The 115,343-nt window shown below is 39.4% G+C and carries 113 protein-coding genes, 11 tRNA genes, 1 rRNA gene, 5 pseudogenes and 1 riboswitch (2 of these 131 only partly in view); of the genes and pseudogenes, 103 read left to right on the plus strand and 27 right to left on the minus strand.

The features are described 5' to 3' along the window. Window positions 1–182, minus strand: partial view of a sporulation protein gene (locus V1500_RS01310; protein ID WP_409303866.1) — the 5' portion only. It extends 76 nt beyond the left edge of the window; the window shows 182 of its 258 coding nt (coding positions 1–182); its start codon is at window positions 180–182; the stop codon falls past the left edge of the window. Between the two features lie 415 nt (window positions 183–597). On the opposite strand from V1500_RS01310, the gene V1500_RS01315 reads away from it, so the two are divergent. The 4 genes from V1500_RS01315 to V1500_RS01330 all read left to right on the plus strand — a co-directional run bounded on the left by V1500_RS01315 (window position 598) and on the right by V1500_RS01330 (window position 5,562). Next, complete coding sequence (locus V1500_RS01315) at window positions 598–1,497, plus strand: diacylglycerol/lipid kinase family protein (RefSeq protein WP_409303867.1); 900 nt, start codon at window positions 598–600, stop codon at window positions 1,495–1,497. A gap of 132 nt (window positions 1,498–1,629) precedes the next feature. After that, a complete protein-coding gene (locus V1500_RS01320) occupies window positions 1,630–2,292 on the plus strand; it encodes a hypothetical protein (RefSeq protein WP_409303868.1) in 663 nt (220 codons plus the stop codon). A gap of 11 nt (window positions 2,293–2,303) precedes the next feature. Then, window positions 2,304–3,536: an efflux RND transporter periplasmic adaptor subunit gene (locus V1500_RS01325; RefSeq protein ID WP_409303869.1), complete on the plus strand. Its 1,233-nt coding sequence runs from the start codon at window positions 2,304–2,306 to the stop codon at window positions 3,534–3,536. 490 nt (window positions 3,537–4,026) lie between these two features. Next, window positions 4,027–4,182: riboswitch (cyclic di-AMP (ydaO/yuaA leader) on the plus strand. Between the two features lie 126 nt (window positions 4,183–4,308). Next, window positions 4,309–5,562 carry a cation:dicarboxylate symporter family transporter gene (locus tag V1500_RS01330; protein ID WP_409303870.1) on the plus strand — a complete coding sequence of 418 codons (1,254 nt, stop codon included), beginning with the start codon at window positions 4,309–4,311 and terminating at the stop codon, window positions 5,560–5,562. A 38-nt stretch (window positions 5,563–5,600) separates the two neighbouring features. Here V1500_RS01330 and V1500_RS01335 read toward each other — a convergent pair whose 3' ends face one another. Then, window positions 5,601–6,482, minus strand: a complete 882-nt coding sequence (locus V1500_RS01335; RefSeq protein WP_409303871.1) for a LysR family transcriptional regulator — start codon at window positions 6,480–6,482, stop codon at window positions 5,601–5,603. Between the two features lie 99 nt (window positions 6,483–6,581). On the opposite strand from V1500_RS01335, the gene V1500_RS01340 reads away from it, so the two are divergent. The 8 genes and pseudogenes from V1500_RS01340 to V1500_RS01375 all read left to right on the plus strand — a co-directional run bounded on the left by V1500_RS01340 (window position 6,582) and on the right by V1500_RS01375 (window position 15,084). Then, window positions 6,582–7,679: a citrate synthase/methylcitrate synthase gene (locus V1500_RS01340; protein ID WP_409303872.1), complete on the plus strand. Its 1,098-nt coding sequence runs from the start codon at window positions 6,582–6,584 to the stop codon at window positions 7,677–7,679. Between the two features lie 186 nt (window positions 7,680–7,865). Continuing rightward, window positions 7,866–8,333, plus strand: coding sequence for a GNAT family N-acetyltransferase (locus tag V1500_RS01345; RefSeq protein WP_409303873.1), 468 nt, complete (start codon window positions 7,866–7,868; stop codon window positions 8,331–8,333). Between the two features lie 187 nt (window positions 8,334–8,520). Beyond that, a complete protein-coding gene (locus tag V1500_RS01350; RefSeq protein ID WP_409303874.1) occupies window positions 8,521–9,291 on the plus strand; it encodes a hypothetical protein in 771 nt (256 codons plus the stop codon). A 206-nt stretch (window positions 9,292–9,497) separates the two neighbouring features. Beyond that, complete coding sequence (locus tag V1500_RS01355; protein ID WP_409303875.1) at window positions 9,498–10,571, plus strand: D-alanine--D-alanine ligase; 1,074 nt, start codon at window positions 9,498–9,500, stop codon at window positions 10,569–10,571. Window positions 10,572–10,837: 266 nt separating this feature from the next. Continuing rightward, window positions 10,838–12,235 carry a UDP-N-acetylmuramoyl-tripeptide--D-alanyl-D-alanine ligase gene (locus V1500_RS01360; protein ID WP_409303876.1) on the plus strand — a complete coding sequence of 466 codons (1,398 nt, stop codon included), beginning with the start codon at window positions 10,838–10,840 and terminating at the stop codon, window positions 12,233–12,235. A 235-nt stretch (window positions 12,236–12,470) separates the two neighbouring features. Further along, complete coding sequence (locus V1500_RS01365) at window positions 12,471–13,454, plus strand: protoglobin domain-containing protein (protein WP_409303877.1); 984 nt, start codon at window positions 12,471–12,473, stop codon at window positions 13,452–13,454. 564 nt (window positions 13,455–14,018) lie between these two features. Continuing rightward, a pseudogene (locus V1500_RS01370) lies at window positions 14,019–14,780 on the plus strand (DEAD/DEAH box helicase family protein); the annotation flags it as partial. A 28-nt stretch (window positions 14,781–14,808) separates the two neighbouring features. Further along, complete coding sequence (locus V1500_RS01375; protein ID WP_409305882.1) at window positions 14,809–15,084, plus strand: N-6 DNA methylase; 276 nt, start codon at window positions 14,809–14,811, stop codon at window positions 15,082–15,084. A 242-nt stretch (window positions 15,085–15,326) separates the two neighbouring features. Here V1500_RS01375 and V1500_RS01380 read toward each other — a convergent pair whose 3' ends face one another. The 3 genes from V1500_RS01380 to V1500_RS01390 form a co-directional block, all read right to left on the minus strand. Further along, on the minus strand, window positions 15,327–16,130 hold the full coding sequence (locus V1500_RS01380) for a hypothetical protein (protein ID WP_409303878.1): 804 nt from the start codon (window positions 16,128–16,130) through the stop codon (window positions 15,327–15,329). A gap of 213 nt (window positions 16,131–16,343) precedes the next feature. Beyond that, complete coding sequence (locus tag V1500_RS01385) at window positions 16,344–16,499, minus strand: hypothetical protein (protein WP_409303879.1); 156 nt, start codon at window positions 16,497–16,499, stop codon at window positions 16,344–16,346. A gap of 943 nt (window positions 16,500–17,442) precedes the next feature. Beyond that, complete coding sequence (locus V1500_RS01390; RefSeq protein WP_409303880.1) at window positions 17,443–18,507, minus strand: YheC/YheD family protein; 1,065 nt, start codon at window positions 18,505–18,507, stop codon at window positions 17,443–17,445. Window positions 18,508–18,671: 164 nt separating this feature from the next. On the opposite strand from V1500_RS01390, the gene V1500_RS01395 reads away from it, so the two are divergent. Together V1500_RS01395 and V1500_RS01400 are read left to right on the plus strand one after the other, a co-directional pair. Next, entirely contained in the window at window positions 18,672–19,931 is a 1,260-nt protein-coding gene (locus V1500_RS01395; protein WP_409303881.1) for an ATP-grasp domain-containing protein, read from the plus strand. A gap of 279 nt (window positions 19,932–20,210) precedes the next feature. Next, window positions 20,211–21,581, plus strand: coding sequence for a Mur ligase family protein (locus V1500_RS01400; RefSeq protein ID WP_409303882.1), 1,371 nt, complete (start codon window positions 20,211–20,213; stop codon window positions 21,579–21,581). A gap of 274 nt (window positions 21,582–21,855) precedes the next feature. Here V1500_RS01400 and V1500_RS01405 read toward each other — a convergent pair whose 3' ends face one another. Next, complete coding sequence (locus tag V1500_RS01405; protein WP_409303883.1) at window positions 21,856–21,987, minus strand: hypothetical protein; 132 nt, start codon at window positions 21,985–21,987, stop codon at window positions 21,856–21,858. 656 nt (window positions 21,988–22,643) lie between these two features. Here V1500_RS01405 and V1500_RS01410 point away from each other — a divergent pair. Together V1500_RS01410 and V1500_RS01415 are read left to right on the plus strand one after the other, a co-directional pair. Next, window positions 22,644–23,021 carry a YmaF family protein gene (locus V1500_RS01410; protein WP_409303884.1) on the plus strand — a complete coding sequence of 126 codons (378 nt, stop codon included), beginning with the start codon at window positions 22,644–22,646 and terminating at the stop codon, window positions 23,019–23,021. Between the two features lie 188 nt (window positions 23,022–23,209). Next, complete coding sequence (locus V1500_RS01415) at window positions 23,210–23,545, plus strand: putative quinol monooxygenase (protein ID WP_409303885.1); 336 nt, start codon at window positions 23,210–23,212, stop codon at window positions 23,543–23,545. Between the two features lie 194 nt (window positions 23,546–23,739). Here V1500_RS01415 and V1500_RS01420 read toward each other — a convergent pair whose 3' ends face one another. Further along, window positions 23,740–24,342, minus strand: coding sequence for a hypothetical protein (locus V1500_RS01420; protein WP_409303886.1), 603 nt, complete (start codon window positions 24,340–24,342; stop codon window positions 23,740–23,742). Between the two features lie 183 nt (window positions 24,343–24,525). On the opposite strand from V1500_RS01420, the gene V1500_RS01425 reads away from it, so the two are divergent. Continuing rightward, window positions 24,526–24,750 carry a hypothetical protein gene (locus tag V1500_RS01425; RefSeq protein WP_409303887.1) on the plus strand — a complete coding sequence of 75 codons (225 nt, stop codon included), beginning with the start codon at window positions 24,526–24,528 and terminating at the stop codon, window positions 24,748–24,750. A 344-nt stretch (window positions 24,751–25,094) separates the two neighbouring features. Then, window positions 25,095–25,277 carry a hypothetical protein gene (locus V1500_RS01430; protein WP_409303888.1) on the plus strand — a complete coding sequence of 61 codons (183 nt, stop codon included), beginning with the start codon at window positions 25,095–25,097 and terminating at the stop codon, window positions 25,275–25,277. A gap of 85 nt (window positions 25,278–25,362) precedes the next feature. Here V1500_RS01430 and V1500_RS01435 read toward each other — a convergent pair whose 3' ends face one another. After that, the gene (locus V1500_RS01435) at window positions 25,363–26,742 is read right to left on the minus strand and encodes an Ig-like domain-containing protein (protein ID WP_409303889.1); all 1,380 of its coding nucleotides are present in this window, start codon (window positions 26,740–26,742) and stop codon (window positions 25,363–25,365) included. 760 nt (window positions 26,743–27,502) lie between these two features. Here V1500_RS01435 and rpsR point away from each other — a divergent pair. The 9 genes and pseudogenes from rpsR (at window position 27,503) to V1500_RS01480 (ending at window position 34,871) form a co-directional block, all read left to right on the plus strand. After that, window positions 27,503–27,677: pseudogene (gene rpsR / locus V1500_RS01440) on the plus strand (30S ribosomal protein S18). A gap of 248 nt (window positions 27,678–27,925) precedes the next feature. Beyond that, complete coding sequence (gene dinD, locus V1500_RS01445; protein ID WP_409303890.1) at window positions 27,926–28,792, plus strand: DNA damage-inducible protein D; 867 nt, start codon at window positions 27,926–27,928, stop codon at window positions 28,790–28,792. Between the two features lie 190 nt (window positions 28,793–28,982). Next, window positions 28,983–29,948: a hypothetical protein gene (locus V1500_RS01450; RefSeq protein ID WP_409303891.1), complete on the plus strand. Its 966-nt coding sequence runs from the start codon at window positions 28,983–28,985 to the stop codon at window positions 29,946–29,948. A gap of 448 nt (window positions 29,949–30,396) precedes the next feature. After that, complete coding sequence (locus V1500_RS01455) at window positions 30,397–30,528, plus strand: hypothetical protein (RefSeq protein WP_409303892.1); 132 nt, start codon at window positions 30,397–30,399, stop codon at window positions 30,526–30,528. Beyond that, entirely contained in the window at window positions 30,509–31,513 is a 1,005-nt protein-coding gene (locus V1500_RS01460) for an MFS transporter (RefSeq protein ID WP_409303893.1), read from the plus strand. Before V1500_RS01455 ends, V1500_RS01460 begins: the two co-directional genes overlap by 20 nt. Before the next feature lie 42 nt (window positions 31,514–31,555). Further along, a complete protein-coding gene (locus tag V1500_RS01465) occupies window positions 31,556–32,275 on the plus strand; it encodes an NAD(P)H-dependent oxidoreductase (protein ID WP_409303894.1) in 720 nt (239 codons plus the stop codon). A 477-nt stretch (window positions 32,276–32,752) separates the two neighbouring features. Further along, window positions 32,753–33,403 (plus strand): HAD family hydrolase, encoded by a 651-nt coding sequence (locus tag V1500_RS01470; protein ID WP_409305883.1) that lies wholly within the window; start codon window positions 32,753–32,755, stop codon window positions 33,401–33,403. A 342-nt stretch (window positions 33,404–33,745) separates the two neighbouring features. Beyond that, the gene (locus tag V1500_RS01475) at window positions 33,746–34,564 is read left to right on the plus strand and encodes a methyl-accepting chemotaxis protein (RefSeq protein ID WP_409303895.1); all 819 of its coding nucleotides are present in this window, start codon (window positions 33,746–33,748) and stop codon (window positions 34,562–34,564) included. 172 nt (window positions 34,565–34,736) lie between these two features. Beyond that, the gene (locus V1500_RS01480; protein ID WP_409306121.1) at window positions 34,737–34,871 is read left to right on the plus strand and encodes a hypothetical protein; all 135 of its coding nucleotides are present in this window, start codon (window positions 34,737–34,739) and stop codon (window positions 34,869–34,871) included. Here the strand turns inward: V1500_RS01480 and V1500_RS01485 are convergent. Further along, complete coding sequence (locus V1500_RS01485) at window positions 34,814–34,999, minus strand: Spo0E family sporulation regulatory protein-aspartic acid phosphatase (RefSeq protein WP_409305884.1); 186 nt, start codon at window positions 34,997–34,999, stop codon at window positions 34,814–34,816. The two genes, V1500_RS01480 and V1500_RS01485, sit on opposite strands and share 58 nt — an antisense overlap. Window positions 35,000–35,476: 477 nt before the next feature. Here V1500_RS01485 and hmpA point away from each other — a divergent pair, with 477 nt between their 5' ends. Continuing rightward, window positions 35,477–36,697 (plus strand): NO-inducible flavohemoprotein, encoded by a 1,221-nt coding sequence (gene hmpA / locus V1500_RS01490; RefSeq protein WP_409303896.1) that lies wholly within the window; start codon window positions 35,477–35,479, stop codon window positions 36,695–36,697. Between the two features lie 529 nt (window positions 36,698–37,226). On the opposite strand, the gene V1500_RS01495 is transcribed toward hmpA, so the two are convergent. Continuing rightward, window positions 37,227–37,322, minus strand: a complete 96-nt coding sequence (locus tag V1500_RS01495; protein WP_409303897.1) for a tyrosine-type recombinase/integrase — start codon at window positions 37,320–37,322, stop codon at window positions 37,227–37,229. A 122-nt stretch (window positions 37,323–37,444) separates the two neighbouring features. Then, complete coding sequence (locus V1500_RS01500; protein WP_409303898.1) at window positions 37,445–37,675, minus strand: hypothetical protein; 231 nt, start codon at window positions 37,673–37,675, stop codon at window positions 37,445–37,447. Between the two features lie 153 nt (window positions 37,676–37,828). Here V1500_RS01500 and V1500_RS01505 point away from each other — a divergent pair, with 153 nt between their 5' ends. The 4 genes from V1500_RS01505 to V1500_RS01520 all read left to right on the plus strand — a co-directional run bounded on the left by V1500_RS01505 (window position 37,829) and on the right by V1500_RS01520 (window position 41,895). Further along, complete coding sequence (locus tag V1500_RS01505) at window positions 37,829–38,458, plus strand: DUF421 domain-containing protein (RefSeq protein ID WP_409303899.1); 630 nt, start codon at window positions 37,829–37,831, stop codon at window positions 38,456–38,458. An 860-nt stretch (window positions 38,459–39,318) separates the two neighbouring features. Next, on the plus strand, window positions 39,319–40,155 hold the full coding sequence (locus V1500_RS01510; protein ID WP_409303900.1) for an STAS domain-containing protein: 837 nt from the start codon (window positions 39,319–39,321) through the stop codon (window positions 40,153–40,155). Window positions 40,156–40,462: 307 nt separating this feature from the next. Next, window positions 40,463–41,464, plus strand: a complete 1,002-nt coding sequence (locus V1500_RS01515) for a DUF3231 family protein (RefSeq protein WP_409303901.1) — start codon at window positions 40,463–40,465, stop codon at window positions 41,462–41,464. A gap of 143 nt (window positions 41,465–41,607) precedes the next feature. Continuing rightward, the gene (locus tag V1500_RS01520; RefSeq protein ID WP_409305885.1) at window positions 41,608–41,895 is read left to right on the plus strand and encodes a DUF3784 domain-containing protein; all 288 of its coding nucleotides are present in this window, start codon (window positions 41,608–41,610) and stop codon (window positions 41,893–41,895) included. Window positions 41,896–42,180: 285 nt separating this feature from the next. Here V1500_RS01520 and V1500_RS01525 read toward each other — a convergent pair. The 3 genes and pseudogenes from V1500_RS01525 to V1500_RS01535 all read right to left on the minus strand — a co-directional run bounded on the left by V1500_RS01525 (window position 42,181) and on the right by V1500_RS01535 (window position 45,222). Then, window positions 42,181–42,678, minus strand: a pseudogene (locus tag V1500_RS01525) (hypothetical protein). Window positions 42,679–43,589: 911 nt separating this feature from the next. Further along, window positions 43,590–44,657 (minus strand): DUF4030 domain-containing protein, encoded by a 1,068-nt coding sequence (locus V1500_RS01530; RefSeq protein WP_409303902.1) that lies wholly within the window; start codon window positions 44,655–44,657, stop codon window positions 43,590–43,592. After that, complete coding sequence (locus V1500_RS01535) at window positions 44,650–45,222, minus strand: RNA polymerase sigma factor (RefSeq protein ID WP_409303903.1); 573 nt, start codon at window positions 45,220–45,222, stop codon at window positions 44,650–44,652. Before V1500_RS01535 ends, V1500_RS01530 begins: the two co-directional genes overlap by 8 nt. A 416-nt stretch (window positions 45,223–45,638) precedes the next feature. Between V1500_RS01535 and V1500_RS01540 the strand changes: the two genes are divergently transcribed. The 4 genes from V1500_RS01540 to V1500_RS01555 all read left to right on the plus strand — a co-directional run bounded on the left by V1500_RS01540 (window position 45,639) and on the right by V1500_RS01555 (window position 47,291). Beyond that, entirely contained in the window at window positions 45,639–45,836 is a 198-nt protein-coding gene (locus V1500_RS01540; RefSeq protein WP_409303904.1) for a hypothetical protein, read from the plus strand. Window positions 45,837–46,291: 455 nt separating this feature from the next. Further along, window positions 46,292–46,435, plus strand: a complete 144-nt coding sequence (locus V1500_RS01545; RefSeq protein ID WP_409303905.1) for a VOC family protein — start codon at window positions 46,292–46,294, stop codon at window positions 46,433–46,435. 92 nt (window positions 46,436–46,527) lie between these two features. Next, complete coding sequence (locus V1500_RS01550) at window positions 46,528–46,722, plus strand: DUF1272 domain-containing protein (RefSeq protein ID WP_409303906.1); 195 nt, start codon at window positions 46,528–46,530, stop codon at window positions 46,720–46,722. 14 nt (window positions 46,723–46,736) lie between these two features. Continuing rightward, the gene (locus V1500_RS01555; RefSeq protein ID WP_409305886.1) at window positions 46,737–47,291 is read left to right on the plus strand and encodes a cysteine hydrolase family protein; all 555 of its coding nucleotides are present in this window, start codon (window positions 46,737–46,739) and stop codon (window positions 47,289–47,291) included. Window positions 47,292–47,467: 176 nt separating this feature from the next. Here V1500_RS01555 and V1500_RS01560 read toward each other — a convergent pair whose 3' ends face one another. After that, a complete protein-coding gene (locus tag V1500_RS01560; RefSeq protein ID WP_409305887.1) occupies window positions 47,468–48,343 on the minus strand; it encodes an AraC family transcriptional regulator in 876 nt (291 codons plus the stop codon). 263 nt (window positions 48,344–48,606) lie between these two features. Between V1500_RS01560 and V1500_RS01565 the strand changes: the two genes are divergently transcribed. Beyond that, entirely contained in the window at window positions 48,607–49,263 is a 657-nt protein-coding gene (locus V1500_RS01565; RefSeq protein ID WP_409303907.1) for a hypothetical protein, read from the plus strand. Window positions 49,264–49,515: 252 nt separating this feature from the next. On the opposite strand, the gene V1500_RS01570 is transcribed toward V1500_RS01565, so the two are convergent. After that, window positions 49,516–49,809, minus strand: a complete 294-nt coding sequence (locus V1500_RS01570; protein WP_409303908.1) for an STAS domain-containing protein — start codon at window positions 49,807–49,809, stop codon at window positions 49,516–49,518. 271 nt (window positions 49,810–50,080) lie between these two features. After that, window positions 50,081–50,344 carry a hypothetical protein gene (locus V1500_RS01575; RefSeq protein WP_409303909.1) on the minus strand — a complete coding sequence of 88 codons (264 nt, stop codon included), beginning with the start codon at window positions 50,342–50,344 and terminating at the stop codon, window positions 50,081–50,083. A gap of 393 nt (window positions 50,345–50,737) precedes the next feature. Between V1500_RS01575 and V1500_RS01580 the strand changes: the two genes are divergently transcribed. From V1500_RS01580 to V1500_RS01615, 8 genes are all read left to right on the plus strand, one after another. Next, window positions 50,738–51,214: a YjdJ family protein gene (locus tag V1500_RS01580; RefSeq protein ID WP_409303910.1), complete on the plus strand. Its 477-nt coding sequence runs from the start codon at window positions 50,738–50,740 to the stop codon at window positions 51,212–51,214. A gap of 380 nt (window positions 51,215–51,594) precedes the next feature. Continuing rightward, window positions 51,595–52,869, plus strand: coding sequence for an IS110 family transposase (locus V1500_RS01585; protein WP_409303911.1), 1,275 nt, complete (start codon window positions 51,595–51,597; stop codon window positions 52,867–52,869). 477 nt (window positions 52,870–53,346) lie between these two features. Beyond that, window positions 53,347–53,754, plus strand: a complete 408-nt coding sequence (locus tag V1500_RS01590; RefSeq protein ID WP_409303912.1) for a hypothetical protein — start codon at window positions 53,347–53,349, stop codon at window positions 53,752–53,754. A gap of 300 nt (window positions 53,755–54,054) precedes the next feature. Beyond that, window positions 54,055–55,110 carry a GGDEF domain-containing protein gene (locus tag V1500_RS01595; RefSeq protein ID WP_409303913.1) on the plus strand — a complete coding sequence of 352 codons (1,056 nt, stop codon included), beginning with the start codon at window positions 54,055–54,057 and terminating at the stop codon, window positions 55,108–55,110. An 816-nt stretch (window positions 55,111–55,926) separates the two neighbouring features. Further along, window positions 55,927–56,247, plus strand: a complete 321-nt coding sequence (locus V1500_RS01600) for a hypothetical protein (RefSeq protein WP_409303914.1) — start codon at window positions 55,927–55,929, stop codon at window positions 56,245–56,247. Window positions 56,248–56,404: 157 nt separating this feature from the next. Continuing rightward, the gene (locus tag V1500_RS01605) at window positions 56,405–57,280 is read left to right on the plus strand and encodes an aminoglycoside phosphotransferase family protein (RefSeq protein WP_409303915.1); all 876 of its coding nucleotides are present in this window, start codon (window positions 56,405–56,407) and stop codon (window positions 57,278–57,280) included. A gap of 603 nt (window positions 57,281–57,883) precedes the next feature. Further along, entirely contained in the window at window positions 57,884–58,420 is a 537-nt protein-coding gene (locus tag V1500_RS01610) for a sigma-70 family RNA polymerase sigma factor (protein WP_409303916.1), read from the plus strand. 4 nt (window positions 58,421–58,424) lie between these two features. Further along, entirely contained in the window at window positions 58,425–59,396 is a 972-nt protein-coding gene (locus tag V1500_RS01615; RefSeq protein ID WP_409303917.1) for a DUF4179 domain-containing protein, read from the plus strand. Window positions 59,397–59,655: 259 nt separating this feature from the next. On the opposite strand, the gene V1500_RS01620 is transcribed toward V1500_RS01615, so the two are convergent. After that, entirely contained in the window at window positions 59,656–60,132 is a 477-nt protein-coding gene (locus V1500_RS01620) for a hypothetical protein (protein ID WP_409303918.1), read from the minus strand. A 948-nt stretch (window positions 60,133–61,080) separates the two neighbouring features. Here V1500_RS01620 and V1500_RS01625 point away from each other — a divergent pair. The 5 genes from V1500_RS01625 (at window position 61,081) to V1500_RS01645 (ending at window position 65,876) form a co-directional block, all read left to right on the plus strand. Further along, entirely contained in the window at window positions 61,081–61,344 is a 264-nt protein-coding gene (locus V1500_RS01625) for a hypothetical protein (RefSeq protein ID WP_409303919.1), read from the plus strand. A 159-nt stretch (window positions 61,345–61,503) separates the two neighbouring features. Continuing rightward, the gene (locus tag V1500_RS01630; RefSeq protein ID WP_409303920.1) at window positions 61,504–61,728 is read left to right on the plus strand and encodes a prolyl oligopeptidase family serine peptidase; all 225 of its coding nucleotides are present in this window, start codon (window positions 61,504–61,506) and stop codon (window positions 61,726–61,728) included. 1,120 nt (window positions 61,729–62,848) lie between these two features. Further along, window positions 62,849–63,451: a hypothetical protein gene (locus tag V1500_RS01635; protein WP_409303921.1), complete on the plus strand. Its 603-nt coding sequence runs from the start codon at window positions 62,849–62,851 to the stop codon at window positions 63,449–63,451. Between the two features lie 181 nt (window positions 63,452–63,632). Beyond that, window positions 63,633–64,928, plus strand: coding sequence for an IS110 family transposase (locus V1500_RS01640; RefSeq protein WP_409303922.1), 1,296 nt, complete (start codon window positions 63,633–63,635; stop codon window positions 64,926–64,928). Between the two features lie 492 nt (window positions 64,929–65,420). Continuing rightward, a complete protein-coding gene (locus tag V1500_RS01645; RefSeq protein ID WP_409303923.1) occupies window positions 65,421–65,876 on the plus strand; it encodes an NUDIX hydrolase in 456 nt (151 codons plus the stop codon). Between the two features lie 49 nt (window positions 65,877–65,925). Here V1500_RS01645 and V1500_RS01650 read toward each other — a convergent pair whose 3' ends face one another. Then, a complete protein-coding gene (locus tag V1500_RS01650; RefSeq protein WP_409303924.1) occupies window positions 65,926–66,750 on the minus strand; it encodes an SMI1/KNR4 family protein in 825 nt (274 codons plus the stop codon). 347 nt (window positions 66,751–67,097) lie between these two features. On the opposite strand from V1500_RS01650, the gene V1500_RS01655 reads away from it, so the two are divergent. From V1500_RS01655 to rplP, 4 genes and pseudogenes are all read left to right on the plus strand, one after another. Then, window positions 67,098–67,643 carry a helicase gene (locus V1500_RS01655; RefSeq protein WP_409303925.1) on the plus strand — a complete coding sequence of 182 codons (546 nt, stop codon included), beginning with the start codon at window positions 67,098–67,100 and terminating at the stop codon, window positions 67,641–67,643. Window positions 67,644–67,768: 125 nt separating this feature from the next. After that, window positions 67,769–68,134: a hypothetical protein gene (locus V1500_RS01660; protein ID WP_409303926.1), complete on the plus strand. Its 366-nt coding sequence runs from the start codon at window positions 67,769–67,771 to the stop codon at window positions 68,132–68,134. A gap of 251 nt (window positions 68,135–68,385) precedes the next feature. Further along, window positions 68,386–68,586: a hypothetical protein gene (locus V1500_RS01665; RefSeq protein ID WP_409303927.1), complete on the plus strand. Its 201-nt coding sequence runs from the start codon at window positions 68,386–68,388 to the stop codon at window positions 68,584–68,586. 381 nt (window positions 68,587–68,967) lie between these two features. Next, a pseudogene (gene rplP, locus V1500_RS01670) lies at window positions 68,968–69,210 on the plus strand (50S ribosomal protein L16); the annotation flags it as partial. Between the two features lie 49 nt (window positions 69,211–69,259). Here rplP and V1500_RS01675 read toward each other — a convergent pair. Then, window positions 69,260–69,673 carry a hypothetical protein gene (locus V1500_RS01675; RefSeq protein ID WP_409303928.1) on the minus strand — a complete coding sequence of 138 codons (414 nt, stop codon included), beginning with the start codon at window positions 69,671–69,673 and terminating at the stop codon, window positions 69,260–69,262. A 189-nt stretch (window positions 69,674–69,862) separates the two neighbouring features. On the opposite strand from V1500_RS01675, the gene V1500_RS01680 reads away from it, so the two are divergent. Then, a complete protein-coding gene (locus tag V1500_RS01680) occupies window positions 69,863–70,717 on the plus strand; it encodes an SMI1/KNR4 family protein (protein WP_409303929.1) in 855 nt (284 codons plus the stop codon). 266 nt (window positions 70,718–70,983) lie between these two features. Here V1500_RS01680 and V1500_RS01685 read toward each other — a convergent pair whose 3' ends face one another. Together V1500_RS01685 and V1500_RS01690 are read right to left on the minus strand one after the other, a co-directional pair. Beyond that, on the minus strand, window positions 70,984–71,964 hold the full coding sequence (locus tag V1500_RS01685; RefSeq protein ID WP_409303930.1) for a DUF4179 domain-containing protein: 981 nt from the start codon (window positions 71,962–71,964) through the stop codon (window positions 70,984–70,986). Continuing rightward, window positions 71,942–72,472 (minus strand): sigma-70 family RNA polymerase sigma factor, encoded by a 531-nt coding sequence (locus tag V1500_RS01690; RefSeq protein WP_409303931.1) that lies wholly within the window; start codon window positions 72,470–72,472, stop codon window positions 71,942–71,944. The genes V1500_RS01685 and V1500_RS01690 overlap by 23 nt, the downstream gene beginning before the upstream one ends. A gap of 270 nt (window positions 72,473–72,742) precedes the next feature. Between V1500_RS01690 and V1500_RS01695 the strand changes: the two genes are divergently transcribed. The 3 genes from V1500_RS01695 (at window position 72,743) to V1500_RS01705 (ending at window position 74,248) form a co-directional block, all read left to right on the plus strand. Continuing rightward, on the plus strand, window positions 72,743–72,946 hold the full coding sequence (locus tag V1500_RS01695; RefSeq protein ID WP_409303932.1) for a hypothetical protein: 204 nt from the start codon (window positions 72,743–72,745) through the stop codon (window positions 72,944–72,946). 199 nt (window positions 72,947–73,145) lie between these two features. Next, entirely contained in the window at window positions 73,146–73,556 is a 411-nt protein-coding gene (locus V1500_RS01700; RefSeq protein ID WP_409303933.1) for a UPF0715 family protein, read from the plus strand. A gap of 149 nt (window positions 73,557–73,705) precedes the next feature. Further along, window positions 73,706–74,248: a histidine phosphatase family protein gene (locus V1500_RS01705; protein ID WP_409303934.1), complete on the plus strand. Its 543-nt coding sequence runs from the start codon at window positions 73,706–73,708 to the stop codon at window positions 74,246–74,248. A gap of 135 nt (window positions 74,249–74,383) precedes the next feature. Here V1500_RS01705 and V1500_RS01710 read toward each other — a convergent pair whose 3' ends face one another. Next, on the minus strand, window positions 74,384–75,835 hold the full coding sequence (locus V1500_RS01710) for a PLP-dependent aminotransferase family protein (protein WP_409303935.1): 1,452 nt from the start codon (window positions 75,833–75,835) through the stop codon (window positions 74,384–74,386). Window positions 75,836–75,964: 129 nt separating this feature from the next. Between V1500_RS01710 and V1500_RS01715 the strand changes: the two genes are divergently transcribed. The 3 genes from V1500_RS01715 (at window position 75,965) to V1500_RS01725 (ending at window position 78,375) form a co-directional block, all read left to right on the plus strand. Beyond that, entirely contained in the window at window positions 75,965–76,582 is a 618-nt protein-coding gene (locus V1500_RS01715; RefSeq protein WP_409303936.1) for a LysE/ArgO family amino acid transporter, read from the plus strand. A 251-nt stretch (window positions 76,583–76,833) separates the two neighbouring features. After that, window positions 76,834–77,310, plus strand: coding sequence for a YjdJ family protein (locus tag V1500_RS01720; RefSeq protein ID WP_409303937.1), 477 nt, complete (start codon window positions 76,834–76,836; stop codon window positions 77,308–77,310). 348 nt (window positions 77,311–77,658) lie between these two features. Then, entirely contained in the window at window positions 77,659–78,375 is a 717-nt protein-coding gene (locus V1500_RS01725) for a hypothetical protein (protein WP_409303938.1), read from the plus strand. A 381-nt stretch (window positions 78,376–78,756) separates the two neighbouring features. Here V1500_RS01725 and V1500_RS01730 read toward each other — a convergent pair whose 3' ends face one another. After that, window positions 78,757–79,383: a TetR/AcrR family transcriptional regulator gene (locus V1500_RS01730; RefSeq protein WP_409303939.1), complete on the minus strand. Its 627-nt coding sequence runs from the start codon at window positions 79,381–79,383 to the stop codon at window positions 78,757–78,759. Window positions 79,384–79,627: 244 nt separating this feature from the next. Here V1500_RS01730 and V1500_RS01735 point away from each other — a divergent pair, with 244 nt between their 5' ends. The 3 genes from V1500_RS01735 to V1500_RS01745 all read left to right on the plus strand — a co-directional run bounded on the left by V1500_RS01735 (window position 79,628) and on the right by V1500_RS01745 (window position 81,126). Beyond that, entirely contained in the window at window positions 79,628–80,074 is a 447-nt protein-coding gene (locus V1500_RS01735; RefSeq protein WP_409303940.1) for a VOC family protein, read from the plus strand. Between the two features lie 415 nt (window positions 80,075–80,489). Beyond that, window positions 80,490–80,870: a hypothetical protein gene (locus V1500_RS01740; protein ID WP_409303941.1), complete on the plus strand. Its 381-nt coding sequence runs from the start codon at window positions 80,490–80,492 to the stop codon at window positions 80,868–80,870. A gap of 73 nt (window positions 80,871–80,943) precedes the next feature. Then, window positions 80,944–81,126, plus strand: coding sequence for a hypothetical protein (locus V1500_RS01745; protein WP_409303942.1), 183 nt, complete (start codon window positions 80,944–80,946; stop codon window positions 81,124–81,126). A gap of 487 nt (window positions 81,127–81,613) precedes the next feature. Here the strand turns inward: V1500_RS01745 and V1500_RS01750 are convergent, their stop codons facing one another. Next, window positions 81,614–83,155 carry a DUF4041 domain-containing protein gene (locus V1500_RS01750; protein WP_409303943.1) on the minus strand — a complete coding sequence of 514 codons (1,542 nt, stop codon included), beginning with the start codon at window positions 83,153–83,155 and terminating at the stop codon, window positions 81,614–81,616. Between the two features lie 494 nt (window positions 83,156–83,649). On the opposite strand from V1500_RS01750, the gene V1500_RS01755 reads away from it, so the two are divergent. The 12 genes and pseudogenes from V1500_RS01755 (at window position 83,650) to V1500_RS01810 (ending at window position 100,068) form a co-directional block, all read left to right on the plus strand. Next, window positions 83,650–84,105, plus strand: a complete 456-nt coding sequence (locus tag V1500_RS01755) for a hypothetical protein (protein ID WP_409303944.1) — start codon at window positions 83,650–83,652, stop codon at window positions 84,103–84,105. Window positions 84,106–85,582: 1,477 nt separating this feature from the next. Next, the gene (locus tag V1500_RS01760) at window positions 85,583–86,473 is read left to right on the plus strand and encodes a Mu transposase C-terminal domain-containing protein (protein ID WP_409303945.1); all 891 of its coding nucleotides are present in this window, start codon (window positions 85,583–85,585) and stop codon (window positions 86,471–86,473) included. Window positions 86,474–86,568: 95 nt separating this feature from the next. Further along, on the plus strand, window positions 86,569–87,309 hold the full coding sequence (locus V1500_RS01765) for a TnsA endonuclease N-terminal domain-containing protein (RefSeq protein WP_409303946.1): 741 nt from the start codon (window positions 86,569–86,571) through the stop codon (window positions 87,307–87,309). Continuing rightward, window positions 87,306–89,360 (plus strand): Mu transposase C-terminal domain-containing protein, encoded by a 2,055-nt coding sequence (locus V1500_RS01770; protein WP_409303947.1) that lies wholly within the window; start codon window positions 87,306–87,308, stop codon window positions 89,358–89,360. Before V1500_RS01765 ends, V1500_RS01770 begins: the two co-directional genes overlap by 4 nt. 1 nt (window position 89,361) lies before the next feature. Further along, complete coding sequence (locus tag V1500_RS01775; protein WP_409303948.1) at window positions 89,362–90,234, plus strand: TniB family NTP-binding protein; 873 nt, start codon at window positions 89,362–89,364, stop codon at window positions 90,232–90,234. Window positions 90,235–90,314: 80 nt separating this feature from the next. After that, window positions 90,315–92,108 carry a TniQ family protein gene (locus V1500_RS01780; RefSeq protein WP_409303949.1) on the plus strand — a complete coding sequence of 598 codons (1,794 nt, stop codon included), beginning with the start codon at window positions 90,315–90,317 and terminating at the stop codon, window positions 92,106–92,108. A gap of 19 nt (window positions 92,109–92,127) precedes the next feature. After that, a complete protein-coding gene (locus tag V1500_RS01785) occupies window positions 92,128–94,077 on the plus strand; it encodes a TniQ family protein (RefSeq protein ID WP_409305888.1) in 1,950 nt (649 codons plus the stop codon). Window positions 94,078–94,227: 150 nt separating this feature from the next. Continuing rightward, window positions 94,228–94,644, plus strand: a pseudogene (locus V1500_RS01790) (methyl-accepting chemotaxis protein); the annotation flags it as partial. Between the two features lie 271 nt (window positions 94,645–94,915). Beyond that, a complete protein-coding gene (locus tag V1500_RS01795) occupies window positions 94,916–95,554 on the plus strand; it encodes an alpha/beta hydrolase (RefSeq protein WP_409303950.1) in 639 nt (212 codons plus the stop codon). A gap of 944 nt (window positions 95,555–96,498) precedes the next feature. Beyond that, on the plus strand, window positions 96,499–97,983 hold the full coding sequence (locus V1500_RS01800) for a DEAD/DEAH box helicase (RefSeq protein ID WP_409303951.1): 1,485 nt from the start codon (window positions 96,499–96,501) through the stop codon (window positions 97,981–97,983). 140 nt (window positions 97,984–98,123) lie between these two features. Further along, a complete protein-coding gene (locus V1500_RS01805) occupies window positions 98,124–98,600 on the plus strand; it encodes a PH domain-containing protein (protein WP_409303952.1) in 477 nt (158 codons plus the stop codon). Further along, window positions 98,593–100,068, plus strand: a complete 1,476-nt coding sequence (locus V1500_RS01810) for a PH domain-containing protein (protein ID WP_409303953.1) — start codon at window positions 98,593–98,595, stop codon at window positions 100,066–100,068. Before V1500_RS01805 ends, V1500_RS01810 begins: the two co-directional genes overlap by 8 nt. A 14-nt stretch (window positions 100,069–100,082) precedes the next feature. Here V1500_RS01810 and V1500_RS01815 read toward each other — a convergent pair whose 3' ends face one another. Further along, complete coding sequence (locus V1500_RS01815) at window positions 100,083–100,673, minus strand: rhomboid family intramembrane serine protease (protein WP_409303954.1); 591 nt, start codon at window positions 100,671–100,673, stop codon at window positions 100,083–100,085. A gap of 226 nt (window positions 100,674–100,899) precedes the next feature. Between V1500_RS01815 and acpS the strand changes: the two genes are divergently transcribed. The 14 genes from acpS (at window position 100,900) to V1500_RS01885 (ending at window position 112,466) form a co-directional block, all read left to right on the plus strand. After that, window positions 100,900–101,253: a holo-ACP synthase gene (gene acpS / locus V1500_RS01820; RefSeq protein ID WP_409303955.1), complete on the plus strand. Its 354-nt coding sequence runs from the start codon at window positions 100,900–100,902 to the stop codon at window positions 101,251–101,253. Between the two features lie 373 nt (window positions 101,254–101,626). Beyond that, window positions 101,627–102,634 (plus strand): LolA family protein, encoded by a 1,008-nt coding sequence (locus V1500_RS01825; RefSeq protein WP_409303956.1) that lies wholly within the window; start codon window positions 101,627–101,629, stop codon window positions 102,632–102,634. Window positions 102,635–102,881: 247 nt separating this feature from the next. Continuing rightward, window positions 102,882–104,051 carry an alanine racemase gene (gene alr, locus V1500_RS01830; protein WP_409305889.1) on the plus strand — a complete coding sequence of 390 codons (1,170 nt, stop codon included), beginning with the start codon at window positions 102,882–102,884 and terminating at the stop codon, window positions 104,049–104,051. A gap of 143 nt (window positions 104,052–104,194) precedes the next feature. Next, window positions 104,195–104,476 carry a CopG family ribbon-helix-helix protein gene (locus V1500_RS01835; protein WP_409303957.1) on the plus strand — a complete coding sequence of 94 codons (282 nt, stop codon included), beginning with the start codon at window positions 104,195–104,197 and terminating at the stop codon, window positions 104,474–104,476. A gap of 7 nt (window positions 104,477–104,483) precedes the next feature. Continuing rightward, entirely contained in the window at window positions 104,484–104,834 is a 351-nt protein-coding gene (locus V1500_RS01840; protein WP_126866561.1) for a type II toxin-antitoxin system PemK/MazF family toxin, read from the plus strand. Window positions 104,835–105,319: 485 nt separating this feature from the next. Further along, on the plus strand, window positions 105,320–106,147 hold the full coding sequence (locus tag V1500_RS01845; RefSeq protein ID WP_409303958.1) for an RsbT co-antagonist protein RsbRA: 828 nt from the start codon (window positions 105,320–105,322) through the stop codon (window positions 106,145–106,147). A gap of 1 nt (window position 106,148) precedes the next feature. Next, window positions 106,149–106,505 (plus strand): STAS domain-containing protein, encoded by a 357-nt coding sequence (locus V1500_RS01850; RefSeq protein ID WP_409303959.1) that lies wholly within the window; start codon window positions 106,149–106,151, stop codon window positions 106,503–106,505. 3 nt (window positions 106,506–106,508) lie between these two features. After that, entirely contained in the window at window positions 106,509–106,907 is a 399-nt protein-coding gene (locus V1500_RS01855; RefSeq protein WP_409303960.1) for an anti-sigma regulatory factor, read from the plus strand. Window positions 106,908–106,918: 11 nt separating this feature from the next. Next, on the plus strand, window positions 106,919–107,929 hold the full coding sequence (locus V1500_RS01860; RefSeq protein ID WP_409303961.1) for a PP2C family protein-serine/threonine phosphatase: 1,011 nt from the start codon (window positions 106,919–106,921) through the stop codon (window positions 107,927–107,929). Between the two features lie 59 nt (window positions 107,930–107,988). Further along, window positions 107,989–108,321, plus strand: a complete 333-nt coding sequence (locus V1500_RS01865; RefSeq protein WP_409303962.1) for an anti-sigma factor antagonist — start codon at window positions 107,989–107,991, stop codon at window positions 108,319–108,321. Continuing rightward, entirely contained in the window at window positions 108,318–108,791 is a 474-nt protein-coding gene (rsbW, locus tag V1500_RS01870; RefSeq protein ID WP_409303963.1) for an anti-sigma B factor RsbW, read from the plus strand. Before V1500_RS01865 ends, rsbW begins: the two co-directional genes overlap by 4 nt. Then, window positions 108,769–109,560, plus strand: coding sequence for an RNA polymerase sigma factor SigB (gene sigB / locus V1500_RS01875; RefSeq protein ID WP_409303964.1), 792 nt, complete (start codon window positions 108,769–108,771; stop codon window positions 109,558–109,560). The genes rsbW and sigB overlap by 23 nt, the downstream gene beginning before the upstream one ends. Then, a complete protein-coding gene (locus V1500_RS01880; protein WP_409303965.1) occupies window positions 109,557–110,165 on the plus strand; it encodes a SpoIIE family protein phosphatase in 609 nt (202 codons plus the stop codon). Before sigB ends, V1500_RS01880 begins: the two co-directional genes overlap by 4 nt. A gap of 132 nt (window positions 110,166–110,297) precedes the next feature. Beyond that, window positions 110,298–112,466 carry a Tex family protein gene (locus V1500_RS01885; protein ID WP_409303966.1) on the plus strand — a complete coding sequence of 723 codons (2,169 nt, stop codon included), beginning with the start codon at window positions 110,298–110,300 and terminating at the stop codon, window positions 112,464–112,466. Window positions 112,467–112,523: 57 nt separating this feature from the next. On the opposite strand, the gene cmpA is transcribed toward V1500_RS01885, so the two are convergent. Beyond that, window positions 112,524–112,637 carry a cortex morphogenetic protein CmpA gene (gene cmpA / locus V1500_RS01890; protein ID WP_409303967.1) on the minus strand — a complete coding sequence of 38 codons (114 nt, stop codon included), beginning with the start codon at window positions 112,635–112,637 and terminating at the stop codon, window positions 112,524–112,526. 184 nt (window positions 112,638–112,821) lie between these two features. Here cmpA and V1500_RS01895 point away from each other — a divergent pair, with 184 nt between their 5' ends. The 13 genes from V1500_RS01895 to V1500_RS01955 all read left to right on the plus strand — a co-directional run. Next, window positions 112,822–113,286 carry a SprT family protein gene (locus V1500_RS01895; protein ID WP_409303968.1) on the plus strand — a complete coding sequence of 155 codons (465 nt, stop codon included), beginning with the start codon at window positions 112,822–112,824 and terminating at the stop codon, window positions 113,284–113,286. A gap of 143 nt (window positions 113,287–113,429) precedes the next feature. Continuing rightward, window positions 113,430–113,504: transfer RNA gene (locus V1500_RS01900), tRNA-Asn, on the plus strand. A gap of 6 nt (window positions 113,505–113,510) precedes the next feature. After that, a tRNA-Ser gene (locus V1500_RS01905) sits at window positions 113,511–113,601 on the plus strand. 30 nt (window positions 113,602–113,631) lie between these two features. Next, window positions 113,632–113,703: transfer RNA gene (locus V1500_RS01910), tRNA-Glu, on the plus strand. Window positions 113,704–113,763: 60 nt separating this feature from the next. Beyond that, a tRNA-Asp gene (locus V1500_RS01915) sits at window positions 113,764–113,839 on the plus strand. Between the two features lie 74 nt (window positions 113,840–113,913). Then, a tRNA-Gln gene (locus V1500_RS01920) sits at window positions 113,914–113,988 on the plus strand. Window positions 113,989–113,991: 3 nt separating this feature from the next. Next, window positions 113,992–114,067 (plus strand) — tRNA-Lys (locus tag V1500_RS01925). A 10-nt stretch (window positions 114,068–114,077) separates the two neighbouring features. Continuing rightward, a tRNA-Leu gene (locus V1500_RS01930) sits at window positions 114,078–114,162 on the plus strand. A 57-nt stretch (window positions 114,163–114,219) separates the two neighbouring features. Next, window positions 114,220–114,305 (plus strand) — tRNA-Leu (locus V1500_RS01935). 17 nt (window positions 114,306–114,322) lie between these two features. Next, window positions 114,323–114,399 (plus strand) — tRNA-Arg (locus tag V1500_RS01940). A gap of 4 nt (window positions 114,400–114,403) precedes the next feature. Further along, window positions 114,404–114,480 (plus strand) — tRNA-Pro (locus V1500_RS01945). A 33-nt stretch (window positions 114,481–114,513) separates the two neighbouring features. Then, a tRNA-Gly gene (locus V1500_RS01950) sits at window positions 114,514–114,587 on the plus strand. A 180-nt stretch (window positions 114,588–114,767) separates the two neighbouring features. Further along, window positions 114,768–115,343 (plus strand): 16S ribosomal RNA (locus tag V1500_RS01955); it runs 974 nt beyond the window's last position.

The raw sequence follows: 115,343 nt of genomic DNA on the forward strand, positions 1-115,343 counted from the left end.
ATTGCCTGTATTAAGATGCTATTGAGATACTTCGCTTCTTCCTGGGTTAAATCTCGTACAAAGGCAGCCTCGGTGGTGTATTGCTTGTTGGTTAGCAATTTATAGATTTCCCTGCCTGCCATGTTTGTATCGTCTGCACGCCCTGCCATAATTTCACGTAAATATGCTAGCGATTGTTCCATGACTAACATCACTCCTTTTAGTGCGAGGATTGAAAGGAAGGGCCTCTTACTATCATGCTTACTTTTTATTTGTTTCATTCAATCACGGATTGGTCAATTAACCCAGCCTTGTTCAGATAATGCATTGTTGTTATCAATGGTCGTATATGGACTTGTTCTGCCACAGTGCTTGCATTTAGATGGACATTTTTAGGGGTAATATGGGGAAAATACAATACAACATATGTTTATGTTATCGCTCAAAGGCGGATGGAACCAATAAGGTTATACAATAATCCAAGGTCTGATGAATCGCATCTTTTTGCCAATCATCAATTGGTCTAAATGTATAACTTATTTAAATTTTTTTCAGATTATAACCGCCTCCTAAGTGGAATATGTAATAAAAGTACTCAAATTTATGAAGGGTGATTTTATGGTGGGGAAAAAAGGAATGCTCATATACCATTCCAATGCAGGAAAGGGGAAAATACAAAATAACTTAGAAGCTTGTGTACCAATCCTTTCACCTGGTCATTCATCTCTTTTGGTTCAGCAAACATTTGAACCAGGAGAAGCTCTGGACATCTGCAGAAGATATGGTGAGGATCTAGATGTCATTTATATCATGGGCGGGGATGGTACAGTGCATGAGTGTGTAAATGGCTTGTCCGGTCTTTCGAAACGTCCCGTTGTTGGGATCCTTCCCGCAGGCACATGTAATGATTTCTCACGGTCTCTTGGCATTCCGCAAAATTTACGAAGGGCAGCTGAAACCATGTTATCGGGGCAGGTAAAATATATTGATGTCGGTAAGGCAAATCATAATTACTTTCTCAATTTTTGGGGGATAGGCCTTATAACGGAGACATCAAAAAATATTGATACCGAAGAAAAGAGTATTCTGGGAAAGTTAAGTTACCTATTAAGTGCAGTTCGGACCATAGGCGATAATGAGCAAATACGCTATAAAATCACTTATGACGGCAAAATAATCGAAGATCAAGCGATCTTGGTGCTCGTGACCAACGGAAACTATATCGGAACGAACAAGCTGCCGTTTCCATTAATAGAATATACAGACGGTTTATTAGACGTTATTATAGTGAAAAACTCGGATTTTGGTACAGTTAAGCAAATTCTTTCAGTGAAAAGAACTGAAAGGCAGCTCACCGATGCTGATGCAGGTGTTATGTATTTTCAAAGCAAGGAAATCACAATTGAAACTTTAAAAAAAGTAAATGTGGATATGGATGGAGAGGTATATACACAAACACCGTGCAATATTAGCCTTTTACCAAGACATTTGCCTATGATTTATGGTGATGAATTTTAAAAATAAGCCGTAAGTCCTAAAAGAAGCTGGAATCCGCAGACAAATAGAAAGTTTTTATTGTTCATGCATTCACTTTCTGCCATTTTAAGTTAAAATAAGAGAGCAGAGATTACCATAACCGGGGGAAAATGAATGACTTATCGAGTTCAATTGCTGAATGGTCTCTTTCGTCCCTATAATAATCGATATAGATTAAAAAAGGCTGAAGAGATTACGAATTTTGGTTTAAAGGTGCTAAGCTTATATATTTTAAGTTTACTGGTGTATACAATTAGCGGTTCCTTTGGCATCGGTCTGGAATCCGTTTCCAGAGATCTGTCAGAAATGGATGCAGGGAGCTTTGAAATGAGTAAAGCATTCGCTGTTCTAGGCAGGTTTTCAGCAGGAATTGTGTTTGCAAGTATTTTTATTTTTTTATCGTCTTTGTTTTTCTGGATTTTTACAGATATCGAATATATGAAAATAGCGACCGTACAGCTTATTGTTTTCTGTTTAAGTCTGTTGGAAAAGGCCGTATCCATTCCTTTGTTTGTACTAATGGATATAAATCAGGATAGTAATCCATTGTCGCTTGGGGTAATTGGCCAATATGTAACAGGTAACGAGTATTTGATTCACTTTCTGGGGGAAATCACACTTTTTCAGATAGTGATCATAGCATTGCAAACCTATTACCTAAGTTATCTTACAGAAGGAAATAAGCGGTTAGCGATATTCGGCATAGGCATGTTTTACCTGATTGTCTGGCTGCTTTCGGCCCTGTTAGCATACATAAAAGTGGACGTTTTTATTTAGGAGGAACAGAGGTGAAGAAACCGGCCCTGGCAGCTGCAGCTGTACTGGCTTCAGCTTTAATAATAATCAATGTATATTTGATATATAAACAAGATAGCAAAGTGGAACGTACTGTGTATGTAAGTGATTGGCAGAAAGTGAAAAAAGGCAGCATAACGGAAACCATGGAAACGAACGGCAGAATTATGCCGATAGAGGAGTATCCTGTCTATTTCGAAAGGAAGGACCATACTTTTGTTAAATTCCTTGTTAAGGAAGGGGATAGGGTTTCCGCCGGTTCTCCAATATTTGAATACCTGACTCCGGATTTGGATTTTTTGAGAGAAGAGCTGACAGCTGAAAAAAGCCAATTAGAGGGACAAATCTCAGGCATTGATGAATATCTCAGCAAGCTGGAGACTCACCAGGCGTCGATTCCAGACTCGGTCCAGGATACTGGAGAAACAATCGGTCCTGAGGAAGATAACGACAGCTCCGTAAATGAATTGATACGCAGTGATCTCGAGCAGGAAATTTATCGTCAGGAACTGGAAAAGAGTAATTTAGAAGAACAGATTAGCCGTATTGATACCCAGCTTGGCAGCATGACACAGAATGGGCCCATACAAGGCGTGAGTGAGGCTTCGGGCGTTATTAAAAATATTAACGAAAACCTGGAAGCCCCTATTATAACTATTGCCTCAGATAAATATGCCGTAGAAGGCACGTTTTCAGAAAAACAGATGAAAAAGGCGAGGGAGGGTTTAAAAGTGACCATTTCCTCATCAGATCTAAAGAAGGATATAGACGGAACTATCGAAAAAGTAAATCCATATCCTGCAGATAAAACAGGAACAAAAAAAGTGAACCGCTATGCATTTCAAGCAGTGACGAAGGATCCAGTAGACAAGCTTCTAATTGGTACAAATGTAAAATTGACCGTCACTGCGAACAACGTAAACGGAAACCCAGTAGTTTCTTCAAAGGCATTGCATAAGAACAAAGGTTCATATGTAAACAGACTAACTAACGGCAAGATCGAAAGAGCGCTAGTTAATAAAGGATTGGGCTTTCAGGGGAAACAAGAAATTACTTCGGGGATCAAGCAAGGTCAAATGATCGTGTTATCACCTAGAGTGATTTCGCAAAATCATTCGCAATTTATTACACCCGTTCAGTTACAGGAACTTAACAAAAATGCAATTAAAAAAATTCGCAACCGCGACAAACTTAAATACTTTTTGACAGGACTTATCGAGTCCTAACCATTCTCAGGCTAAAATAGCCTGAGTTTTTTTAATTAGATAAAAAAACTTTTTTTCTTAGACTGATGTCTAGCTTCGATGTACACGATTTACAAGTGCCGATTTCGCCAGGAAGTGGCAATCTTAGTCGTCCAGCGTCCAGCCCCGACGAACAGGAGGGTGTAGTGGCGAAGTTTTGCCCCACATAACGTGGGTCAGTCAGCGTGTCACTGGAAGTAACTATATTAGCTAACCTTCCATATGCGGCGTTCTTAGTTGACCTCGAGGTCATAAGCTGCCCTTTTCCGAAAGGCAGGGCTGAGATGGGTCTTATGCTTATCGGACTTGCACAGGTTGTACTGACCTCGGCGTTTGCCATAGGATGTGGTTGTAATTAGCCCAGAATCATACAATCAGGGGGCTAGCTCTTATTTGTGGGAGAATAACAGGATTTACATGTGAGTAAAGTAGTTTACAGAATTAAGATTTTGGGATAATATTTTAGTATATTAATATTTTTCCGCTTAATCTTTTAACAAGAACGGGGGAACCAAATTTGTGGAAGGATTCAATCTTCCGCTAGGGGTGAATTCATTTGAAGGGGCTGGCTATAGTTTCCAAGTCCTAACCCGACAGCTAACCTCGTCAGCGTCTTTAGGGAACAGAAAGTGAAGGTTCGCATCAAAAAGACACCAGATGTGTTTTTTTTATTGCCAAAAATAACAATCTTGATTCCCTTGCCGAGACATAATGCTTTTGCAGCATAAAAATTTATTGGAAGGTGAGGATGTACATGAAAAAAATAGGTTTAGCGTGGCAGATTTTTATCGGGCTAATCCTTGGGATCATTGTCGGAGCAATCTTTTTCGGCAATCCAAAGGTAGCAAGTTATTTGCAGCCAATCGGGGATATTTTTCTCCACTTAATTAAAATGATCGTTGTACCGATTGTTATTTCCAGCATTATAGTAGCAGTTGCTGGTGTCGGTGACAAGAAACAGCTAGGTAAAATAGGCGGAAAAACAATATTATACTTCGAAATTATTACGACGATAGCAATTATTGTCGGTTTGCTTGCGGCAAACTTATTCCAGCCTGGTGCTGGGGTAGACATGGGCAACTTGCAGCAGACAGATATTAAAAGTTATGTAGACACAGCGGAAACTAAGGAAAGTCATTCATTCGCCGAAACATTTGTGAATATCGTCCCAACGAATCCAATCTCAGCTATTGCCAATGGTGATATGCTGGCCATTATTTTCTTTGCTGTTATTTTCGGATTGGGAATATCAGCAATCGGGGAAAAGGGAAAACCTGTACTGGCATTTTTCCAGGGCACTGCAGATGCGATGTTCTATGTGACTAACCAAATTATGAAATTCGCTCCATTCGGTGTTTTTGCATTAATTGGAGTAACAGTATCCAAGTTTGGTATTGAATCACTTATACCTCTTGGCAAGCTGGTATTGACTGTTTATGGAACCATGATATTTTTCATTGTTGTCGTGTTGGGAACCGTTGCCAAAATGGCTGGCTTCAGCATTTTCACATTGATGAAGAATTTAAAAGAAGAATTGATTCTTGCTTATTCTACAGCAAGCTCTGAAACAGTGCTTCCGAAAATCATGGAAAAAGTTGAAAAGATGGGTACACCAAAGCATATTGCATCCTTTGTAATTCCTACTGGTTACTCTTTCAACCTCGATGGTTCGACGCTTTATCAAGCACTTGCTGCGATCTTCATTGCACAAATGTATGGAATTGACATGAGTATTGCTGACCAGATTTCTCTTATGCTTGTACTAATGGTTACATCCAAAGGGATTGCTGGGGTTCCTGGAGTTTCGTTCGTAGTCCTATTGGCTACATTGGGTACGGTAGGCATTCCAATCGAAGGATTGGCGTTCATTGCTGGTATCGACCGTATCCTTGATATGGCACGTACAGCTGTTAATGTGGTAGGTAATTCCCTGGCTGCGATTGTCATTGCAAAATGGGAAGGTGTGTTTAAACCAGCAGGCAATAATGCAATAAAAAAATCTGCATAAATGATTGTAAAACCAGAGTGGAGTCCGCTCTGGTTTTTTTATTTGTAATTAAATTCATTCAGGAATTCCAGAAACTTCTCTCCCTCGGAATGGTGATATTTAGTAAGGTAATAGGTGTGCGATACGGGAAGGGACAACTGGTCAGTCCGCGCTTCCATCAGTCTGCCCTCCATCAATTCACGGCGAATAGTTGACCTTGGAAGAAAGGATACGCCTAGTCCTTCTTCTATAAATCGTTTTGTGACATGCACCTGCGAGACTACCATAGTCCTAATTGCAGGGTAATTTTTTCTTAGATCGGAGAGCAATTTGTCCCAATATTCAGGGTGGTTGTAAGTCAATATTCTGTTTTCTGTAAGCAAGGTTTCTATGTCAACAGGAGGGCTGGTTTCACTGTCCCATCCATCATGCGCGCAGACTAAAACGACCGGGTCTTCATACAAAGAGATTGCAGTGAGTTCAGGGTGGGTTACCTTAAGCCGGGTCAATCCGCAATCGGCATTCCCGGTTAGGAGGGCCTGTGCAATTTCCCTGGATTCAAGCACTAGAATATCTATTGTTAGTTCTGGATTAATTGACATATACTTTTTTACGATATATGGCATGATCGAAGAAGCGATTAATGGTGAGATAGCGATGGTTAACTTTCTGGAGACGCCTTGTTTTAGATTTTCCCAATCCTGCATCCCTTTTTTGTGGGTTTCCAGAATGTCATGGGCCAATGGCAGGAACCACCTTCCTTCTTCCGTCAAAAGAACCTTTCTGCCGACTCTTTCAAACAATTTTGCTCCTGCGTAATTCTCAAGTAGTTTGATATGCATGGTTACGGAAGGTTGTGAAATGAATAACTCCTCCGATGCCTTTCGGAAATTTTCGTGTTTTGCAGCAATGATGAAGGTCTGTATCCATTTTAAATCCATATTTCCTCCTTGATTAAAAACATTAATCAAAATTATCCAAATAATTTAATTTTTATTATTAATTCTACCAATTATACTAAAAGTAGAAAAGGAGGGGTTATGGTGGTTCAAAAAGGTTTGAAGGGTGTAGTGGCGGCGGAAACAGAACTTAGTTATATTGATGGTGAAAAAGGGATTTTAATTTATAGGGGCTATGAAGCTAACAAATTGGCAACAAGCAGAAGCTTTGAAGAAGTTGCTTATCTAATTTGGTATGGGAAGCTGCCATCTGATGTGGAATTAGCATCTCTAAAAACAAAAATGGCTTCAGCCAGGATACTTCCAGGTTATATTAAGACGATTATTGATGTACTTCCTCCACAAATGGGAATGATGGAGGCTGTCAGGACTGCAGTATCCGCTCTCGGTACTCACAAGTTTGGATGGAAGCCGGAAGTGGAACAGGGAATCGAGCTCACTTCCCAAATTGCTTCAATCATAGCCTACTGGCATCGAAAGACAAATCATCTTAAGCCTGTTGAACCTGACAGTACACTTAGTCATGTTGAAAATTACCTATATATGCTTAAAGGAGAAAGGCCAACACCGGCCAGTTTAAAAGCCCTGGAGGCTTATATGATTTTGACTTTGGAACATGGAATGAACGCTTCAACCTTTTCGGCAAGAGTGATTGCCTCCACTGAATCAGATATGGTATCCGCAATAACGGGAGCAATTGGGGCGATGAAGGGACCTCTTCATGGCGGAGCCCCGACTGGCATTATATCCATGCTGGATGAGATTAAAACAGAAGATAGGGCACAAGAGTGGCTGCGAAACAAGCTCGATCGAAATGAAAGAATTATGGGATTTGGCCATAGGGTATACAAGGCACGGGATCCGAGGGCCCAGGCTCTAAGTGAAATTGCGAATACTGTCAACACCGATGACCATTGGCTTCGTCTTGCCAGCTTTGTGGAAAAGCAGGCGATCAAGCTTTTGGAAGAATATAAGCCAGGCAGAAGGTTGTATACAAATGTGGAGTTCTACGCAGCTGCAGTGATGAAGGCGATTGACATGGAGCCCGAATTATTCACGCCAACCTTTACTGCCAGCCGGGTCGTTGGCTGGAGTGCGCATGTAGTGGAGCAATCAGAGGATAATACCATCTATCGTCCAGAGTCTTCCTACTCCGGTCTATTGCCAGCCAATGTTTAAATTAGGGCCCTTTTAAGGGGCTCCATTTTTTTGTATAGCTTATACTAGTCTATCGATAAAATAAGAACTAGATCTTCAACAAGTAAATTTACCCGCTGGTCCTTACTTCTTTAGAGTAAAATGGACAATAAATGTAACGATGCTATAAAACATAGACAGCCTGCATAAATCAGGAGTGATATATATATGTATAGTTTTGAAAAGATGACCGAGCAGCATGCCTGCACTATAATAAATTGGAAATATCCTCCTCCATATGATTTTTACAATGGCCAAGGTACGGAAGATGAGCTAGAGGAACTCTTACATAGAGGGTATATGACGGTAACGAATCAACAAGGGGAACTAGTGGGATATTTTTGCACAGGAAAAGCGGGAACGGTGCCAGCGGGACACACAATAGGAGGATATCCAGATGGCTGGTTTGATATTGGTATAGGCATGGCACCAATGCTTACGGGAAAAGGCTGGGGAACAATATTTTTTAAAGAGGTGCTTGATTTTATTGAACAACAGAACAGTGTGAGGCCAAAAAGGCTGACTGTTGCTTCCTTTAATAAAAGAGCCATCAGACTCTATCAAAAGTTTGGATTTGTTGAGCAAAAGCGATTTCTGGCTGGAGCAAATGAGTTTGTGATTATGACAGGAGCCTAACAAAAATAACGGTCTTGGTTTCCTGTTTTCGAAATATGCTGCCACAACTAAGCCAATGGCATTATTTTTATTCAAAATGCTGGAAAAATGCACATATTCCCTGTTTTTTTGGTAAAATAAGCGTTAATGAAAAATCTGGTTATTATATATACATGACTACATGCTCGGTCGGAGGCTTGATTGTAACATGAAATTGGGAATTAAAAACATACTTTATGTCCATCTTCAGGATTCCGAACGGTTTGTGGTCTCGTACGGAATGAATTTTAGGGAGTTCGGGTATTCCTTGTCTGCTCCGCTTCGTAATTTATTGCTTTTAAAGCACGGATACGATGATGGGAACTTCAATATGAATACGCTGTTTGATTATGTGTCAGACGATGGAGTGTCCAAGCTGTTCAAGGAAGAAGTCAATCAATATGGTGATTTCTGCTGGGTTGACTTTGAAGAGGAATCCGGTCTGGATGAACTGGACGGACAGGAGATTGCTGAGCTTCTGTACCTGGCACATGGCAAAACGCATTTGCGGCCGCCTTTCTATCGGAAGCTTAATAACCAGTTTGTTTATTTGGCACATGATGACGGCTGGTTCAATAAAATATACTACCGCACACTAGATACATACTATCTATTGCTTGGAAGGCTTCTTCCGTTAAAAATGGAAGCGTTGAGAGTGGAGAGGACTTGGCTGGGCATACGGAAAAAAAGCGAGTATCCTGAAGTGCCGCTGGACGTACTAATGAAACTCTCACATTTAATGGAAGAAGGATTGGTTTTTTCTTTCGACCAGGTTCAGCAGTCTCGAAGCAGGCTTGAAATCCCTGCATGGGTCATAGGGGATTACTCAGACATGGACGATATGGTAGAGGGATATAATGAAACCAGGCATAAAAACCCAAGTGCTCTCCTTGTTTATCAGCGTAAAACAAGGGAATGGTCCTTAACATTAAGAAAATGACGATACGCCGCCCCGGATAACACCGGGGTTTTTCATTTTATTTGTGAAATCAGCTAGCATCATAGCGAAAATTTCATATGATATAAGGGCTAGAAGAAGTTGGGAAGCCATAAAAACAGGAAATGCAGGCAAAAGAATTTTTTTTTCGTTTTTCCGCGGAAATGTTACAATATAAAACGGGAAAAGATTAATGGAGGGTTACACACATGAAAACGAAGCTTGGTTTACTATATGGCGGTAAATCTGCAGAGCATAATGTTTCAATGCAGACCGCTTTAGCAGTTATAAAGGCGCTTGATCTTGAAAAGTTTGATATACATCCGATTTACATAACTGAAGAGGGAAAGTGGGTAAAAGGCCAGCAGCTTTCAGCCCCTGTTGAAAATGTGCGTGAACTGGCTTTTCCTGAAGCTGGTACCATATCGCCAGCAGCAATCGCATCCCCTGCAGTAGAAGGGACCGATGCTGGGGGATTCGATGTGATTTTTCCCCTTCTTCATGGTCCTAATGGAGAAGACGGAACCGTACAGGGGATGCTTGAGCTATTGAATCTGCCTTACGTTGGAAATGGTGTCCTGGCTTCTTCAGCTGGAATGGATAAAGTAATCATGAAAAATATATTTGCGCAGGCAGGCCTTCCGCAGGTAAAGTATACCTGGTTCATTCGATCAGAATGGGATAAAAACAGGGAGGATGCTTATAGCAGAGTAGAAGACCAAATTGGATACCCTTGTTTTGTAAAACCGGCTAATCTCGGTTCTAGTGTAGGAATTAGCAAATGTACATCAAGAGAAGAACTGGAAAATGCGTTTGTGGAAGCATTCCAATTTGACCGTAAGATAATTATTGAAGAAGGCGTGACTGCAAGAGAGATAGAAATCGGTGTACTTGGCAATGATGATCCTGAATGCTCTGTTGCTGGGGAAATCATTCCGAAGAAAGCCTTCTATGATTACAAGGCTAAATATGAGGATGGAGACACCGGGCTTGTCATTCCGGCAGAAATAACGGAAGAAGAGAGCAAAAGTCTTCAGGAAATGGCAGTGGCCGCATTTAAATCACTTGATTGTTCCGGCCTGGTAAGAGCTGATTTTTTCCTGACCAAGGATGGGAAAATTTATATTAATGAAGTGAACACCATGCCTGGATTTACTCCATTCAGCATGTTCCCGCTGTTATGGAAGCATACAGGAGTGGAATATCCTCAGTTGATTGAAAGATTGGTGCAATTGGCTATAGAGCGTCATGCTGAAAAGCAGCGAATTAAACACACTATGTAGGAATTCTATTTTATGTTTGTTACTGATCTAATGAAATATTTCTGTTTACCCACTTCCTGTCGGTCGGGCCACGCTGACAGATCTCAAATCCTGTGAGGCCTGACAACGCTGATGTCAGCACATCCATGTGCGTCAGGCTAACTTTAAAACAAAGATTATGAGCAGAAGGTCCAGCTGAATCTGGCGGCTTCTGCTCGATTTCTTTCTGACAAATGCATTGTAAGTAAAAACTATGCTGATTTACATAACTACTAGGAGGAGCACTTATGATCAAGAGGACATTCAAGCAAATCCATGAAATGGCCGGAGGCTTAAATGATGCGGCGGAATTCGCAAACATTGATATTCATGGCGTATCCATTGATTCCAGAAATATCACCGCAAATAATCTGTTTGTGCCGCTGCCTGGTGAACGAGTAAACGGCCACCAATATGTAGAAAAGGCGTTTTCCCTGGGGGCAGGAGCGTCACTTTGGGAGAAGGATATGCCAAATCCGCCTGCTCATCGGCCTTTAATTATAGTTGATAACGTACTTGAGGCGTTGCAGAAGCTGGCAAGGGCATATCGCAGCCAATTAAATATTAAGGTTGTAGGAGTAACAGGCAGCAATGGAAAAACTACAACGAAGGATATTGTGGCGGCTCTGCTTGCAACTGAATATAAAGTTCACAAAACGAGCGGCAATTTTAACAATCATATTGGCCTGCCTTTGACAATCCTTGCAATGGAAGAGGATACACAGGCAGCCGTTCTAGAAATGGGCATGAGCAACAGGGGAGAAATTGAGTTTCTATCAAAGCTTGGCCGTCCGGATGTTGCAATCATTACCAATATTGGCGAATCACACCTATTGGATTTGGGATCCCGGGAGGAAATTGCAAATGCGAAGCTGGAAATTATCTCCGGCCTTCCGGAAGATGGGTTCCTAATTTACCATGGTGACGAGCCTTTATTACGCGAACGAATTCAGAATTTGAGAAATTTGCGTGTTTTATCATTCGGCCGCGGAATTGAAAATGATTTATATCCGACCAGCATTACTCAACACCAGGACAGTACCTCTTTCAGGCTTGCGGGAGAAGAAGAAAGCTATACAATACCGGTTCTAGGACAGCACAATGTATTAAATGCTTTGGCTGCCATGCTCTCCGCCAAGCTGCTGAATGTAGGGGATAAACAAATCCGGGAGGGCCTTGGTTCCTTCCAGCTTACCAATATGAGGATGGAAATGGTGGAGGGTGCAAGAGGGGAAAAAATCATTAATGATGCATATAATGCCAGCCCTACTTCCATGAAAGCTGCCATTGAATTAATTGAAGGGCTATCCGGATTTAATAAGAAGTACTTGGTTTTAGGAGACATGCTGGAGCTAGGTGAAGCCGAAGTGGATTTTCATGTAAAAATCGGAGGATTAATTAACCCTGATAAAATTGATAAGCTCTTTACGTATGGAACTTTAGGCAAAGCGATTGCGGAAGGGGCGAAAAAATCATTTTCCGAAAATGACCTATTCGCATTTGAAGATAAAGCGGATCTCATTTCGGAATTAAGGCGCCATACAACGGCAAATGATTTGGTGCTTGTGAAGGCATCCAGAGGGATGAAGCTGGAGGAAGTGGTTCTTGCGCTTCAACAGCCAGAGTTCGGTACCGAGAAAGTTTAATAGCAATCACGGGAAGCTGCTAAAGCATCACGCATGCAGCATGAACACCGGGAGCTTGCCAGGATAAATGCATCATGAAGATGTGTTTATCCTGGCTTTTTTACATTCTTGTGAAAAACACTCAGCTTTCATAACTTTGTAAAATATAGTTTCATCATTGACTGTCTTTCTGCTATATACTTTTTGATAAATATTAGGTCTTAAGTACTATAACTATGCAGAGGTGGAAAATACAATGATGCGCAAAACAGTTCAGGCTTTGCTCCGTCATCAAAAAACAGGCGGAACCATATTGGATGGTCCAAAGAAGCCATATGACAGACATGGCTCAGCAGTTTTACAATCTTCATTTGTAGAATTGCGGCAAGGTCCGCATGCTAAACAAATGCATTTTGTTGGACTTCAAGAACAGGATCTTGTTATTCTCATGCAGTTGAAACCATTGATGGAAAAACATATTGACAGGATGGTTGATGTCTTTTACAGGAACATAGGACAGATTCCGCAATTGATGAACATCATTGTGGAACACTCCTCTGTTGAAAAGCTTAAGGAAACTTTGGCGCAGTATGTTCTGGATATGTTTTCGGGCCAAATTGGGATAGAATATTTGGTAAAAAGACAAGTGGTAGGAAAGGTACATAATCGAATTGGACTGTATCCCGAATGGTATATTGGCGCTTTCACGCATATACAAAACGAAATGCTCCACATACTAATGGAGAATCTCGATAACCGTAAAGAAATTGCCGCAAACTATTTAGCTTTTCAAAAGCTGTGCTCACTCGATATGCAAATTGCACTTCAGACATATATAGAGTCTTATACGTCACAGATGATGAAGCTTGAAGAGCTGAAAGAAGTCCAGCATCGGCTTAATGAATCGGCTCTCACCATGGCGGCCAGTGCAGAACAAACCACATCCAGAGTTGTCGAAAAAGAAAATCAGCTCGGCCAGATGTTGGCGGAGATAGAGGCAATAGAGCAATCCTCAAGGGCTATGATCGAGCATGCAGAGAACAGTAAAAACAATGTGGCGTCCGCTCTTGATAAAATGGATCATGTGGTGGACTTAATTGTGAATACGAAGGGCTTTACCGAGGAGTTAAGTGAGAGCTCCGCCCAGATTGGCCAGGTGGTGAAATCGATAAGGGGGCTTTCTACGCTTACGAATATCCTCTCTTTTGTGAGTTATAACAACGGCTGTCAGACGTTATAATAACAAATGTCAGGAAATTATAACAACGAATGTCAGACGAAAGGTATTACTGTGCTAATCTTTTCCCGAAATGACGCCCTTTTTACATTTTTGAATAACACTAAGCAAAAAGTACGGAAAAGGACAATTAAAGGTATACTTACTATTTCTTTATGTAACAACAAATGTCATTTTCCGCAGGAGATTATAGTCCATCACTGACATCTGGAGGAGTTGGGGGCGAAATTGCAAACACAAACATAGGTAATATGTGCAAATCGCAGTACAAGCAGCAGAAAGAGAGTATTTTTCGGAATGGCTACAGGATTTATACGCGAAGTAGTGACAGTGAATCCTCATTTTGGTAAAGAGGAACAAAGAAAACCGCGATAATACCCAGCGGGTACTTTCTTAGGCTGCCGCTTAACTTTGCGGATATCCTGGTAGTCTCATTTTTCTCATGGCTCAGTAAACTTTGGATTACCAGCGGTGCACCATGATTTAATATATTAGTTTCCAATTCTCTGTTAAAATAGGACTATAAGCAAAAAAGTACGTGGGTCAAAGTAGAATGGAGGGGAGTTTTTGAAAACAAACTATACAGAAAGAGATATATGTACAAAATTTATCACTCCTTCCCTTGTAAATGCGGGGTGGGATTTACATAAGCAAATAAGAGAAGAAGTTACTTTTACAGCAGGCCGCATAATCGTGAAGGGAAAAAAACACGTTCGAAAAAAGAGTAAACGTGCTGATTACATTCTGTATTACAAATCAAATATACCACTGGCTGTTATTGAGGCTAAGGATAGTGAGCATTCAGTTGGAAGCGGAATGCAACAAGGTATAGAATATGCAGAGGCATTAGATATCCCCTTTGTATTTAGTAGTAATGGTAAAGGGTTTTTGTTTCATGATCGAACGGGACAAAGCAAGCAGATAGAACAAGAATTAAAACTGGAAGAATTCCCTTCACCTCAAAAACTTTGGGATATGTATAAGAAGTGGAAAGGTTTTGATGGGAAAGCTGAACAAGTTATAACACAAGAATATTATAGTGACGGAAGTGGGAAGACACCTCGTTACTATCAACGAATTTCGATAAATAGAACAGTAGAAGCAATCGCTAAAGGACAAAATCGGGTGTTACTTGTATCTGCAACTGGGACAGGTAAGACTTTTATTGCATTTCAAATAATAAGGCGATTATGGAAATCAAGAAAAAAGAAGAGAATTCTTTTTTTAGCTGACCGTAACATTTTAGTTGATCAAACAATGGCGAACGATTTTAAGCACTTTGGCGATAAGATGACAAAGATAAAAACACGTACTCTCAGTAACAAATTTAATTCTACATGACGTAGATATTCCCAACATACGACATGATAATTCATTGTCTCGCCCAATTCGTGATTACCGCTCTAAAGATAAAGTTGATGTAATTTGTACCAATCCTCCTTTTGGGGGTACTGAAGAAGATGGCATCCAAGCTAACTTCCCAAGTGCATTTAGAACAAAAGAAACAGCCGATCTTTTCATGGTACTTATCATGACTTTGTTAAAAGATGGTGGTAGAGGTGCTGTCGTATTACCAGACGGCTTCTTGTTCGGTGAAGGTGTAAAGACGAGAATAAAGGAAAAGCTCCCTTGAAGAATGCAATTTACACACCATTGTAAGGCTTCCTAATGGAGTTTTTGCACCATATACAGGCATTCGCACCTTCATCGGTTAGTAAAGTCGGGATACTTATTAAAAACGAGGCATACCAGTAAAAGTAGAAGAAGTGATTTTTATAGTATAGATAATTTTAAAGCAAAAACCACTCTTTTATCGGAATGACACAAGAGTGGTTTTTATTTGTTTTATACAAGAAGTAGTTGCTGGAGACTTTTCTAATCAACCAAAGCACCAGAATCAATGAAATAAGGTTTAAATATTTCTTCAATCAAAATATCAAGGGTATGACCACATATGTTTGCTAAGTCTCTTATATTATCTTTATTGAATATAAATTTACTCCTTTGATCATTAACCTTTAACTTTCTTAGTTTAATTACTTCTTTTAATCTATCAGTTGATTCGTTGTTGTTATGCACTATGTTATTTCGAAAATCAATCCATTGATGTAACTTTTCATAGTGAGGAGTTCCAATTAGAATAGGGGGTATTGTACTTGTGATAAGCGTTTTCTCAAAATACTTTATGTACCTTATAATTCCCTTGTCACGCTTACATACATCCTCTATCTTCAGTAGGTGATTATCAATTGAAATCAAGCATTGGTATAACGAATGTAGAGTCGATTCCAGGGAACTAAGAAACTGCACAATCATTCCAACAGAAAATAGGTTTTTTTCTATATCTAATAAATCATAAAAATTCCTCATCTCCTCCAGAATTCTTGAGGTCAAGACATCAGCCCATTCTTTATCTTCTTCAGAAAGTTTTTCTATTTTATTTCTTTTTTCTACATATCCTTTTTCAAATTCTTCTTCGTCTTTAGTTACTGTCCTATATAACTTTTCTGTTGATCTCAATAGTGCCAAAGATTCTTCGTGATATGAATTTATAGAATCGAACATTTTATTAGAAAAATCATTTCCTCTTGCAGTCTCTGTTAATCTTGGCATCATAAATAGGAAAGAAATAAAAAAACGTCTGGTTGGTAATTCGTGAATATCTTGTGTTTCCTTCATTAAAATATCTCCAATCAGTGAAATTTTAATAATTTTATCACAGCAAACATACTCTTAAAAAGTTTATCTTCAACACTTTCAATTCGATGATCTTGTCAGGGAAGCACATATGCACTGTACAAAATAATAAAGATACAAATTGAGTGGGAACCCAAATAGCAAATGCAAGGTATTATAAAAGGAGGTAAGGGACATTGATCATTCCAAACCTTTTCATTTTTCTTGGAAGGAATTTATGAATGCGGAAATTGGAGAGGAATTAAACCATAATAGAAAACTTTCCCCATCACCACTGACATCCAGGATCGAGTCTCCTGTATGAGGTTCAATCATTGGTTCCATTGCTACCTGAATCTCATTAACTGTCATCACATTATCCTCTTTGGTTCTGACGGAGCTGGAGTAATTGTAAAAACGGGAGAGAACACTGGAACCCGGGTAATTGCTGCTCGAAACAACATAGGCATACAGAATAAAAAAGATCACAATCAAATCAAGGTTGTCATCTTTTTTTATCAGCATTTGGCAAGTTTACAATAGGCTTCCAAAAAGCGTTCATACGTTTCTTTTCCGTACTCTTCTTTATTGTTTTTGAAGAATAACTGCATGGTAACCTGTTTGGCTTTTTCCCAAGAGCATTCTTTGGAGATTTTGATTAAATTGATATAAGCCAGGAAATATGCTTTACCGGAAACGGGGCAGATTAGTTGAACACAGCAAAGGAATATGACCGCTCATTTACCCCCTAAAACAAAAAAAGAGACAGTGTTTAGCCTGCCTCTCCATGTATGCATGAAAGTAAATGAACCATTTCCATGGAACTCAATAATAATATATGCTCATCATATCGTTTTGTGTGGACTGTCTATCTATTGTTGTCTGCAAATGAAGTAAAAAGCAGATTATTATTATCTAACTGTCCTCTAAGTTGTTTTTACTTGTTTTAACAAAGGAGAAGGTAATATGATGAAACACCAATCTAGTATGGCCAGAAGCCTTCGTTTGCTGCAAAAATCATAAGTTAGAAGAAAAGATAAAATGTGGCCTGCTGTTTTTTGTTTAAAAAGGGAAAAATTTACGTGTAGCTATAAGGTCAAGGTACTGATATGGTGATAAATACGGTTTAGTTCTGTTCGAACCGTGCAAACTGCGAAAAGGGGCCTTTTCAAAAGAACCCTTTTTTAATCTTCACAGGCCTAGACCTGGTTTCCAAGACAAGGGTCTGTAAAGGCAACCCCGTGGCATAGCATTCGCGTATTACTGCGTCCTCTAAAGTTCTGATAATTCATTCTCATTCATACATACCAAGAAATTACCCTTTTTTATTCTTTTGGCTTCCTTTTTTTCTATGTTTCTTATTTGATTCAGCCAGATATTTGGCATAATGCACCAGGTTCCTTGCCACATCCAGCTCGCAATTAAAAGCTACCGGTGGACCTGGCCTCCAATTGACTTCTATCAACCAAAGCCTCTCATCCCCATCCACGCCCACATCAATTCCTAATTCGTCAAATGAGTCATCATAAAGGGTATCAAAATGGGCTGCGAAGCTCAGGGCAAATATTTCAAGCGTCCGTTTCATATCATACCAGGTATCCTGGAATTGCTTTTGGAGAAAACCATCCAGATAACATGTGTATCCGCCACTCCCCAAATTGGCGGTGATGCTCCCTATATATCCGACTCTTGGATAGATGGTCGTGATCGTCCAATTTCCCTTGCCATCTTTTTGAACATGGAGGCGAAAGTCATATACCTGTCCTTCCTTCATTTTGAAGGCCATGAAAGGTTGTACCAGGTACTCCATTTCCTTGATTCTGTCAGTTAACAAGATACTAAGTTCTTCCTTGGTCAATGAATGGTCAGTCCCCGATTCGGTAATGTCAAAATCGCCCGATTCGGCTTTTTTTATTAAGACAATCCCTCCGCCTTGGCTGCCTGACAGCGGTTTTATGATCACTTCCGGAAAGCGGTCGAGCATTTCATAGACTTGATTTATTTCCTTGATCTCCTCAGTAGGAATCAGATAGGATTTGAATTCCTCCCCGCGTTCAATTCGTTGGTAAACGCCTAATTTATCTCCTACCGAGTGGCTTGTGAACGGAATCCTTTCGTACAGATAATCAACGATTTCCTCTGCCTTTTCTGTACCGGGATAGCTGGCATTGTATATCACATCCGGGAAAGGGAAAGATTTTTCAACCCATTCACCTTTTTCATAGATCTTCCCCAATATGGTTCTTTTCTTGATATTCACTTTCCCTGGCGTGAAGTAGAAAAAGTCCACGCCCTCCGCTTTTGCCACTACGGAATAGGCATAAGCACGATTCACCTTTAGAGGGTCAGACCGACGATGGAGCATTCCGATTAAGACCATGTAAGACATCCCACCCTTCGTTTTACATCCCTATAGAAAAGTATGGGTGAAGGCTAGTCTATATGCTTATATTCCTGGATTTTGAGAACGTTTTATCCGGTTCATTTATATCCTGTAATAGGAGACAAGTTACCTTAAACGAAAAAAATATAGGTGTGTGAACGATGAAAACTATCGTATTTATTCAGACCACTAAATCCGGTTCCAGCAGGGACGCGATAAGGGCTGCGGAGCGGATGGGGTTCTTCACGGTGCTGTTGACGAATAGGCCCCGTTTCATTGAACAGAGATTGGAATTTCCTGATGTCCACCAAATGATCTTAACAGATCTGTCGAGTCATGAAGCCATGAAAGAAGCGATCATGAAAGTACAGAATCAAGGAAAACGGGTACAACAGATTCTGAGTTTCGTTGACCCTTATGTACATGTAGCCGCCTCGTTGTCAGAACATTTCGGTTTAATGAAGATGCCATTTGAATACATGATAAATATGGAGGATAAGGTGTTAACCCGGACAGTATTACAGGACCATCCGGCTTCACCTCATTATGATGTGTATCAACCTGGTGAAGACAGGGGCCATTTCGAACAAAAGCAGGACAAACACTTCCCTTTAATCATCAAGTCACCTATGTCAGCTGGTTCAAAAGATGTCTTTTTAGCAAATGACAGAAATGGATTACACGAGGCGATGGATCATTTACTAGCTAAGTATGCCCACTCGCCCATTTTGGTGGAAGAGTATATGCTTGGCCCACAATACCTGGTGGAAACAGTGGTCCATGGTGGAATGGTCCATCTTGTTGCGATCATCAAGCAGGAAATTACATTTAAAGAACGTTTTATTGTAACAGGATATAAATTGGTACCAAAACCAAAGAAGGAACTGTATGAATCCGTCTTGGAGATTGTTACCTCCATTATAGAAAGCTTTGGGATGGAGTCTGGGGCCTGCCACCTGGAGTTGCGGCTCGTAGAGGGTCAGTGGAAATTGATTGAGATTAATCCCAGGATTTCTGGAGGGGCCATGAACCGGATGATAGAAGAGGGCTTCGGCATCAACCTGGTGGAAGAAACAATCAAACTGTTTATGGGATACAAGCCCAATCTTAATAGGAAGCACAGTAAAAGAGTATACGTCCATTATATAACCGTTGATCAAAGCGGAATGCTGGTTAAGGTGACTGGTAAAAAGCGGGCCACAAGATGCCGCGGAGTAAAGGAAGTGTATATAAAGCCACGAAAGGGGAAGGTGCTCCGGCCGCCTTTATCTATGGGAGACAGATATGGGTATGTATTGGCATCAGCGAAAAATCATGAAGACGTTAAAAAACTCGCAAAAAAAGCATCGGGGGAAATAGAGTTTCATCTTGACCAGACCGCTTCCTCCTATCCAATCGGTGACACCTCTCACAAATGGTGAGAATTTGATTTAAGGGCAGCGATTTTCGCAAGAAGTCTATTCAGCTACTTTCACTAATAACATCGGTTCATTAGAAAAATGTAAAATATGACCATCTGAAATGGTACTAAGCTGGGCCTTAGCGGAGCAAGCTTATGCTGTACCCAACTCCGATAATTTATATTCTTCTGACTGGATATTTACTACAACCTTCTTTAGGGGACAACTCATATAATGCACTAGCTTTTGAATTCCAGGTAATAGAATCATGCATCTAGAAGGGAAATTAGGAGGTACAGTTTGAAGACATTATCATTGGAGGAACTATTAATTGCAATGAACATTCAGCCCACTGAGAAACAAAAAGGCATACGGATCCAGACGGTCACGAATGACATATATGATATTAGGAGCAATGCGTTATACTTCTGCTGGTACGACAAAGAGGTACCTGTTAAATCTATAAAAAAATACAAGAATGTATTTATCGTTACGGATACTCCATTTGCTCATATGGAGAAATTAAAGCCAGAGCAACTTATTATGGTGAGGGATCTCAAAGAAACGTTCTTTGCGTTCACTTCATTCTACAGGCATCTATTTACGATTCCTGTAGTCGCGATTACTGGTACATGTGGCAAATCTACTACGAAAGAAATGCTAAAACATATCTTAGAAGAAAAACATAATGTTCAGGCCACAATATCAAGTAAAAATGCGGATTATTACAACCTTCCTTATTTAATGGGCATTGATGAAGATACGGATGTGGCAATTTTCGAAACGGCTGTAGCTGCAAAAGGGGATATGACGGAGTGCTGTAAGTATTTTTATCCGACTATTGGGATCATGACCATGATTGATGTGGATCACACGGATCAATTCGAATCCTTTGATGATTACAGAATAGAAAAGGCGAAAATCATGGAAGGTATGAACAATAAGGGTACCCTGATTGTTAATATGGACGATCCCTACCTCTCCTCGATGGATACCTCCGATTTTAGAGGGGAGATTATAACGTTTGGAAAAAAAGAGGATGCGTTGTTCAGGATTAAACACTATCAATATCATACGACAGGCATGACTTTTTGTATTGAATATAAACAAAATGAGTTTAAAGGATATATACCTGGTCTTGGTGAACATAATATATATAATGCCACAGCTTCGTTAGCAGCCGCAGCCATTTTAGGTGTGGATCTTCCGTATGCATTGAATAGATTATCGTCTTATCGTCACATGAAGTCCCATTTTGAAATAATTAAAGGACGAAATCAAATTACGCTGGTGGATGATACCTGGAAGTCAAATCCTGCCTCCTTAAGAATAGGGATACAAACATTAAGCAGGATTGCATCGCCATCCCAAAGGAAAATTGCTGTTCTGGGAAGAATGGATTCATTGGGAAAATACGCAGATGAAGAATACGAAAACGCTGGTCGTTTAGTCGGCGACTTGGCAATCAATGTTCTCATCACGCAAGGAGCCATTGCAAAAGAATTTACAAAACCAGCAATACAGGCAGGGGTAAATCCGGATAACGTTTATCATTTTTCAGATATAGAGAAGATGAAAAGGTTTTTTGATTCATTTTTAAAACCAAATGACATTGTTTACTTTAAAACGGAATCAGACTTAGATGATCTTATCGAATATTTAAGCAATTAATGGCAGGCAGAATAATTGCTTATATGAGGGTTCCTTTTGCTTTTGTGAAATATCCTGAAATGGCTCAAAGTGCAGTGATTAGCGGATTGGACATAAGGGGAATCCGCACGTTTGGATCAGTCCAGCAAGCATTGGAAATGGAATAAAAATGCTAGAGTGTTTTATGGAAATCTTGAACGGACATGTTAAAGCCCTACGGAAAGTAGGGCTTAGTCTTTTGTGTGTGATCGTTGCTGTTCAATCCAGGAATCAATATGATCTAAATGAAAAACAATTATGTTAGAAAGAGGCCCTGATGCGGGATGTTTTTCTTTAGAATCAACTCCTGGATCTTTTCTTCGGAAAGCGAGTAGCCTGCCGAATCGAGGTAAGTGATTAAGCTGTTTACCCCTATAACCTTCCTCAAAAAATCACCTCCCACCAACCTCTCCTTTTCTAATAGGAACAAAGAAATGTCGGCGTTAGGTATTTTCTTTTTTAATGGTTACTGTTCTATACCCTAACTAATAGAAATTAATCGTACAGCCCAACGTGAATGATAATGTAGTTAATACTATTTGCTTGAGGCAACAAAAGGAATACAGCTTCTGTGGGCTAAAGGGGCAGGTTAGTGGGATAAGGAAAAAAGTGTTATAAATAGAAGGATTATGAAAGTATAGATATGCCTTGGTAACGTAATTGAAATGAAAAAAGCCTAATTTCTCGCATAAAACACATAGAAATTAGGCATTAGTAAAAGAAGAAAAGCACTGCTACAAGATTTCTTTTTTATTTTGCCACACTGTTCGCTTTTTTTAGTCCTCTATTTGACCCCGAACGACTCAAGCCACCCGACATTTCCCTTGACTCCGTGTCCCCTGAACCAGACATACAGCTTTTAGGAGCCGTAGTAATTGATAACAACTCCATCATAATCCTGATAAGTATAAAAACGATATCTTCAATAGAAGAGCTCCTACTTAGTCCGATATCGCCACCATTTCTACGATATAAGGAAATCATGCATTCGAATGTGTTGGGTTGCATAATGTGATATTAGAGTTTTGAAAGGTGGGGAAGCACATGGAGATACCGGTTACGGGCATCATTATTTCAAATGAGGCAGGCTCTGAACATTCACACAGCATATACCTTACCACATGGGATGGCAGACCACTGCATCATCATCAGTTTTCAGGAGTAACCTCTTTTAATGTGGGCCATGATCACAAATATGCCGGAACAACTGAACCTGCACCAAGTGGAGTCCCCCATACCCATAAATATTTCACGGTGACTTCATTCAACGATGGACATAAACATGAAATCAGGGGAGAAACGGGCCCTGCTATTTCATTGCCTGGGGGCGGACATTTTCATAGATTTCATGGATGGACCACTGTCAATGGATCCCATCCTCATTCTCATGAATACGCTGGGAAAACGAGTACGACCGGATAGACATCATTAATACGTATGGAGCGTGATTCTTTAATGTGGCAGCATAAGCCTTGCTTTTTTCACGAATTTGCTTTTCTGCATTTATCATGAGTTGGAGCCGAACTGGCTCCGCTTTTGTGTTTTGAGGAGAACAACACAATTATCTCTAATATGGAAGCTAGTATTCTTGAGATGTCAAGGAGGAAACCATGAGTAAAATTGCATTATTAGGAAAATATCTAGTAAATGAAGGCGAACGTGATGTTATGGTGAATATACTTTTGAAAGCGGCAGAATCGATAAAGAATCAGCATGATTGCCAATGTTTTTTAGTAAATATATCTGAAGACGAACTAGATACTGTGTACGTATACGAGGTATGGAGGAATGAACAGGCTCATCGTGAGTATCTAACTAAGGAATCTACACAAGCATTAATAAAGCGTGCACAACCAATCATTAGGGGAATAGAGAGGATTAACACCTTAAATTTAAAAGGCGGAAAGGGGACCTCGGATTCTTCTCACTTCAGTAATTGGTGCTAAAGTTGAAAATCAGAAGCTGCTTAAAGCAGTTTTTATTATGTCCCTATCATACATTACCATTAAACTAAATAGGAGCGAGGCTATGCTGGTGGTTTGGTTTTGTAGTAAACCGGCCTCGCTCTTTATAGGATATTACCTGTTTAATCATTTTGATACACCTTGCTACGAAACATTCCACCGGGAAATCTCCCTAATTACAGGCGATCAGATTGTGTCAGGTATTCCTGATACTCCTTTTTCCATTTGGAATACCTAACTTTGTCTAGTTTTTTGGCTTGCTGAAAAAAGGAATCTAAGAGATCCATCTTTCTCAGTCTATTTAAAAATCGTAACGGAATGGATAGTTTCTTGCTGAATGAATTTGTATGGTCGAGTAATTTTAATTCCTCGTTTTCTGTTATGATGACGTGTTTTGTTGCTACGTCCATTCTGCCAAATTTCAACCGTTCCATTTCTTTAAATAACGAGACAATCATTCTAACCATAGCCGGCGGTATTTCTGTCCTTCCTTCTAAATAATCTTGTAAGGATTCTCCCTGTACAAACTCCATCACTACATAATTAGGTCCTTTTTCGTAAAGTTTAGGAATAATGGTTGAAGCTTTTCCTGCAGCCAGCACGTCCGCCTCTTTTGCGGCACTTTTTGGATTCCAATAAACTTTTACCACCTTGTACGGCGAAATCTGAAACACGGCACCTTGCTTTCCTTTACCAATCAGGGGAAATTTCGTCGGATTATCAACGATTACCTGATCTATTCCTCTTTGCACTGATATTTTGGTAAAATCCTGTGCCAATAATATCACTCTCCTAAAAAGAGTTGGAGCTTTAAGAACTCCATACATTATGAAATGTATCCTGTATGGAACTGGTAACGAAAAATGTCTCATTTTCACGAAATAATTTGTAGACAAGGAGGATCTTTAGCCGGTATCCAGTTTTGGGTAGCTTCTTTTTTTTTCAACTATCGGGGCAGGTTAGTGGAAGAAGGAGTCTCAGTAAAAGTGGGGAAATTTCACATTAAAAGTATAGAGCTTTTTAGTAGGGAAGAGATGATTTTTAGAAAGAAGAAGTTTTTTGTTTGTTCGGTATGTGGTTGTGACTGTTTACCGGGTCCTTTATACGGTAAAGAAGGGAATCCAGATGTGAGTCTTATTTGTGCTTGCTACGGATTTCAACCAGGCTATGATGATGAAAAGTTATGACACTATTGCCTAGTTAAATATATTGTGTACCGCACCCTGTTTTTCGACGATAAAAGCCAAAACCACCAGTTATCCGTTTCTTTTAGTGGGTATAATTTCCTTATCAAATATGAAAGGGGGGAGACATTATGCCTAATAAAGATGTGGATTAGCTCAAAGATGCAGGTTCCCGAATCCCGGCACAGCAGTGGAAGGAATCGCTCGGTTTAAAGACCATGACTACGAGAGAGTGGGAAACAGCTGCCTATCAGGCATCACAGGGAAAAAGCGATGAGGAAATTCGTCAGTTCATATTGAATAGCAGGAACAAGAAGTGACAACAACCATGGAAGGAGGGTATGTAAATGAATTTCGATCCTTTCCGCTTAAAGGAAGATGAAGAGAACTGGGACCGGGACAGGGATCAAGAATGGGATAGGATAAAAGATGAAGTCGACATGGACCGAGGGGAATGGGAGTATCAGAAAAATGTACAGGATTATGGACTGACAGAAGAGGATATGGATTCCGGAGACCAGGAGGAGTAATGGATGGTTTACGGTCAGACCTACGAATATGATTGAACAAGTGGCATCTATACATGCCACTTGTTTTGTTTGAGGAACGATTATGCTATTTTTTCTGCCTATAGGTTCCTGAAAATTCGATACCTGCTCCGTGATAGCTTGAGCAGGCTTTTTCCTCTATAGTAATGCTATCAGCATTCCTTGTGAATGTCATATCGCAGGTGTAATTCCCTACCTTTAGGACACTTCCCTTGATTCCAACGTAGGTGGCATGACTAATTACTTCGCCTACATTTTTTCCATCTATGACTCTCAGATTAAAATCAAACTGGGCACTCGACTGATTTGTAATCTTCAACTCACCAAACGGACCAAAATATGTACCGTTCCAGGTTGTACCTTTTTCCTGTACTCTAATGCTCGTTACGCTATCGTTGCCATGTTCATCGATCGCATATACAAGGATCTCCGTCCCTGGTGTTTGATTCCTTAATCGTACAACAAACTCGCCTTTGCTGTTTGTCCTGGCCCAAGCCACTACTTCAAAATCGATCTTGATCTTCACCATGGCATTTTTCTCTGTCTTACCATACAACATCGTATCCTTTACCGAAAACGGAGCTACATATGGTGCTTTCGGAGCAGTTCGGTCCCATGACGGGATGGGTTTCAATTTCACTCCATAAAAATGGGCTATGCCGTGAGTTTTTCCTTTCTTTTGGTAAGAGTGCGTCTTACCTAACGAGATGCTAAAACTCCCAATCCTGTCCGCCCCCATTACATGGTCCACAATCCGGACGTGGGTGTTGTGCAGTTTGTTTTCCTGTTCCTTGGTGAGTGGTTTTTTGCGGAGGATTACACCGGGTCCATTAAATGTTTCCGCATATTGAAAATTTTGGGTTTTCAAAAGAGTAACAGCTCCTGGTTCACTATATATAACATCTTCCACTTGCCATACATCGGGATTTTGGATGTCCGCTGCCACCTTTTGGGCAAGGAAGCCTCCGAGCGAATGGCCTGTTAGGTAGAAATCAGGGTATCCGTCCAACACGCTCTGAACCAGCAAGAGAGCAGGATTGTACTGGGCCAGTTCGGTATTTCTGAGTTTCGCTGTAATATGCTTGGCGTCATAGGCTATATCCTCTAAATCATCTGTTCCCCGGAATGCAATGACAATATCACCGTTCTTCGGATTCTTAAAGGCGGCACCGAAAAAACCGTTTAATTTACCGAGCGAAATCAACTCCCAGTTGCCCACCCCTTCATTCACACGCTTCACTAATGGTTTTAATTCCGATAACATGTCGTTATAGCTTGCTAATGCGACCTCGTCGTTTTTCTTCCTCGCGTCTTTTATTCCGAGTTCATAGACATTTATGAGGGTCTGTGTGCAACTTTTGACAGAGACACGGTCCACTTTGTCCGTATAATCGCCCTTTTTTTTGCTTAACTTCCCTTTTGCACACAGGTATAGATCTTCGTACACGAAATCGCTGAATAACAAATGTTGGTACGAACGCGAGACAGTCCCTGTTTTTCCGGCCGCTTTAGTATCTGAAAAAGGCAGGAGTAAAAAAAACAGGGATATTGTGACAAGACTGCATTTTTGTAATGTTTTCTTCAGGTATGTACCCCCTTTATATCCAATTTGGGAATTTTTTACACTCTATTATTGTACTTGCTGCTTCAGGTAGGGGAAACAAATATTTGTCCTCAAGTTATGGCAAAGTGTGACAGCAAAAATATAGGTTCTTTAGTAAATAAAATAGATCCTATAGACGGTTAAGGCATCCACCCCTTTTTGAAAATTTCTCTAATGAACGACAGCCTTACATAACGACCAGCCATTTTGAGGGGTGAACCAAAGCTGACATACGAAACATCTCCTACCCCTTGTCCCGTAAGGGATAAACGGCAATTAGGTTGTGTAAGTGGTAAACAAGCTTTTGCACACTGTTTGTATGGACTACACTCGGTGTTAGTGATAAGGGTTTAGACCTACCAGATTATAAGTAAAGGATATATTTATTTCTTGAATGGGTTGTAGACCTCTAGCGAGGCATCTGCCGAGCCAATAGGGAGCATCACCTGAGGGCCTGAAAATTATTCTGGAATAAATGATATGAACTTTCTTATATTCACGTTCTAACAAAAAAAATTAAAGGAGGACACTAACGGCATTTGGTGGAGGACGTAAAGGCGGACGTGCTAAGCGTCGTAAAGTTTGTTACTTTACTGCTAACGGCATCACACACATCGATTACAAAGATGTTGAATCTTCTTAAAAAATTCGTCTCTGAACGCGGTAAAATTTTACTACGTCGTGTAACTAGAACACGTGCGAAATACCAACGTAAATTAACAGTTGCAATCAAGAGAGCTCGTATGATGGCATTGCTTCCATACGTTTCTGGAGAATAAGCAATGAATAAAGACACCCTTTCACTGAAAAGGGTGTCTTTTGATGTAATGTAGTTTTTCTTCAAAGCAAAGGTAGTCACCTCTTAATACTCTAACAACCATATTTCGCTTTATATGTTTTGGCATCTGAAATGAAAAAAAATTTTTACAACCTTGAGTTCTTACATCCACTTTATAGCTGTTTATATTAAAAAATTCGAAATAGAACAAATAATGATATAAATTCAATTACTAATAATGGTAAAATAGTGAAAAAAGTCGTTTTTTTGGGGGAAATTATGAGCTCTGAACTGAAACCAGTTGAATTAGACAATTCGGCCTTTGAAAAAGCCCGGAAAGTGGATGAGTATGAAATTGAGTATTGGTCTTCAAGAGACTTGGGAAAAATTCTTGGCTATAATGATTATCGCAATTTTTTATCAGTCATACAAAAGGCTAAAACAGCTAGTACAAATAGTGGGCAAGCTGTCGAGGACCATTTCGTTGAAGTCACCGAAATGGTCACCATAGGGTCTGGAGCAACACGTGAATTATCTAGCGTTAAGTTATCACGGTATGCCTGCTACTTAATCATTCAAAATGCAGATCCTTCCAAAGAAATGGTTGCTTTAGGGCAATCATATTTTGCAGTACAAACAAGGAAACAAGAAGTATTTGAACAAGCGACTGACCAAGAAAAACGTGTGATGTTAAGGAATGAACTAAGAAAACATAACACTGCTTTAGCAGATGCAGCCAATGAAGCTGGAGTCCAAACAAGTATTGAATTTGCAATTTTTCAGAACCATGGATACAAAGGTTTATATGGTGGTTTAGGTGCCAAAGAAATACATACCCAAAAAGGATTAAAAAAATCCCAGCATATTCTTGACCATATGGGCAGCACCGAATTAGCAGCAAATCTATTCAGAGCAACGCAAACTGAAGAAAAATTAAGAAGAGAAAAGGTAGTTGGAAAGGGTAAAGCAAACAGAACCCATTATGAAGTAGGGCAGAAGGTTCGGCAGACTATCCATGAACTTGGAGGAACTATGCCAGAGGATTTGCCTGCTGAAGAAAGTATTAAATCAGTCGAGAGACGTCTTCAAAAGCAATTGAATGACGGTAACAACTAACCACCAACTAAGGGGATAATTTAAACGAAAAGAGCCCTTGGTAAACCAAGAGCTCTTATCCCAGCCCCACCTAACGTGGCGAGGAAAGGTTCGTAGGTAGTAAATACCCTAAATTATGATTTGTATAACATCATTATACTATGTTATTTATATCTGTCAATTAAATTCCCTTTTTTTGGAGAGGAAAAACATGAACTTCAGCATTTATTTCGATGAATCTAATAAACTTGATGAGACAAAATTGTATTCTTACTATGGTGGATTTGGAGGTTCGGAAAGTGATATTGGAAGATTAAGCAAAGCAATAAAAGCTTATTATAAAAATTCCTCTAGTGAACTTCATTTTGCAGAATACACAAAGGATACGGCGGTATCTAAATATTTCAATGTTATTAATACCGTACTTAATTCAGGAATCACATTTAATTTATTTATCGTAAACAATGATAGTGCACTACAACTGGCAAACCATTATGGAATTACAGACACTGAGTTACGTAACATGCTGTACATTAAGATTCCTGAAAGATTATTTTATGGGATTACCAGGTATAATACCGACATAACTAAAGTTAATATTACTGTGGATCGAGATGATAATTATAAAAAGATCAGACTTTATTCCAAAATAAAAGAGCAAATGAATGCTCATTCGGCGTACAGGAATCTAAGGTATCAAATCAATAAGGTAAAATCAGTAAACTCTGCTAAAAATAAATATGTTCAAATAATTGATGTAATTATGGGAATGACCGTATTTATTATGGAAAAGTCCTATAATGCAGATTCTGTTGGAGCAAAGGTGAAAAGTGATTTAATTTACAGATTGCTTTTGGAGGGAGATAATGTTAATCTCTTCCGAAGTAAAGTGAGAATTTTTAAATGGGACGGAGATGGGGAAAACATCATTGAGGTAAATATCGGTGACTATATTCCTGAATTCCTACTTCAAAAGCAGAGTTTTGATTTACAGGAAATCATGAGGCTGCAGAAGATAAAGGATTTACATGGTTCTCAATCACCATTATCTTTAGGGGAATACCAGAAGTTAATGGGTTATTCTGGATCATTACGAAGAATGCTGCTTGGGTATTTGGATGTAATACACGCAAAAGATAGAAATCACTCTTTAAGAATTAATACCATCTCTGTGTAATGTTCGATATTTAATTGTATTTCCTTTTAAGTTCTTGCCTATGCTAAAGCCCTACGGAAAGTAGGGCTTAGTCTTTTGTGTGTAATCGTTGCTGTTCAATCCAGGAATCAATATGATCTAAACGAAAAACAATCATGTTAGAAAGAGGTCGCTGATGCGGAATGCTTTTCTTTAGAATCAACTCCTGGATCTTTTCTTCGGAAATCGAGTAGCCTGCGGCTGTGGCGGCCCGGTACCAATCAAGTTGGAAATCAAAAAGAATTCCTGCTGCGGATAACAAAAATGGCCAGACTGCCTTATTTCAGTCTGGCCTTTTAAAAAAGAGGTGACGTATGAAGGGAATAAAGAAACAGCCTGTGATCACATTGGCCCTCATTACCGCAATATGTATGGCCGGGGATTCCATGCTTTACATCGTCCTGCCATCCATTGGAGGGAGGTAGGCCTCATGTCACTCATCCAGGTTGGCGTCCTGCTCTCTGTTAACCGGTTTGTGAGACTGCCCTTGAATCCACTCATCGGTTTCATCTATAAAAAGATTCCCCTTTCGTACGGGAATCTTGATTGCGATTCTTTTTAGCGGACTCACCACCATCGGGTATGGATTGGTAAAAGACTTCGAGATTTGGATCTTGCTGCGGTCGCTCTGGGGTTCCTGGTCTTTATTGAAATTGGGGGCTTACCTATTGATCTTACAGCTTGCCACCGATGCGGACAGGGGAAGTTTTATGGGGACATACAATGGCCTTTACCGGCTGGGCAGCCTATTTGGGATGCTGATCGGCGGATTGTTCGCGGACTGGTTCGGTGTAACCATCATAAGCGTGGTCATTGGACTCCTAGCCTTCACAAGTATTCCCATCTTGTATAAGTACTTACCGAAATCATTAGATCAAGAGGTAGACACAGTGAACGCACCTACCTTGCTGACAAACTTTCGGGTGTTTAAGGACCGAAAGCTCATTCAAACATTTACTACTGCATTCCTTGTTATCATGTTGTTGGATGGGATGTTGACTGCTAACCTTAGCCATGTAATCCAGGTAAAATTTAATGACCAGGTTAATATATTTGGTTTAATATTCGGGGCCGCCACACTGGCGGGAGTAATGCAGGCCATTCGGTGGGGAGTTGCTCCTTATGTTGTCTCCAAAGTGGGCATGGCACTGGACAACACTGAAAAAAAGAATCGAATCTTAACAGGATTCCTCATACTGGCATTTTTCCTGCTCGCAGTGATTCCATTGGATCTTCCGCTTATAATCTGGTTACCCGTCCTGCTCGTGCATCTCTTGGTTTCATCAAGTTTAACCACTGTGATCGATACTCTTTCATCCCAATACGCTTCCAGGGTTAAAAACAAAATCTTTGTCATGACCTCCTTCACGGTGATTGCGGACTTGGGGGCAGCTCTTGGGCCGATAGCAGGGTATTCTTTGGAGGCCGCCATTGGACTAAACAATGTTTTTTTTGTAGCATCTCTAATTTGCCTCTTGTTAACGGTGGTTTGGATGCTTCCAGGTAGTGATAGAACTAAGGAGGTAATAGTAAGTCATCATCTATAAGACAGACCTCTGTCAGGTCAATAAAAGTAGGGAGGAGTCTCATTGAATATATTCATTGTTTATGCCCATCCAGAACCAAAGTCCATGAATGGATTTTTAAAAGATTTCGCAGTAGAAACCCTCTCAACAGCAGGGCATGATGTAATAGTATCGGACCTTTATGCCATGGATTTTAAAGCTGTTGCCGATTGTGATGATTTCACTGAGCTGTATAACCCTGAAAAACTGAATTATATACTGGAGCAATATCACGCATCGAAAAAAAGAACTTTTACAAAAGATATACTGGATGAACAAGACAAATTGCTTTGGGCAGATATAGTTATTTTTCAATTTCCAATTTGGTGGACAGAGTCCCCTGCCATTCTTAAAGGCTGGTTTGACAGGGTTTTAGCGTATAACTTCGCTTATGGACCAGGACATTATGATCAGGGGAACCTTCGTGGCAAGAAGGCAATGTTATCCATTACCCACGGGGGATCCAGTTTATCTAATTACGGTATATTTGGCATAAAAGGAGATTTAGACCAGCGGCTTTTTAATATTCAGCATGAAAAATTATTCTTTTGTGGGATGGATGTAATTAATCCATTTTTATTTCATGCAAGTGCGAAGGATGATATAAAAGCGGAACTTTTGAATGAATATCGAAAGAGGCTTGTGAATATTTCAAATGAGCCTGTTATTTCGTTTCATCCGTTGTCCCACTATGAAAAGGGACAATTAAAGGATCAGTATAAAAACCAGATAGAAATAACTTGAAGTGAGTGCAGTACCTCAATGTTTTGAGGTGCTGTTTATATTTGGACGCTAAGGTCAGCCTTGTTCCCAATGGTTGTGCAGTTAGATAGTAATTCTGGGGCGTCTAGGTCAGTAAGAAAGGACTTTTAGAGTCCTTTTTTCAGCTTGGGTGTAATACGAGAATCTGGTTGTTGACATTATACCCATGAGGGTATATAGACCGGTTGCCTGCTGAAATCTTGGCGGCCAGCTTCAAAAACGTTCAACAGGTACACGATGTTTGTCTTGCTGGTGCAACTCTGTCACGGTGAGTCAGGAACTAATCGAAAAATTCATTGCATTTCCTGCCACATTGAGTGACGTGGGAGTGTTTAAAGAACAGTGGCAAGAAACCTATGGGTCGGATAAACCAACCCTGATTCACTTGTAAAATGTAGTATTATAAATTCATGGCATGTAGGCAATCTATGATTCATAAAAAGGCGGGTGATTTTAATAATCAAAGCAATAATTTTCGATTTTGACGGGTTAATTCTTGACACCGAGACTCCCTGGTATGAGGCATATCGTAAAACGGCTGAATCCTATGGATGTGAACTTCCGCTTTCGGAATTTGTCAAATGCATCGGAACGGGTGATAATAGCCTATGGGAATTTCTTAAGCAACAATTGGGTCAAAAGTTTAATCAAGAGGAAATCGAAAGACAGGCAACGGAAATCCACAAACAGAAAATGCTGACCTCCCAAGCTCGCGAAGGGGTGGAAGACTATCTTCAGGAAGCCAGAGAAAAAGGCTACAGCATCGCTCTTGCATCCAGTTCGACCAGGGCATGGGTTTCCCATTACTTAAAGCAATTAGGACTTTTGCAATACTTTGATTCCCTGACTACCAGGGATGACGTGGATCGCGTGAAACCGGCTCCTGATTTATATATAAAAGCCATAAAGACTCTGGGGATAGAGGTACATGAAGCGATCGCATTTGAGGATTCTCTGAATGGGTTAAAAGCGGCCCACGAAGCAGGGCTGAAATGTGTCATTGTACCAAATCCCGTAACTGAGGCTCTGGCTTTTGAAAACCACCATCTTCGTTTGACATCCATGGCAGAAATGCCTTTATCTAAAGTAATTGAATCGATAGAGCCGTGAATCGGCTCTTTTTTGATTTTTGCTCCTATAATATTTGTGAAGTAATGCACTTAACTATCGGGGGTAAGAGCTGAAAATCAGGAGCTGCTTTTTGGGCAGTTTTTCTTGTTTCGCTAACGGGGCAGGTTAGTTAAAACATGAATATAGTTTAATAAGGATGTCGAAGTCAGCAGTAATGTTGGCTTTTTTCTGTCGGATTCGGAAGATGATTGTATAGTTTTTTGACTAGTAACCACAGAAGGCAAGATTAATTTGCCCTGGGCGTTTTTAACAATTTATCATGAATACCGATAATAATATTGAAACTTTACCAAATTTAATTAAAAGGAAGTATTTGGCAGTATGACTACAAACATTAACATCAGTACCCAGGTATTGGATGGGAATTTTGTCTTAGCTTCATTAGAGTCAAATTTAGCAATGATAGAATTCAATCTAGATAAGAAGGTAATCTGGGTAAATGAAAATTTTGCAACGACCATGGGGTACACTGTTGATGCAATGATAAATATGAGGCATCAACAATTTTGCACAATAGAATTTCAAAATAGTAAAGACTACATTGAATTGTGGGATAATCTAAGCAAAGGAAAAAAGTTTCAGGAGAAAATTCAAAGGGTTGATAGAGCGGGGGATTTACTGTGGCTAGAAGCGACTTATATTCCTGTGCTAAACGAAGTTGGTGAAGTAAATGCTGTGCTGAAAATTGCTACAGACATTACGGAACGTGAAAATAAGACAATAGAGATAGTTTCTCAACTGAAAAATTTGTCTTTGGACTTAGGAAAAATAGTCAATGATAACTCCGATGAGAATATGAATGCAATTCAATCATTAAAGGAACAGACCGACTTAATAAGTAAATTATCTAAGTCAATACAAAACATTTCTTCGCAAACGAATATTTTGGCATTAAATGCAGCAATCGAAGCTGCTCGTGCAGGAGAACATGGGCGTGGTTTTAATGTAGTTGCGGGAGAAGTGCGTAAATTAGCTGGTAATGTTGAGGAAGCGATTAAAAAAATGAATACAAATATAGAAAAAATCAAAAATGAAGTAATAAAGGTTAGTGGAGTAACAGAACTTTCACAAAAAACGGTTATTTCAACCCAATCTAAGATAAGTGAAACTATGAATGAATTTGAAGGTCTCAATAAATAGTTATTTGACAAGATTAAAAGAACTCGAGAAAAGGCTGCTTACGTAGCCTTTTTCTATTACACACATTCGGAAGAAACTGTACAGCATGTAAATAAAACCACATCTTGAATGAAGTAGCTCTCTACCTGTTTTATTGACATAAACATCTGTAAATATGAGGGAGACAAACATCATGCATGATAAAGAGCAAAGGACACTAGAGCAAATACTGGAAGAACTTAAATGTGGAAAAGAACCAAGCAATATAGATTATGCTTTCTTGCTTAAGCTCTTAATGCGGGGGCTTTTATCTGTAGTGTTCGTATAATACGTTTCTAAGTTATGATAAATATTCAATAAATAATCCAATCGTTGACTTAACTCAACTGTCTCAGGTGAAGTAAATCCTTGTTTTAATCCTAGTTCTATCATTTGTTCTCTACATGACTTTATCATGTCACATAATAATGGTTCTGTCAAATAGATCCCACCCTACATTTATGGATAAACACATAATACCCATTTTATCGTAAAAAAAACAAATTTGTAATATTTATTCCAGTTCAGTTTATCATCTGCACAATCACAATATCCGAAAACCTGACCTTGATTATATAACTTTCCTGTTTACCCAACTCCAAATGTATCCCCTTATTCAATTCATCATATGGGGAAATATGGATCGTTCTTACACCACATTATTTAGCTATGCCTTCACGTAACCAAGTTGTCCCACAGCTTCTGTGGGCTAAAGGGGCAGGTTAGTTTAAAAGAATAACTTGTCACCATGGTGTTGGTGTATAAAAAAAATTGGTGGGGAAATAAATCTGAAAGTTATACTACTTTTTAATAACGAAATTGTTGGTTAATGGGAAAACTATTAGGAAATATTGGTTACATGTAGCGAAAAATTTAACATGGAGGATACGTTATATGCTTGATGAAAAAACAATTCAAATCGTACAATCAACCGCCCCTGTTTTGAAAGAGCACAGTAAAGAAATAGGAAAAAGATTTTACAAACTATTATTTGAAAAAGCTCCTGATTTACTTAACATTTTTAATCAAACAAATCAAAAAAGAGGTCTTCAACAGGAAGCATTAGGGTATGCGGTTTATGCTGCGGGAGAATATATAACCAATTTGGAAGCGATCAAACCCGTTATTGAAAGGATTTCCCAGAAACACCGTGCCATTGGGATAAAACCTGAACAATATCCAATTGTAGGTGAAACATTACTTCAAGCAGTAAAAGATGTCCTTGGTGATGCGGCAACAGACGAAATCATTGAAGCATGGGGTAAGGCATATGGGTATATTTCGGACGCTTTTATTAGTTTAGAGAAAAAACTTTATGAAGAAACAGAACAGCAACCAGGAGGATGGGAAGGGTATCGAACTTTTTATGTCGATAAAAAAGTAAAAGAAAGTGAAGAGGTCACTTCATTTTATTTAAAACCTAAAGATGGAGAAGCAATAGCTTCGTATAAAGCTGGTCAATATCTTACTATCAAGGCAGAAATTCCTGGAGAGAGATACACACATATTCGTCATTACAGCCTTTCAGAAGCACCCGGTAAAGATTACTACCGCATAAGCGTAAAGCGAGAAGACGAACATAGAGATGCCCCAGATGGAATTGTTTCAAACTATCTACATAATCAAATTGAATCTGGTAATACCCTTCAATTTTCCGCACCTGCCGGTGATTTTGTTCTTACCAATGATATTCTACCAATTGTGCTGATTAGTGGAGGGATTGGAATTACGCCTTTATTGAGCATGTTAAATACAACGGTGGCAGAAAAAAAGCCACTTCAAGTTACGTTCATACATGCTACAAGTAACAGTCGAACACACGCTTTTAAAGAACATGTAAGACAATTAGCAAACAATAATGAAAATGTAAAATCCTATATTTGTTATGATTCACCAACTGATGAAGATAAACAAGCTAAATATTATGATAAAGAAGGTTATGTTGATTTAGGCTTTCTGCAATCTGTACTCCCTGCAAAAGAAGCTCATTTTTATTTCTGTGGCTCCATTCCGTTTATGGAAGCAATTAATAAAGCCTTACATGAATGGGAAGTGGCAGAAGAACATATACACTACGAAGTCTTTCGTCCAGTTGCAATGTTGGGAGAAGAATAAAATTTTATCGGTTGCATTTCGCTATGAATTTAAAAATAAGAACCTGTAAATGATGGTGATAATTAGTCAACATATGATGTTGGCTTTTTTTGTTACTCTTCCGCACGATAAAATGAAGATCTTGTTCAACAAAAGGGGGCAACAGTGAAAAGGCAGCGGAGGTCCGTTGCCTTTTGCCAATAATATTTTTAAAAATACTTTCTATAAAATTCTCTTCTAAGGCTTCCACTTAACTGAGCATAAATCCTAGTGGTCTCGCTTTTTTCGTGCTCAAGTATGCAAGGCTCATTTTTTGTTTTTTCTTTCCGTTTTTTCATTTCCATAAACCATAAATAAAACTGCAGACATGGAAAGAATGAAGATACCACCGACAAGGAGGGCGATTTTATCGTAAAGATCCATGTGCATCACCGTTTTGTAGTATAACCATTAGGATTGTCTATATACCGGAACAAAAACAACAAAAGATAAATACGTCATAAAAATATAAATCGAGAACTTTGAATTACATCAATGGGAGCTCCATTGTTCAATAGTGTGTTGCATAGCTATGGCGTATTTGGTGTGGATGAATTTCTTTGTTGATCCCTGCACGCCTTGATATTCTTTTTATGATGTACCTCATCTATTCAATACTCATTCTATGTGGGTGCCGTTCAGTAACAAAAATAGCTGGATCTTTGTCCTGACGATGGTCAAAGTATCGCCTGAGCCAGATTTCACACCGTATATTAAAGTAGATTCTTATCACCTTTTCCAAGCACAATGGCGAATGATTTGACCAGTTAAACAATTTTTATCAAGAGGAACAATTTCACCTATTCTACAACCTGTCGAAAACATAAATTCGAATAATGCCTCTTTCATTGGAAAAAAACACGCTTCCCTCAAATGTTCAATTTCTCCCTCCGTTAAAAATTTTGGAATCCGTTTTCCGTGTTTAGGTTCTTTAATTGTGGCAGCCGGATTCTTGGGCATATGTCCTTCCTCGTGTGAACAACGATATATCGATCTAATAAATCGAATTCCATGAGCAAAACTTGATTTTCCACCATCAAATATCTTGGATACGAGGCATATTTAAGCCACAATTTTTACATAATAATCAAAAAAATGAAAGGACTGACATCATTGAGAGAGCTTCTTAATCAATTGCCAAGTTTACCTTTTGAAATAAAAGCATTCATGATTCTGGTTGTGGCAGTTATCCTTTTCCGCATGGCAGGAAAGAGAAATCTTGCAGAAATGACGGTTGCTGAAGCCGTTGTCAGAATTGCTGTGGGGACGGTGCTGATATCACCATTAGCGATGAAAAAGGAATGGGAAGCTATTTATGGAGGAGCGTTGCTAATCATTGGGTTGATTTTGTTAACCAAAATTATGCAGTGGTCCCGAACGGTAAGAACATTTGTACTCGGACCTCCATCCATTCTGATTAAAGATGGAAAAATGATGATGCAAGAAATAAAAAAAGCAAAACTCACCGCTGATGAGGTAGAAATCGCACTTCGCAGACAAAAGGTAGGGAGTGTAGAAGACGTAGAATTATGCACATTCGAGTCAAGCGGAAAATTCTCCGTGACTCTTAAACCAAATAAATCAGCTGCAACTAAAGAGGATATTCAGAAATTAGTGGATTTATTATCACAAAACGGACTTATTTCACCAGCGAATATTTTGTCGGGTGCCAAAACTTCGCCTCAATTTAAAGAGGCGTATGACGAAGCAGAATACACGCATTACCGAGACGAAAAAAAATAAACAACCAAACAGAAGAGAAAATCAGTAATAGAGTCGCAAATTCTTCTTGAAACTAAAGGGGGCGAGAGCCGAAGATCCAGAGCTGCTTTTTGTAGCTTTTTTGTGCTAAAGGGGCAGGTTAGTGGAAGAAGGAAAATGAAACTGGTAAAAAAATAATGTGTAATTGAAATACATGCATTCTTCAAGACGGCTCTTAAACAAAGCTTAAAATTTGTTACCATTAAGAAAATTCTTTTCAAGGAACATGCTCCTTTGTCCAATTCATATGAATAAATCAATAAATAAAACCATCCCAACCCCGGATGTTGAGATGGCCCAGATAGACTAAGAATTGACGAAATGTTTCGTCTTTATAATAATATGAAGCAACAGTACGAACTAAAACTAAAACCATGTTTGTTTCAACACTTCGGGGCTGAATAAGTAAAAAATTGCAGCAGACCTTTTATTCTCTTTTTCTTTTCCTTTGCGTTTAGTACAAAGAAAATCTACACAGTGGGGGTGTTCGGCCACGAGTTGGTGTTTTGGTACACACTGTAAACACGTTGGAGGTCTTTTTCCTTTGATTACCCAAGCACATGGCTGAAGACCCAAAGCTGTTTTCCTGAAGCTTTTTTCTTATTGTGCTAAAGGGGCAGGTTAGTTGAAACAAAAAGGGCAGCAAGGAAACATTCAGAGAGTTTTCTTCCTTTGGACAGTGGCAGGTATTCGTGAACACTATCATATTTGCAGCGAAGGCGGGAAGCTCGGTTCTGCATGGTAAAAATATAATCGCTTCCTAATTAGTTACCAAGAGAAATGCATGATATAATGTACGAAAAGTCTGAACAACAAAACTAATGGAGTGAGAGTTGAGCCATATGGGAACTGAATTAGTGCATCCAATGGAAAGGTTTGCTGATTTTTTAATAAAAAATGCTGAGTCAATAAGCAAACAAATCGTTGATTTTAGTTTAGAAAAGATACAAATAGAGTTTCCGATTGAGGTTATAGATCAATCAGTAAAAACCAACCGTGACTTTTTGGTTTTCATAGGAAAAACATTAAATACAACGGATGAAACAGTAGCAGGAGAATTCATTGAATGGTACAAAAAGCAAACAGAACAAGCTGAAGATAACTATAATGTTCAAGATCTTTCCACCCTCATCAAACCATATGTAGAAACACGTCTTCATTTAAACAGAATGCTTATGAAAATTTCAATTGAAGAAGGACTAAGTACCGAGGATGTTGTTTATGTAAACAACCGTGTTAGTTTTCTTCTTGATTTAAGTATTACGGAAACTATTATCGAACGGGAACGAATAGCAAATGAATTGAATAAAAAGAAGCAAAAAGTGATAACTGAATTATCTACACCTGTTGTACCTATAAATGATGATTTGGCCATTCTTCCCTTAATTGGGAAATTTGATTTGGATAAAAGCCAACATATTATGGATCATGTAGTTCCTGAAGTTAGTAAAATGAATATTCGTAGTCTAATTATTGATTTATCAGGAATAGCTACAATTGATGATGAAGTTGCCAGTAGAATTTTTCAATTGAATGACTTACTTAGGCTGTTGGGACTAAGTGCTATTTTTTCAGGCATTCGTCCTGAGCTAGCAACGAAGGTTGTAGCCCATGGAATTGATTTTTCGTCGATAGAAACTTTCGCAACCGTACAACAAGCTATTCTTAGCAAGGTTTAATTATCTTGGTGTAAAAGCCGGTAAAAACCTTAATGGGACATAAGTTAGATATAAACAAAGAAAAGGGCGAAGAACGGCCCTTTTTCTTTTGGACAAATATCAGCATAAACAAATTCAGTTGTATAGGGATAGGTAGGTAAAACAATGCGAACCGTTTTGTTTGCCGGGCTTTTCTTATTAAGCTAATGGGGCAGGTTAGTTGAATAACAAAAGAAACCTAATGAGATTCTTCCAATACAGATTCAAAATAGGAATAATAATTACATACCAAATTAATACTAAGGAAAAACAAAGGCGTGAAGATTAAATGAATCATCATCCAGCACTGACGGCATCTGAAGTAGCTGCTTTGTGGAATGCTTATATGCAAAATACAATGGCATACCGCATGATTCAGCATTTTGCTACAGTCAATGAAGATGAAGATAACAATGAGCTCATCCAGAATTCACTTGATGCTTGTGGCTTCGTAATTGACGGCGTTAAAACGATTTTCGAACGTGAGAAACAATCGGTTCCTATCGGCTTTACCGAAGAGGATGTTAACTTAAAAGTTTCCCGCATTTATTCTGATCTTTTTGCTCTAAGGTATATAAAATATATGGCAGCCTTTGGTACTGCTGCGTCGGCTTCTTTTCTGGAGCTTCTAGCTAGAATGGATGTTAGAGATTTTTTTACCAATGCATCAAACAAGTTTATAAGCCTATACAACGAAATAACCGATCAGTTATTGAAAAAAGGTGCATTCATTCGCTCTCCTACGATGCCACCAATGGAGAAAACGGAATATCTTCAGAATGAATCTTTTTTATCTGGATTATTGGGCCGACATCGTCCCCTAACTGCAATTGAAATTGCACATATCTGCAAAAACCTGGAGACTAATTCCATAGGCAGAACACTCCTCATTGGCTTTGCACAAACCGCTCAATTACCAGAAGTCAGAACCTTTATGGATAGAGGTTCACAAATAGCTCAAAAGCAGGAAACTGTTTTTAGAGAAATATTCCTTGAAGAAGGAATGCCATTGCCTAGTACTTGGGATTCCACTATTTCCAAATCAACCGATGCACCTTTTTCAGATAAATTAATGATGTTCCATACTCTTCAGTTGAACATGATAAGCGTTACAGCCTACGGGGCATCAATTGCAGGAAGTATGAGGGTGGATTTAGGGGCTCACTATACTAGGCTACTGACCGAAATACTCCAATATTCGAATAATGGGGTAAAGTTTATGATTTATAAAGGATGGATAGAACAACCTCCACAAAATGTCGATAGGGAGATTTTAAAAAATAAACATTAAATATTGGAAATAGCTTTGTGCTGAACTTACTGCATTAATCCATACACTGCGTTTAATCCCCAAGGATTAACGCTTTTTTTGTAGAAGTCCTTATTGAACAAACGGGGCAGGTTAGTTGAAGAAAATTTGGAACAATATTTGTCATCGTATTGTTCGTTGTGTTAGGAATTTTTTTATCAAATGGTAAAGGATCTTTTTTAATTGCTGGATTCAACACGCTGCCGCAAGAAGAAAAAGAGAAATATGATACAGTGGCATTATGTAAGTTTATGGGGAAAATGATGTTCGCTTTATCATTCAGTATGGTGTTTTGGGTAATTAGTGATACATTTGCAGTCGATTGGTTATTTGCTGTTGGTCTCATTTTATTTATCGTTATCGTTGTGTTTACCCTTATATACGCTAATACATGCAGTCGATTTAAAAAATAGAATGTTTGTCTAATAGCATTGAACAGTTTGGGGAGCATTGTACTTATAGTAACTCGTGCGAGAGCTGAAGACCCGGGTTAAATTTCTGCAATTTTTCTTATTGTGCTAAAGGGGCAGGTTAGTAGAAATGGAATTGATGATATTTAGATGCAAAAATTGAATAAAATTTTAATTTAGGTAGGGGAAAATGGAATCAAAATTAAATATAGAGAGTATGGCCAGTACTGAAGTAAGAATAATGACATCGTACCTTTTTTCTGTAACAGGCATGTTCTAAAATAAGTTTTAACATAGAACTATGATTCTGTAGGGTGTAGTTTGAGCGGGGATACTTTTTGTGGATGAACCATAAATAACGATTAAATCTCGGTTAGCAGGCTTTCTTGAGAACGGCTGCCCATTGGTTAATACGATTTGGGTGTATGAAGATATATTTAATCGTAACTATCCATCATTACTCTCTAACTGACTATTAAAATAATCAACTTTTACATTTTGGTAAGAACTTTCTTTTACCATAACAAGTGGTTGATATTGTGGAGGATAAATAAGAGGAACAGGTGCATCCCCAGTATAATATCCAGTTATTCGATCTCCGACTGCCACCATTACATGGTGTACAACGTAAGTGGTGGGTGAAACCACGAAATTTACCACTGTTCTCAATTCGTTTTCTACAGATATTAATTTATAATATCCTTCAATTTCTCCATTTTGTCCGGTGATAAAGTCATTAATCATAGTGACGGTCCCATAAAAAGCATAAAATTTGTCATTTTTCATACCTCCATTAAGACAAGCGGCGTACCAATAATCCCCGGAAACCAGAGGTGTATCTTGAATACAATATGTAGGTGAAAACCTATATGACTATGTGAATGCCCATAAAGTCATAAAAATGTTTTATGTAGTGATAAGGATGATATGAACAAATATACATGCATTGCTGCTACAATTTTGTAAGGTCTACAAGGTGATTACTAAGGAATCTCTATTTTAGGTAAAGACACATTTCTGAGAGAACAAGTTGTTAGGTCAATGACTAAGGAATAGTATGATGTAAACTTAATAAAGTTAGGGAGTGCATCTTATGTATCCAAATCCTGCACAACTGTACTATCAAGATCCTTATAATTGGGAAGCTTATTTATCCTCATATCCATTCCAAGAGAACATCATTTACACGGAAGACCTTGATGAAAGACAATTTGGCCAATGGTTTCCTCCAATGGGGATGCCACCAGGACAGCCTAGTCTTCAACCTCCTTTTGGGCCACCAGGACAGCCTGGACTACAACCTCCGTTTGGGCCGCCTGGTCAAGGTCAAGGTCAAGCGGGTGGACCACCATCATCACCACCGCCATCATTTGTTCCCGCACAAACTCAACAAATAGGAGCCTTTGCTGTTGATCCAGGCGGCATTAGAGGTTGTTTATTCAGGTTTACGTACGTATGGCTAAGAGGCTTTCAGCAATTTTGGTTTTTCCCAATCTTTATTGGCCGAAACTCTGTCGCCGGGTGGCGTTGGACTGGATTTAGATGGGTTTATTCCGGTATAAGCTTGCGACAAATTCAATCGTTTACTTGCTATTAACAAGTAGAGTTCGATGGTTTGTCTGACCTGCTCTAGGTACTGCTTCATGTTTTCAATATTATTGGCAAGGTCGCGAATGTAGAACTGTCTTATTCCTTATCTACGGTTTCACGACCTTGCCGTCGCGGCTATAGATTGTCAACTGGTACGGTTCCCCTTTTGTGATCGTCCTGATTTTATCTGTGTGCAGGAAGTCGTCGACCATGTCCCGGATGGAATCGGCCGTCTTGTTAACTGCCGGGTCGTTGTGTTTCTGGTTCGTGCTGATGATGATCGTAAAGTCCTTGTGCCTGTTGGTATATCCGACCGACTTCACATGGTATTCCTTTTTGGCGGTCAAACCGTCCGAGATGGTGGACACGAGCGGCATCCACCTACTTTCCCTCTCCTGTTTCGCTGCGTTGAACGTGTGCACTTTCACGGAGAAGGTTCCCAGTCCTTCCTCTTGCAAGCTGCCGGCGATGTTTTCCTTTATTTCTTTCTCCCGGCTTTCGGTATCCGGCAAATCCAGTTCGACGATTTGTTCCCTTAGCCCGTAACCCACGTTGTCATGGCCGAATTCATGCAGGACCTGTCCGACCACCTTAAAGATCCGGTCGGTCTTTGCCATTTCTTCTTTGTCTTCAGCGGTTGGTGTCTCCACGGGAGGTGCCTGGGACACCTTGATGTCGTACGCGTCAAAATCACGTGATTTCAGGATATCTCGGATCAGGTCTTTGACAGGGGACTTGACCTTTTGGTAATAATCTTCCGACCCCACGATTGTGACCGAGACTTCCTTTGGGTTGACGGATACCCCTAGGCCATCCCACTTATATCCCTTTCCATCCAGAGCTTCTCTGATTTCCTCCATCACCGGCTTGTCCTCAAAGAACGTGCTCAAATACGGGATGTGCGAGGCGACCTTCGCCATTGCCGGAGAGATGAAGGCCGATCCCACGAAGATGGCACAGGCTGCGGCGACGGAAATGGATGCCACGGCCGTTTTTTTTGCGATCCCCCGCTTCGGTTTCAAGTGTTTCCTGAATGCCTTCCACTCCTTGTCGACCTGCTTTTCCAGGTCCCTATCCCATTCCCCGCGTTCCCTACGCTCGGGAAGCTCCTGGCTAAACTGGTACAACCGGTCAGGAACCTTCCATTCATCGTGCGGCACATGCTTCTTAGCCATGCGATTTGACCCCCTTCATCAATTGTTTTGTCTCCTGCAGAATCTCGGCAAGTTTCCTGCGTCCTCGTGTGATCCTTGCCTTTATGGTATTTTCGTTTTCATCGAGAATGGCTGAAATCTCCCTGACCGAAAGTTCTTCGTAGTAATGCAGGTAGATCGGCACGCCCTGGTCCTTTTTCAGCTCCAGGATGAATTTAATCATTTCGTCCTTGTTTTCTTTCTGGATTAAGAGCTCCTGTGCGGTCTCTGCCTCCCGCATTTCCTGTCCGGCACCCGTTTTCACGATCAGCTGCGTGACCCTTTGATTCTTCCGGTAGATATCGATGGAACGCGAATACACCAGACGGTAGAACCATGCCTTGAAGTTCGCCATGTCCCGGTTTTTCATAATGCTGATATACGCCCCTTCCAATGCGATTTGCAGGGCATCTTCCGCATGTTCCTTCGAACGGAGGATGAGGTAGGCCGTTTTGTATGCGGAAGGCAGCAAGTCCTTCACGAGCAGTGCGAACGCATCTTTATCGCCCGACCTGATACGTCTGATTAATTCCTTTTCCGTCTGCAAGCAAATGATCCCCCTTTTTTTTCCTTCATATATGTAACGAAACCGGGGTGCCTGCCGGTTGCATATTGAACACCATTTTTTTATTACAATCGATTTATTTTTTGTGTTGCTGTCACAAAAAACGAAGGTCGAAGATATGAACTTGGGAACGACTACTATATACCTTATATTAATCAACCCCGTTTTTTAAGGGGGAAGTCCCCTAACAATTATTCCAGTGCCACTAGGTGATTTCCTGTTTTGGACACACCACTTCTCCCTTCTTTCTTATGAAATGAGGGAAATATTACGCCAGACGACCTTTAACTAGGAAGCAATTATAGTGGTCTTAACTCTTTTTCTTTTAACTTCGGTAGCTCTTCCGAGCTTAAGTTTGTCAGAGCCTTAATTTCTTCGCCCGAGAAGCAGTTACCTCCATGCTCAAAACCGTTAAAGGCAAGAACCGAGCGGGCCGTAACATTAAACTGGTGGTCACCGATGATATTTCGCATACGGGCCTAGTGGAAGAAGAATATCAAATCCTTGAACGTCATGTAGAAGAACAAGTAAGAGACATTGCGTTGGATAATCTGGAACTTTTGTGGAAACGCACTTTAGACTATAATGGAAAATAAAAATATTCAAAGTAATAAAGGAAAAAAAAGCCTAGATACCTGGAGAATTTTGACCGTATAGAACAAAGGAATATTGATTCGACAAGGAATTTGAGCATTTGGAGCAAGCGATGTTCATTCATAATGTCGATTAATATTCACGAGTTCTGGAACGGAATACCTGTGAGGATAAAGAATTGTACTATGCATGCTCTTTAAGGTTCGGCGGATGTATGGCATAAACCAAGAAACGAGGATAAAAAGACTGAGGCAGAATTTTTTATTGGATTTAGGCATGCCGGAAGCCAAAATTACGATGAATTGCATGGAGCAGGAAAGTAAAAAGAACGTATTTCATATTCTTGATTTTCTTAAGGCGGGGGACAATGAAAGGTTATTGAAACGAGATTAGTATAGGTGCTGATAGAGATTCTTATATAAGATTAACCAAAAACACCTTTTAGGAGGATATCATCGTGCATGGAATAGCTCATTTTGAAATCCAGGTAGCGGATACACAAAGGACCATTGAGTTTTACAAAAATGTTTTTGGATGGAAGATCGAAAAGTTGTGCGAGGGTAAGCATGGAAACAATAAGCCCAATCATAAAATTAACTGACCCCCGAAATAATTGGAAAACTGTCTCTTTTGTCCGATTCACTTACATGTTATATTTTCCCTGCAAACATAGAGAGAGGGGATTGATCGATAGTGGCATTAGAAATGAGAAACAAATGTGAACGTTGTGAATCATCAATAGAGGAAACTGTTACGGCATATATATGTGTGCATGAATGTACTTTTTGTACTCCTTGCACGGAAAAAATGGACCACGTTTGTCCAAATTGCGGAGGAGAGCTTGTAAGAAGACCTAAGAAACCTGAGACTGCTTGCTTACTATCCTAGGGAGAAATCATATGATGGATAAGAAAAAAGCTTTAATTATAGTAGATGTACAAAAAGCTTTCGATGATGAAAAATGGGGAGAGCGAAATAACCCAAATGCAGAAGAAAACATTAGAAAGATACTGCAACTTGGAGAGAAAAAGGATGTAGTAATACACATACAACACACTTCCGATAATCCTAATTCTTTATTTTATCCGAAAAATGAGGGGTATGCTATAAAAGATATAGTTGAACCTATTGATGAAGATGTAATTATAACAAAGAAAGTAAATAGTAGCTTTATTGGTACAAATTTAGAAGAGTATTTAAAGGTCAATGGAATAACAACAGTTGTTATAACTGGTTTGACAACACCTCATTGTGTATCAACAACCACAAGAATGAGTGGTAATTTAGGTTTTGCTACTTACCTGATTTCCGATGCAACAGCAGCCTTCGGTATGAAGGACCACAATGATACATATTATGATGCCGCAACTATACATAATATATCGCTAGCTACTTTGCACGATGAATTTGCCACAATACTGACAACAGAGCAATTAATTAACGATTTTATAAAATAAACTTAATGAACTAAAGGGTGCGTTGATCCAAAAGGGAACAACGCTATTTTTGTGGAATTACCTTATTGAACAAACGGGGTAGGTTAGTTTAATTAAGAATAATTCTTTTTATGGCCAAAAATACATAATTGAATTTAAAAGGCACTTAGCAAGAATGCTTAGTACCTATATTTGAGCTAAACCTTTTTTGATTGCCTTTTAATAGGGATATAAATGTCCATTACTTTGTTTTCCGAACCGTGACATCTTTCATCATACAGTTCGAACTCGGTCGTACCAGCATGTTCATAACCCGTCTCCGGAAACCACTCTGTAAAAATCTTATTCCAGGTGGATTGAATTGTAAGGCTGAAAGTTTGGTCATTTGCCTTTGGAGTTGTAAAAACAGCGTACTCTTCCTCCGGAACACTTCTATATACCATTCCTTCAGGTGCTACAGATCCTTCCTCAACTTCCATACCAATCAAGTAAATAAATTCACCTGTCTCCGGATTAAAATCAGTACAGATACCGAGCTCCTGATTCTTATAAACCGGGTTTGGAATCTTGCAGCCTAAACTGTTTTGCATGTACTGTTGCCAGAATTCCGGGATATCCTTATTGTTCTGGCCGTCAACATTTCTCGTTTTGAGTTCGAAGCCAATCACGTGAAAAGCTGGTTTTGTGATTACTTTAGGTTCCATGCTATTCCCTCCTAATAATTGGGGTATATCTAGGCAGGCTTTTCCGATTAAGGGCCCAGCTAATCTCTCAGAGTCACGGTACTGCTTGGGTGAGACTCCATACACCTTTTTAAATGAACGATTAAAAGATTCCTGGTATTGAAAGCCGATATCAAAGGCTATATCGATCACCTTATCACCTGAATAGTACAATCGCTCGGCCGCCCTTGTAAGCCGTCTTTTTCTTACGTAGTCCATTACAGACTCACCGACCATTGCCTGAAATACACGGTGAAAATGAAAAGGAGAAAAGTTAGCAAGCTTAGCTAGCCCTGCCAATGTTACCTGCTCATGCAAGTTCTCCTCAATATAATCCACTATCTGTTGCATAATTTCTTGATAACCCACTCATCTTCACCTGCCTTACACTTACTATAACAACAATTAAAAACTTGCTCTTAACATTTTTTGCTATATTCATACCTTATCCTTATTAATTATTATTAAGGTAACGGGGCAGGTTATTTTCAGGAAGGAAGTGTATTTGGAAAAACGAATTGATATAAATTGAGTCATATTACAAGAAATATCACAAAAGGATACAAAATTGCAAAATTACCTTTTGTATCGGCATTTGGGAAGGGAGAATTTAAATGGCCAAGAAGTTTTGGGTTGCAATCATGATTTTACTGGTTATCGGGATTATTTATGAAATAAGCAAACTAGGGCCAAGCTCAGATGATGCGAAGGAGTTTGAAAAAAAGAAAGATACGGACATGACCTTTCCAAAAGTCAAATCTAGTATAGAAGAAAAATATAGTCCGGATGCGGTGTTGGCGGTCATCAAGGATGTAACAGCTCCGCTGAAAGAAGATATTTTTGCGACATATCAAGGACAAGAAATGCGTGTACCTCTGGGAACGGTTATCGAATCGAAGGAAGAACTCATTTTTCTATTAGCCCATCAAATTTTTTATACCATGGGGTCAAATGCAGGCCTTGGGCCAGACCGTTTAGAAGTGTTAAACACGATGACGGACCTTATGAATGATGGTAACCGTCCTTTCCATGATAAAATCATAAAGAAATTGGGCATGGAAGAGGTGCTGTATTGGCATCGTGTAGAGGAACAGGTTGAAATGGACCTCGTTGCTGAAAAATATGCAGAATCCTTGATCGGGAAACCGGAAGAATTAGACGGGAATCAGTATAAAAGAGCTTATAATCAATTGATGTATGAGATGATTATCAAAAATCATGAGTCCATACAAGTGAATGAGACCATAGCTGAACGAGTCATCCCGAAGTAACATCACATGCCTACAGCACCAGGCATGGAACAACAATCTTATTTACATTCTAGGTGATAACTAAACAGGTGTGTTTTCTAACGGTAGGTGATTGGTTTTTCAATTCTTATTGTGCTAAAGGGGCAGGTTGGTTGAAGTAGGATTACTGAAGGGTTATGTATAATTGATAATTGGACTGAATTGTAGTAGCACGTTTAGTGTTTGGCGAAATAAAAAGAAGCCCTTCACATTATTAAAGGGCGTAGTATATCGTTACTGTGAGAATGGCATGTAATCTTCCAAAGCCTGCCGGAGGGTTGCCTTTGTTTCCGCCTTGTTTTCAAACGTCAGTCCAAGTCTTGTGATATTTCGTACGATTTCAGGCCGAAGCCCTGTAAGGACAGACTTGCATCCCATCAGATTGCCCCCCTCGATGATCCGCAAAAGGTGGTGGAGTACCTTTGCTTCCACTTTGAGGATGCCAGACCAATCCATAATGAGTGTCTCAATCCGGAGCCTATTGATTTTCAGCAAGACTTTTTCTTCAATGATTCGTGACCTTTGCATATCAATTTCTCCTATTAAGGGGAGAACACAAATGGAAGGAAAAATGGGTATAATGGGAACAGACAGGTTGTGAACAATGGATTTCTGAGCTTTAATCAATTTGTCTTTGTAAGCAGAATAATGCAGAAAAAATCCATTAAGAAATTGGTCAATCCGATCATTGATTTTCCTTTCCAGTTCAAAAAAATCACCATCAGCCAGAGGTTGAACGTTTTCTTCATGAACTTTCTCCAGAAATAGCCACAAAGTTCGGCGGATCGCCTGGACCCATTCAAGTTTGAAGGATAAATGTCAACTCATGGGATGCCCATGAGATGCCTTCTTTTTCTGCGAATGTGTCCAACGCCTCCTCTTTCTCCCCGAACACGTACTCGACTAATAGGTGGGCGTTGTTCAAAAGGTCGATATTTCCGACTGTAAGAATGTGATCTATCATATACCGTACGTTTTCTGCCTGATTTAACAGTTTGTCTTCAAAATCCTGGCTCCAATTATGAAAAAGCTCCATATATTGTTCATCAAGATTTAAAGCCATTGTATTCACTCCATTTGTTTTTTATAGAAAAGAGATTACAAATAAGGCGAACAGAGCGGAAAACTCAGATAGGTTTTTCTTCGTTAGTCGGCTCGTTATTTCCTTCATGGATTAATAGATCATTATACCTAGTTACAATTTTATTTTTACTATAGACATCGTTGAAAGTCTACTAACAGGGTGAAGGCGGCGAATACGAAAATGAGGCCGCCAAGGATCAACAGTGCTTTTTCCGTAAAGTACCCTCCCAATGATGGCATGTTATATCTATTGTAGAACGGATTGATGCACGCTCGGAAAATTCGTGAGAATTTGTCTGTGAGCATGGAAACATCTTGATATATAATGGAATTAATTTACACGATTAAAATTAATTATTACGAGGTGAATTCGATGTCATATAAAATCCTAATCCAGCTTGGTTTATCTAGCATGATTTTCCTATTTTCTACTTTTGCAGCTTTGTATGAAGGCAGTCAAATATTAGATGATCCATGGGATTGGAAATATTCCGCTTTATTTTCGAATTTCGTAAATGGACAGGTAGAGAATGATAAAGAGATTATATGGATCGACCATTTTGTTTATGCGGCAAAATTCATGCCTACTTTTCCAATACTTATGCTCCTTAGTGGGACGTATCTTGTTTTTCTTGTAGGATATATCCTATTTAACCGAAGGAATAAAGTATATTTTACTTTTCTAACCATAATTGGAGTAATCAATTTATTCTTAAGTTGGTTGCTAACAAGTTCTTCTACGGAGGGGCTAAAAATGTTTCAAAACAGTTTTTTGATCATTGGCATATTATCGATTGCTATTTCATTTTTGTGGATTCTAAACAAGAAAGATGACATTGTCATCCAATAATTAATCCCTCAAGCACTGAGCATGATTCCTGGCTACCTAGAAGTAGCTTTTCTTAATGCATAAAAGTAAGGAAGAGTTTGAAAAAGGAATTGGGAGGATAACAAAAGCGGAGAGAGAGCTTAAAATGTATGCCGGTACCTTTTGCGTAACGAGCTCGCTCGACACGTCACTGTAATTGGGAGTAAAAGCAGCTCGATTCTGTGTGGAGTACAGAGATTACCTCAAGGGGAAGGCTGCGGAACCCCTTTCTTCTTGTGCTAACGGGGCAGGTTAGCATTCCTGTAGATCGTTATTTTGAGCTTTGATAAAAATAGGGGCCCTCAGTAAGATAGATGAGTAAGACTCGACTCAAACTCAACATCTTAGGAGGAACCCCTTATATGAAGTTTAAAATGCAGGACAAACAAAATCAACTAATAGAAAGAATTACTGATAAGCATCTGGTTATTGGCGTGGATATTGCACAACACTTTCACGTAGCGAGAGCCGTGAACTATCGTGGGATTGTAGTGGGAGAACCCATCACCTTTGAAAATAATGAAGGTGGATTTTCGACATTATTAAACTGGATACACGAGATTAAAAGAATACATAGACTCGAGGCGGCTACAGTCGGTATGGAACCTACGGGCCATTACTGGATCAACCTTTCCAAATGGCTGATGAAACAAGATATCGAAGTAGTAACCGTGAATCCGCATTTAGTGAAGAGGAACAAGGAAAACCGAGATAATACCCAATCAAAGAGTGACAGGAAAGATGCCCTTGTAATAGCTGATATGGTGAAGAACGGATATTATGCTTTTGTGAGAAACACTTCGGAATCATTTGAACAACTCAGGGTGCTAATGTCGAACAGGGATGTGATTGTCAAACGGCTGGTCAGCTCTATTAATCAATTAAACCGTTGGGTGGACATCGTTTTTCCTGAACTCAGGCAGGTATTTAAAGATATAACGGCCAAGGGAGCGATCGCTACCCTCAGGCTATTCCCATTGCCGATGGAACTGCGTTCCATGACACCGGAACAGATCGTCATGGGGTGGAGATCCGTCATGAAGAGGCAGCCTGGAATGAAGAAAGCCCAATTGCTTGTCCAGGTGGCCATGAACTCTGTTGGTACAAGGCAGGCCCTTGGTGCTTATAGATTCCACCTTGAACAATTATTGGAGGAATATGATCTTGCGGTCCAACAAATGGATAGGGTGGAACAGGCCGTCAAGGAGGTATTGGACTCGATTCCTTTCGCAAGAAAACTGCTTATGATTAAAGGGATTAGCGAGATCTCCCTGGCTGGCATCCTGGGTGAAGCTGGGGATTTAAGTGGTTTCTCGCATGGCAACTCACTGCTTCGCCATGCAGGACTCCACCTGGTGGAAGCGAGTTCGGGAAAATGGAAAGGCAAGACCGTCATATCCAAGCGTGGACGGTCAAGACTGCGGCGTTTCCTTTATTTAGCCACTATGAGCCTTGTGATGAACAATCCAGAATTTAAGGCGATACATGCCCATAATGTCAAAGTGAAGAAAATGAAAAAAATGAAATCCATCATGAAATTGATTGGCAAGTTGGCCAGGATCTTTGTTGGAATAGCACGTAAGAACGAAGTGTATTATGCCCATAAAGTGCAGCCCATAAAAGACATCGCAGCGTAATACAACTCTTACGTTCTCGGAGAGAACACACCTAAACCAAGCAATAGATTTTCAAATGTTGGCTCATTCGCAGGATTTCAAATATGTACGGAGTACCAGATTTCTTCAACAAAAGGGCACAGACCCATTAGGTTAGCATAACTGGCCTCCACCCCTTGGAAAGGCATGACGAAGGAATGACAGGGCAACTTAGACCCGTTGAGACATGGGAGGGAAAGCCTCCAGGGGCGGCGTGGAGTAGTACATCATATGGCAAATTATGGAGTGGTTTTCCAACTCCTTTATTTAACCATGCCTTCACGTAGCCAAGTTGGCCCAAACTTACTTCGAACAAAAGGTGACCTAAGACCAAGGAGTTTGAAATCCTGCGAATGAGCGAGCATTTGGAAGAAAATCGAATCATACTGAGGGAGTTTAAGAAGGATTTGATAGATAACTAACGAATATGTTCTTCAAAACTATATTCTAGGAGGCCTTATGCGTCACAGTTTAGTTATCCTTATATCGATTGTTTTTATCCTAAATGCTTGTCAAAATGTATCGCAACCCTCGCAAAGTTTAATTGTTGAACAAACGCTGAAGGAAAATATAGAGGAATGGGATATAACTGTAAGTCCCAGAAAAGAAAAAAGCAAATGGGTATATGACACGAAGTTAGAATACCTTGGGAATAAGCCAGTTAATATCACTCTTACTAATTATGATAAAACTAAAATCACCTATAATGGAATGGAGCCACGGGTACCTGCACCTACAACTGGAAGTGCGGATTATAAGGACAGTGTCTATTCCAAGAGTAATTCAATTCTAGAATTTAATTTGGATTGGGAAGCCGAAGGAATTAAGCATAGTGGAAAAACAGTTTTTAAAATAAAACCAAAATAATAGCGATGATTTGCCACTAAAACTAAGTGCGTGCTTTTTTCAGGTTAGTTGAACAACAGTAAAGGAATATGACCGCTTTTTTACCCCGGACGAACGACGAAGTTGAACGGCAGGAAAATAGAGAGTTTTGCCTAGTTGAACCGTTAAAAGGGTCTTTTTTTGAATTGGTGTTTAATTTGATTATTAGTAATTTAAGAGAAGCCACTTTTTCCCTAAAAAAATTCCACTTTCATCCGATACTAAATATATATGTCGCTATAAAAATGTGATATATCAGTAATGGGAACAGCAGGTGCACAAGTGAGCGAGCATATTAAATCAGACAATTTCCGCTTATTTCAGAGACAAATCTATTTGGTGGCCTTACCAATCCTTATCTTATCATTAACCTCATATTGGTTATTTTCTCCGTATACGGATGATTTCACCGTCATCGCATCACCTATCTTCTCCGCTTTTTTGATTTTATTTTGGATCGTTGTTTATCGAGATGTTTATGTACAAATGTTTGAATATATCGCTTTAGTATTATTTACAATTTTTCACTGCAGCCGATTTTATATTTCCATTATTGGCTTGGAACAAGACATGTTTAAATTATATTTGCTATGGTGTCCGCTATTTTACATATGTGTGTTTATCATGCTTCCTAGGACACAAGCTTTACTATATTCTCTTTTTATATACGGTTTCACACTGATAATGGGTCTGCCGCATTTTACCCATACTGCCAGAGAAATGGATACGTTACCGCAATTGTATATTTCTAATTTAGTATTTTTATTAATTTTCTATTTCTTTAGGAAACTAATCGCTGTTTATATAAAAACAGAAATGGAGAGCAAACTGGCCTTTCAAGATTCACTAACCAGTGTCCCAAATAGAAGAATGATTGATATTTGGCTTGAGGAACATCTAAGGCATTCCGAAGAGCAGGAGACCGTATTTTCTGTTGTATATTTTGACATAGACCATTTTAAGCAAATTAATGACACCTATGGACATGATGCCGGTGATAGTGTTCTGCAAGAATTTGCTTCTTTAGTGCGGAGTCTTATAGAGCCAACTGTCTTGTTTGGCCGCTGGGGAGGTGAAGAATTTATCCTCCTTTCAACCGGTAAAAACATAAATGAAGCTGAACAGTACGCGGAATGGGTAAGGCAAGTTATTGAAGACCATGCTTTCTCCACTGTAGGCAGAGTGACAGCGAGTTTCGGTATATCCACCTACAAAAAGAATGATACATATAAAACGATTTTAAAGCGAGCGGATGAGGCTTTATATATTGCTAAAAATTCTGGAAGAAATAGAGTGAAAGCATTAAACGATAAGTATGAACACCATTTGATAGTATAATACAAAATCGGGCTGCCAATATGGTGGCTTTTCTTTTTCGACTAACGGGGCAGGTTAGGTGAAGAAGGACTGAAACTAAAAGTGTAAACTTACGTCTTATATAAGGAAGGATGGATATTATTGAAGTTACGTTCTCATTTCGTTTTATCTTTATGTTAATCTTCTTATCTTTGTTTTTAACGAGTTGTTCCATTGGTAAATCAGGAAAATCATCAGCAGATTGGTGTTTTTCATTTGTGGTTTGGGATGGGTATATTTATAAATTAAGTGACGAATATGTAGTTGAGATAAGTAACGAAATTGGACTGGTAACATAGTATTCTGATGTGGAGGGGACATACTCTGGAAATTTTTCAAATAAATACGTAGAAGGTACGAACTATTATTCTATTAAGGGAATTAATCCAGAGCAGCAATAGCAGTGGAAGAACAAGACGGAAAGTATAGAAAAGCACTTCGCCAAGGTAAGTATGGTGAAAAATAAAGAATAAATATCGTTCAGAGCTAGCGTTTAGTTGGCTTTTTTTGTCGCTCCTGAGCATATTCGCTCTATTGTTCTTGATAGCTAACGGGGCAGGTTAGTTGAAGAAGCAATATGGAATTAGTGTTATTAATATATTTATTATTGAAATCAATAGCAAGAAGACGCAACAAAGGAAGAGTAAATCAAAACATGTGACATATAAAGTAGTGGGATTAATTCTATTTGTAATATCTCGAATATTACATGGACACCTACTTTGAGTAAGGAACAATAAAGGCGACTGTTATGCTAGTTGAAGTAGATTGCTAATTTGTTCTAGGAAGGTGAGAACTTTGGTAGGAATTGATTTCGTAATTGTGGGTTCAGACAAGAGAGGTGTAAAGTTTGAAGAAAAATTACACGATTACCTATCTAAAATACTGGACAATCAAGGGAATGAGTATGACTTACTACTAGGATTGGACCCATATGGGAATAAATTATTCTCTATTACAGAAATAAATGAATTAATAAATATATGCGTTTCACTAATCAACAAATGTAATAAAGACGATTGGTATGAAAACAGGGTAAGGAAATTCAGTGAAAAGTTAAGGGAACTTTGCCAACAAGCATTGGAGCAAAACCAAATTATAGAGGCTATAGGAGATTGATGTAACAAAATCTTCTTCGAGCTTGAAGATCAGGGCTACTATAAGGCGGCTCTTATTTGCTTATTTAAGCTAACGGGGCAGGTTAGTTTAACAAGACTTTTAGCTTTCGTACCATTAAAATACAATTAATAAATAGCTAAAAGGGGCAATAACATTTATGAATAGTAAGTATCTTGAACGCATTAATCAAGTTTACCCTGAACTTTACATTGAGGATTATGACCGTATTGATATTGGACAAAACAACGATGTTTTTATCATTAATAAATCATTTATTTTTAGATTCCCCAAATATGAAAAAGGAATAGAGAATTTAAAAAAAGAGATGGAGATATTAGAGAGCATTAATAATAGCTTATCAGTGCCAATTCCCAATCCCATATATCAGTCTTTTGAATATATGGAAGTAGGAATAGCTTTTGCTGGATATAAGTTAATTCAAGGTACTCCTTTATGGAGAGAAAATTTCGTAAATATTGAGAATCCAAAAATGATAAAAGGGCTTGCAACCCAGCTTACAACCTTCCTTTTGGAGCTTCATTCTATTTCTGATGAAAGACTAAAGAAGTTTCTAAAACAAGGGGAAAATGCCCCTCATAAACAAATGTCGGAATTATTTCTTAAAATACAAAATAAACTTTTTCCTTTTGTTAGGGAGGAAGCAAAAAAGGAAATATCTCGTTCTTTTGGAAACTTCCTTAATAACGAGACTACCTCAATCCTAAAAACAACTCTTATACACGGAGACTTCGGTGCATCAAATATTTTATGGGAACCTGTTGGCTGTAAAATTTCAGGGATAATTGATTTCGGTGCTTCAGGTGTAGGAGACCCTGCATATGATTTTGCGGGATTATTATCTAGTTATGGAGAAAATTTTTATAATATGTGTATTAATTTATACCCTAACGGAAACGAAATTTCCGAGAGAGTCAAGTTTTATAAAAGTACATTTGCATTACAGGAAGCGTTACACGGGATAGAGAATAACGATATTAAAGCCTTTGAAAATGGCATAAAAGACTATAAATAAGATTTCTTCTTCAACTCCCATGAATATAAAAACCGAAAAAGGCATACAAAATAGACCCAGAAAAACCAGTTTTTAAAAAGAGGCTGGGCCTCGTGAAAGTTAGATACAAAATTGGCGGTACACGGCTTAAATTCAGTCCCTTCTCGTTGGAGTCAGACTAACGGATGGGCTCTAGGGACCATAGTTCAAAGACCTTCTTCTCCAGCATTAAAACAGTATAGTCTGCACTGCCTGTTTTCATTCTCTGTGGTGAATCGCTGATCTGTGCGACTCATGGGTGGCTAACGGGTACGTTGATCCAGGAAGGATTAACGCCTTTTTTGTTGAAGTTCTTATTGAACAAAAGGGGCAGGTTAGTTTAAGAAGAATGCCCTTTTTGCATAAACATCCCATAAGGGGAACAGTTAAGCCCTGATCCCAGATTAGGGGTTGAGGGAGTTTAATAAGGGTTATTTTTTGAAAAGGTCGAACCTTACGTAAGGGTAGTTTCACTTGTAATTTACCGATAGATATTTCTATCGGTTTATTTTTTATCAGTGATAGGAATTTTAACTTGATTACGTATTAATTTATGAAAACAAAAATAAGGAAAGGGGGATATAGGTGAGTGTGGACGAACGATATTTAGTTAAACAAATTAAATTAAAAAATGAAAAAGGCCTTTACAACATACTAGATATGTATGGCGGTTTGCTTAACGCAATAATTCAAAAATACCTTCAGGGAAATCATCAAGACAAAGAGGAGTGTATCGCAGACGTTTTAGTGTCGATTTGGTACCACATTGATTCATTTGACCCGTCAAGAAACAGTTTTAAGAATTGGATCGCAGCGATTGCTAAGTACAAAGCTATTGATTATGTAAGAAAATCAGAAAAGGAAAAGAATTATTTAAGCAAAGCTGAATTGACGGCAAAAAGTATGGGGCAACCCACTACCGACAGTCAAAAGATTGACCTGCAGATTTTGTTAGAAGAACTGCCTGATATAGAGAGGGCTATATTCGAAAAGTATTATTTTGATGGAGTTTCTTCAAGTGAGATTGCAACTGAGTATAAAGCAAGAGAATCCTGGGTTCATAATAGGCTCTCCAGGGGGAGGAAAAAATTGAGAAACATTTTAATGAGAAGTGAGGTGTAAAAGTATGACTATTTATAATGAGTTAAATGATGTAAAGGTTGATTTATCTGAATTTAAAGAAATTAAATTTTCGGATTTGGAAAAGAAAAGAATTATGAAGCAGGTTGGGAAAAGCCTTTCTTCCAAGGGACCTCGATATAAATGGACAATGATAAGTATTAGTATAGCTGCCGTTATGTTGAGTGTAGTTTTATCTCTAGATAAGGCAACTATTGCGGATATGCCTTTTATAGGAGAAAAGATAGAAAAATATATAAATAGTAATGAAAATCTTGACTATTCCTCATATAAAACAGAAATAGGACATACGGCAGAAAATGAACTTGGTAAATTGACTTTAAATGAAGTGATTGTAGATGATCAACGTGTATTAGTAAGTTCCACCTTCCTGCCAAACCAAGATGTAGATGTTGATTATCAGACGGCTATTACCCCCACAGTAAAAATAAATGGGCAAGATGCGGCAGATACAACTGGTGGAGAAACAATTGAATTAAATAATAGTATGTTCACCATTTTTAATGACATAGAGCTAAACCAGGAAGTCAAATCCGAGAATTTAGAAATAGAAATTAGCTACGAAAGATGGGACTCTGAAGTCATTAACCGACCCTGGGTTTTTAAGGTTGTAGTAAACCAATCGCAGTTAATGAAAGAAAAAAGAGTGTTTGAAATGAATAAGCAAATAATACTTAATTCTGGTGATTTAATTACTATCCGAAAAGTAGTTACAACACCTATGTCAACAACCGTATATTATGATTTATCTCAAAACGGTATTGAGGATATTCGTTTTAAAATCCAATCCCAAGAGGGAGTTGAAGGAGAGTTAAGTTTAGCATTTAATTCGAATAAGCCTGGGGATTTGTCCTATTCACGTTTTAACGGAATTACTTTAGACACTGGGGAATACTTCTTGATGGTTTATGATTCTGATGACAACAAGTTAATTAAAGAAGCTGTTCCTATAAAATAAATTTAATTAAGATTTATATCCTGCTGCCATAAAAGGCAGCTTTTTTGTTTATTAGCGGTCAGATTTCTACAAAAAAAATCATATAAGTTTAGATTGTGAATAAATGTACTTAAACTATAGGGGCTTTAGTTGAAGAAGGGAATAGCAAAAGGACCAATCATTAAAATATATATAAATCCTATTAGAGCTTCACTCTCCCCCGTACACACGTGTTTCTGCACCGCAGTTGGACACAAAAATAGACGCGTCACCAAGGCGTCTATTTCACTTCGATTACAAAGGCATGGCTCGCATCCCCTTTGTCCCAGTGGGCAAATACATCATATACATAGGTGCCGGCTTCTTCCGGTGCCAAAAAGGTATTTTCCTCTAGCCTGACCGCCTTGCTTTCTCCTTCGGATATCCATAGATTCACCCCCATGCTTCCCTTATGGGGCTTTTTCCCATACTCCACCGTAACGGCCGAGCCCGGTTCCACGGGTACTGGCTTTGCCCCGCGGTGCTCAATCAAGCCGGCCGGCCCGATGGAATCCACGCATCGTGCGGCCCCCAGGCTACTCCAGCAATGTGACCCAAGGTATGTCTTCACATCCTTCCCATCCGCCTTGACGGTAGGCGATGGCGGATTCCCGATCTTCGCCTCAGGCGACGGGATATGGCTTTGCACCCGCATGACGCCCATGTATACCGCAATCAGCACCGCAGCCAAAAGGATGAACCATGTGAACTTTTTCATATCGAATTCCCCCTCTTATGTACAGACGGATGAAATGGCGATCCCGTTACAAAATCGTAAAAAAAAGGAAATCCTGTGCAAAAAAAATTTAACCCCCAACCCCCATTTCATTGGGGACTCCCTCGCCGGTAGGCAGGTCAAAAGGTGGGACCTTTTGAAAGACCAAGAGGGTCTGGGTGTAGTGAAACTGTCAACTTCTTATCCTCGCTACGCTCCGATACATTGACAGTTGCCGTAGATTGCTCACCTGAAAGGGGAACAGGAGTGACCGTAAGGTTACTCCGCCAGCCTATCTTAGGTAGCACCGAAAAAACATTTTAAATGGAACAGGTGTTTGGTTATTCGTCGTCGAATGTTTATCTCATTGGACTAAAAAATGATGATAAATAGATGGAAAGGAGCGATCCGCATGCTGCCTCCTGATTATTATCAGGCATTTAATACGCTCAGGGAAAAAGGGCAGATTGAGATACCCTTAGTGGACTGTGACCTGCAATTTTAACTGGAAGATAGACTGAAAAGCCTTGGCCTGCCCTATCGAAAATTGATTCCCAAAACGGTGCCAAAACATCGGAGCCGGCCGCGTAAACCCAAGATGCTTAGATATGTATTCTTTCTGCGTGCATAACAACCCTACCAGTTCACATAACTGTCAAAATAAACGTTTCCACACAAGTCCCTTCCTTTATGGGGGTTCATATGGTACTGAAATCTCTGAATTTGTACCATTTGAAAAGGATGCTCGATAAGTCCTGACACTTGATGCTGCTCGATAAGTGCCTATTGTGAAATGAAACGTCAAAAAGCCCCCCCGTTAACTGGAAGGCTTTTTTTATTACCGATACTGAGGGGTTTTAATTGCCGATACTGAGGGTTTTTCATGCCTGCCCAACATGAACATTAATATTATTGTTCATCTAATCAATCTTTATGCAAGAAGGTAATAAAATGGGCGGTCCTAGAAAAGATGCTGAATTTTATTATTGGAAAGATCGTTGTGTGGTTTCCATCTCAACCTATTATAGGAGAGTTCAAAAAGGATGGGATTACAAAGAAGCAGCATTAACCGGTCAACTTTCATCCGGTGAACAAAGTGACCTGACATATGAATTGATAGAAAAGTTCATTTCCGAAGGATGGTATCCATCAGATATTGACCGACACTTCAATTATTATTTGGAAGGGGTCGCTGTGTTTCCCTATCAATTCTGAAAGAGCGAATTATATTTTTAAAACATATGCCTTCAAAAGTACAGGAACAGAGTGTCAATACTTTGATTAGCGATTTTTCAGGCATCTATGAACTTGATGCAATGGTAATCCAATGTCTGTTTGAAACTAGTGCTAGCTCCTATTTGTGGTGGAGCCATAATGCCAGAGAAAGTCAGTGCACTTAAGAACTTGCCTGTATGGGCATTTCACGGAGAAAAAGATAAATCAGTTCCAATAGAAAATACAAAACGACTTGTTAGTGGATTAGAAAAGATAGGCGGAAATGTTAGATATACCTATTATCCTGAAGTTGGTCACAACTGCTGGGTGGAAGCATATAAGAATCCAAATCTCTTTAGGTGGCTTCTTGAGCAGACTAAATAACATTTATGAAAAGCATTACAAGTCCAATATGCTTTGTTTAACTCCCATGAAAATAAAAACTGAAAAAAGGCATACAAAAATAGACCCAGAAAAACCAGTTTTTAAAAAGAGGCTGGGCCTCGTGATAGTTAGATAAAAAATTGGCGGTACATGTCTTGAATTCAGGTCCTTCTCGTTGAAGTAAAATGAGTGCAGCTGGAGCAACAACCAGAATTAGGATTAATCTCCCATGAGTGCTACCCATTAAGGGTGCGACAGTCGGTGGTACACCGTGGCCGTTGGAGTCAGACTAACGGATGGGCTCTAGGCACCATAGTTCAAAGACCTTCTTCTCCAGCATAAAAACAGTATCGTCTGTACAGTCTATTTTCATTCTCTGTGGCGAATCGGTGATCTGTGCGATTCATGGGTGGCTAACGGGGCAGGTTAGCACAAGAAGAATGCAGTAATAATTATAAAATTTAATAAAAAAGGAACAAGTGCCTATATACTTATCATTGACAGGTCATATAAGCACTCGAGCTCAATTTCTTGCTATTTTTGTAAGGGAACGGGAAGTAATGATTGTTAAAGCTGATAGCATAGTAAAAGCAATTGTCCAATAAAATAAAGGTAAAAACTTTACATTCTGTGAAGTCATATAAATATTGTGACAGAAAAACGATAGAAAAAAGAATAAAGGGACATATTTTGGTTTCTTAATTTTATGAGAAAGAACAAATGAGATAAGAATAATAAGTATTGGGACGATTATAGGCATACTTCCCCTCCTTTTTTATATTATTTTGAATATTATAACACATTATTATCCAGTGACTATAACAAGGTTATTAATCCAGACGGATTAATACCTTTGAGGTTGAATGCTCTTATTAGAGGTAGATTAGTTGAAAAAGGGGCATTTCTACCACCTAGCCGTAACCGGTTAACCGTAACGAAGAAGGAAAGTGAACCTGGCTGAAAAATTGTACTTAAATTAACAAGTGCAAAATTTAAAGATAAACGGCTGCCATTGAGGCAGCTTTTCTTATTGTGCTAACGGGGCAGGTTAGTGGAAGAAAGTTTCCTCATCATATATGTAAATTTGTGGTAAAATATTTGTAATCAGGGGGGATTGAAAATGAAACGAATGCCGTTTGAGCCACCAGCAGATTATTATGATGAACGTTTAATCACAATCGATGAGCAAATATGTTCCTTGTTAAAACAACGTAAGGACATTTCAAATAATAATCCTGGTTTTCCACCCGAGGATGTTATTTCTAACTGGGCTTTAAAGTATGATTTATATGAGGATTACTTAAAATCACTATTTGGATCAATGAGAATTGACGCTTTTTTTAAACCTCGTATTGAACCGACCGGGTTTAGAAAACACCTATCGGTTTTAAAATCGATCGAAAAAGGAGACCGGGTATATTCCGTAACAGTTATTAGGCAATATGAGAATGCGAGTGTTATACAACTCCATATCGATTGGGATGGAGCAAAGGATATACCATTAGACCTTCGTCATCATAATACTTTTGAATTGTTTTTAGGAGAAAAATATGATTGCCGCCAGGACCGAGCGGGAGGATCAACAGGACATTATACATACAACTTCATTGTTTCTCCACCGTTACCTGATGATATATCAAATATGGACTTAGTTTTTAGGGAGTATAGCGACCCCTTTAAGGATAATCCAACAGGTCTTGAAATTGTTATGAATATAGATTAATAAGTAAACTTATAATTCGGAAGTAATTTGCCGAATCTTTTTCTTGTTCAACTAAAGGGGCAGCATTCCTGTAATGAATGAAAATGGAGTTTGAACAAAAAAATAACCTCTTGGTAGAATGAGAGGGTCCTGAAGCTCGGCCAGCGGAAAGGACAAATCTCATATACCAGGAGGCTTTACAATGAATTATAACCAAAATAAGAAGATTGCTCAAATTACTTCCCAAACCTTGATTATAGGGGTGGATATTGCAAAATTCAAGCACGTGGCACGTGCCCAGGACTTTAGGGGAATGGAATTTGGATCGCCCTGTTATTTTGAAAATACAAGACAAGGGTTCGAGCATTTCCTTAATTGGATGTTAGAAATCAAGAAAGAACAAGGCATGGATCATGTGATGGTGGGGATGGAGCCTACAGGTCATTATTGGTTCAATTTGGCTCACATATTAAAAGAAAATGAAATAAAATTGGTAGCTGTGAATCCCTTGCACGTGAAGAAAAGCAAGGAGCTTGATGATAATTCTCCCACTAAAAATGACGTGAAGGACGCTAAAGTCATTGCCCAGCTGGTCAAAGACGGGAGGTTCGCAGAACCTACAATTCCACAGGGAGTTTATGCCGAACTACGGGTGGCAAAGAAGATACGGGACCTTTTGACAGAGGATCTTCAGACAGTCCAAGGTCAGGTTCATAACTGGATTGACCGGTACTTTCCTGAATTTCTGACGGTCTTTAAGAAGTGGGAGGGCAAGGCAGCGTTACAATTCCTAAAGCTCGATGCGTTACCGCATGAGATAGTTGATTTCTCCGACGAAGAATTGCTTTCTCATCTTAGAAAAGCCGTAACCAGGAGTGTAGGTCTGAATAAGATTCAGGAATTAAAGCAGGCTGCGAAGAAGTCCATCGGACTTCGTCAAGGCTCTGAAATGGCAAAACTGGAACTGAAAACGCTTCTGGCTAAATATGAGTTAATACAGGTGAAATTCGAAGAATTGGACGCACAGATAGATAGTTTACTTGAGGAAATACCGGGTGTACCGCAAATGTTGGCGATAAAGGGTGTTGGCAGGGACACGGTCGCCGGTTTCTTTGCCGAAGTAGGTGATCTTAGCGAATACTCTCATCCCCGACAGATTATCAAGCTGGCCGGCTTGAGTTTAAAAGAAAATACTTCTGGTAAGCACAAGGGGAAAACGACGATTACAAAGAGGGGACGTAAAAAGCTCCGGGCCCTGTTGTTCCGGGTTTGTATGGTTCTCGTAGCCAAAAACTCAGCGTTTCATTCATTACATGTGTACTATACGCAACGTCCTGATAACCCTTTAAAGAAGATGCAGTCCCTTATTGCATTGTGTAATAAATTGATCCGAATTTTCTTTGGAATAGGGAAAAAGCAATTTGATTTTAGTGAAGACAAGATGTTAAAAGACATCCCTCATCAGTCAATATCCAAGAAGACAGAAATGGCCGCTTAAGACTTTTTTCGTTAGGGAAATAGTAGTTGTTGTTTTATTGATTTGGGGACATTTGAAGCACGGATTAGTCGGCAAAGCAACTAAATTAAGGGCGAAGACCCTGTGGGGCAGCATGGCCGACATCCACCTCATGGAAAGGTTGGACGAAGGAATTTGAGAGCGAAGACTCTGTGAGGCATGGGAGGGTTGACCTCCATGAGAAATGTGGACATCCGCCAGTGCAATCATATTTTGGATCATCAACCAATAAATGTAATTGGTTGGTTAGTGGGTTATAACTCTTTTTCCTTTAGAGGTCCAATTATATCCTTTTAAGTGATAAATCCCCAACTACAAAAATATTACCGACAAGTAGATAACTATGAAAACCTAAGAATACTGGAGAAATCGGAAGATTTTTGTTTCTTTATTGAGGGAGGTTAGTTGAAGAAGGAATTTGGATGATTACATCGAATGTTAAGTTAAATAAAAGTCATCCAGGGGGTACGTATTATGGGATATATAATGGATTTAAGAAAGATAGTCGGTAACCGTCCAATAATTATGGTCGGAGCAAGTGTTATCTGCCTAGAGCAAAGTAATAGAATCCTTTTACAGTTAAGAACGGACAACGGATTTTGGGCATTGCCCGGTGGATCTATGGAACCAGGAGAAACATTAGAAGAAGTGGCGGCAAGAGAATTATTTGAGGAAGCGGGCTTAGTTGCCAATAGCTTTGAACTATTCAAAGTATATTCTGGAGAAGAACTATATTATAAATATCCGCACGGCGATGAAGTATACAATGTTACTGCGACCTATATTTGCACTGACTATAAGGGTGAAATAATTAAGGATAGTAACGAGGTTTCTAATTTGCAGTTCTTTGAATTGACCAATTTACCAATACAACTTAACCCGCCAGATATACCAGCAATCAAGGATCTAGTCAATTCTTTTTCAAATTAGCCGACAATGTTGATTTTTAAGCGAAAAAAATAAGGACCTTATGAGGTCCTTAAATCCTAAATCTCTTATTAAATTCCTTTAAGCTATAAATGGCAAAGTCTGTAGCATCTTTATTTTTGCTATTTGAAATTTCATTTAATACTTCGAATAAGTATTCCTTTTCTATTATTCCTTTATTGTTTCCTTCTGCACATTCCATTAAGAATGTCATCAAATAATATTGCACTTTAGGCTTTTCATGGCGTCTCATTTTTTCCACCATATATCTAATTAGTTCGTTATTTGTTGAGAGTATCTTTACAAAATAACGGTCTATGTCCGCCGGTTTCCCTTTTAGTATGATGTCATCAATGTTAGCGTAGTATTGCTCGGTTTGTTGAGTAGTTAATAAACTATCTTCGGAAGGGTCAATTTCGTCTTCATTAATCTCCTCCACAAGACCTTTCAAAAATTCCCCAAAGGTTTTTGCTAATTTTATCTCTTGATTTGCTTCAACATCAATGAAGATTACACTTGGATTTTTTCTCCGTCTATAGTCCAAGCATATAAACGTAGGAGGTTCTGCTGAAATGATCACTAACTTTTTACTCCGTATGCCCCATTCGCTACGCAAATAGAGTGTGTCAATCAATCCGGAGTCTTCATCTATTCCGTATAGCTCGTTAACATATACGGAATTTTTCCCCCAACTGTTAGGGATAGTGGTAGGATAATATTTCTTTGTTAAGTAGAATCCATTTCTTTTCTTCATTAAGTTAATATACGACTCGGGCAAATCCACCTGTAGTTGTCGTTCCACTTTTTGAAGTGTTTCCTCATTCAATTCTCCTTTAAGATTATCATCAATATGTTCTTCCCACAGTTGCAAGTCCACCTTACTTCACTCCTATAAAATTCCAATATTTAAGGAAATATTAACATTTTTTTGGCATAGAAATAACGTTTTTTTGAGATTTTCCATTACAAGCCATATTTCTTATACTAACCTGCCCCTTTAGTTGAACAAGAAAATCAACAATATCCTTTAACAGAGCCTTCAAATTAAATAACGGATCTTGGTTGAGAATAAAATGGGATTTATTTGATGTCGGCCTTTTTGCTTACTGCATTAAAGGGGCAGGTTAGTTGAACAAGGAAATTTATCGAGAATTGTAGAATAGTACATGCAGTCCATATATCGGTTTTTCAGCCTTTGAGACAATATATTAGGAGTGATTACAATTGCGTATCGAAAATGTATACCCCAATTGTCAAGTTATTACCAGAACTATAGAGGTTGGAGGACTTACGAAATCGCAGCTCATCCAGAAATTGCAGCAATACTCTATCTTGATCAATGAGTATGGAGATAGGCTATTAACTGATGATAAATTTACAACTTCTGATACAAAGTACAGCCTTCAGACCGTGGAACTAACCGTTAGCGACCTTGGATTTACTGACGGAGCTACTACGGCTCAGATCTTTAAAAGAGCAAGCGAACTTGGTTTGGAATTATGTCCGCTTGAACTGGGACCTCACCTAAGATTGGAGTATCTGGATCAGCCTGAAGGTTCGGCGAATCTTATACAACGACATCAAGCTCCATCAGGCTCCATTACAATAGCGTCGGAGATACTGGCTGAAGACGATGATTTTCCGAAGGGCTTCTATCTTAGACGAATTAACGGAGTGTTGTGGCTGCGAGGATACCACGCTGATCATCTGCACGTTTGGAATCCTGATGATCATTTTATCTTTTGTCAGGCAAAAAAGAACGGGTGTTAGAGATAAAGATTCGGAGCTGCTTTTTTGCAGCTTTTTCTTATTGAACAATTGGGGCAGGTTAGTTGAAGAAGGACTGAAACTAAAAGTATAAACTTACGTCTTATATAAGGAAGGAGAGGATATTATTGAAGTTACGTTCTCATTTCGTTTTATCTTTAATGTTAATCCTCTTATCTTTGTTTTTAACGGGTTGTTCCATTGGTAAATCAGGAAAATCATCAGCAGATTGGGCTTTTTCATTTGTGGTTTGGGATGGGTATATTTATAAAATAAGTGACGGATATGTAGTTGAGATAAGTAACGAAATTGGACAGGTAACAAAGTATTCTGATATGGAGGGGACATACTCTGAAAATTTTTCAAATAAATACGTAGAAGGTACGAAATATTATTCTATAAAGGGAATTAATCCAGAAGCAGCAATAGCAGTGGAAGAACAAGACGGAAAGTATAGAAAAGCACTTCGCCAAGGTAAGTATGGTGAAAAATAAAGAATAAATATCGTTCAGAGCTAGCGTTTAGTTGGGTTTTTTTTTGTCGCTCCTGAGCATATCCGCTCTATTGTTCTTGTTAAGCTAACGGGGCAGGTTAGTGGAATAAAAGGTAAAAGTAAAATAAAGTAAAATGTGTTAGAATTAAGAAAAGGGGTTGGCTTAATATAGAAGTTATCTTCCTATTAATAATCGTAGTTGCCTTATGTCTAACAAACCTTATTGCTTTCAAAATTTCTGGTAACAATAAGATGAGAAGAATTTGGGCTGGAGTAATTATCTTGCTTTTAACGCCTTTAGTCTTCTTTTTAACCGGTGTAAGTGTAAGTCCTTTTGACCCAGGTGGATTTGGAACTGGAATGTTAATGGTAGCATATAGTTTTTTCTTCGCTGTAAATGGCATTATCATCATAATAATTGGTATATTTACAAAAAAGTCTCTAAACGGCTAATTTGGGGAAATAATACGATATTTTGCGAAAAATGTTAGTGAAAAAGTGCACTTAAAGTAAGGGTGCGTTGATCCAAGAAGGAGTTATACTGATGGCAGCAATTTTATCATTTATTGGTGACATATTTGGTGCTATTGCAATTTCACTAATGGGCAAAAAGGACAGCAATGAAGAGAACAAATAACAGTAGTAATTAGAACAAGTTACAATTTAATAATAAACACAGCCGTCCTTCAAAGGATGGCTGTTTTTTATACATCTCGAAAAAAGTTCACCAGATAATCCCTTTTAAGTGGCATTTTATACAGGGGTGGAAGAGACAGAGCTGAAAACAGAATTCCTGGACTTCTTTCGTTAACGGGGTAGGTTAGTGGAAAAAGGAAATGTGGCGGTAAAGTTTGGATTAAAATTTTCCCAAGCAAGCCTTACACTGCTAAGCCTCTAGAAGTACGGATGGGTTCTGGTAAAGGTGCTCCTGAAGGTTGGGTAGCCGTTGTAAAGCCTGGCAAGGTAATGTTTGAATTAGCTGGTGTATCTGAAGAGGTGGCACGAGAAGCATTACGTCTTGCAGCACACAAACTTCCAATCAAATGTAAGTTTGAAAAACGTGAACCTAAATTTTAAACACGACAGTTAACTATCATTTCAAGCATGATTTTAAATGCCTCGTAAGTTAAAGATTGATATTTTTTTTCTTAGTTAATGTTAATATCCATGATATTAAAACAGAAATTGTTGATACCCAGGCCATTGATATTAAGCTGCCAACAATTAAATCGTCATTATACTGGTTAATTATCATTGCTAAAGATAACGGCATTCCATCTTCATTTGCTGTCGGAAGAAAATACAAAAAATGGTCTGCTATTAAATCAATCAAACCAAATACCAAGCAAAATAGAAATCCTATAATGGATGATGATCCTAAGATAGCACTAACCCTATCCGTCTTTTGGTTAAAAATGATAGAAATAATGGATAATGAACCAATGATGATAAAAAACTCTTCCGTCTGTACATAAAGCGATTTCGTTACAAAAAGCAAAATCGTTGTTAAAATAGCAATCGCAATAATCATTTTTTTCACTTTAACCCCTCCTTGTTAAATTCTACCATAAATACCCAACATTATTGACGTATTGTGAGGCAGCTTTTCTTGCACTAAAGGGGCAGGTTAGTTCAATAAGGCAGCCTTTATTCCGATATATGAGATAAGTTAAATTATCAGGTGAAATATGATTTAGTTATTATGAGGGTTTTTAGCTAGGAGGCTAAGATGAGCATTTTTACAGGAGAATATTTTGATAACTATCGTTTAGAGAATTTATCAAGCAGAATGATTGAAGCAGCAGAAAAGAAGTTAAAAGTAAAACTCCCAGCTGCGTATGTTGAATTGATGAAAGAACAAAACGGTGGGGAGCTAAAACTTAAAAAGTTTGCACATAAATTATTTGAAGATGGGTTTATTGAAATTGATTATTTATACGGCATTGGGCAAAAAAGCGGAGAAGGAATCCTAATAGATTCCTACACACGCAGAGAATGGAGTTTATCAAACAAGTTTGTTTATCTACACGGAGATAGCCATAATTGGATAGCCTTGGATTATCGCAGATACACAGGAGATAATCCCCCTTTGGTTTATTTAGATATTGATACAAAGGAAAAAATACGAATTGCTGAGGATTTTACGGAGTTTATAAGTAGGTTGACTGTATTAGAAGAGCAAAGCCAACGGTATGAGATTAGCAACAATTATGAAGAGTTTGCAAGGGAAGATATTGAAGAAGCACTGTCAAAAGGATTGGATAAATATAAAATGACAGCAGGCCTAAATTACTTTGGACTGATCGATGATGACTTAAATTGGTTTTTCTCCCAAATGCTCGATTCAATTAAAAGAATGATGATGGATATACGTACTTATGAAGGACCGTTTGAAATCGATTGCTATTTAAACATTATCATTGATATTATTCGAAAGAAAAATGTGGACTTTAATGACTATCCACAAACCGAAGAACTGTTTGAACTATTAACAAATTTCCCTCCAACATTAGATTATAAGTCGATGATTCGAAATAAAAGTTTAAAAATTAAACGCTATTTAGCAAAGGGAGAGGAAAGATAACTTCAACAACATGTGGACAAAACTAAATTATTCGCTACTTGAAAATTCAGCTTGTTTGATTATGTAAGTTAGTTTGTGAAGAAGTGTACTTAAAGTAATGGGGGCTAGAGCTGGAGATCAGGAGCTGCTTTTTGGGCAGCTTTTCTTGTTCCACTAAAGGGGCAGGTTAGTGGAAGAAGGAACTGTTTGATACAACCAAACTATTTCATCAATGGAGGAGATAAATGAAAAAGCGTGCAATGGAATTTCTTATGCACGCTTTTTTCTCATGGGAGCTTTATTTCCAGCGGCTCTACTGGAGAAAGATCGGTTTCCTCGTAGGATGGTGATACCTTTACCGTCATATTTTTAAGAACTTGTGTAAAGACAGCCCTTCGCACCACGGTGGTGGTATTCCCATTGTGTATTTCATCAATTTTCCCGTCACTTATTGGCAACACCAGGTTCGTTTCCACATTTAATCCCCTGACCGATAGACTTCCCTTTCGGTACGTGACCCTGTAGGTGATCGAGGTAGATGCCTTGCCATATAAAACGGAATCCAACTTGAACCGTACCTGGCCCTCCGGATTATCACTCTCTTTGTCCAGTACATGCTCCGTTACCGTATTTTGCGTGACGGGGACCTCAAACTGCCAGTCGCCTTGTTTCTCCCCGATTTCTTTAAAGGAAACCGGGATGGTGTCCCTTTTAGGCAATTCTTTATACGGGTATACAATGCGGATATGCCCGGTAAACCCTTCTTTGATTTTCTCCAGAGTCGTAAGTTCCTTCGTTTCATCGGCGAGAGGGTCTCCATGGAACAGTTCGTACAAGGCATAATGGTACCCATTCCGGTCCTTTCCAATTTCTCCTTTGACATCAAACGTAATGCCAATCAAATTTCCATCATAATAGGCACTCGTCACGGTGACATCCACCCCGTTGCTGGAAAAATTCTGGTTTAGGCTGGTCACGAGGTTCTGCTTTTCCAGGTTCCTTCCAACAGCATCGTTGAAACCGGCATATAGCCCGCCAATCACAGGAGCATTCGCCATGGCCCGCGAAAAGGATGGCACCGAAAGGCTGTAGGCCAGCAGGACTGCTGCGGCAGTGGCTGTCGCACCTAGCAGTTTCATGGCAGGCTTCCTTTTCTTGCGGGCCGTTTCCTGTACCGCCCTGTTCACCCCTGATTTTATGGACTGCAAAACCGCTTCCTTTGGCACCTCGACTTCATTCATCTCGTTATAGAATCTGTCTTTTTCCATCCCGATAACCCCCTCCTAATAGCGTCCGCAATTGTTTTTTTCCGCGGCTCAGATACGTTTTGATCGTATTTTCCGGTGTCTCCATGATTTTGGCCATTTCCTGTAAACTCATGTCATAATAATAGAAAAGGATGATGCTGGTCTGGTAGCGTACTGGCAGTTTCCCTATGGCTGCAGCGAGGTCCAGCTTTTCCTCATTCCTCTCGCTTAAAATGGCCCCTGGATCGGTCACTGAAGGAATTGGTTTTTTTCGTTTCCTTAGAACATCGTACGCACAGTTAATAAGGATCTTGGTCATCCAGGTTAGGAAAAACTCTTCGTTCCGTAGCTGGCTAATGGAGGAAAAGGCCTTATAGGCGGTTTCCTGTACCACATCCAAGGCATCCTCGCGGTTTCCTACATACAGATATGCAGTCCTGTATAAACGGTCGCTGTACTCCATAAGCAACTGTTCGAATGCATAAGGATTGCCCTCAATGGCTTGTCTAATCAATGTAAGTTCATCCAACTCTTTTGCCTCCTTTTACTCATTAGAGAAGGACCGGTGGTGAAAAGTTTCAAGTTTTTTATCTAAATATACAATTGATTGTCACTGGTTGATAGAGCTCTTTTTTTTCAGCTGTAAAGGGAGACTGAAGATGATTTAAAGGCTTTTCTTACTGCACTAACGGGGCAGGTTAGTTGAACAAGAATGTGTTCTGAAAAGTAACGATTTCCAATAACAGGAAATTATTTTAAGATATAGATATATTTTGAATATTGATGAGGAGGTCCTCTAATGAAATCAAAAGAATTTGTGTTATCTATTATCTTAAATTTATTCTTAGGATATCTATGGTTGCTGTTCTTTGATCACATCATTGCCAAATCGAATAATAACAGCTTTATCATTGGTGCGTGTTTTATGGTAATTGGTATGGTTCTATTCGGTGAAATTGTAAAACGTATCACCCCATTTAATAAGTACAAACTTACCTGTTAAAATAGTAGGGTTGGCTTCGTTTAGCCTAGTTATTGTCGTTCATTTGTTTATATTGAATTTAGTTTAAGTATTGAATAAGGTCCGGAGCTGTTTTGTGGCAGCTCCTTTTTCCTTATTGAGCTAACGGGGCAGGTTAGTTGAACAAGAAATATGTTACCATGGAATAAATTTACTGTTTTTTTATAAGGGGTGGTTAGGTATGGAGATTTGGAAAATAAGCGATAGTGTATTGAGACTTAGCGATGCCATACCGTATTACTTTTCTAGTTTGTTTTTTTCTAGTATCTCTTTCTCTGTGTTTCTGATTGTGTTTAATGGAGAACTAGCTTGGTTTCGGTTGCTGCCTGTCATCATATATTCTATTTGTGCTTCTATTCCCTACTTGCTTTTTGCAGTGCCATTGCAATTAATTTTAAATAAGTTTCCTAGAAAGTTTAATGTATTTTATCTTTTAATTTACATTTTGCTTTCGTTCTTCGCAGTATTGTTATCTTCTATGGTTTTAGGTGCTGAACCAATAGATTTAGATGAAATAGAAGTATATTATAGTGCAAGTATCGCAGCAGCAGTTATTTATTGGTTTTGGGATTCTGTCTTTTTACACAAATGAAGTGAAATGTAATTTTTTTTACTGAGGGTGGTTCCGAAGTGCTATAGTAGCCTTTTTGCTTGCTGCACTAACGGGGCAGGTTAGCTGAAGAAGGATTATTTAACATTTAGTCGAACTCCATTTATATCATTTAACTGGAGGTTCTTTGTATGATAAAAAAGATTTATGTTGTTAGACATTGTAAAGCAGTGGGACAACCCTCAGAATCACCCCTAACAGAAGAAGGACTAAAGCAGTCGCGATCTTTGGTTGAATTTTTCTCCAATAAGAATATTGAACGAATAATTTCAAGTCCATTTTTACGTGCTATTGAGTCGGTAGAACCTTTAAGTAACAACAAAAACGTAAAAATAGAAATTGATGAGCGTCTGTCAGAACGAATTCTTTCTACAACAGACTTACCCGATTGGTACGAAAAACTTAAAGACACATTTGAACATATACATTTAAAGTTCGAAGGGGGAGAGTCAAGTAATGAAGCAGCAAACCGAATATTACATGTCGTGGATGATGTTTTCAAAAGTAAGATAGAAAACACATTAATCGTTACTCACGGGAACATAATGTCGCTGCTGCTAAACCATTATAATGATATGTTTGGTTTTGACGGTTGGAATAATCTAAGTAATCCTGATGTTTTTCAATTAATACTGACAAAAAATGAAGTACATATGGAACGAATATGGAGATAAGGAACAATAATAAAATAAATGGATAATCCTTCTTTGAATAACGGAGCTGCTTGTCTGCGGCTTTTTTTCTTATTGTGCTAACGGGGCAGGTTAGTTTAACAAAAAGTTGAGAAATAAGGGCTTCAAAAGAAGCCCTTATTTGGCTATTGTTTTTACAATTTTTGATAAGCGTTTAATACCATCATGTATATTGGGAAGAGAAGCAAATGAATAGGAAACTCGCAGAAATTGTTCAGCTTGATTATCATAAACATTTCCTGGATTCAGTAATATTCCTTCTGCAACTGCCATTTCAAATAATTTTCTCATAGAGAGTGACGGCAACAAACGCAGCCAAATATAAAATCCTCCAGTTGGTTTATCCCAAACTGCAATATCAGAAAAATACTTGTTCAAAGTATCTAAAGTAAAATCCCTTCGAGTTTTCAGTTGTTCTCTTACTTCATTTATATGTTTATAGTAAAGTCCACTGGAAAACCATTCTACTGCTGCCCACTGTGATAAAGAACTAGATCCATAATCGGTTTGCATTTTAATATCTGCTAAGTGCTCAACTACTGCTTCCGGACCAACAATCCATCCAATACGAAGACCAGGACTTAAAGATTTAGATAAACTTCCCAAATAAAGAACCAGTCCATGTTTGTCAAAAGCCTTAATTGGTTTTGGCGGACTTTCATCGAACCATAATTCTCGGTATACATCATCTTCAATCAAAGGCAGTTGTTCTTGTTGACAAGTATCCAGCAATTGTTTACGTCTTTCCAAAGTCATCAAGGTACCAGTAGGATTATGAAATGAAGGAATGGTATAGAGTAAAGCGGCTTTTTGTTGTTTTTTATATTGTTGAATAAGATTGGCTTGAATTCCTTCTTTATCCAAAGGGATACCCACTAAACGCATACCTGCTGACTGGAAGACATTTAAAGAATGAAGATATGATGGCTTTTCTGTTAATACGGTAGAACCCCTATGCAATAAACCAACACTAATAAGCTGTAGGGCTTGTAATGCACCTGATACGATTAAAATAGAAGAAGGAGAAGCAGAAATCCCTATTGTATTTAAATAGTTGGCAATCTGTTCTCTTAATGGCAACAAACCCTTTGGTTCTTCATATCCATAAGTAATTTCCTTATACGACAATTGTTGAAAAATTTTTTTCATTGTTATGCTCGGAATGAGATTTGGTGATAATTCCCCAGTTCCAAGGCGAATGATGTTAGGAATAAATTCTGCTTGATTTATTTCTTGGATAGTTGGCAAGTTAGGCTTGTGGGTTCCTACCTTTACATATGAATTCCAATCGGGAGGCGGGGTAGTCGCTAACAAGTTCCAAGTATTGTTTACCACTCTGGTTCCACTGCCGCTTTTTCCTTCTATAAGTCCTTCAGCTATTAATTCATCATATGCGGTTACTAATGTACTCCTATTTACTCCTAACTCTTTTGCTAAAGTGCGTTGGGGTGGGAGCTTATATCCTATCGTCCATTCTCCATTTGATATTTTTTCTTTAATAAAATCAGTTATTTGTTTATGTAATGGTATTGGCGATGATTTATTTGGTTTCCAATCCGTTGTAAACATCAAAAAGTTCTCCTTTTTATAAACTATTATATTACTTGGTTGGTTCAGATTCCATCCAATTGGTTGGAGACAAAAACAAGATTTCAACTACAATTGACTTTGGAGTATAAAAAGAAAGGAGAACTTTGAATGATAGAACCATTTGTTCATGGATTTATTCTTGCAATTGGATTAATACTGCCACTGGGTGTCCAAAATGTTTTTATTTTTAACCAAGGGGCACTACAACCACGATATATGTATGTTTTACCCGTGGTTATAACAGCTTCCCTTTGCGACACCCTGTTAATTTCAATATCTGTTTTAGGCATTTCCTTACTAATTCTAAGTTCATTTTGGTTGAAAGCCATTTTAATCACAGCCGGGGTTATTTTTTTAGTGTATATGGGATGGACCACATGGAATAGTAAACCAAATAGTGAAAGAAATTCTGATATAAATAAATTTTCATTAAAGAAACAAGTATTATTTGCAGCTTCTGTTTCTTTATTAAATCCACATGCAATCATGGACACTGTGGGGGTAATTGGAACAAGTTCATTACAATACCTGGGAGAAGAAAAAATAATATTTACTGTTACATGTATTATGGTTTCATGGATTTGGTTTATTGGACTTTCACTGGTTGGTAGAATCATAGGGAAAATTGATAAGTCTGGAAACTTTTTGTTGATTCTTAATAAAATATCTGCCTTAATCATGTGGGCGGCAGCAGTTTATCTGGTTTTTTCTTTAATTAATAAATAGAACAAATGAGGTTTTAGGTAAAGAATGTGTAGTATTGTACTTAAGCGAACAGGGGCGTTGATCCAAGAAGGATTTTTGGCCTTTTATCTTGAATTCCTCTTATTGAACAAACGGGGCAGGTTAGTGGAAGAACCAGGTGGATTTCCCATACCAATTAAAAGGATTTTCACTAGCTCTGTGACTATGAAATTTCTTGATATATAATGGAATTAATTTACATGATGTACCATCCTGATTACGAGGTGAATCCGATGTCATTTAAAATCCTGATCCAGCTTGGCTTATCCATCATGTTTCTCCTATTTTCTACGTTTGCAGCTTGGTATGAAGGCAGTCAAATACTAGATGATCCATGGGAATGGAAATACTCTGCAATATTTTCGAATTTCGTACATGGACAGGTAGAGAATGTTAGAGAGATTATCTGGGTCGACCATTTTGTGTATGCGGCAAAATTCATGCCTGCTTTTCCACTGCTTATGCTCCTTAGTGGGACGTATCTTGTTTTTCTTGTAGGCTATATCCTATTTAACCGAAGGCATAAGGTTTATTTTACTTTTCTAACCATAATCGGAGTAATCAATTTATTCTTAAGTTGGTTGCTAACAAGTTCTTCTACAGAGGGGCTAAAAATGTTTCAATATAGTTTTTTGATCATTGGCATATTATCGATTGTTATTTCATTTATGTGGATTCTAAACAAGAAAGATGACATTGTCATCCAATAATTAATCCCTCAAGCACTGAGCATGATTCCTGTATACCTAGAAGTAGCTTTTCTTAATGCATAAAAAGGCGGACGAGTTTGAAAAAGGAATTGGGAAGATAACAAAAGCGGAGAGATACCTTAAAATATATGCCGGTACCTTTTTCGTAACGAGCTGGCTCGGCACATGACACTATTATGGGATGTAATTGGGGGTAAAAGCAGCTCGATTCTGTGCGGAGTACAGAGTTTACCTCAAGGGGATGGCTGCGGCACCCCTTTCTTCTTGTGCTAACGGGGCAGGTTAGCTGAAGAAGGAGAGCAAAAGTATAGTTAGAATTTTAAAAAAACAGTGAAAATGGGAGGAAAAATGAAACACAAAGTAGCGTGGAAATGGGTACTACTTCTTGGGGTTTTGCTTTTGTTGATAATTTATGAGCTGAACTCCCTCAGACAAAAGGAAGCGGCGGCTCCTACTCCGAAGGTGACAGTGGGAGCTAAAAAGGTTGAGGCGTATATATCACAATATGAAAAAGAAGATACTGTAACCGATTTTACATATAAGAAAAGCGAGCAGAAAACCTACATTGTAAATCCTCGATCTCAAATACAAGTTACATTTGAAGATGAACCGGAAACGGTTGAGATTACTGAAGTGAGTAGGTTTCTTGACGAGGATATAGAAGAATTGATTGTAAATGGTGAATTGAATAACCGGTCAGGGGAAAGAGATTTTATAATTCGCGTAAAATGGGAGGACCAGACGGCGGCTGTGTATAACCTTCATTTAAACGTCAAAGAATTGGTCACTTATCAAGAATTACTTGCCAAGGAAAAAGATGATTATAGTATGTTCTGCATAGCACCTGATTTGAAAAGCCAAGATCTCAACAGCTTTAATGAAAATAACCGAATTCTTATTACAACATCGCATGGTACTACAAGTTTAGAAGAGGCAAAGAAGGAATATCCAGAACTTAAATTGAAAAGTCCGTCTACGTTTATTTTGTTCAACTACCGAGAAGAGATTTATCGTTCAGATAATCTAAGCGATTTTAAGACATTTATACAATCTTTAAAACCATAACCCAGTCCGAAATTTACTTAGTCCATTATATGTTCCATGTGGGTGACTCTTTATTGTTGCACTAAAGGGGGCAGGTTAGTTGAACAACAGTAAAGAAATATGACCGCTTATTTACCCTCTATAACAAAAAAAGAGACAGTTATTAGCCTGCCTCTCTCCATGTATGCATTGAAAATAAATAAACCATTTCCATGGAACTCGATAACAATATATGCTCATAATATCGTTTTGTATGGGCATTCTCTCTTTTGTTGTCCTCCACAACATATATTTATTTTTTAACTTGCTGCTCGATAATTTGTTTTTACTTGCTTAACAAAAGGGGCAGGTTAGTTCTATAAGAAAATTGAAATAAAGGGGTAGTATTTATAATTCATTACCCTATTGCAATAACAATTTATTTACCCCAGCTGTAACAAAAGGACCGTTAACTGTTATGGATGATATAATTCCAGCCATTTCTTGAGGAGATTCTTTCCTACCATCGTCTAACCACTGTTGTATTACTCCTAGATGTGCTGATGTAACATACGATGCTAAATATTGTTTTGGAACAAGTAAATTTTTATCTTTTATTAGTGCGTTTTGTTCCCCAAACATTGTTCTCCACATAAAGTCTTTCAGCCTTGTTTGAAATGATAAATCTCCTTTAGGACCTAACACAGCTTTCATAAAATCACTATTTTTATTTAGACATTCAAAAAAGGCAACATCAAGGGCAAATGGTGCTACAATCGGTGAGTTGTTTTTAAGTGTGGCAATAATATCTGGGATTTTCTGTTTTGCAATTCTAGATAACTCCTGCATAATTTCGTCTTCGCATTTAGTTATTAAATCGAATTTATTTTCGTAGTGTGCATAAAACGTTCCTCGATTAATCCTTGCTCTAGTTGTTATGTCTTTAACTGTAATTGCCTGGAAGCCGATTTCCTCAATTAATTCCACAAGTGCCTCTCTAATCGATTCTTTTGTACGAAGGATTCGTAAGTCCGTATAAGTATCTTTCATATTGCCTCCTTAATTTTAACAAACATATTTGCACAAGGTGTCCCTTAACCAACACATCTACCATTTTTGATTATAGGAACAAAACTATTTAGCTATATAATATAAATATAAACAACACGTTGTTTATTAACAAAAAATAATAAAGTATACCCTATAAATTAGGTGGGAATCCTTACTTCATTAAGTGGGAGGCACAGAGGTAGAAAAGTATTACTAATTAATTATAAAGAAATGGGGCAGAAAAATGAAAAATGAACTTTTTCAAGGAACGATTGATCATACTGGAATTGTAGTACCAAATCTTAGTGAAGCCGTTACATTTTTTACCGAAGTATTAAATTTTGAAATCTTATTTCAAGCACCACCTATGAAGTTTGAGGATGACCGTTTAAAACAAAGCTTTGGTGTACACGAAAAAGCCTATGTAGAAGGTGCAGCATTCCTCCAATATGGGGGAAAGAAAATAGAGCTTGTTCAATGGGCCGACCCTGAACAAAACGGTGGACCAAAACCTGCTGATATTGGTACAGCACATTTAGCAATTTCAGTAACGGACCTTAAAATGGCCTATACTTATTTTGAAAATACTCCAGGTGTATCGGTTAGAGTATTTAGTCCAATCGGCTTTTTCTACATTACTAGTCCGTGGGGGCTTGAGATCCAAATTGTAGGTGCCGAGCAATCAAAGTGATTAATAAAATGACCTTTTTAGAGTAAGCTTTTAGAAATAGCTTACTCTTTTATTGGGTGTTATTACTAGTTTGTGAAGAATTGTACTTAAACTATCGGGGGCTTTAGTGGAATAGAGATGTTGAGGATAAGGGCCTCGTTTTCAATAGAATCAGTAGCAATTCTTGCTATGGTTTGTTATAACTTTACTCCTGCTACCAATACTAAAATAAAGGAGGGATTTTTTATGTGTTCATACGATACGACGCTGTATAAGGAAATCCTTACTGAATTAAAAACTTATGGCCCTGCGTGTAATTAATCAGCTTAAAGACGATAAAATATATAGCAGGGAAATGGCTGTCCAAAAATTATTAATGATTGTTGAACGGCTGGAACAGGAAGAACCAGAAACCAAAAACATAGGATGATGAGTGATGACACGGATACCGACACATGACCGTGACATATTTGAACAGGCATTGTATCTGCCTATGCTGCTTACGATCATGGAGCGTGACAAACAAATATTTGGGCAGATTGACGTGAAAATCAAGGAGCCTTACCTCGGGTTGATAGAAGCGTCGATGAAGGCTGTGCAACTGGACCTAAAGGTTGCACGCGACTACATGAGGAACAACAACATGAAGATAGCAGAGATCAAACGTGATGAGGATTTTACCATGTTCAGTTTCCTGTATAAGGGTTATGATGAACACCATAATTATTTCAATCACCGGCTCCGGAATAAGTGTAAAGAATTGCTAACACATTATTTATTCAACCATCATGAAATGAATCATAAAATGTCGAAATAAAAACGCCGCCTACTCAATTCGGGAATGCTTTGCTATGATGGAAAAGTGAAATCTAATGAAGCAGGTGAGCATAATGAATGAAGATACAAAAGAATACAAAGGCTTCGATACATCCATCCTTTACACCTATAAAGACCTGCCCGATATCCAGAGTGGACGTTGTGATAATTGCGGCAACGCCCAATTTAAGAGTTCGGTTAAGAACTTTACTTTTATTAGAGAGTGCAGACAGTGTGGCATGAAAAAGAGTATATGACCCTTTTTGGGTCTTTTTTGCGACACTTAATTGTATTCCCAAAAAAATAGTCACAGTATTCAACAAAAGAAGGTATTCCTAAACAGAGCTGCTTTGTATAATATCTGAACTTGACCCGCTATTTATTTTTCGGGGGAGGATGAAGAAGTTCGATTCAACGAAATGAGCTTACTATTTCTGCGACGTTACGGCAAAGTCAGTTTGCACTCGCTTTATGTTTTTATGGTTGATTGTTATCAACAGGTAAGAAGGTTCACAATTAAACTAAGAGAAAAGGGATATTCGACTATGGTTAGTAGCACTGAGCGGCATGAATCTAAATAAATTATGCATCGACAAGTATCATGATCTTTTTTTAGAGGAGAACGGGTGTATATATAATAGAAGAAACAAGAGTTTGCAGAGCATCAATATGAATAAAGCACCGCTATCCATTTCATGAATCGCAGTGCCGTTTATTTAGAATATTAATATAATAATTGTTAATTTAGACAGCTTGTAAAGTTTTCTGCTCTATAGCCTTAGATTGTCGATACTCCTCTGCTTTAGCAAGCTTGGTGAATTCAACTGTTTTGTTATGATTTTGCTTCACAACTTCTTCGATCTCCCTAAGGCTTACACAAAAGAATTCCTTCCGTTCGTTAACTTTGTTCAAACGTCTGTCTGCGAAGGCACTATGTAATGCATTCTCAAGCGTTGGAGCATCCTCACTGAAGATCATACCATGCACGTCAAAGGTAAAGGGAACGGAGGCATCTCCTAGTTCCCTTACCCGATCCAGAGGCTCCAACCGACGAGTCATTCCAATCTTATATATATTCTCCCCAAAGGAACCGATATTGGATACGATGTACACGTAACCTGCACGTGTATTTTGAACCCTGTGCAGGACATCTTCCTTATTCTTTCTGGTTACCGCAAGCTGCTTTTCTAATTCTTGCAGTGTTACATGTAATTGGGCTTGTTTAGTTTCATCCGTTTCTTCCAATTGCTTCTTTAAATTTTTAATCGCCTGTTCAAAGTGTTTTTCTTCTTTTTCCACTTTTTCTTTCGCTTTTTCCAGCTCCTTCAAGGCCGTGGCTTCCTCACGCATCCGTTCCTTGATTTTCATCTGTTCGTGTTTTTCCTCCTGCTTTTTCTGTTCGTATTCATATTTTAAATACAATTCCTCGATTTTTAAATTCAGGTAACTATTTGTGATGGAGACTTGTTGCTCATTTGTCAGCTTGTTTAATTCTTCAAATACTTTTTTAATTCTTCTTTCGCTTGCTCCTACGTTTGAGAATTTTACTGTTGCTATGATGTTGTCACATTCATTGTTGAAGGCTCTAAGAATCAACTTGATTGTGTTAAGGATTTTTTCTTTTCCTTTTCTATTATTATTGTTCATGGTCCGATCCAGGAGATGAGAGGTCGCGACTCGGTCTTTAACCATCTGTTTTTGTTTCTGCCTAATGTTATTTAGAGTATTTTGAAATGCCTCTGAACCCTCAAATGCATACTTAGGTGTGTATAAGCCAAATGATTGCATTGTAATGTCCTCATATAACAGAGTCAATTCCTGTTGTCTGGTTTGTATTTCAGCAGAAACAGCTGCTTTTTTGGCTAAAAGGGAGTCTATATCGTCTTGCACAGCTTTTTTGGATTGTTCCAGGTATTTAAGGATGTTAGTATCTTGTATTTGGCTATTCAAATCTTGGCTTTCTTTCTTCAACTCTTGGATTTTTTGCTCAAGGATTGCTTTGATGGTGATTACATCCGTTACCGGTTTGAAGAAATCAAGTTCTTTTGTAAGCTCCAGTTTTTTGGCGGATAATTGCAGTAGCTCGCCTTTCATTTGTTGGATATGTTCGTTTGCATCAATTACTTCATCTAATTTGTTTTCCATCCAGATAACCCTAGCTTCCTTTAGCTTTTTATGTCGCTCGTAGATTAGGATGATAGCTACAATTGGCGGAACGATAAGAAACCATAAAGTGAAGAGGATACCAATGAACCAAGGTGAGTAGTAGAATTTTTCTTCGTACATATTTGCTGTATACTCCTTTTTTGTATAATTTTGTCTGTTGGATGGAATTTTATGTATGACTCTAATTAAAACAGAATATTTTCACAATATTAAATACGAAAATATGCCAATAGAGTAGCAAACCTATTTCTCCATGCATTGTTTAATATTGATAGCTCACAGGCAATGAAATCATTATTTGGGGTCCGCTGGGTTAAAGCAAGATCTAACAGTGTGCTCTTATCTAAGGGAAAGAAGGAGGAAAAGAATTTGGCTCTAAATGAATGATTCCGCAATTCCTGCCCTAAATCCCACGATAGAAAGTGCAGCCACTACACCTATGAATTGTATCTGCTCTGAAATTATCAATAATGAAACTCTTGTATTTCTGCACACCGATTCTAAATAATTCCCCTAGTCTCAAGCAGTTTGATACAGAAAAATATTTTGTCAGAATTAACTGAAGTTTGTTATAATTAACTTGATCAAAAATCCTTTATCGTGGAGAAAGACTAATGGCATATAGTGTAAAAAATCTTCAAGAATCCATTAAAAAAGTCGATCGAGAAATACTTGCAGATGAAACAAAAAGGTTATTAGTAGAGGATGGTTTAATAAAGAAAAATTATAAAATAGCAGAAATTCAAAGACGCATCGACAGTTTTCTTAATCAGGATACGAAATACACAGATGGTTTTCTACGAGCTTTCGATAGCATTTATCCGCCGGATGGAGCAAGAAGGGCATTGCTTGGTAAGCATGATGAAAAGAGCGAGCTCACCTGGAGAGAAATATTCGTGAATGCTACTGTTGATGTTCCAAGTAGAACATTGGTGGCATCTAAAGATATAGAAGTAATTACAGAGTTAAAACGAGCGTTTATTACCTTGGTAGATTCTTGCTTTGAGGATTCCAGAGAAGAGACTCTAAATAATCTGCGGACTATAACTAAGATATTAGGTGAAAAATAGAACAACGAAAAAGAGGTGCGATTCCAAAAGGCCAAATAAATTGCCCGGTATTGTGCCGGGTCCGATACCTCTGATAGTTTTGTCGGAGCATAAATAAAAGCTGTCCAACAGACACTTCCCTCCCAAAGCAGCCCTATATTCACTTCAACAGTTCATCATACATACCTTTCTCACTGTAAGCATGTGGTAGAGTGTAACACAATAATTTGTAGGAATCTTGACAGAGGACCAAGGGTCTCTTTGGATGCCCTGTTCTGTACGAAGGCCAATTAAGCCTTCGCGGCCCCTCCCGTAGTAAGTTTTGGTATTATTCGTAAGAATACTTTTCCCTCTCACTTCTTTGTTAACATGGTCAAGGATATTTGGACTGCTGAATGGCTTTTTCAGTTTTATGTAAAGATTGAAGATTATATTTCACTGCCAGACTTTCCTTTCTGCTAAGCAACTGTACCATTCTTGTTATTCATAACAGCAGAATATTTATTTTCGATAACCATCCTGATTTGACAGGCAATTTTTTTTTTAATTCTTTAATACAGAAATCTAGTTTTTATCTTCTTCATTGCGAGCTGCGTTGAGGGAACGGCCTCAGTCTATTCATAATAGCGAGCGACCCCGGCTAAACCTGCTAACTTGCAAAGATAGAGAATTTTTTTACTTCAAAATAAAAATGTACGCTGAGTGTGCCTTCCAGTTGTCTGGTTTAGGGTCACTACTATATAAAACACTGCTTTTAAAGATTTTGAGCTTTTTAAGAAGTCCGATTCAGCTTTTGATTCGGGCTTCTTCTTTATTTTATATTACCTCTAGAGGTGTGTGAGCTGGGAAATGTTCTACTATGATTTCCTTTCCCCCCTGGTGTTCTGTCAGGTGGACTTTCTTCGCCAAACGCCAAAATGTTTTGCTCCATTTGCCGAAGCATGGTACTCCCCTGAATGTAAAGATTCGTCCACTCCAATATTATTTGGATGCCCCTCTAATTATTTCATTAGAATATCTGTGTATATTTTCTTTGTCACGGTGCTCCTGGATTCCTAAATCATTTTAGAACAGACAAGTCAGTAATGTGCTGCCCTTTTTTGCGTATCCTTTACCTTTCAGATTTAACCAAGGAGTCTGCTTTTGTGTGGTATAATTACCACTTTTTTGTCAATAATGATAAACGTTGGTGGTTGCTCGACCACATTTTTTTAAGAAAATACAAAAAAATGTGTGCATCTAACCACTAAAATTTAGTATCTAGTTATTTTTTTAGCTCTCTTTTAGATTAATCTACAAAAAATTAGATGTGTTTTAGTTATAAAAAAATAACTAGTAATACTAGTAAATTATTGATAGTAATGGATTTAGTAAGGTGTACTGGGCTGGACTCCCAGTGCCTGATGGTAGAAATCAATATATGATAAGCTCACAGAGCCAATTATGGCGGGTTGGTAATGATAACCGAAATGATTCATGAAAAGGAAGAGGTGTATCGATGTTGCATAGGAAATATGACGCAGGATCTGAAGAGGTTATCCAAAGAGAGGCTCTATACCCATTACATATAGTCGAAATTGATTATGTCCTATTAGATATAGATGTATACGATGAGTCGGGATATATTATAGGCCGTCCTTGGTTGACATTAGGAGTCGATGTGTATAGCGGTGCAGTATGGTGTTACTTCTTGTCGCTTGAGGGTCCATCTAAATATACTTTGATAAATGCCATACAACATGGAATATTACCTGTTAAGGAAAAATTGAATACTTGTCAAGAATGGGAAGTATTTGGAATACCTGACACAATTGAATATAGCCTCGAGTTAAATAATAAGGACATTCAAGTGTTGGTGAATGAAACTTTAAAGTCCAATATCATATTTAACCCGGTTAGACCTTTTCGTAATCGTAGTCGGGCAGCCTTGGAAAGGGTGTTTGGATCAATAAATTCTGTATTGACACACCTAATACAGGAAAATCAAACAAGCAGGGTACAAGAATTAGGGGCAGGCACTCCTAAACATAAGACATTTCTCACCTTGCACGAGGTGAAAGAATCTATTGTGAAATATATCACAAATATAAGCCGCGTCGATCACGTAAGAGGAATCAAGCGGAAGGGTAACCCCATAACTATAAATGAAGACAAGGCAGCCATTGCTAAAATCCAGATGCTCCCTGAAAAGTATAAACCATATACAAGACGAGGGGTGCAACTGGATCATATATTATACCGTACGCCAGAACTTAACCACTTAATTGCTGGGCCTGAGACAAAGTATATAGTGAAATTTGATAATCACGACGTGAGTAGTATCTATTTACTTGACCCAACAATAAATAAATATGTTCTTGTGCCCGCTGTTAATCTGAAACGGCAATAGACCATGGCACAAAGTAAACAAACAAAATATGTCTAGCCGGAAATTTATATTTGTAATGCTACTTATTTCGGCGGAAGTAAACAGGAGATACCATAATGACTGAACTAAACTGGATTGAAAAAGATATGGAATATGGACCAAAAAGAGGGGTGAACAACAAGCTAAGCTGGAAGATACATCATAATATCGGAGGATTTTATAGTAACAAAATGGAAAAAGAGGTGGAATACGAGTCTTTAGGAGAATGCCTGTTTTATTATTTTTTAGAGTTGGATCCCCAAACGGTGAGGTACTATGTACAACCTGTAGAAGTAGCGATTCCGTATTATACAAAAGACAGAGATAAAGGGTTTTGGACCCACGTTCCGGATGTTTTGGTTTTCCGGGCAGAAGAGCCGCCTTCCCTATTTCAAATAAAGGAAAGTAAAGAAAGCACAGATCAACATTCATTGGTAAATAGGGTTTGCACTCGCTATGCAGCAGAAAAGGGATGGAGGTATGAAGTTGTCTACCCAAAGATGTTGCCTAAGGAGGTAATCTACAATATCAATTACTTGCATGGCTTTACCAGGCCAAGGCGAGCATTTAAGTACTGGGGCGAAGAAGTGATGGAGCGAATTAAGTTTTTTGAAGAAAGTAGTATCGATGAAATCTGCACCAGTTTTGCACCAAAAGCAGATCCCCTGATGATTAAGCCGATTATTTATCATCTGATTGCGAAAGGTATCCTCCATGTGGATTTATACAAGAAGATATCTTCTGCAACTAAATTGATATCAAAACCTGGAGTTCTACAATTAGACCAGATGTTTAACGCGGAGGAAATTGTGGAATGAAGCTCAACCAACTTAAAGTAAATGGTCTGATGGAATACAGAGGGCGGAAATACCGTATATTGAGCATTGATCCGCCGGTGCTAACTATACAACGCTATAAGACAGACAATGAAGCTATTGACATCAATTTTATGGACTTGATTACGGACCCTTCATTTGTGCCGTCTAAACACCTGATAAATAATATAAAGAAAAATAGCAATGCTGCCGCATTGGACATGTTGACTGAAAGAGATTTGCAAAAGGTCTCCAAACGTTTTGATATCATTAGGCCGTTATTGGTTTTAGAAAAGGTCAAGGAGGGAGATTTTACTGGGTATGTGGAATTCATGGAACATCATAAACATTATGTAAAGGATAAAGAATTGCCTTCAGACCTGAACATTGATATTCTTTCGGACAGAATTGCGGAGAAAATGCAGAAGAGTAAGCGTACAGTATTGAGGCATTACTACAATTTTGTTAAAGCCAGAGCAAATGCCTATAGAGGTGAAGAAGGTCTAATATCAAAGAGTGGTTCTGGAGTCCATCAAAGAAAAGATAATAAAATTATCGAAATCTGCCATCCTCAAAAACCTGATCTGGTACTGGACACCATAGCCACACGTTTGGATGATGCTATACTTCCTATTATTAAGGAAGTGATAGAGCAAGAATATTTGAGAGTTAAAAGGCCAAAGAAGAGAGAGGTTTATGATTCCATTGCTAATAAGTGTACTAGGCAAAAATTAAACCCTCCACGTGAAATTACCATCTTCAAGATGTTGGATAGAATATCGCCGAAGCTGAAGGATCGAATGAGAAATGGTACTAAAGCTGAACAGAAATATCAAGATATTTCACGGGGTTATGCTAATGAGGCAGCATTGTATCCCTTGCACTTGGTCGCGATTGACCATACGAAACTGGATATAGATGTTCTTGACGAGGTTGGTTTAGTCGTAGACCGTCCATGGTTGACATTAGGAATTGATGTTTATAGTCGGCAAGTATGGTGCTATCACTTATCTTTTGATCCCCCATCAGCAAACAAGGTTAGGAAGGCCATAGAACATGGTGTTTTATTAAAGCGAGTAAAAGAAAGGTACGGCACTAAGAATGAATGGCCGGTTTATGGGATTCCGGATGTAATTCAATTTGACAATGGTTCTGAATTCAATAATTATGCCATTAAAAGATTAGTGAAAGAGACATTAATGTCTAATATTCGCTTCAGGCCGATAGCAACCCCGCGGTATGGAGGCACTATCGAAAGATTGTTTGGAACCTTCAACACTCAGTTTTTCCACCGTCTACATGGTACACGGAAAAGCAATGTCCAGGATTTAGGGGATTACGATCCAGAGGCGGATGCTGCACTTACGCTGGAAGACTTGGACAAAGCATTGGTGACATATATCGTTAACATTTATCACAATGAGCCACATAAAGGGCTTCCGTTAGATTCGTCTACCCCCATGACAAGATATTATGATGGGTTAAAGGAAAGGGGATATCCGGAATTCATAAGTGAAGATGAAGAAACCTCTTTCAGAATTGACTTGTTGCCAACGGAGAACAAGCCGTATACGAGGGATGGAGTCACTTTGGGCAATGTGCAGTACCGTATCGCAGGATTAAATCACTTGATTGACAAAAGAGAAAAAAAGTACGTAGTCAAGTTCGATATCGACGACATAAGTAAAATTTTTCTGCTGGATCCTACAACAAAAGAGTATATCGAAATTCCTGCCCATAAACCTTCATATGAAACTTTAGAGGGGATGTCCAGAGCGATTTACGAAAAAATAAGAGCCAAATTACGAAAAGTAGGAAAATTAAAGAGAAAACAGTTCGCAACAGATAAGGATATTCGAGAAATGAAAGATGACCATGATCAAATGCTGCAAAAAATGTATAGGAAACACAGACGTGTACGAAAACAGGCTGCTATTGGAAATTATCAGGTTTCGCTGAATGCTCCGTTAAAGCAACCTATAAATAAAGGTAATCCTTCATATCAAGAATTGATAGAGATGCAGAGACAACTAGAAGAGAAACGGAGGCAATAAAATGGGAGATCCAAATGCCACTTTTGCCAATAGAATTTCTAACCTGTATGTGGAGCACCCAAAGGTCCTTGATATCTATAACCATCTTGATACCATACTGGCCCATAGAGAATTAGAAGCAAAAAGTAGGCATACCATTATTTACGGTACTGGTGGAGTTGGAAAAACAAAGATGGCTGAAAATTACGTTTCCAAACATCCTCCCTATACCATCATAGATGAAGAGGGTACCCATATAGACATTGTACCGGTCATTTGTATTGAGATTCCCGATCCTTTCACATACACTGAGCTCTATTTCGCTATACTGAAAGGCTTAGGAGCTCCAAGGATTAAGGGAACTGTCGGAGAATTGAAGGACAGGACACGTAGCTTGTTGGAAAAGCAACAGGTAAAAATGATAATCATGGATGAAATACACAATATAATTGGTTGCAACATGGGAACCAAAAATGCCATGAAAAGTCTAAAGCATATCTCTAATGAATCAAATGTCTCTTTAGTTCTTTTAGGCACTCCAGAGGCAAAGGAGTTAATGTTGGACGATCAATATAAAACTAGATTCCGTCCAAAGGTTCTTTATAGATTTGAAGAGTGCAATGAGGAGTTCTGCCATTTTCTTGAATTGCTAGAAAAGCAACTGAATCCCCCATTCCCAATAGGTTTAGGTGACAATAATACGCTTCTTCCGAAGATTTTGCATCATCAATGTAAGGGAAAGGTAGGTTTCTTAGTCCCGATTATTATAGAGGCATACAGAATGCTTGGCGTTTTAGAGCCAGAATTTAATGAATTCGAAAATGCTAAGCTGTCTGTCGATATATTGGTCCAAGCCCACCGAGCGATTATCGGAGACGAAGACTTTAGTGATTAATAAATTTTTAAAATTATGAAAATTTGCTCCCTATAATGGAAATAATAATAATGTAATTTCCATTATAAGGGAGATGTTTTATGTCTAATCCTCTAACTAATAGACCCAGACCGTACGCAGGTGAAATGCTTCTCAGTTATGTAGTACGTGTGGCAGAGGTTAACGCTGTTCCTGTTCTTACATTGCTGAATTTTTTTAGAGCTGCTAATGTTCGCAAGATTGAGAGAGATGATTATGATTTGTTAAGTTACATGCCCGAAAAGATTCTTGATATAGACAAATTGGTTGCAGCGGTAAAATTAGATAGGGAAACAGCCCAAAACTGTACCTTCTTTAATTTGCTGAATGTTTTTTCTATGGAAAAAAACATGGGAAGGCTCCGATTTTTAAAGGGCCTCATTCTTGATAAATTGCAATTCTGTCCACAGTGTTTAAGGGAAACTAATCATTACAAATTGATTTGGAAGATTAAAGGTGTATCGGTATGTGATAGTCATCTATGTAAGTTGTTGGATGCCTGTCCTAATTGTAATAAAGGCATATTTTATAAAGATATTTCTATCTTAGGCTTGTGTCCAAATTGCCAATTTTGTTTGGCAAACGCTCTGCCTGAATATGTTTCTGCGTTGCAAATCGACTCCAATAAATGGTATATCAAGCAATGGGAATATTTATTGCAATTGGCCGATTATAAAATAAGCTCACAAGAATTAGCAATAAGGATATTGTTTCTTATAAACGAGAGGTCTTCTAAAAAATTGGCAAAGGAAGTGTTGGTAAAGTACGTGGATTTAGCCAAAATACCACCGCTCATGCAACATGCTAGAGGTACTTGGGTGAATAAAGGGTGTCTGCACCTCTCTTTTGTGATTGACATCGTTAATAAATTAAACCTATCCATTTGTGATTTATTCTCAACTAATCCTCCACAAAGCTTTTACAAAGTAATTATGGAGAAAACTCCACCGCATATTGATAAGATCCAATGCCTGGCACCCTGGTGTGAAGGATATAATTCGACTTCTTATATAGTTAAATGCAATACAGACAGTAAGGTTCAAAAAGATGGAGAAGTATTGAGATACTATACATATTGCTCAAAGTGTTACTGTGAATATGCCATAAATGAAACTGGACAGGTAACGGAGCGATCACATTTTATCAGTTGCTACCATTTCGTTAAAAGTAATGGGACAAATAATATTTCCATCGCTGGATTGGTAAAATTAATAGGCTTACCAACAGAAAAAGTAATTCGAGCTTTAGCATATCTTCAGACTAGGGGACTGGCTACAGGGGATATCGTGCCCTCAATAGTTATTAAACAGGAGCTTCTTGAGCGTATGCTTCAGTCCATTAGACACGAAGAAAAGCTGACAGACATAGCTAAATGGGTGGACTGGTCTAGCTATAGACACTTTTTGGCCTATCGTTACCATCATAAGGCTATGGAAACACTGAAAAACACTAAGAAAGCACAAAAAGGTGTTTCGTTGAATAAACAAAAACACGCACTTATGATAACGCATCTCAAAGAAATGATTGATGAAGAGCTTCCAATCACCATTAACAACGTCAGTACAAGATTAAAAGTTTCTCCTGAAACCATAAGGAAGTGGGGCTGCCTAGGTGTGATATCAGAATATAAATCGTTGCAAAAAGATGTAAAAAAGCAAAAGAGACTTGAGGGAGTAAAAAGGAAGATTGAGCAGTTTTTCTCCATGGAACATAAAACAATGTCAGCTGATTATTTATACGAATATATAGGAATAAGTAGATATGATCTTTGGAAAATTGCTCCAGATATCACTAGAGAGTTACGCGAAAAACTTTCCGACATAAAAAAGGGGGAGCATATTTCTGAATACCTATAAAGGAAGTCAGCGTTTTTCTATTAGGCCGCCGTTAATGCCTGGTGAATCAATGAGTGGGTATTTATTACGATTGTGTAGTAGTAATCACATCAAAATTTCATCGTTGTTAAATCAATTAAAAGAAAAGACAATTGGAAGAAGAAACGAGTTCTTACTGGACGTCTTTCCTGAGGATTTAATAAGTATCTTACATCTTTCTATGTATACTACCATACCATCAGAATCATTGATAGAGCATACCTTTGGTGTCGCCTTTCAGAAGTTATACGGAAGTCAGAGGGGAAGTAAACTATCATTTATACGGGATATAAGTCAATTAATGGTGAAAGATTGTAGACGGTTTTGTATCAAATGTTTGGAAGAGAAGGGGATCTATAAATTGATTTGGCAGGTCAAAGACATTCTGTTTTGCGATATTCATGTGCTGCCATTAGAACACAAGTGTGTCGTTTGTGGAGAAGCCATGCCTTATTTACATGATAGTTTAATAGATTATACATGTCCTAATTGTCATGAGTCTTTTTTGCAAATGAATCAAAGTGTCATAAATGATTCACACTTGTTAGATATGCAAAAATCAATCTATCACGATTGGAGGTTCTTATTGAATCCTGCCAGGCAGTTAACCTGTGGCATAGCTGGGTTTTCTACTCAGCAGTCTCTGGCAATTGGATTATTATTCATGAATTCGACTGTTGAAAATTCACAATATGGGCCATCTACAACAATTCCTTATCTAAAACGTCTATTTAATAACAACAAGAGAAAACGCTCGGTATTACTAAGTGACCTCATTACATTAAAAAGACAATTTTCTATTTCTATTGAAGATTTCTCTTCTTTGAAGGTGGATACTGCTTTTGTTGAATCTGTTACTAGGGTAACAGAGGCTAAGTCTACTTTTGGTCCTTGTTTAAGTCCTTGGTGTAAACAGTACGGTGTGAACACCGGGATGAAAAAGGTTTTATCAGACTATAAACGGTTCAAAACGAGATATTTTGGATTGTCGGTATGCACTTCTTGTAATATCCGGTATGGGTATAATAGAGGTAATGAGAAATGGGAGGATGTTCAAAATAAAATTGATTCAATCAAACATACCCTTTCTGTGTTGGAACGAGGGTTAAGTTTCCCCAATATAACTAGACGAGCTGACATTATAGGATATCTGCTATATCATCGATTACTTTCGAATAAAGTTTCAGCAAGGTTTCCTATAAGACAATTGCCGATAGAGTCTATCGAATACTTTTATTCAATTTATGAAGGGTCTACGTCGTTTTGGAAGCTTTACAAAAATTGCAGGCAAAAATCAGACTGGAGTCCATACGAAATAGCATTTTATTTGAGCGGACCAGCTGTTCAATATGAACTTAACTTCTCTAAATTTCATAAAAGAAAAAAGCAGCAGGAAATGATACGAACTGTTGAACACGCTATCCAGCGAAATATTATTGAGTTGCAAACCGAAAGTAAACACTTGACGCTAAGTGATGTTTCTGCCTCCTTAGGTAAACGTAATTCTTTTTTCTGGGAATATGATTTAACTTCAGAAGTTAGGGAGAGCATTGAATCACATAACAAAAAAATACGTGTTGCCGAAGCTGACAAACTGTCTAAGTTAATTGATGTCTTTTTTAAGCAGCCTGTTTCCGCTGAAAGTTATTCCACGGTTTCGGATTTATATAACTTTCTTGGCGTAAATAGAAATTATATAAGGAGGAATTTTATAGAATTGGAACAGTATATTTCTCTAAAGATGAAACAAAGACGGAGACAATATAACCAAATTAAAATTAACAGTTGGACCAAATTGTTGGTTGAAGCTGCCGAAGATTTAATTCGGCATCAAATCCCGCCGACTACTGAGAACCTCGCTAGAGAGACAGGAATATCGTCAAGTACAATACGGAGGTATCCTGAAATTATGAATCATATTCGGAGCCGTTTGAGTAACCGGTTGACATAGAATGATACATAATATTAGTACTCGAAACGGAATACGCCAATTAATTTTATAAAAACCACATAAAATGTCATCAGTAGATATAGAATATGTCAATTTTTTATTATAAAAACCATGAAAATACCCATTTTTTTATGACAGCTGTAGTTATAACTCACATCTTTAAATGCAGCGATTGAGGCTGCAAGGGCTGGAGAGCACGGAAAGGGTTTCTCCATCGTTGCAAAAGAAGTAAGGAATTTGGCACGTCAAACGGAAGAGGCGCTAGATCTTATTCAAAATCAGGTAAATGCGGTTCAGGATACAGTAGTAAAATTTGAGCAAAGCTTTGAATTGCTTTTTAATGAAACCCGCTTTTTCCGGGAAGTAAATCGTGACATCATTCAAGTCCTAGAAAATACGGTAGCAAGTGTTAAAAACAGTGATCGGAAAATCAGCAGCTTTGGAACGGGAGTTGTGGATTTCCAAAAGACGTTTGAGGAAATTACAGGGGCATCGTATCAAATTTCCAGGATGGCAGAGGAGCTTAGCATACTGAATCATGAAATGACAGAGAAGTTTACAAGGTGAAATTAGCTGAAATTTTATCAGGTCCAGCCAGAATCTTGAGTTACTGTCTATTATGTACAGATTATCAATAATTCCATTCATATATCAATATTCCGCCGGGTGAATCAATCGTGAGCTCACAATTGATTCACCCTTTTAATTTGTGGAAGTAAGAGTATATTTAGTGAGAAAATGGATAAGCCTCGTTATAATAGGATAAATATATAGATAAATGGTGATTGGCATGATAGGTTGTCTTCTTATACATGGATTTACAGGAGCGCCGTATGAAGTGGAGCCTCTTGTACAATTCCTTCGGGCACATACGGATTGGAAACTGGCAGTTCCAACACTTCCAGGTCATGGAAAGGATGCCTCTTTAAAAGGAATCGCGTATAAGGAATGGCTGGAAAGTGCGGAACAGGAACTGGAGGCTTTAATCTCGCAATGTGAGCATGTCTACCTGATTGGATTCTCCATGGGAGGCATGATTGCCTGCCATTTGGCTGCCTATTACCCTGTCCATAAAATTGTCCTTCTAAGTGCGGCCGCCAAATTTATAAATATAAGGCAAATGGCAAGGGATTTCAGGGATCTTCTCAGTGATGCAAGGCATGGGGGACTTTCTGACAATGAGCTGTTCAGGAGGTATCAGGATAAGGTATTGAAAACCCCCTTATCGGCTGCTTGGCAGTTTAGGCTGCTTGTAAGCGGACGAAGAAATATTTTAAAGGATGTCCGAATTCCTGCATTCATCGCACAGGGAACATCGGATGGGATTGTTCCCCTTAAGAGTGCTGAGTACATTTATAAAAATTTGGCCTCCCAAGATAAACAGCTTTATATGGTGGAGGGAGCGAAGCATTTGATTTGTTATTGCGATGCAAGGGAGGAACTGTTTTCTGCGATCCATTCTTTCCTTGAAAACTAGCCGGCAGGGTACAGAATAAGAGGAGAAAATATCCTTTATTGCATTAGAGTTGTTTAAATGGTAACATACACTATGAGATTTGTGAGCTATACTCCGTCTGCACATAATATGCGGACTCCGGCAGCTTAGTTGTCTGCCTAAGAAGCGAGCAAGCATCTCTTACTTTTCTTAATGAAAGAGAAATTTTCGTTATAAGGATTCTGTGTAAAAAGAATTTTATAATCTGAAATAGGCCATGCGTCTTGAATTTTTAGTAAAAGCTGACAAACCGGCTTTTATTGCTTATAGGAAAGCATAGATCACCGGGACTCGAGTTCTTTTGTGAATTAATTGAACAAGCCTTTGGGCAGGATACATTTTTGATGTTATTTTCGTTCTCTGTGATTTTTCCACTATTTCCTCCTTTACGCTTATATAGGGCCTGTTTTTAAGTATGACAAGCTTGCTCACGCCAAGTTTTTCATGTAGATTTGGAGTTTACACTTCACCTACATAGGGTATTATGGTGCAGCTGCCCTCACCTGAACCGGCAACCGCCGCGCATGCTACTTTACAATTCCGTCTGATGAATTTGATTTTGGTTACATGTACTGTTAAAAAGTGATTGATTAAGTCCATTCAGGGAAAACTACAATTGAATGGGATGATTTTTTAGATTTAAGAAAGTATGAATACTTTCTTGGCACATAAGAAAAATGTGGGTTCCGGGATATGGATTAATTCGCCTGTGCCTAATTCCTGTTAGGCAATCCGCGGGGTTATGTTCCGTGAAGCCATCTTTAAGGAATTGGCAGCCAGCTGGAGGCACCTCGTTTTTCTCATGTCTTTTTAATAAATCAAGATTGAGTTCTTAAGTTTTTTAATTGTAGTCATTCTTTTAGGTGATAATGAGAAAAACTTTTTCTTAAGAAACAATTCTTTATTAAAAAAGGAGTACGAACACATTGACATTGTTTAGCGAATTAGGATTAGACAGATCCACAATGAAATCTATAGAAAAAATGGGATTCGAAGAAGCAACCCCAATCCAGGCACAGACTATACCTTTAGCGCTTGAAGGAAAGGATATTATCGGACAAGCACAAACAGGTACTGGAAAGACTGCTGCATTCGGAATTCCTTTGATGGAAAAAATAGATATTAAAAATGAAAATGTTCAGGGCATTATCATAGCTCCAACTCGTGAGCTGGCCATACAGGTGTCTGAGGAGCTTTTCAAGCTTGGTTACGGCAAGCGCGCACGCGTATTAGCGGTTTATGGCGGACAGGATATAGATCGCCAAATCCGTGCATTAAAGAAAAACCCTCATATCATTGTCGGTACACCTGGACGTCTACTAGATCACATCAAACGCAAAACCCTGCGTTTGAATGGCGTATCCACTGTCATTTTGGATGAAGCGGATGAAATGCTTAACATGGGATTCATTGAGGATATCGAATCAATCCTTTCTGAAGTACCTACTGAGAACAGGCAAACCCTTCTTTTCTCAGCTACAATGCCTGATCCGATCAGAAAGATTGCAGAACGGTTCATGACTGACCCAACCATTGTGAAGATAAAAGCCAAGGAAATGACTGTATCCAGGATTGAACAATACTACCTGGAATTAAGGGAAAATGAAAAGTTTGAAGCTTTAGCCCGTTTGATTGATATACAGACGCCTGAATTGGCGATTGTATTCGGTCGCACAAAGCGCCGGGTCGACGAGCTGTCTTCCGCGTTAAATGTTCGCGGTTATATGGCTGAAGGCATTCATGGAGATCTAAGCCAGGCAAAACGTCTTTCTGTTCTGAAGAAATTCAAAGAAGGAAGCATCGACGTACTTGTGGCCACAGATGTAGCAGCACGTGGACTGGATATTTCCGGTGTTACTCACGTTTACAATTTTGATATCCCACAGGATCCTGAAAGCTATGTACACCGCATCGGACGTACTGGACGTGCAGGCAAGCATGGTGTGGCAATCACATTCATCACACCAAGAGAAAGAGGCCAGCTGCAAGCAGTAGAAAACACTACGAAGAAGCGTATGCAGCGAATGAAAGCACCTACTTTGACAGAAGCGCTTGAAGGGCAGCAGAAGGCAGTAACCGAAAAAATCCTTAACTCTGTGGAAAATGAGGACCTGACCCTTTATCTATCCCAGGCTGAGGAGCTTCTAACTAAGCACAATGCTGTCGATTTAGTGGCAGCGGTGTTAAAGCAAATGACAAAAGAGCCGGATACTACGCCTATCAAATTGACAGAAGAGTCTCCACTGCCAATGAGACGCGACCGCAATCGTTCTGGCAGCAACCGTTCACGCGGAAATGGCGGAAGAGGCGGAGCGCAGGGACGCAAGGATTATGGACATAAACGCGGTGGAAGCAATAACCGCGGCGGCGGCCGTCCTTCTGGACAAAGGCGAGAAAAGCTAAATAAATAATATAAAGGAAGCATCCACCATTGAACAGCGCCGCTGCTCTCTGGTGGATGCTCTTTTTTATTGAAGCCTAATGAAGATGCCAGACTTATATAGTATAATTTTACCGTCCTAATAAAAAATCAGAATAAGGGGGAACAGCGTTGCTTGAACCTCAAAATAAAATTTCAAAGAAAGCCTTAAAGGTGTGGAGGCTTTCCGGAGTTTTGATATCCGCGGCCAGCTGGGTTGCCGTTGCCATCCTATGTACAGTAACCATTATCTTTAATTGGGATCAATGGATCATTTTCGGGAGTGTGCTCTTTTGTTGTGCAGAGACCTATCTGTTTGTCAAGCTATTTCCAGATATGAAATGGAAACGCTGGCGGTATGAAGTCAGAGAATCGGAAATAGAAATACAAAGCGGGATATGGGTAATAACCAGGACACTTGTACCGATGGTCAGGGTCCAGCATGTGGAAACGGAGCAAGGCCCTCTCTTGAGAAAATATAACCTGGCATCCGTCAAAATATCAACAGCGGCCACCCTGCATGAGATACCCGCACTGGAAATGCTTGAAGCGGATGAATTGAGACATAGGATATCAAGGCTTGCCAGTGTGGAGGAAGAAGATGTCTAAAGAAAAGAGGCTGCATCCGATTGCCGCTGTATCCAATGCATTCAAGCTTATAAAAGAATCGTTCCTGCCGCTTATAGCACTGCTCGTTTTTGGGGGAGACAGACATGGGCCAAGTGCATTATTGGATATTTTCCTGGTCCCATCACTTGTTGCAGGATTAATTGTTTACGGCATTCTTAATTGGTACAGATTTACTTATCGTATTGAAGATAGGGAAATCCGCATAGAGTCAGGTGTGTTGTTCAAGAAAAAAAGATATATCAGATTTGAAAGAATACATAGCATCGATGTGTCAGAGGGAATTCTGCAGAGGCTGTTTGGGCTGGTGAAAGTCAAAATCGAAACTGCAGGAAACAAGGGCGGCAGGGCTGAAGCAGAGCTTACCGCGATTTCTAAAGCAGAAGCCGTCGAAATCGATAGACTATTCTTCCAGGTTAAATATGCCGCAAGTGATCCGGTCCTTGATGCTGACCATATGTCTTCAGAAACTCAACACGAACACTCAAAAAGTGAACCCGGTACGAATATTTTCAGCCTATCTTTCAGGAAATTGCTTTTGATGGCAGCAACTTCAGGAGGTGTTGGCGTCGTTTTTTCCGGGACGGTTGCGTTCATTAGCCAATTTGATGAAATCATTCCGTTTGATGCTGTTTTTAAGGGATTTGCCCAGTTTGCCAAAAGCAGTGTGCTTACGATCTCCCTCATGCTGTTTATAGGACTTGTTCTTGCATATTTTGCAGCGGCAGTAGGAGTGCTTCTAAGGTACGCGCATTTCACCGTCTGGAAAAAGGATGAGGATATCATAATCACGAGGGGCCTTTTGGAGAGAAGGCAGCTAACCATACCTATAAAAAAAATTCAAGGTATCCGGATAACGGAAAATTTGATGAGGCAGCCTTTAGGCTATGCTACGGTCTATGTAGAATATGCGGGAGGTTCCGTACTGGATAAAGAAAGCGCCAATATCATGCTGTTTCCCATCATTAAAAAGGAAACCCTTGCTGACTTGGTGCAGCAAACAACTGGGGATTATAAGGCTGATAGTGAGCTGAACCCTGTGCCAGCACGCTCGTTCTCCAGGTATATTTGGAGAAAAGGGATATTAGCTCTTCCGCTGGCAGCTGTATGCAGTATTTTATATTGGCCTTGGGGCTTGATCACTTTCGTTTCACTACTGCCTTTGGCTGCACTGTGGGGTTATTTTTGCTACAAAGATGCAGGCTGGTTACTTAATGGCTCCCAGCTCCAGCTTCGATATCGATTTTTATCCAGGCAGACTGTTGTCTTGCGAAAAAACAGAATTCAATCCATGGATTTTGAAAGCAACTGGTTTCAACAAAAGAGGCAGTTATCTTCTTTGTCAGCGACAGTTGCGACTGGAGCTGCTCCAAGGACAGGCGAAGTGAAGGATGTTGACTTAGCTGACAGCCTTAAGATAAAGGCATGGTTCTCCAATGGAAGGAGATGAAAGAGAAGATAGGCTTACCATAGAGGGGCAGCTTTTTTTGATAATAGTGGAGCGATCAACAATCCGGCTGCCAATCCGCCAAGGTGACCCGTATGATTTATACCGGGCTGGATAAATGTCAGTATGATACCGACTATGGCCAGGCTATATATCATGATTCTCTTTTGCCGGGATAACAGTGATTTTTTAAAAATAGAAAAAAATAAGTAGAACCCCAATAAGCCATATAATGAACCGCTTGCACCCACATGAATATAAGTAAGGGGATGGACAAGATAAGTAATGATATTGGCGATTATACCTGTACATACAAATAACAATAAGAGCCTAACAGATCCTATCGAACTCTCTAGTGCTTCTCCAAGTATATAGAGCGCAACGCAGTTAAACATTACATGTTCAAAGCTGCTGTGAAGGAAAATCGGTGTGATTAAGCGCCACCATTCTCCATCCGCTATGTATAAATTTATACCGGACAAGCTTTGATATAGAGACAGCCTGGGGAAAACGGGAAGGGAAAGCAGCAAATAAAATATCAAATTGGCAGATAGCAGCATGCTCAGTACTGGGTAGTGCTTTGCCATCTGAATAAAGCGTCCAAACACCTTACATCATCCTTTTTTTTATGTAGTTTGGCGGCTTTTCGGGGAGACAGCTAAGGGCTGCCCCGTGCCGGATAAATTGATCAATGGATACGTGCTGCGGAGTTATTGCGTGTTAATTCCACGTCTGCAGTTTGGTCCGGCGTTTGAATTCATTGTTTTATTGGGGTACCATGACTTGTACTTATATATATGCTTGAGATGAAGCATTAGAAGGAGGTGCAGCGGTTTGATAAAGGGAATTGGAATGGACATTATAGAGATTGACAGAGTAGCACAGATTATCAATCGCAAGCCGAAATTTGTGGTCAGGATCCTGACGGGTCATGAAAAGGAAAAATGGGACCGTCTGGAAGGCAGCCGCAGAAATGAGTTCCTGGCAGGGCGCTTCGCTGCGAAAGAGGCCTTTTCAAAGGCTTTAGGTACGGGTATTGGGAAACATATCTCATTTTTGGATATAGAGATACGCAATGATGAGAACGGAAAGCCATACATCAATAAGCCATTTTCAAGAGGAGTGCATCTTTCCATTACTCATAGCAGGGAATACGCTGCTGCACAGGTAATAATTGAAGAAGAATAAATCTGGAGGTTCCGTTTTTAATGGGGCTTTTTTTTGTGGTACATGCAACTCTATCTCGCATTATAGCCCGGGGCAGGTTGTAACTTGCCTGGTTGATCATAGGTTTGCCATTTTCTTTGAAGCCTTCACAGACATATTAGCACGGGTTGTCTCATATAATCATATTGCTATAGGGAGACAAGGCCCGGTAAAAGATACATTGCAGGAAAGGCTCACAAGAAAAGTGTCTGCATGCCGATGATAGTTGGTTAGAGCAATTGCAGAAGACAGCATAAGCCTTAACATCCTTGCCGAGATCTGTGTTAACCTCAGGTGTCTGGACCCGCCTTTTCCTCTCCCTTTTACGTTTATAAAACAAAAAGGGGTTGAAAAGATGAAGAAGTTGCTAGCGCTTTTTGCGGGGATCACGCTTATATTCGCCCTAACCGCATGCGGACAGAAAACACAAGATGACGTTATCCGTGATTTGGATGAGAAACTACAGGAGATGAAGGGCTACAAGGCGAATGCCAAAATGACCTTGAAAATGGGGACTGAACCACAGGTCTATAATGTAGAGATCTGGCATAAGGATCCATCGTTTTACAGAGTGAACCTCAGGAACTCAAAGAAAGATCAAAGCCAGATGATCCTCCGTAATGATGATGGTGTATATGTGCTAACACCGGCTTTAAATAAAAGTTTCCGCTTCCAGAGTGAATGGCCGAAAAACAGCAGCCAGGCATATTTGTATGAATCATTAGTCAAGGATATTATCGAAGACAAAAGCGCCACCTTCAAGGAGACAGACAAGCATTATGTGTTTGAAACAAAAACAAGATACCAAAATAGCAAGATGCTTCCTTACCAGACGATCACGTTCAATAAGAGAGACCTTTCCCCTGTGAGTGTCAAGGTGATGGATTCCGACCGCAACGCCTTGGTGACAGTCGATTTCTCAAAGGTAAAATTTAATACATCGTTTGACAACGACGCATTCGATATGAAGAAAAATATGACAGGCGCTCAATTAGAGGTGCCGGTCATGGGCAAAGAAGATAAAGGATTTGCGGTTAAGTACCCGTCCTTTGAATTGGATGGAGTCAAGCTGACTGACGAAGCGAAGCTGGATACAGAGGATGGAAAGAGAGTCGTCCTGACCTACGAAGGGGAAAAGAGCTATACTTTGATCCAGGAAAAGGCTGAAGTTGTACAGACACTTCTTGTTTCAAAAAGTATCAATGGTGAGCCTGTTGACCTGGGATATACCGTGGGGGCAATGACTGACAACACAATTTCCTGGACGCATAATGGAATCGATTACTTGCTTGCGTCAGAAAATTTATCTGCCGCTGAAATGGTGAAGGTAGCAAGGTCAGTCGACGTAGCGGCTACAAAATAATGAGCAGGCCCCGGCTAAGCTTTCATTTGCTTGTGCTTTCGGAGAGGCACTCTATGAAAAGGGAGCCGGGCCTCTATGTTTTCAGATCATAGTCGAGGGATTGGCAGTTGGTTTATTTCTGGAAAATAAACTCTTACCTTCGCTTTCTCCTTTAAATTATATATATAATTGTCTATAATGTGGACATTGGAGTGTTCAGAAGCAGTTTACGCATGATAGAAGGAAGGTTTAAGAGTTGGAAACCGAAATGTTCCACAGAGATACCTGGGCTGAAATAAATTTAGACAATTTGTACCATAATGTAGCGTCTATGCGAAAGCATGTTTCCCCAGACGCAAAATTGTTTGCGGTTGTAAAGGCCAATGCCTATGGGCACGGTGATTATGAAGTTGCTCAAACAGCGTTGGAAGCGGGAGCGGATTATCTTGCTGTCGCCTTTTTGGATGAGGCACTTGCCCTTCGGAAAAAGGGAATCGATGCGCCTATCCTGGTGTTAGGGGCCACGAGACCGGAGAGTGTTAATCTTGCGGCCGATTTTAATATTGCACTAACCGTATTTCAGCAAGAATGGGTTGACCGCGCCAAGGAAGTAATTGGTAAAGGGGAATTCCTTCGCCTGCATATCAAGTGTGATACTGGCATGGGAAGGCTAGGCGTTCGAACCGAAATGGAACTGACCGAGCTTGAGAATGTAATAAGGCCTGTTCCCGAGTTCATGTTAGAAGGTATTTATACTCATTTCGCTACAGCGGATGAACTAGATAGCGAATACTATGATAAACAGGTAAAAGGCTTTAATCGACTGCTGTCCAGCCTATCAGAAAGGCCGTCGATTGTCCACGCAAGCAACAGTGCTTCCGCATTGAGACACCCGGACAATGATTTCTCGGCAATAAGAATGGGCATTACCATGTATGGATTGACTCCTTCATTGGAAATTAAAGATTCGCTTCCTATAGAGTTAAAACAGGTCATGTCGTTAAAAACAAAGATTGTTCACGTGAAAGAGCTTTCCGGGGGAGAGAGCATAAGTTATGGAGCTGCGTATACAGCCCCCGGACGGGAGTGGGTGGCTACATTGCCGGTAGGCTATGCTGATGGCTGGCTTAGGAAGCTGCAGGGCTTCGAGGTACTGGCCAACGGTAAACGGGTACCGATTGTAGGGAGAATTTGTATGGACCAGTGCATGGTCAGGCTCCCTGAGTTTATGCCGGTCGGCACAGAAGTAACATTAATTGGCCAAGCTGGGGATAAGTTTATTTCAATGGACGAAATTGCCGTTAAAATGGAAACGATAAATTATGAGGTTCCATGCATCATTACGAACAGGGTTCCAAGGGTGTATCTCCGGTCTGGAAGAGTCAAGAGAATACTGAACCCTCTATTACTGGAAGAAAATAACAAGTTGGGTATTTGAGGGTACGAACATGAATAATAATAAGACTTTTATGCTGATAATAATATAGAGTCCCGAATATACTCTTTGCATGGCAGCGATTTAATGGTAATATGGAAAAGGATATATAATAAGGTGTGTAGTGATGGTGGAGGTGTATGTTTGTGTCTGAATCCAGCGCAACTAGAGAGATATTAATTCGATTACCTCAAAATTTTTTATCCGAATTAGATGGGTATGTTAGAGAAGAGAATGTAAATCGCAGTGAACTTATTTATCGTGCGACGAAAATCTACCTTCGCGAACGTAAAAAAAGAGAATTTCGTGAATCTATGAAACGTGGTTACATTGAAATGGCAGCCATTAACTTGACAATTGCATCTGAAGCATTTTTGGCAGAATATGAGGCCGAACATTGTGTCGAACGTTTAGTCAGCGGAGGATGAACCTTTGATTGTTGTTAAGCGTGGTGACGTATACTTCGCAGACCTGTCTCCGGTTGTCGGTTCAGAGCAAGGTGGAACTCGTCCGGTACTGATCATTCAAAATGATATAGGCAACCGCTTTAGTCCTACTGTGATTGTGGCAGCGATAACGGCGCAGATTCAAAAGGCCAAACTGCCTACGCATGTTGAGATTAATGCCAAAAAATATGGATTTGAACGTGATTCAGTCATCCTTTTAGAACAAATACGCACCATTGACAAACAGCGTTTAACCGATAAGATTACTCATCTCGATGAAGCGATGATGCAAAAAGTCCAAGATGCCTTGCAAATTAGTTTAGGTCTTGTAGAATTTTAATTAACCTATCAGACGAAAAGTTCGTCGTTTTTATAATTTAATACACAAAAAACAGTAAGATAAAACAGCTCCGATATACGAGGAGCTGTTTTTTTATTAATAATCGGAACCGCCTTGATGTATCGGGGACATTCTTAAGGCGCCAGTCCCCGGTAAAATTGGTTTCACAGTTTTCTAGAGCAGGATCAATATGACTTTGCGCAAAAAGTTAAGGGTCCGGTCAAATATGTTGAGTAAAATTGCAGGGAAAACAGTATCATTTGACGAATGAAAGTGATAAATATTATAGTGAAAAAGTGGGGAAGTACAACAATTTTTTATATATATATTTAATGCATTTTTCTTGAAACTGAGCAGAAATTAAGTCGGAAGATATAAAAATTTTGGCACAAGGGAACGGAGTGCAATTCAAAGTTACATACTGCCACCGGCACTGACGGGCTTGTGTTTGCTGTGCAGAGGTATGCTCAGAATGGGAGGATATTATGAATCAATTGGTTTACAGTTATATCAGGGAGAACCAGGAGAGTATACTGGATGAGTGGATGCAAAGGATGAAGGAGACTGCAGATGAGCGCCTGATTAAAGTGGTTTCCGACCAGATGTTCACCCGAACCAGCAGTGAGTTCATTGATATAATTGTCCTTAATCTTGAGAGGAATAAGGAGGAATTTGCTAATAAGCTGTCAGATTTTGCGGAGAAAGTTGTGCAGCTTGGCTGGCCGCTAACATTTGTGGATGAGGGTCTGCGAAAATTCAATGTCATTGTGTTTGAAGGTATGGTAAGGGTGGGAATGGTAAATCCGGAAAATCAGATTGACATTCTTACCGGTCTTGAAGAATGGTCTGCACCCATGAGCAGCGAAATTATCAATATATACACCCAAACATGGGAAAGAACGGTGTGGCTTCAAAAGATAGCCCTTCAGGAGCTGTCAGCCCCTCTGATTCCCGTTCTGGAAGGCATCACTGTCATGCCCCTCGTGGGCACAATAGATACAGAGAGGGCTAAACAGATAATGGAAAACCTGTTAAATGGGGCTGTTAAACACCGCTCTGAGGTGGTGTTGATAGATATTACAGGTGTACCTGTAGTCGATACCATGGTGGCACACCACATCATTCAGGCGGCCGAAGCGGTTCGCCTGGTGGGGGCAAAATGCATGCTGTGTGGAATCCGCCCTGAAATTGCCCAGACGATTGTCAACCTGGGTATTAATTTAAATGAAGTTATCACGAAGAATTCGTTGAAAAAAGGAATTGAAGCAGCCTTAGAGTTGACTAGCCGTAAGATAGTCGAGGTGGGTGAATAGAATGAGAATACCAATTTTAAAATTATATGATTGTCTGCTTGTATCAATACAATGGGAACTTGATGACGCTACAGCACTTCAATTCCAGGAGGATCTGCTACATAAAATTCACGAAACGAGTGCAAACGGTGTAGTAATTGACATCACTTCCATCGACTTTATCGACTCCTTTATAGCGAAGGTGCTGGGCGATGTATTCAGCATGTCCAAACTAATGGGTGCGAAAGTCGTAATAACGGGGATCCAGCCGGCTGTAGCGATTACACTTATCGAATTAGGGATCAGCCTTGATGATGTTCTTACAGCACTAGATTTAGAGAAAGGCCTGGAGAAACTACAACAGGAATTGGGGGAATGATGTATGGACCAATCCTGTGTAAAAATTATAAATGAGTGGGACATCGTGGCTGCGCGCCAGCTTGGGCGCAATGTTGCGAAGGAGCTGGGGTTCGGCACAGTGGACCAGGCTAGAATCACCACAGCAATCAGTGAACTTGCAAGGAATATTTATTTATATGCCGGGCAGGGCATAGTATGCATAGAGAAAATATTTGATGGCGGGAGATCGGGAGTCAAGATTTTAGCTGCCGATGAAGGGCCCGGCATCCAGGACATCCGCAAAGTCATGGAGGATGGATATACGACTTCCGGTGGATTGGGAGCGGGTCTCCCGGGAGTGAAACGTCTTATGGATGATTTCGATATTGAATCGACGCCAGGAAAAGGCACGAAGATTACTGCTACGAAATGGCTCCGTTAGGGGGAGAAAGCATGGATATCAGAGAGAACATGGAAGAAAAGTACCGTGAAGCTCTCTCCACATATTTAAAAGAACAGACTGAACAAGCGCTATACCAGGGCCAAAAATTAAGCCGGAAAACAATTGAGCATAAGGTATCGCCTGAAGAAATTATAAACTTCCATAAGGGTGTATTGATGGATATTTTTCCTGAAACACCCGGGGAAGTTCTTCATTCCCTTGACTTCCTTTTAGAGGTTATGATGGGATATGGCATTGCATACAGGGAACATCAAAGCCTGCGCCACCAGCAGCAGGAACTGAAATCGGAAATAGAAATTGCTGCAAATGTCCAGCACACGCTTCTGGAAACCAGCATTCCCGATGTAGATGGACTGGAAATCGGGGCTATAAGTGTTCCTGCAAGACAAATGAATGGAGACTATTATCACTTTGTACAGGATGAAAGTGAATGCGTTGGCATAGGTATTGCGGATGTAATTGGGAAGGGGATTCCTGCAGCATTATGTATGTCTATGATCAAATACGCCATGGACAGCCTGCCGGAGCATCGCCACGCCCCGAGCAGTGTGCTTGAAAGTTTGAACAGGGTGGTGGAACATAATGTTGATCCAAGTATGTTCATCACCATGTTTTATGGTCTTTATAATCCTCATAACCATATATTTTCTTACGCTTCAGCAGGCCATGAGCCGGGTTTCTATTATGAAGCCTCCACGGGAACATTTAAGGACCTGGATGCTAAAGGATTATTGCTGGGCGTAGACAAAAAAACAAAATACAGGCAGTACGAAAAACAGGTTGAGCCGGGAGACATGATTGTCCTCTTGTCTGATGGCGTGACAGAATGCAGAACAAGTGAAGGGTTTATCGAAAGAGAAACCCTAGTTGAATATATACACAAAAACATTCACCTAAGCGCACAGGAAATTGTAAATAATATTTATAAAGAGCTAGAGAAGCTCCAGCATTTCCAATTGAGGGACGATTTTACATTGATCATTTTAAAAAGAGACGTTTGATTGTTGCTTTTCTGGGTAAATATTAATTGGAATGAGTTCAAAAAGGTGGGTCCAAGTACATGAATATAACGATTGATGTTAAAGATATAAATTCAACTGTCGAAGTACAAGTAAAAGGTGAAATCGACGCCTATACTGCACCTAAATTGCGTGAATCACTTTTTCCGCTCTCGGAGCAGGAAGGAGTGTCAATGGTGGTCGATTTGAGTGAAGTAAATTATATGGACAGTACAGGACTAGGTGTTTTCGTAGGATTATTCAAAAGTGTCCGAGCCCATGATGGACAATTTAAGCTTGTTGGGCTGTCGGAACGCCTGCGTCGTCTGTTCGACATCACTGGCCTTGCGGATATTATCGATATTAAAAGTGATGCAGAGGGTGGGTTAGCATGAACCAAGCATATGACTACATCGAAATGAAAATACCTGCCAAGCCTGATTTTATCGGCGTGATCCGCTTGACACTTTCTGGTATAGCAAGCCGGATGGGTTTTTCATATGACGATATTGAAGATTTGAAAATTGCAACAAGTGAAGCTTGTACGAATGCAGTACAGCATGCATATAAGGAATCCGAAAAAGGCGAAGTTAAAATTGCTTTCGGACTTTATGAGGACCGATTAGAGGTCATGGTTTCAGACAATGGGAAAAGCTGTGATTTTGATGATGTACGCCAGGGTCTCGGCCCTTACGAAAATGGGCAGAATGTTGAATTCCTAAGAGAAGGAGGCTTGGGCCTTTACCTCATCGAAACCCTAATGGACGAAGTTAAAATACATCAGCATGACGGGGTTACGGTATTTATGACTAAGTTCTTAGAAGGAGAGCAGGTGGAGATGGATGCAAAAACACTCTCAACCTAATCAATCGACGAAAGAACAAGTCAATGAATGGATAAAAGCGTATCAGCTTCACCAAGATGAGGAAGCCCAAAGTCAACTAGTCCTGCATTATCAAAGCTTAGTCGAAACTATCTCCCGCAAGTACTCAAAAGGAAAATCATATCATGAAGATATTATCCAGGTTGGCATGATTGGCCTCCTGGGAGCGATCCGCCGTTACGATGAGTCCTTTGGCAAAAGCTTCGAGGCTTTTGCTGTACCTACCATAATAGGCGAAATAAAAAGGTTTTTGCGAGATAAGACCTGGAGTGTCCATGTACCGCGAAGAATCAAGGAACTAGGCCCAAAAATTAAAGCTACCGTTGAAGAACTGACTACGGTTCTGCACCGCTCTCCAAGAATAGATGAAATTGCCAACCATCTTGAAGTTGCCGAGGAAGAAGTTTTGGAGGCGATGGAGATGGGCAAAAGTTATCAGGCTCTGTCTGTCGATCATTCTATTGAAGCGGATTCGGATGGCGGCACTGTTACCTTGCTCGATATCTTTGGGAACGTGGACGAAGGATTTGAACGTGTTAACCAGAGGTTGGTACTCGAAAAGGTATTGCATGTGTTAAGTGATAGAGAAAAGAAAATTATTCAGTATACGTACCTTGAAAACTTAAGCCAGAAAGAAGCCGGCGAACGACTTGGCATCTCTCAAATGCACGTCTCGCGGCTTCAGCGAAGAGCGATCAAAAAACTTCAAGAAGCAATCAATGCCGAAAACAATTCGGAGTTTGTTCAATGATCAAAGAAATTCTCAGGGAAGACAGGATAGAAGTACTGGTTTCCCAGTCTTCGAAGAATGACATGCCATATTGCGGCGATGGATATTTTTTCATTAACACAGAAGATTATTTCTTGTGTGTACTGGCTGACGGATTAGGGAGCGGAAAATTCGCATATGAATCATCATTTGCGGTAACAGAGGAAGCAAAAAAGTATCATGACAAAGGCGTTGAATCATTGATGGCCATCTGCAACAGCACTCTTGTTAATAAAAGGGGTGCAGCGGTGTCCGTGCTTAAGCTTTATTATGATACAAAGGAATTTGTTTATAGCTCTGTTGGCAATATCCGATTCTTTCTTTATAATCCGGAATCAGACAAACTTGTCTATCCCTTACCTGTAACTGGCTACTTATCGGGCAGACAACAAAAGTATCACACGCAGAGATTTAAATACGAGCCCAATGCTAAATTTATTCTGCATTCGGACGGCCTTCAGCTTCAAGGAGCAAAAGCGATTCTTAAAACTTATAGTTCTTTAGAGCAAAATGCCAAAGTCATCTTACAAAATAATCCGATACATTCGGATGATACTACGTTAATACTTGGAAGCTTACTATCATAACTTATGATGGTAAGCTTTTTTATTTCATAACAACATACTGCCCGAAGCTTGTGTGGGTAAAATGTATGGAGAATAGCGTGCTGAAAGCAGATTTGATAGACTATATACATATCTATATGCTGGAGGATAAATATGAACGCAGAAATAGACCATTTACAAGCGGTGGTATCACAAATTGCGAAAGAAATGACTCTGAAAATAAACCAGGTAAAAAACGTTATTAATTTACTTCAGGAAGGCAATACTGTTCCATTCATTGCGCGTTATAGGAAGGAACTGACAGGATCGCTGGATGAGGTCCAATTACGCAATGTTATGGAACGTTGGAATTATCTTGAAAACCTTAGAACCAGAAAAACAGAGGTAATCAGGCTGATCGACGAGCAGGGCAAGCTTACTCCTGAGCTTAGGGAGCAAATCTCAATTGCCGGTAAATTGCAGGAAGTAGAAGATTTATATCGTCCCTTTAAACAAAAAAGACGAACGAAGGCGACGGCAGCTAAAGAAAAAGGACTGGAGCCGCTGGCTGCATGGATGTTGCAATTTCCACCAAGTCCGGGTCTGGAACAAAAGGCACAAGATTTCATATCTGAAGACGTTCCATCTGAAGCTGATGCTATTGCCGGAGCCAAGGATATTATCGCTGAACAGCTGGCGGATGATGCAGAGATAAGAAAATGGATACGTGCTGAAATAATTAAAAATGGACATGTTGTTTCTACGGTAAAGCAAAAAGAGAACGATGAGAAGAAGATTTTTGAGATGTACTATGAATACGAGGAACCTGTTCAAAAGATTGTTCCCCATAGAGTATTGGCGCTAAATCGCGGTGAAAAGGAAGAGGTTTTGCGCATTGCGGTCAGGCCTAAAACTGAACTGATCCTCGCGTATCTAGAGAATAAAATAATTAAAAATCCGGATTCCACAATGGCGAAAACGGTGAGGGATGCAGTGGAAGACAGCTTCAAACGACTAATCATGCCCTCGGTGGAACGGGAAATTAGAAAGGAATTAACAGAGAAGGCTGAGGATCAGGCCATACATATTTTTTCAGAAAACCTCCGAAACCTTTTGCTTCAGCCGCCTTTAAAAGGACAGGTTGTTCTTGCGGTAGACCCTGCTTATCGCACAGGTTGCAAGCTGGCGGTGGTTGATGAAACCGGAAAAGTTATGGATATAAGTGTAATTTATCCTCATCCTCCCGTTTCGAAAACGAAAGAAGCACAAACCAAGCTATCCGCCATGCTAAGACAATACAAAGTAGATATAGTAGCAATCGGCAATGGAACAGCATCTAGAGAAACAGAGCAATTTGTTGCTGACACATTAAAAGAGGTACAGGGATCTATCTCCTATATCATTGTCAATGAAGCTGGGGCTAGCGTATATTCTGCATCAGATATAGCCAGACAGGAATTTCCGGACCTTCAAGTGGAACAGAGAAGTGCTGTTTCCATAGGCAGGCGCCTTCAGGACCCATTAGCTGAATTGGTTAAAATCGATCCGAAGTCAGTTGGGGTAGGCCAATACCAGCATGACGTATCGCAAAAGAAATTATCTGATTCGCTGACGTTTGTGGTAGAAACTGCCGTCAATCAGGTGGGAGTAAACGTTAATACCGCTTCTCCTTCCTTATTGCAGTACGTGGCAGGTTTGTCCAAATCAGTGGCACAAAACATCGTAAAGCAGAGAGAGGAAGATGGCAAGTTTACAAGCAGAGCAGACTTAAAGGGCATCCCCCGCTTAGGAGCGAAAACATACGAGCAATGTATCGGTTTCTTAAGGATCATTGACGGTTCGGAGCCATTAGATCGAACTTCCATTCATCCTGAAAATTACGCAGCGGTTAACAAATTGTTAAAGAAGCTTGGTTTTACAAGGAGTGACCTTGGCACAGAACAGCTTAAAAAAGAACTTTCTGTGGTGGATAGGGTTACTTTGGCACAAGATTTAGATATAGGAGAAATTACATTAAAGGATATTATTGATGCGCTTATCAAACCAGGGAGAGACCCGAGGGACGAGCTTCCAAAACCGCTTTTAAAACAGGATGTATTAAAGATGGAAGACCTTAAGACGGGAATGGAGCTGCAAGGCACAGTGCGAAATGTGGTGGATTTTGGTGCATTTGTTGATATCGGAGTAAAACAAGATGGGTTAGTCCATATTTCCAAGCTCAGCAATAAATACGTAAAACATCCCCTTGATATCGTATCAGTTGGAGATGTTGTGACTGTATGGGTGGAGCAGGTAGATGTCAATAAACAAAGAGTTTCTTTGTCAATGCTGCCTCCTAAATAATTATCCATTCACCTTCGGATACTATCTGAAGGTGATTTTTGTACTTTCCATGAAGATTCAAATATTTGTCTTCCGAAGGTAAAAGAACCAGCATTGGTTGAGCATTTTTATCTGGGATGTATCCTTATCAAAATAAGCCTTTCTCATTTGTTTTTCAAACCATCTTGGCATGGTATGACCTCCTGAATATTTTTGATGGCCCCAGAGATCAAGAGTTAAAGGGCTGCCGTAGCTGCTGCTGTTTCTTTGAAAATTTAGCTGCGAATCAATGGATTGATAAGCATTCGCTTAACATTTATTTATTAATTGTATGTTATAATAGTTTGTCATGTTCCTGTAGGAAAGGGGAAAACCGTTGGATAATACAGAACTGCAGATTTTAGTTGAGAATATTTCCAGCGAGTTCTTTGGGAAACCATTTATTCATAAGGCGAGGTTTAACCCAAGATTAAGAACGACTGGCGGCCGCTATTTGTTGAGTTCACATGATATCGAAATAAATAAAAAGTATCTAGAAGAGTATGGAACAGAAGAATTGATCGGAATTATTAAACATGAACTATGTCATTATCATCTTCATTTAGAAAAAAGGGGCTATAAACACAGGGACGCGGATTTTCGCAGGTTACTGGCAGAAGTCGGTGCTCCGCGTTTTTGTACCGCACTTCCCGAGAGTGAAAAGAGAACATCCAGGAAGGTGCTAATTTACAGATGCTCTGGATGCGGACAAACCTTTACGAGAAGAAGAAGGATTAATACAAGCAGATATGTTTGTGGAAAATGCCGAGGAAGTTTACAATTCTTCAAGGAAATCAAATAGCTGTCTACAAAGAAACGAAAAAAATATTATAAAAGTGTTGACTTTCTTACTTAGGCTCCTTATAATCATAAGAGTCGACAAAACAACACGGCGTTGAAACAAAGGGTTGTGAGCGACTTGTCTCTTATAGAGTTATAAACTATTCCGCAGTAGCTCAGTGGTAGAGCATTCGGCTGTTAACCGAACGGTCGTAGGTTCGAGTCCTACCTGCGGAGCCATCTTTTGGGGAAGTACTCAAGAGGCTGAAGAGGCGCCCCTGCTAAGGGTGTAGGTCGCGTAAGCGGCGCGAGGGTTCAAATCCCTCCTTCTCCGCCATTTTCTTCAATTAAGCACAGCGAATATCATGGCCCCTTGGTCAAGCGGTTAAGACACCGCCCTTTCACGGCGGTAACACGGGTTCGAATCCCGTAGGGGTCACTTTTTTAAAAAAAGCAAAACATTTGGTTTTGTAGCTAGACATTTATTTAAACAACTTCTGGTCCCGTGGTGTAGCGGTTAACATGCCTGCCTGTCACGCAGGAGATCGCGGGTTCGATTCCCGTCGGGACCGCCATTTTTTATCTGGAAGAAAGCAACACTTGAAACCATATCTTTTACATGGTACATTTAATTCCTGTGATTTTTCATTGGGCTATAGCCAAGCGGTAAGGCAACGGACTTTGACTCCGTCATGCGTTGGTTCGAATCCAGCTAGCCCAGCCATGTGAGCCATTAGCTCAGTCGGTAGAGCATCTGACTTTTAATCAGAGGGTCGAAGGTTCGAGTCCTTCATGGCTCACCATTATAATAATGCGGGTGTGGCGGAATTGGCAGACGCACCAGACTTAGGATCTGGCGCCGCAAGGCGTGGGGGTTCGACTCCCTTCACCCGCACCACTAATTACCAGTTGATTTCATTTAGGAAATTGGCTATGATAGTATATACCGCTATACGCGGTCGTGGCGGAATGGCAGACGCGCTAGGTTGAGGGCCTAGTGGGGGAAACCCCGTGGAGGTTCAAGTCCTCTCGGCCGCACCAAATAGAACGAAATTCAAGCGCCCGTAGCTCAATTGGATAGAGCGTCTGACTACGGATCAGAAGGTTATGGGTTCGACTCCTTTCGGGCGCGCCATATGCGGGAAGTAGCTCAGCTTGGTAGAGCACTTGGTTTGGGACCAAGGGGTCGCAGGTTCGAATCCTGTCTTCCCGACCAGGCCAAAACAAGTAATTCTTTATTCAATATTATGCGGGTGTAGTTTAATGGTAAAACCTCAGCCTTCCAAGCTGATGTCGTGAGTTCGATTCTCATCACCCGCTCCATTATTGCTCTTTGAAAACTGAACAAAACAAGCGCCAGATTCTTGTTTCTTCTATAAGAAATAAGACGTCTAAATAATAGTGAGTACACACTTTAAAAGTACAAGAGTTAAGGATCATCGGCTAAGATCGTCACGTCCTGTGACAACGCCGATGTTAGCACATCCATGTGCGTCACAAATTCTATCGGAGAGTTTGATCCTGGCTCAGGACGAACGCTGGCGGCGTGCCTAATACATGCAAGTCGAGCGGACAGAAGGGAGCTTGCTCCCGGAAGTCAGCGGCGGACGGGTGAGTAACACGTGGGCAACCTGCCTGTAAGACTGGGATAACTTCGGGAAACCGGAGCTAATACCGGATAGGTTCTTCCCCCGCATGGGGGAGGATGGAAAGACGGTTTCGGCTGTCACTTACAGATGGGCCCGCGGCGCATTAGCTAGTTGGTGGGGTAATGGCCCACCAAGGCGACGATGCGTAGCCGACCTGAGAGGGTGATCGGCCACACTGGGACTGAGACACGGCCCAGACTCCTACGGGAGGCAGCAGTAGGGAATCTTCCGCAATGGACGAAAGTCTGACGGAGCAACGCCGCGTGAGCGAAGAAGGCCTTCGGGTCGTAAAGCTCTGTTGTCAGGGAAGAACAAGTGCCAGAGTAACTGCTGGCACCTTGACGGTACCTGACCAGAAAGCCACGGCTAACTACGTGCCAGCAGCCGCGGTAATACGTAGGTGGCAAGCGTTGTCCGGAATTATTGGGCG

The sequence above is a fragment of the Peribacillus sedimenti genome (assembly GCF_046237635.1).
Classification (GTDB): Bacteria; Bacillota; Bacilli; order Bacillales; family DSM-1321; genus Peribacillus; species Peribacillus sedimenti.

Coding starts and splice junctions, on each gene's coding strand:
- V1500_RS01315 (WP_409303867.1), top strand. CDS start 598: ATGGTGGGGAAAAAAGGAATGCTCATATACCATTCCAATGCAGGAAAG.
- V1500_RS01320 (WP_409303868.1), top strand. CDS start 1,630: ATGACTTATCGAGTTCAATTGCTGAATGGTCTCTTTCGTCCCTATAAT.
- V1500_RS01330 (WP_409303870.1), top strand. CDS start 4,309: ATGAAAAAAATAGGTTTAGCGTGGCAGATTTTTATCGGGCTAATCCTT.
- V1500_RS01335 (WP_409303871.1), bottom strand. CDS start 6,482: ATGGATTTAAAATGGATACAGACCTTCATCATTGCTGCAAAACACGAA.
- V1500_RS01340 (WP_409303872.1), top strand. CDS start 6,582: ATGGTGGTTCAAAAAGGTTTGAAGGGTGTAGTGGCGGCGGAAACAGAA.
- V1500_RS01345 (WP_409303873.1), top strand. CDS start 7,866: ATGTATAGTTTTGAAAAGATGACCGAGCAGCATGCCTGCACTATAATA.
- V1500_RS01350 (WP_409303874.1), top strand. CDS start 8,521: ATGAAATTGGGAATTAAAAACATACTTTATGTCCATCTTCAGGATTCC.
- V1500_RS01355 (WP_409303875.1), top strand. CDS start 9,498: ATGAAAACGAAGCTTGGTTTACTATATGGCGGTAAATCTGCAGAGCAT.
- V1500_RS01360 (WP_409303876.1), top strand. CDS start 10,838: ATGATCAAGAGGACATTCAAGCAAATCCATGAAATGGCCGGAGGCTTA.
- V1500_RS01365 (WP_409303877.1), top strand. CDS start 12,471: ATGATGCGCAAAACAGTTCAGGCTTTGCTCCGTCATCAAAAAACAGGC.
- V1500_RS01380 (WP_409303878.1), bottom strand. CDS start 16,130: ATGAAGGAAACACAAGATATTCACGAATTACCAACCAGACGTTTTTTT.
- V1500_RS01385 (WP_409303879.1), bottom strand. CDS start 16,499: ATGACAGTTAATGAGATTCAGGTAGCAATGGAACCAATGATTGAACCT.
- V1500_RS01390 (WP_409303880.1), bottom strand. CDS start 18,507: ATGGTCTTAATCGGAATGCTCCATCGTCGGTCTGACCCTCTAAAGGTG.
- V1500_RS01395 (WP_409303881.1), top strand. CDS start 18,672: ATGAAAACTATCGTATTTATTCAGACCACTAAATCCGGTTCCAGCAGG.
- V1500_RS01410 (WP_409303884.1), top strand. CDS start 22,644: ATGGAGATACCGGTTACGGGCATCATTATTTCAAATGAGGCAGGCTCT.
- V1500_RS01415 (WP_409303885.1), top strand. CDS start 23,210: ATGAGTAAAATTGCATTATTAGGAAAATATCTAGTAAATGAAGGCGAA.
- V1500_RS01430 (WP_409303888.1), top strand. CDS start 25,095: ATGAATTTCGATCCTTTCCGCTTAAAGGAAGATGAAGAGAACTGGGAC.
- V1500_RS01450 (WP_409303891.1), top strand. CDS start 28,983: ATGAACTTCAGCATTTATTTCGATGAATCTAATAAACTTGATGAGACA.
- V1500_RS01455 (WP_409303892.1), top strand. CDS start 30,397: ATGTCACTCATCCAGGTTGGCGTCCTGCTCTCTGTTAACCGGTTTGTG.
- V1500_RS01475 (WP_409303895.1), top strand. CDS start 33,746: ATGACTACAAACATTAACATCAGTACCCAGGTATTGGATGGGAATTTT.
- V1500_RS01480 (WP_409306121.1), top strand. CDS start 34,737: ATGCATGATAAAGAGCAAAGGACACTAGAGCAAATACTGGAAGAACTT.
- V1500_RS01485 (WP_409305884.1), bottom strand. CDS start 34,999: ATGATAAAGTCATGTAGAGAACAAATGATAGAACTAGGATTAAAACAA.
- hmpA (WP_409303896.1), top strand. CDS start 35,477: ATGCTTGATGAAAAAACAATTCAAATCGTACAATCAACCGCCCCTGTT.
- V1500_RS01495 (WP_409303897.1), bottom strand. CDS start 37,322: ATGAGGTACATCATAAAAAGAATATCAAGGCGTGCAGGGATCAACAAA.
- V1500_RS01500 (WP_409303898.1), bottom strand. CDS start 37,675: ATGCCCAAGAATCCGGCTGCCACAATTAAAGAACCTAAACACGGAAAA.
- V1500_RS01510 (WP_409303900.1), top strand. CDS start 39,319: ATGGGAACTGAATTAGTGCATCCAATGGAAAGGTTTGCTGATTTTTTA.
- V1500_RS01515 (WP_409303901.1), top strand. CDS start 40,463: ATGAATCATCATCCAGCACTGACGGCATCTGAAGTAGCTGCTTTGTGG.
- V1500_RS01530 (WP_409303902.1), bottom strand. CDS start 44,657: ATGGCTAAGAAGCATGTGCCGCACGATGAATGGAAGGTTCCTGACCGG.
- V1500_RS01540 (WP_409303904.1), top strand. CDS start 45,639: ATGCTCAAAACCGTTAAAGGCAAGAACCGAGCGGGCCGTAACATTAAA.
- V1500_RS01555 (WP_409305886.1), top strand. CDS start 46,737: ATGGATAAGAAAAAAGCTTTAATTATAGTAGATGTACAAAAAGCTTTC.
- V1500_RS01560 (WP_409305887.1), bottom strand. CDS start 48,343: ATGCAACAGATAGTGGATTATATTGAGGAGAACTTGCATGAGCAGGTA.
- V1500_RS01565 (WP_409303907.1), top strand. CDS start 48,607: ATGGCCAAGAAGTTTTGGGTTGCAATCATGATTTTACTGGTTATCGGG.
- V1500_RS01570 (WP_409303908.1), bottom strand. CDS start 49,809: ATGCAAAGGTCACGAATCATTGAAGAAAAAGTCTTGCTGAAAATCAAT.
- V1500_RS01575 (WP_409303909.1), bottom strand. CDS start 50,344: ATGGCTTTAAATCTTGATGAACAATATATGGAGCTTTTTCATAATTGG.
- V1500_RS01580 (WP_409303910.1), top strand. CDS start 50,738: ATGTCATATAAAATCCTAATCCAGCTTGGTTTATCTAGCATGATTTTC.
- V1500_RS01585 (WP_409303911.1), top strand. CDS start 51,595: ATGAAGTTTAAAATGCAGGACAAACAAAATCAACTAATAGAAAGAATT.
- V1500_RS01590 (WP_409303912.1), top strand. CDS start 53,347: ATGCGTCACAGTTTAGTTATCCTTATATCGATTGTTTTTATCCTAAAT.
- V1500_RS01605 (WP_409303915.1), top strand. CDS start 56,405: ATGAATAGTAAGTATCTTGAACGCATTAATCAAGTTTACCCTGAACTT.
- V1500_RS01615 (WP_409303917.1), top strand. CDS start 58,425: ATGACTATTTATAATGAGTTAAATGATGTAAAGGTTGATTTATCTGAA.
- V1500_RS01620 (WP_409303918.1), bottom strand. CDS start 60,132: ATGAAAAAGTTCACATGGTTCATCCTTTTGGCTGCGGTGCTGATTGCG.
- V1500_RS01625 (WP_409303919.1), top strand. CDS start 61,081: ATGGGCGGTCCTAGAAAAGATGCTGAATTTTATTATTGGAAAGATCGT.
- V1500_RS01630 (WP_409303920.1), top strand. CDS start 61,504: ATGCCAGAGAAAGTCAGTGCACTTAAGAACTTGCCTGTATGGGCATTT.
- V1500_RS01635 (WP_409303921.1), top strand. CDS start 62,849: ATGAAACGAATGCCGTTTGAGCCACCAGCAGATTATTATGATGAACGT.
- V1500_RS01640 (WP_409303922.1), top strand. CDS start 63,633: ATGAATTATAACCAAAATAAGAAGATTGCTCAAATTACTTCCCAAACC.
- V1500_RS01645 (WP_409303923.1), top strand. CDS start 65,421: ATGGGATATATAATGGATTTAAGAAAGATAGTCGGTAACCGTCCAATA.
- V1500_RS01665 (WP_409303927.1), top strand. CDS start 68,386: ATGAGAAGAATTTGGGCTGGAGTAATTATCTTGCTTTTAACGCCTTTA.
- V1500_RS01680 (WP_409303929.1), top strand. CDS start 69,863: ATGAGCATTTTTACAGGAGAATATTTTGATAACTATCGTTTAGAGAAT.
- V1500_RS01685 (WP_409303930.1), bottom strand. CDS start 71,964: ATGGAAAAAGACAGATTCTATAACGAGATGAATGAAGTCGAGGTGCCA.
- V1500_RS01695 (WP_409303932.1), top strand. CDS start 72,743: ATGAAATCAAAAGAATTTGTGTTATCTATTATCTTAAATTTATTCTTA.
- V1500_RS01700 (WP_409303933.1), top strand. CDS start 73,146: ATGGAGATTTGGAAAATAAGCGATAGTGTATTGAGACTTAGCGATGCC.
- V1500_RS01705 (WP_409303934.1), top strand. CDS start 73,706: ATGATAAAAAAGATTTATGTTGTTAGACATTGTAAAGCAGTGGGACAA.
- V1500_RS01710 (WP_409303935.1), bottom strand. CDS start 75,835: ATGTTTACAACGGATTGGAAACCAAATAAATCATCGCCAATACCATTA.
- V1500_RS01715 (WP_409303936.1), top strand. CDS start 75,965: ATGATAGAACCATTTGTTCATGGATTTATTCTTGCAATTGGATTAATA.
- V1500_RS01720 (WP_409303937.1), top strand. CDS start 76,834: ATGTCATTTAAAATCCTGATCCAGCTTGGCTTATCCATCATGTTTCTC.
- V1500_RS01725 (WP_409303938.1), top strand. CDS start 77,659: ATGAAACACAAAGTAGCGTGGAAATGGGTACTACTTCTTGGGGTTTTG.
- V1500_RS01730 (WP_409303939.1), bottom strand. CDS start 79,383: ATGAAAGATACTTATACGGACTTACGAATCCTTCGTACAAAAGAATCG.
- V1500_RS01735 (WP_409303940.1), top strand. CDS start 79,628: ATGAAAAATGAACTTTTTCAAGGAACGATTGATCATACTGGAATTGTA.
- V1500_RS01740 (WP_409303941.1), top strand. CDS start 80,490: ATGACACGGATACCGACACATGACCGTGACATATTTGAACAGGCATTG.
- V1500_RS01745 (WP_409303942.1), top strand. CDS start 80,944: ATGAATGAAGATACAAAAGAATACAAAGGCTTCGATACATCCATCCTT.
- V1500_RS01750 (WP_409303943.1), bottom strand. CDS start 83,155: ATGTACGAAGAAAAATTCTACTACTCACCTTGGTTCATTGGTATCCTC.
- V1500_RS01755 (WP_409303944.1), top strand. CDS start 83,650: ATGGCATATAGTGTAAAAAATCTTCAAGAATCCATTAAAAAAGTCGAT.
- V1500_RS01760 (WP_409303945.1), top strand. CDS start 85,583: ATGTTGCATAGGAAATATGACGCAGGATCTGAAGAGGTTATCCAAAGA.
- V1500_RS01765 (WP_409303946.1), top strand. CDS start 86,569: ATGACTGAACTAAACTGGATTGAAAAAGATATGGAATATGGACCAAAA.
- V1500_RS01770 (WP_409303947.1), top strand. CDS start 87,306: ATGAAGCTCAACCAACTTAAAGTAAATGGTCTGATGGAATACAGAGGG.
- V1500_RS01775 (WP_409303948.1), top strand. CDS start 89,362: ATGGGAGATCCAAATGCCACTTTTGCCAATAGAATTTCTAACCTGTAT.
- V1500_RS01780 (WP_409303949.1), top strand. CDS start 90,315: ATGTCTAATCCTCTAACTAATAGACCCAGACCGTACGCAGGTGAAATG.
- V1500_RS01810 (WP_409303953.1), top strand. CDS start 98,593: ATGTCTAAAGAAAAGAGGCTGCATCCGATTGCCGCTGTATCCAATGCA.
- V1500_RS01825 (WP_409303956.1), top strand. CDS start 101,627: ATGAAGAAGTTGCTAGCGCTTTTTGCGGGGATCACGCTTATATTCGCC.
- alr (WP_409305889.1), top strand. CDS start 102,882: ATGTTCCACAGAGATACCTGGGCTGAAATAAATTTAGACAATTTGTAC.
- V1500_RS01845 (WP_409303958.1), top strand. CDS start 105,320: ATGAATCAATTGGTTTACAGTTATATCAGGGAGAACCAGGAGAGTATA.
- V1500_RS01850 (WP_409303959.1), top strand. CDS start 106,149: ATGAGAATACCAATTTTAAAATTATATGATTGTCTGCTTGTATCAATA.
- V1500_RS01855 (WP_409303960.1), top strand. CDS start 106,509: ATGGACCAATCCTGTGTAAAAATTATAAATGAGTGGGACATCGTGGCT.
- V1500_RS01860 (WP_409303961.1), top strand. CDS start 106,919: ATGGATATCAGAGAGAACATGGAAGAAAAGTACCGTGAAGCTCTCTCC.
- V1500_RS01865 (WP_409303962.1), top strand. CDS start 107,989: ATGAATATAACGATTGATGTTAAAGATATAAATTCAACTGTCGAAGTA.
- rsbW (WP_409303963.1), top strand. CDS start 108,318: ATGAACCAAGCATATGACTACATCGAAATGAAAATACCTGCCAAGCCT.
- sigB (WP_409303964.1), top strand. CDS start 108,769: ATGCAAAAACACTCTCAACCTAATCAATCGACGAAAGAACAAGTCAAT.
- V1500_RS01880 (WP_409303965.1), top strand. CDS start 109,557: ATGATCAAAGAAATTCTCAGGGAAGACAGGATAGAAGTACTGGTTTCC.
- V1500_RS01885 (WP_409303966.1), top strand. CDS start 110,298: ATGAACGCAGAAATAGACCATTTACAAGCGGTGGTATCACAAATTGCG.
- cmpA (WP_409303967.1), bottom strand. CDS start 112,637: ATGCCAAGATGGTTTGAAAAACAAATGAGAAAGGCTTATTTTGATAAG.